General features: G+C 70.5%; 84 protein-coding genes. 24 read left to right on the top strand and 60 right to left on the bottom strand.

Annotation, left to right across the window (positions count from 1 at the left end; all coding sequences use genetic code 11):
- Window positions 1-137 precede the first annotated feature (137 nt).
- On the top strand, window positions 138-509 hold the full coding sequence (locus IU449_RS26650; protein WP_228805780.1) for a hypothetical protein: 372 nt from the start codon (window positions 138-140) through the stop codon (window positions 507-509).
- A gap of 119 nt (window positions 510-628) precedes the next feature.
- On the opposite strand, the gene IU449_RS26645 is transcribed toward IU449_RS26650, so the two are convergent.
- The 9 genes from IU449_RS26645 to IU449_RS26605 form a co-directional block, all read right to left on the bottom strand.
- Entirely contained in the window at window positions 629-1,537 is a 909-nt protein-coding gene (locus tag IU449_RS26645) for an acyl-CoA thioesterase (protein ID WP_195004911.1), read from the bottom strand.
- Window positions 1,537-2,958, bottom strand: a complete 1,422-nt coding sequence (pyk, locus tag IU449_RS26640) for a pyruvate kinase (protein ID WP_195004910.1) — start codon at window positions 2,956-2,958, stop codon at window positions 1,537-1,539. The genes IU449_RS26645 and pyk overlap by 1 nt, the downstream gene beginning before the upstream one ends.
- Window positions 2,959-3,118: 160 nt before the next feature.
- A complete protein-coding gene (locus IU449_RS29725; RefSeq protein ID WP_195004909.1) occupies window positions 3,119-3,613 on the bottom strand; it encodes a TM2 domain-containing protein in 495 nt (164 codons plus the stop codon).
- A gap of 236 nt (window positions 3,614-3,849) precedes the next feature.
- Window positions 3,850-5,274 carry a prolipoprotein diacylglyceryl transferase gene (gene lgt, locus IU449_RS29910; protein WP_416382247.1) on the bottom strand — a complete coding sequence of 475 codons (1,425 nt, stop codon included), beginning with the start codon at window positions 5,272-5,274 and terminating at the stop codon, window positions 3,850-3,852.
- Between the two features lie 63 nt (window positions 5,275-5,337).
- The gene (trpA, locus tag IU449_RS26625; protein ID WP_195004908.1) at window positions 5,338-6,138 is read right to left on the bottom strand and encodes a tryptophan synthase subunit alpha; all 801 of its coding nucleotides are present in this window, start codon (window positions 6,136-6,138) and stop codon (window positions 5,338-5,340) included.
- Window positions 6,135-7,430: a tryptophan synthase subunit beta gene (gene trpB, locus IU449_RS26620; protein WP_195004907.1), complete on the bottom strand. Its 1,296-nt coding sequence runs from the start codon at window positions 7,428-7,430 to the stop codon at window positions 6,135-6,137. The genes trpA and trpB overlap by 4 nt, the downstream gene beginning before the upstream one ends.
- Entirely contained in the window at window positions 7,430-8,248 is an 819-nt protein-coding gene (gene trpC / locus IU449_RS26615; protein ID WP_195004906.1) for an indole-3-glycerol phosphate synthase TrpC, read from the bottom strand. The genes trpB and trpC overlap by 1 nt, the downstream gene beginning before the upstream one ends.
- 183 nt (window positions 8,249-8,431) lie before the next feature.
- A complete protein-coding gene (locus tag IU449_RS26610) occupies window positions 8,432-9,172 on the bottom strand; it encodes a TIGR02234 family membrane protein (RefSeq protein ID WP_195004905.1) in 741 nt (246 codons plus the stop codon).
- The gene (locus IU449_RS26605; protein ID WP_195004904.1) at window positions 9,169-10,716 is read right to left on the bottom strand and encodes an anthranilate synthase component I; all 1,548 of its coding nucleotides are present in this window, start codon (window positions 10,714-10,716) and stop codon (window positions 9,169-9,171) included. The genes IU449_RS26610 and IU449_RS26605 overlap by 4 nt, the downstream gene beginning before the upstream one ends.
- Window positions 10,717-10,805: 89 nt before the next feature.
- On the opposite strand from IU449_RS26605, the gene IU449_RS26600 reads away from it, so the two are divergent.
- Window positions 10,806-11,267, top strand: a complete 462-nt coding sequence (locus IU449_RS26600; RefSeq protein ID WP_195004903.1) for a peroxiredoxin — start codon at window positions 10,806-10,808, stop codon at window positions 11,265-11,267.
- Window positions 11,268-11,457: 190 nt separating this feature from the next.
- A complete protein-coding gene (locus IU449_RS26595; protein ID WP_195004902.1) occupies window positions 11,458-11,946 on the top strand; it encodes a MarR family winged helix-turn-helix transcriptional regulator in 489 nt (162 codons plus the stop codon).
- A gap of 15 nt (window positions 11,947-11,961) precedes the next feature.
- Here IU449_RS26595 and hisI read toward each other — a convergent pair whose 3' ends face one another.
- From hisI to IU449_RS26540, 11 genes are all read right to left on the bottom strand, one after another.
- Window positions 11,962-12,309, bottom strand: a complete 348-nt coding sequence (gene hisI / locus IU449_RS26590; RefSeq protein ID WP_195004901.1) for a phosphoribosyl-AMP cyclohydrolase — start codon at window positions 12,307-12,309, stop codon at window positions 11,962-11,964.
- 7 nt (window positions 12,310-12,316) lie between these two features.
- Window positions 12,317-13,126, bottom strand: coding sequence for an imidazole glycerol phosphate synthase subunit HisF (gene hisF, locus IU449_RS26585; RefSeq protein WP_195004900.1), 810 nt, complete (start codon window positions 13,124-13,126; stop codon window positions 12,317-12,319).
- A gap of 13 nt (window positions 13,127-13,139) precedes the next feature.
- The gene (locus tag IU449_RS26580) at window positions 13,140-13,985 is read right to left on the bottom strand and encodes an inositol monophosphatase family protein (protein ID WP_195004899.1); all 846 of its coding nucleotides are present in this window, start codon (window positions 13,983-13,985) and stop codon (window positions 13,140-13,142) included.
- 9 nt (window positions 13,986-13,994) lie between these two features.
- A complete protein-coding gene (priA, locus tag IU449_RS26575) occupies window positions 13,995-14,726 on the bottom strand; it encodes a bifunctional 1-(5-phosphoribosyl)-5-((5-phosphoribosylamino)methylideneamino)imidazole-4-carboxamide isomerase/phosphoribosylanthranilate isomerase PriA (RefSeq protein ID WP_195004898.1) in 732 nt (243 codons plus the stop codon).
- Window positions 14,727-15,531: 805 nt separating this feature from the next.
- Window positions 15,532-16,062, bottom strand: a complete 531-nt coding sequence (locus IU449_RS26570) for a DUF1772 domain-containing protein (RefSeq protein WP_195004897.1) — start codon at window positions 16,060-16,062, stop codon at window positions 15,532-15,534.
- 100 nt (window positions 16,063-16,162) lie between these two features.
- Complete coding sequence (gene hisH, locus IU449_RS26565) at window positions 16,163-16,840, bottom strand: imidazole glycerol phosphate synthase subunit HisH (RefSeq protein WP_416382246.1); 678 nt, start codon at window positions 16,838-16,840, stop codon at window positions 16,163-16,165.
- Window positions 16,837-17,478, bottom strand: coding sequence for an imidazoleglycerol-phosphate dehydratase HisB (hisB, locus tag IU449_RS26560; RefSeq protein ID WP_195004896.1), 642 nt, complete (start codon window positions 17,476-17,478; stop codon window positions 16,837-16,839). The genes hisH and hisB overlap by 4 nt, the downstream gene beginning before the upstream one ends.
- Window positions 17,475-18,752 (bottom strand): histidinol-phosphate transaminase, encoded by a 1,278-nt coding sequence (locus IU449_RS26555; protein WP_228805779.1) that lies wholly within the window; start codon window positions 18,750-18,752, stop codon window positions 17,475-17,477. Before IU449_RS26555 ends, hisB begins: the two co-directional genes overlap by 4 nt.
- Window positions 18,749-20,086: a histidinol dehydrogenase gene (hisD, locus tag IU449_RS26550; RefSeq protein ID WP_195004895.1), complete on the bottom strand. Its 1,338-nt coding sequence runs from the start codon at window positions 20,084-20,086 to the stop codon at window positions 18,749-18,751. Before hisD ends, IU449_RS26555 begins: the two co-directional genes overlap by 4 nt.
- Window positions 20,087-20,231: 145 nt before the next feature.
- On the bottom strand, window positions 20,232-21,755 hold the full coding sequence (locus IU449_RS26545) for a protein kinase domain-containing protein (protein WP_416382245.1): 1,524 nt from the start codon (window positions 21,753-21,755) through the stop codon (window positions 20,232-20,234).
- A 181-nt stretch (window positions 21,756-21,936) separates the two neighbouring features.
- On the bottom strand, window positions 21,937-23,682 hold the full coding sequence (locus IU449_RS26540) for a penicillin-binding transpeptidase domain-containing protein (RefSeq protein ID WP_195004893.1): 1,746 nt from the start codon (window positions 23,680-23,682) through the stop codon (window positions 21,937-21,939).
- A 151-nt stretch (window positions 23,683-23,833) separates the two neighbouring features.
- Here IU449_RS26540 and crtI point away from each other — a divergent pair, with 151 nt between their 5' ends.
- Window positions 23,834-25,444, top strand: a complete 1,611-nt coding sequence (crtI, locus tag IU449_RS26535; RefSeq protein ID WP_195004892.1) for a phytoene desaturase family protein — start codon at window positions 23,834-23,836, stop codon at window positions 25,442-25,444.
- Window positions 25,431-26,504 (top strand): phytoene/squalene synthase family protein, encoded by a 1,074-nt coding sequence (locus tag IU449_RS26530; RefSeq protein ID WP_195004891.1) that lies wholly within the window; start codon window positions 25,431-25,433, stop codon window positions 26,502-26,504. The genes crtI and IU449_RS26530 overlap by 14 nt, the downstream gene beginning before the upstream one ends.
- A gap of 172 nt (window positions 26,505-26,676) precedes the next feature.
- Here the strand turns inward: IU449_RS26530 and IU449_RS26525 are convergent, their stop codons facing one another.
- Window positions 26,677-27,549, bottom strand: a complete 873-nt coding sequence (locus tag IU449_RS26525; protein ID WP_324188452.1) for an arylamine N-acetyltransferase — start codon at window positions 27,547-27,549, stop codon at window positions 26,677-26,679.
- A gap of 169 nt (window positions 27,550-27,718) precedes the next feature.
- Between IU449_RS26525 and IU449_RS26520 the strand changes: the two genes are divergently transcribed.
- Window positions 27,719-28,216: a tellurite resistance TerB family protein gene (locus IU449_RS26520; protein ID WP_195004890.1), complete on the top strand. Its 498-nt coding sequence runs from the start codon at window positions 27,719-27,721 to the stop codon at window positions 28,214-28,216.
- A gap of 94 nt (window positions 28,217-28,310) precedes the next feature.
- Here the strand turns inward: IU449_RS26520 and IU449_RS26515 are convergent, their stop codons facing one another.
- Window positions 28,311-29,231 carry an alpha/beta fold hydrolase gene (locus tag IU449_RS26515; protein ID WP_195004889.1) on the bottom strand — a complete coding sequence of 307 codons (921 nt, stop codon included), beginning with the start codon at window positions 29,229-29,231 and terminating at the stop codon, window positions 28,311-28,313.
- Window positions 29,232-29,408: 177 nt separating this feature from the next.
- Here IU449_RS26515 and IU449_RS26510 point away from each other — a divergent pair, with 177 nt between their 5' ends.
- Window positions 29,409-30,599, top strand: a complete 1,191-nt coding sequence (locus tag IU449_RS26510; protein ID WP_195004888.1) for a winged helix DNA-binding domain-containing protein — start codon at window positions 29,409-29,411, stop codon at window positions 30,597-30,599.
- Window positions 30,600-31,019: 420 nt separating this feature from the next.
- Here the strand turns inward: IU449_RS26510 and nadC are convergent, their stop codons facing one another.
- The 3 genes from nadC to nadA all read right to left on the bottom strand — a co-directional run bounded on the left by nadC (window position 31,020) and on the right by nadA (window position 34,808).
- A complete protein-coding gene (gene nadC, locus IU449_RS26505; protein WP_195004887.1) occupies window positions 31,020-31,880 on the bottom strand; it encodes a carboxylating nicotinate-nucleotide diphosphorylase in 861 nt (286 codons plus the stop codon).
- A gap of 35 nt (window positions 31,881-31,915) precedes the next feature.
- The gene (locus IU449_RS26500) at window positions 31,916-33,649 is read right to left on the bottom strand and encodes an L-aspartate oxidase (RefSeq protein WP_195004886.1); all 1,734 of its coding nucleotides are present in this window, start codon (window positions 33,647-33,649) and stop codon (window positions 31,916-31,918) included.
- A 115-nt stretch (window positions 33,650-33,764) separates the two neighbouring features.
- On the bottom strand, window positions 33,765-34,808 hold the full coding sequence (gene nadA / locus IU449_RS26495) for a quinolinate synthase NadA (RefSeq protein ID WP_195004885.1): 1,044 nt from the start codon (window positions 34,806-34,808) through the stop codon (window positions 33,765-33,767).
- A gap of 96 nt (window positions 34,809-34,904) precedes the next feature.
- Here nadA and IU449_RS26490 point away from each other — a divergent pair, with 96 nt between their 5' ends.
- Window positions 34,905-35,663 carry an NUDIX hydrolase gene (locus IU449_RS26490; protein ID WP_195004884.1) on the top strand — a complete coding sequence of 253 codons (759 nt, stop codon included), beginning with the start codon at window positions 34,905-34,907 and terminating at the stop codon, window positions 35,661-35,663.
- 13 nt (window positions 35,664-35,676) lie between these two features.
- Here IU449_RS26490 and IU449_RS26485 read toward each other — a convergent pair whose 3' ends face one another.
- From IU449_RS26485 to bioB, 4 genes are all read right to left on the bottom strand, one after another.
- Window positions 35,677-35,859, bottom strand: a complete 183-nt coding sequence (locus IU449_RS26485; protein WP_195004922.1) for a hypothetical protein — start codon at window positions 35,857-35,859, stop codon at window positions 35,677-35,679.
- 96 nt (window positions 35,860-35,955) lie between these two features.
- Complete coding sequence (locus IU449_RS26480; RefSeq protein WP_195004883.1) at window positions 35,956-36,627, bottom strand: DUF2567 domain-containing protein; 672 nt, start codon at window positions 36,625-36,627, stop codon at window positions 35,956-35,958.
- A 2-nt stretch (window positions 36,628-36,629) separates the two neighbouring features.
- Window positions 36,630-36,857, bottom strand: a complete 228-nt coding sequence (locus tag IU449_RS26475) for a hypothetical protein (RefSeq protein ID WP_195004882.1) — start codon at window positions 36,855-36,857, stop codon at window positions 36,630-36,632.
- Between the two features lie 75 nt (window positions 36,858-36,932).
- A complete protein-coding gene (bioB, locus tag IU449_RS26470; RefSeq protein WP_195004881.1) occupies window positions 36,933-37,946 on the bottom strand; it encodes a biotin synthase BioB in 1,014 nt (337 codons plus the stop codon).
- Between the two features lie 278 nt (window positions 37,947-38,224).
- Between bioB and IU449_RS26465 the strand changes: the two genes are divergently transcribed.
- Window positions 38,225-38,836 carry a TetR/AcrR family transcriptional regulator C-terminal domain-containing protein gene (locus tag IU449_RS26465; RefSeq protein WP_195004880.1) on the top strand — a complete coding sequence of 204 codons (612 nt, stop codon included), beginning with the start codon at window positions 38,225-38,227 and terminating at the stop codon, window positions 38,834-38,836.
- A gap of 130 nt (window positions 38,837-38,966) precedes the next feature.
- Here the strand turns inward: IU449_RS26465 and IU449_RS26460 are convergent, their stop codons facing one another.
- Window positions 38,967-39,668 (bottom strand): hypothetical protein, encoded by a 702-nt coding sequence (locus tag IU449_RS26460; RefSeq protein ID WP_228805778.1) that lies wholly within the window; start codon window positions 39,666-39,668, stop codon window positions 38,967-38,969.
- Between the two features lie 78 nt (window positions 39,669-39,746).
- Entirely contained in the window at window positions 39,747-40,679 is a 933-nt protein-coding gene (locus IU449_RS26455) for a PDR/VanB family oxidoreductase (RefSeq protein ID WP_195004879.1), read from the bottom strand.
- Window positions 40,680-40,823: 144 nt separating this feature from the next.
- Between IU449_RS26455 and IU449_RS26450 the strand changes: the two genes are divergently transcribed.
- The 8 genes from IU449_RS26450 (at window position 40,824) to IU449_RS26415 (ending at window position 48,747) form a co-directional block, all read left to right on the top strand.
- Window positions 40,824-41,993, top strand: coding sequence for an acyl-CoA dehydrogenase family protein (locus IU449_RS26450; protein WP_195004878.1), 1,170 nt, complete (start codon window positions 40,824-40,826; stop codon window positions 41,991-41,993).
- Between the two features lie 63 nt (window positions 41,994-42,056).
- Window positions 42,057-42,581, top strand: coding sequence for a YiiD C-terminal domain-containing protein (locus IU449_RS26445; protein ID WP_195004877.1), 525 nt, complete (start codon window positions 42,057-42,059; stop codon window positions 42,579-42,581).
- Complete coding sequence (locus IU449_RS26440; protein WP_195004876.1) at window positions 42,578-43,468, top strand: alpha/beta fold hydrolase; 891 nt, start codon at window positions 42,578-42,580, stop codon at window positions 43,466-43,468. The genes IU449_RS26445 and IU449_RS26440 overlap by 4 nt, the downstream gene beginning before the upstream one ends.
- Window positions 43,469-43,474: 6 nt before the next feature.
- Complete coding sequence (locus tag IU449_RS26435) at window positions 43,475-44,608, top strand: ABC transporter ATP-binding protein (protein ID WP_195004875.1); 1,134 nt, start codon at window positions 43,475-43,477, stop codon at window positions 44,606-44,608.
- A 43-nt stretch (window positions 44,609-44,651) separates the two neighbouring features.
- Window positions 44,652-46,025 (top strand): ABC transporter substrate-binding protein, encoded by a 1,374-nt coding sequence (locus tag IU449_RS26430; RefSeq protein WP_195004874.1) that lies wholly within the window; start codon window positions 44,652-44,654, stop codon window positions 46,023-46,025.
- 78 nt (window positions 46,026-46,103) lie between these two features.
- Entirely contained in the window at window positions 46,104-46,964 is an 861-nt protein-coding gene (locus IU449_RS26425; RefSeq protein ID WP_195004873.1) for a metallophosphoesterase, read from the top strand.
- Between the two features lie 3 nt (window positions 46,965-46,967).
- Entirely contained in the window at window positions 46,968-47,918 is a 951-nt protein-coding gene (locus IU449_RS26420) for a carbohydrate ABC transporter permease (protein WP_195004872.1), read from the top strand.
- Window positions 47,908-48,747 (top strand): carbohydrate ABC transporter permease, encoded by an 840-nt coding sequence (locus IU449_RS26415; RefSeq protein WP_195004871.1) that lies wholly within the window; start codon window positions 47,908-47,910, stop codon window positions 48,745-48,747. The genes IU449_RS26420 and IU449_RS26415 overlap by 11 nt, the downstream gene beginning before the upstream one ends.
- Before the next feature lie 68 nt (window positions 48,748-48,815).
- Here IU449_RS26415 and IU449_RS26410 read toward each other — a convergent pair whose 3' ends face one another.
- The gene (locus IU449_RS26410; RefSeq protein ID WP_195004870.1) at window positions 48,816-49,565 is read right to left on the bottom strand and encodes a TetR/AcrR family transcriptional regulator; all 750 of its coding nucleotides are present in this window, start codon (window positions 49,563-49,565) and stop codon (window positions 48,816-48,818) included.
- 97 nt (window positions 49,566-49,662) lie between these two features.
- Between IU449_RS26410 and IU449_RS26405 the strand changes: the two genes are divergently transcribed.
- Window positions 49,663-50,097 carry a DUF4440 domain-containing protein gene (locus IU449_RS26405; protein WP_195004869.1) on the top strand — a complete coding sequence of 145 codons (435 nt, stop codon included), beginning with the start codon at window positions 49,663-49,665 and terminating at the stop codon, window positions 50,095-50,097.
- Between the two features lie 96 nt (window positions 50,098-50,193).
- Here IU449_RS26405 and IU449_RS26400 read toward each other — a convergent pair whose 3' ends face one another.
- The 18 genes from IU449_RS26400 to IU449_RS26315 all read right to left on the bottom strand — a co-directional run bounded on the left by IU449_RS26400 (window position 50,194) and on the right by IU449_RS26315 (window position 79,076).
- Window positions 50,194-51,150, bottom strand: a complete 957-nt coding sequence (locus tag IU449_RS26400; protein WP_195004868.1) for an endonuclease/exonuclease/phosphatase family protein — start codon at window positions 51,148-51,150, stop codon at window positions 50,194-50,196.
- A 247-nt stretch (window positions 51,151-51,397) separates the two neighbouring features.
- Window positions 51,398-52,777, bottom strand: coding sequence for an acetyl-CoA carboxylase biotin carboxylase subunit (locus IU449_RS26395; protein WP_324188451.1), 1,380 nt, complete (start codon window positions 52,775-52,777; stop codon window positions 51,398-51,400).
- Complete coding sequence (locus IU449_RS26390; RefSeq protein WP_228805777.1) at window positions 52,774-53,331, bottom strand: acetyl-CoA carboxylase biotin carboxyl carrier protein; 558 nt, start codon at window positions 53,329-53,331, stop codon at window positions 52,774-52,776. Before IU449_RS26390 ends, IU449_RS26395 begins: the two co-directional genes overlap by 4 nt.
- Window positions 53,328-55,259 carry an acetyl-CoA carboxylase, carboxyltransferase subunit beta gene (gene accD / locus IU449_RS26385; RefSeq protein ID WP_195004867.1) on the bottom strand — a complete coding sequence of 644 codons (1,932 nt, stop codon included), beginning with the start codon at window positions 55,257-55,259 and terminating at the stop codon, window positions 53,328-53,330. The genes IU449_RS26390 and accD overlap by 4 nt, the downstream gene beginning before the upstream one ends.
- A gap of 13 nt (window positions 55,260-55,272) precedes the next feature.
- Window positions 55,273-56,856 (bottom strand): PfaD family polyunsaturated fatty acid/polyketide biosynthesis protein, encoded by a 1,584-nt coding sequence (locus IU449_RS26380; RefSeq protein WP_195004866.1) that lies wholly within the window; start codon window positions 56,854-56,856, stop codon window positions 55,273-55,275.
- Window positions 56,853-59,069, bottom strand: coding sequence for a beta-ketoacyl synthase (locus IU449_RS26375; RefSeq protein WP_228805776.1), 2,217 nt, complete (start codon window positions 59,067-59,069; stop codon window positions 56,853-56,855). Before IU449_RS26375 ends, IU449_RS26380 begins: the two co-directional genes overlap by 4 nt.
- Complete coding sequence (locus IU449_RS26370; RefSeq protein WP_324188450.1) at window positions 59,066-66,109, bottom strand: SDR family NAD(P)-dependent oxidoreductase; 7,044 nt, start codon at window positions 66,107-66,109, stop codon at window positions 59,066-59,068. Before IU449_RS26370 ends, IU449_RS26375 begins: the two co-directional genes overlap by 4 nt.
- Before the next feature lie 30 nt (window positions 66,110-66,139).
- The gene (locus tag IU449_RS26365; RefSeq protein ID WP_195004865.1) at window positions 66,140-66,742 is read right to left on the bottom strand and encodes an SGNH/GDSL hydrolase family protein; all 603 of its coding nucleotides are present in this window, start codon (window positions 66,740-66,742) and stop codon (window positions 66,140-66,142) included.
- Window positions 66,739-67,989, bottom strand: a complete 1,251-nt coding sequence (locus tag IU449_RS26360; protein WP_195004864.1) for an NAD(P)/FAD-dependent oxidoreductase — start codon at window positions 67,987-67,989, stop codon at window positions 66,739-66,741. The genes IU449_RS26365 and IU449_RS26360 overlap by 4 nt, the downstream gene beginning before the upstream one ends.
- A 104-nt stretch (window positions 67,990-68,093) precedes the next feature.
- Window positions 68,094-69,770, bottom strand: coding sequence for an AMP-dependent synthetase/ligase (locus IU449_RS26355; RefSeq protein ID WP_195004863.1), 1,677 nt, complete (start codon window positions 69,768-69,770; stop codon window positions 68,094-68,096).
- Window positions 69,771-69,843: 73 nt separating this feature from the next.
- Window positions 69,844-70,788 (bottom strand): LysR family transcriptional regulator, encoded by a 945-nt coding sequence (locus tag IU449_RS26350; RefSeq protein WP_195004862.1) that lies wholly within the window; start codon window positions 70,786-70,788, stop codon window positions 69,844-69,846.
- 183 nt (window positions 70,789-70,971) lie between these two features.
- Window positions 70,972-72,741, bottom strand: a complete 1,770-nt coding sequence (locus IU449_RS26345) for a fatty acyl-AMP ligase (RefSeq protein WP_195004861.1) — start codon at window positions 72,739-72,741, stop codon at window positions 70,972-70,974.
- Between the two features lie 49 nt (window positions 72,742-72,790).
- Window positions 72,791-74,029 (bottom strand): cytochrome P450, encoded by a 1,239-nt coding sequence (locus tag IU449_RS26340; RefSeq protein WP_324188449.1) that lies wholly within the window; start codon window positions 74,027-74,029, stop codon window positions 72,791-72,793.
- Window positions 74,026-74,967: a class I SAM-dependent methyltransferase gene (locus IU449_RS26335; RefSeq protein ID WP_324188448.1), complete on the bottom strand. Its 942-nt coding sequence runs from the start codon at window positions 74,965-74,967 to the stop codon at window positions 74,026-74,028. Before IU449_RS26335 ends, IU449_RS26340 begins: the two co-directional genes overlap by 4 nt.
- Window positions 74,964-75,215: an acyl carrier protein gene (locus IU449_RS26330; RefSeq protein ID WP_195004860.1), complete on the bottom strand. Its 252-nt coding sequence runs from the start codon at window positions 75,213-75,215 to the stop codon at window positions 74,964-74,966. Before IU449_RS26330 ends, IU449_RS26335 begins: the two co-directional genes overlap by 4 nt.
- A gap of 50 nt (window positions 75,216-75,265) precedes the next feature.
- Window positions 75,266-76,261: an acyl-CoA desaturase gene (locus IU449_RS26325; protein WP_195004859.1), complete on the bottom strand. Its 996-nt coding sequence runs from the start codon at window positions 76,259-76,261 to the stop codon at window positions 75,266-75,268.
- 40 nt (window positions 76,262-76,301) lie between these two features.
- Window positions 76,302-77,570: a cytochrome P450 gene (locus IU449_RS26320; protein ID WP_195004858.1), complete on the bottom strand. Its 1,269-nt coding sequence runs from the start codon at window positions 77,568-77,570 to the stop codon at window positions 76,302-76,304.
- Between the two features lie 78 nt (window positions 77,571-77,648).
- Window positions 77,649-79,076: an FAD-dependent oxidoreductase gene (locus tag IU449_RS26315; protein WP_195004857.1), complete on the bottom strand. Its 1,428-nt coding sequence runs from the start codon at window positions 79,074-79,076 to the stop codon at window positions 77,649-77,651.
- Between the two features lie 207 nt (window positions 79,077-79,283).
- Here IU449_RS26315 and IU449_RS26310 point away from each other — a divergent pair, with 207 nt between their 5' ends.
- From IU449_RS26310 to IU449_RS26285, 6 genes are all read left to right on the top strand, one after another.
- Window positions 79,284-80,957 carry an AMP-binding protein gene (locus IU449_RS26310; RefSeq protein ID WP_195004856.1) on the top strand — a complete coding sequence of 558 codons (1,674 nt, stop codon included), beginning with the start codon at window positions 79,284-79,286 and terminating at the stop codon, window positions 80,955-80,957.
- A 68-nt stretch (window positions 80,958-81,025) separates the two neighbouring features.
- Window positions 81,026-81,814, top strand: a complete 789-nt coding sequence (locus IU449_RS26305; protein ID WP_195004855.1) for a ferritin-like domain-containing protein — start codon at window positions 81,026-81,028, stop codon at window positions 81,812-81,814.
- 2 nt (window positions 81,815-81,816) lie between these two features.
- A complete protein-coding gene (locus tag IU449_RS26300; RefSeq protein ID WP_228805775.1) occupies window positions 81,817-82,425 on the top strand; it encodes a PaaI family thioesterase in 609 nt (202 codons plus the stop codon).
- Window positions 82,422-82,679 (top strand): acyl carrier protein, encoded by a 258-nt coding sequence (locus IU449_RS26295; RefSeq protein WP_195004854.1) that lies wholly within the window; start codon window positions 82,422-82,424, stop codon window positions 82,677-82,679. The genes IU449_RS26300 and IU449_RS26295 overlap by 4 nt, the downstream gene beginning before the upstream one ends.
- Entirely contained in the window at window positions 82,676-83,509 is an 834-nt protein-coding gene (locus IU449_RS26290) for an SAM-dependent methyltransferase (RefSeq protein ID WP_195004853.1), read from the top strand. Before IU449_RS26295 ends, IU449_RS26290 begins: the two co-directional genes overlap by 4 nt.
- Before the next feature lie 13 nt (window positions 83,510-83,522).
- Window positions 83,523-84,377, top strand: a complete 855-nt coding sequence (locus IU449_RS26285) for an acyl-ACP desaturase (RefSeq protein ID WP_195004852.1) — start codon at window positions 83,523-83,525, stop codon at window positions 84,375-84,377.
- 63 nt (window positions 84,378-84,440) lie between these two features.
- Here IU449_RS26285 and IU449_RS26280 read toward each other — a convergent pair whose 3' ends face one another.
- The 10 genes from IU449_RS26280 to IU449_RS26235 form a co-directional block, all read right to left on the bottom strand.
- On the bottom strand, window positions 84,441-84,908 hold the full coding sequence (locus tag IU449_RS26280) for a PaaI family thioesterase (protein WP_195004851.1): 468 nt from the start codon (window positions 84,906-84,908) through the stop codon (window positions 84,441-84,443).
- Window positions 84,909-85,085: 177 nt separating this feature from the next.
- The gene (locus tag IU449_RS26275) at window positions 85,086-86,459 is read right to left on the bottom strand and encodes an aldehyde dehydrogenase family protein (protein ID WP_195004850.1); all 1,374 of its coding nucleotides are present in this window, start codon (window positions 86,457-86,459) and stop codon (window positions 85,086-85,088) included.
- Window positions 86,459-87,541, bottom strand: coding sequence for a phenazine antibiotic biosynthesis protein (locus IU449_RS26270; protein WP_195004849.1), 1,083 nt, complete (start codon window positions 87,539-87,541; stop codon window positions 86,459-86,461). Before IU449_RS26270 ends, IU449_RS26275 begins: the two co-directional genes overlap by 1 nt.
- Before the next feature lie 110 nt (window positions 87,542-87,651).
- On the bottom strand, window positions 87,652-88,872 hold the full coding sequence (locus tag IU449_RS26265) for an MFS transporter (protein WP_195004848.1): 1,221 nt from the start codon (window positions 88,870-88,872) through the stop codon (window positions 87,652-87,654).
- A gap of 76 nt (window positions 88,873-88,948) precedes the next feature.
- Complete coding sequence (locus IU449_RS26260) at window positions 88,949-90,301, bottom strand: LLM class flavin-dependent oxidoreductase (RefSeq protein WP_195004847.1); 1,353 nt, start codon at window positions 90,299-90,301, stop codon at window positions 88,949-88,951.
- On the bottom strand, window positions 90,298-91,059 hold the full coding sequence (locus IU449_RS26255; protein ID WP_195004846.1) for an ABC transporter ATP-binding protein: 762 nt from the start codon (window positions 91,057-91,059) through the stop codon (window positions 90,298-90,300). Before IU449_RS26255 ends, IU449_RS26260 begins: the two co-directional genes overlap by 4 nt.
- Entirely contained in the window at window positions 91,035-91,898 is an 864-nt protein-coding gene (locus tag IU449_RS26250; protein WP_195004845.1) for an ABC transporter permease, read from the bottom strand. Before IU449_RS26250 ends, IU449_RS26255 begins: the two co-directional genes overlap by 25 nt.
- The gene (locus tag IU449_RS26245) at window positions 91,898-92,992 is read right to left on the bottom strand and encodes an ABC transporter substrate-binding protein (RefSeq protein WP_195004844.1); all 1,095 of its coding nucleotides are present in this window, start codon (window positions 92,990-92,992) and stop codon (window positions 91,898-91,900) included. Before IU449_RS26245 ends, IU449_RS26250 begins: the two co-directional genes overlap by 1 nt.
- Window positions 92,993-93,546: 554 nt before the next feature.
- A complete protein-coding gene (locus IU449_RS26240; RefSeq protein WP_195004843.1) occupies window positions 93,547-94,716 on the bottom strand; it encodes an alpha/beta hydrolase in 1,170 nt (389 codons plus the stop codon).
- A 147-nt stretch (window positions 94,717-94,863) separates the two neighbouring features.
- On the bottom strand, window positions 94,864-95,319 hold the full coding sequence (locus tag IU449_RS26235) for an SRPBCC family protein (protein ID WP_195004842.1): 456 nt from the start codon (window positions 95,317-95,319) through the stop codon (window positions 94,864-94,866).
- Window positions 95,320-95,532: the final 213 nt, after the last annotated feature.

Below are 95,532 nucleotides of genomic sequence, written 5' to 3'. Positions count from 1 at the left end.
GCAGGGTTCATGCGGGCAGTTGCGGGCAACCGCGTAGGGCATAAAACCGCAGGTCAGACAGGGTACGGAGGCACTGTTTCCCCATGTCACGCAACCACCCGAAACGCATCTCGGATGTTTCGCTCCATGTGTATGCCATGCCGGAAACTCTCGCTCGGGTCGTCGACACCGTCCGGACGGTGGTGGACGATCACCTCCAGGATCGCGATGTCTTCGCCTGGCGGTTCACCCTTCCCACGGGCGAGGAGGATCCCGCGCACATCCTGCTCGCAGCCCAATGGCCGCTCGAGCATCCCGGCGAGCAGCCGGGGCTCAGGAGCACCTACGAGATCGCGGTGAGCCTGGTCGGCGCGCCCGAGGACCTCACCGAGCCGGATCTGGAGGCGCTGCGGCGGCGACTGCTGGACGAGACCGCCGAACTCGGCTCCGCCGGTGCCGGCCTGCCACGCACCATCACCGTGCGCAGGCGGGACAGTTTCGACTACGAGTTCGAGCGCGAAATCCTCTGAAACGGCGATCGGTGCCCGAGACCATCCCGGGCACCGATATCAGGTCGGTCGTACCGCGCGGGCATTCGGTGTGATGCGGCGGTCGGTCTCGAGGACCGGTCCGCCGTCGCGGCCGACGGTCAGCGCCGCGGCGGGAAATGCCGGATCATGCCTTCCTGCACCGTGGTGGCCAGCAGATCGCCACCACGGGAGTAGAACCGGCCGGTCGCCAGGCCGCGTGAGCCCGCCGCCACCGGCGATTCGGTGGCGTAGAGCGCCCAGTCGTCGAATCGGAAGGGCCGGTGGAACCAGATCGAATGGTTCACGGTGGCCGCCACGATGCGGTCCAGACCCCACGACAGACCGTGGGTGGTGAGGATCGAGTCGAGCACCGTGGTGTCCGAGGAATAGCCCAGCGCCGCCACGTGGATCAGCGGATCGTCGGGCAGCGCGCCGTCGGTGCGCATCCACACCCGGTTGTGGTTCAGACGCTCGCCGGTGCTCTTGAGGATCCAGGCCGGATCATTGGTGTACCGCATGTCGATCGGGCGCGGGGCCTTGATGAACATCTCGAGCTTGTCCTCGAAGCCCTCGAAGCTCGCCTCCACGCGCGGCAGCGTCTCCGGGTCGGGCACCTCGGGCAGGGCGTGCGAGTGTTCGAGGCCCTTGCCGTACTCCTGGAAGGCGGCCAGCATGACGAACAGTTCCTGATCGTCCTGCAGGGCGGTCACCGTCCGGTTCGCGAACGCGCGGCCGTCGCGGTGGCGCTCCACCCGGTACTCGATCGGCTGCTTCGGGTCGCCGCCGCGCACGAAATGCGCGTTGACCGCGTGGATGGTCCGCTCCCCCGCGGTGCGACCGGCCGCAATGATGCCCTGGGCGACGAGCTGTCCGCCGAAGGTGCGGCTCCACACCTTGTCCGGGTGGTGCCCGATGAAGACATCGGGCTCGGCTTCATCGAGGTCGAGCAGGCCGAGCAAGACGTCGAGGTCCGAGGTTTTGTCCGGTACCGGCTCGGAGCCGACGGAATCACTCAGCGAAATGCTCACTAATGGTCCTCCTCACCGATGCGGTGCACGTGGATCAGGTTCGTCGACCCGACAGTACCGGGCGGGGAACCTGCCACGATGACCACCAGATCGCCCTTGCGGTAGCGGCCCATCGACAGCAGCGCCTGATCCACCTGGTGGATCATGGTGTCGGTGCTCTCGACCGTCGGCACGATGAAGGTCTCGGTGCCCCAGGTCAGCGACAGCTGGCTGCGCACCTCCGGCAACGGGGTGAACGCCAGCAGCGGCAGCGGGGTGTGCAGGCGGGCCAGGCGGCGCACGGTGTCACCCGACTGGGTGAAGGCCACCAGGGCCTTGGCGTTGAGGCGTTCGCCGATGTCACGGGCGGCGTAGGAGATCACGCCGCGCTTGGTGCGCGGCACGTGGGTCAGCGGCGGCACCCGGGTCGAGGATTCCGACTCCACGGCGTGCACGATGCGCGCCATTGTGCGCACTGTCTCGATCGCATAGGCGCCGACCGAGGTCTCACCCGAGAGCATCACCGCGTCGGCGCCGTCGAGCACGGCGTTGGCCACGTCGGATGCCTCGGCGCGGGTCGGGCGGGAGTTCTCGATCATCGACTCGAGCATCTGGGTGGCGACGATGACCGGCTTGGCGTTCTCGCGGGCCATCTGGATGGCCTTCTTCTGCACGAGCGGCACCTGCTCGAGCGGCAGCTCCACGCCCAGGTCGCCACGGGCGACCATGATCGCGTCGAAGGCCAGCACGATCGCCTCGAGATTGTCGATCGCCTCGGGCTTCTCCAGCTTGCCGATCACCGGCACCCGGCGCCCGACCCGATCCATCACGTCGTGCACCAGCTCGACATCCGACGGCGAGCGCACGAACGACAGCGCGATGAAGTCCACGCCGAGCTTCAGCGCGAACTCGAGGTCCTCGATGTCTTTCTCCGACAGCGCGGGCACCGAGACGTCCATGCCGGGCAGCGAGACGCCCTTGTTGTTGGAGACCGGACCGCCCTCGGTCACCCGGCACACCACGTCGTCGCCCTCGACGCGGACGACGACCACGCCGACCTTGCCGTCGTCGACCAGCAGGCGATCACCGGGCTTGGCATCGGCGGCCAGTTGCTTGTAGGTAGTGGAAACACGGTCGTGCGAACCCACGATGTCCTCGACGGTGATCCGGACTTCCTCGCCGGTGGCCCACACCGTACGGGACTCGGCGAAGCGGCCGAGCCGGATCTTGGGGCCCTGCAGATCGGCCAGGATGCCCACGGCCCGGCCGATGTGGTCGGAGGCCTCGCGCACCTTCTTGTAGTTCTCGGCATGGTCGCTGTGTTCGCCGTGGCTGAAGTTCAGCCGCGCCACATCCATGCCGCTCTCGACGAGTTCGCGGATACGTTCCTCGGTGGCAGTGGCCGGCCCGAGTGTGCACACAATCTTCGTCCGTCGCATCACGGGTAGAGCGTAGTCCTGCCCTGGGGGTGCAGGCTGTCGCGGCCTCGATGAAGAATGCGTGAACTACGGTGCGTGCGCCTCGCGTGTCGTGCGGCGGACAGCAAACGGGCACCCTCCCGGCGGGGAGAGTGCCCGTCATGGGTCCCGGTGGGACTGCCGATCAGTCGCGCAGCGGGCGACCCTGGGCGTCCGGCACCTTGCCGGTCAGGATCATGACGCCGTCGATGATCGGCCAGATGGCGCCGATGCCGCAGGTCAGCCAGGTGACGGCGATCTGGGCGATGGCGATGCCGGTGTGGCCGAGGTAGAAGCGGCCGACACCGAAGCTGCCGACGAAGATCCCCAGCAGACCCGCGACCAGCTTCTGCTTGTCCGAGTACGGCACGCCGAACGGGTCGCGACCGTAGGGCGCTTCCGGGTCGTTCGGGTTGTAGCCCTGCGGCATCGCGGGCGGGTAGCCACCCGGCTGCCCGTAGCCGGCGGGGGGCTGACCGTAGCCGGCAGGCTGGCCATAGGGCTGCTGCTGCTGGGCGTACGGGTCACTCTGCTGGCCGTAGGGCTGCTGGCCCGAGCTCTTGTTCAGGTCGGGGCCGGTTCCGGGCGGGCCGTACTGGGGGCCGCCGTAGCCCGGGTTGTTCTGGTAGGGGTCGGTCACTCATGTCCTCCTCATTCGTGCGGGCACCTCCTGTTGGCCCCCGTTACGCGATCGGTTCGGGGCTCCCCCGCGACGATCACGCGTCATTCTTGCCGGTCTCGACCCGATTTGTCGCCCCGGCGGCGCCACCGGCCGAGCCGATGACCGCGGGAAAGCGGATCTCGACTCGTTATCGCGGCCGGTGGTCGTTTCGTTGCCGCGTTCCCGCGGCGAGCTTCTCGGTGTGCGCCGCGCTGCTAGTCGGCGCTGCCCGTGGCCGACTTCCCGGATTCGCCGGTGGTCGCGGTCGTGCCGGACGTCCCCCCGGCGGCGGATTCGGCCGGCTGCTCGGACACTTCAGCGGTCGCGGGCTCTCCGGCCGCCGGGGATGCCGGGGATTCGCTCTTCTCGCCTCCGGCGTCGCCGGTCGCCTCGGCGGCGGCCGACGCGGTTTCGACCGTCGCGCCCTCCGACTTGCCGGTGTTCGGCGTCTCGGACTTCGCAGCGCCGGTCTCTGCGGCGCCGGTTGTCGCGGTCTCGGACTTCGCGGCACCATTCGTCACCGCACCGGACTTCGCGGTCCCGGACTCCGAGGAGCCGGGCGCTTCCGCCGCGGCCGTGTCGGTGTCGGCCTTCGTCGCACCTGGCTTCTCGGCGTCGCCCTCGGTGCCGTCCTCCGCGGAACCGGACTTCTCGGCGGCGGACTCGGTGGCCGGGGCGTCGTCGACCGTCGTCGTCGCCGCGGGCGCGGGCGTGTTGGCCTCGAGCCCCGCCGCGCGCACCTTCGCCAGCTGCCACGGCCACGGACGCGGGGTGGCGCCTGGCTGCAGCCGGCTGGGATCTTCCCTGCCCTTGGTCGCGAAGACGACGTAGGCGATAGCGGCGAGGAACACCAGCGCCGAGGTGAAGTTGTTGATGCGGATGCCGAAGATCTCGGTGGCCTCGTCGTCACGCATCAGCTCGACGAAGAAGCGGCCGAAGCTGTAGCCGGCGACGTAGAGCGCGAACAGGCGGCCGTGGCCGATGCGGTAGCGCTTGTCGATGAGCACCAACAGCACCACCACGAGCACGTTCCACAGCAGCTCGTAGAGGAAGGTGGGGTGCACGATCTTCTCGACGACACCGTTGGAGACGCCCGCCATGGCATCCGGGTCGCCGTCGGAGTCGAAACGCGGGTAGATCTCCAGGCCCCACGGCAGGGTGGTCTCCCGGCCGTAGAGCTCCTGGTTGAACCAGTTGCCCAGTCGCCCGATGGCCTGGGCCAGCAGCACCGGCGGAGCGATGGCGTCGCCGAACGCGGGCAACGGGATCTTGTAGACGCGGCAGGCCAGCCAGGCGCCGACGCCGCCGAGGAAGACCGCGCCCCAGATGCCGAGACCACCCTGCCAGATGTAGAGGGCCTCGATGGGGCGCGCGCCCTCGCCGAAGTACTTCTGCCAGTCCGTCGCGACGTGGTAGAGCCTGCCGCCGATCAGTCCGAAGGGCACCGCGAACATCGCGACATCGAGCACCGTGCCCTCGCGGCCGCCGCGCGCCTGCCAGCGCCGCTCGCCCCACCAGATGGCGACGATGATGCCCAGGATGATGCACAGAGCGTAGGCCCGCACCGGGAACGGCCCCAGGTTCCATACACCCTGCGGAGGGCTGGGGATGTAGGCCAGCACATCGCTTCGTAAGGTCACGGGGCCACCGTAGTCCAGACCCTGTGCCGCAGGCGATCCGGCCGGTGACCGGATGCGGGCGAGCTAGGAGACGACGGTCGCCGAACGTACGCCTTCGGCCAGTTCGCGGGTGAGCGCGCGCACCGCGTCCAGCCCCTCACCTGCCGCGCTGACCAGCGCCGAACCGACGATCACACCGTCGGCGTAGCCGGCGATCTCGGCGGCCTGCGCACCGCTGCGCACACCGAGGCCGACGCCGATCGGGATGTCGCTGTGCGCGCGGATGCGCGCGCACAGCGCGGGCGCGGCCGAGGACACCGCGTCACGCGCGCCGGTGACGCCCATGGTGGAGGCCGCATAGACGAAGCCGCGGCTGGCCTCCAAGGTCTTGACCAGTCGCTCCTCGGTCGAGGACGGCGCGACCAGGAAGATGCGGTCGAGATTGTGGGTGGCCGAGGCGATGAACCAGTCGTCGGCTTCCTCGGGGATCAGGTTGGGCGTGATCAGGCCCGCCCCACCCGCGGCATTCAGATCGCGGGCGAAGCGGTCGACGCCGTAGGCGAGTACCGGATTCCAATAGGTCATCACCACCGCCTGACCGCCCGCGTCGGCGACGGCCTGGACGACCTTGAACACGTCGCGCACGCGCACACCGTTGCGCAGCGCCTGCTCGGCGGCGGCCTGGATCGTGGGGCCGTCCATCACCGGATCGGAGTAGGCCACGCCCACTTCGACGATGTCGCAGCCGGATTCGACCATCGCGCGCACCGTGGCGATCGACCGGTCGAGGTCGGGGTAGCCCGCCGGGAGGTAGCCGATGAGCGCGGCGCGGTGCTCGGCGCGCGCGGCGGCGAACGTGGCGGCGAGACGGGACTGCTGGCTCACTGGGCGGACTCCTTGCCGGTGGTGGTCTGGGCGCCTTCGGCGGGCGCGTCGTCGTCGAACAGACCGAACCAGCGGGCGGCGGTATCCATGTCCTTGTCGCCGCGACCGGACAGATTGACCAGGATGATCGCGCCCTCGCCCAGTTCCTTGCCGAGCTTCAGCGCGCCCGCGACGGCGTGCGCGGATTCGATGGCCGGGATGATGCCCTCGGTGCGGCTGAGCAGCAGCAGCGCGTCCATCGCCTCGGTGTCGGTGATGGGCAGGTACTCGGCGCGGCCGATGTCCTTGAGCAGTGCGTGCTCGGGGCCGACGCCCGGGTAGTCCAATCCCGCGGAGATGGAGTGGGATTCGACGGTCTGGCCGTCCTCGTCCTGCAGTAGGTACGAGTAGGCGCCCTGAAACGCCCCGGGGGTGCCGCCGGTGAAGGTGGCGGCGTGGCGCCCGGTCTCGACGCCGTCGCCCGCGGCCTCGTAGCCGAGCAGGCGCACGCCGGGGTCGTCGAGGAAGGCGTGGAAGATGCCGATGGCGTTGGAGCCGCCGCCCACACACGCCACGACCGCGTCGGGCAGCCCGCCGGTCAGCTCGCGCACCTGTTCGCGCGCCTCCAGGCCGATGACGCGCTGGAAGTCGCGCACCATCATGGGGAACGGGTGCGGGCCCGCGGCGGTGCCGAAGCAGTAGTAGGTGTCCTCGGCGTTGGTGACCCAGTCGCGCAGCGCTTCGTTGATCGCGTCCTTGAGGGTCTGCGAACCGGTGGTCACCGAGACCACCCTGGCGCCGAGCAGGCGCATGCGCGCCACGTTCAGCGCCTGCCGGGCGGTGTCGACCGCGCCCATGTAGATCACGCAGTCCAAGCCCAGCAGCGCGCACGCGGTGGCGGTGGCCACGCCGTGCTGGCCCGCGCCGGTCTCGGCGATGACGCGCTTCTTGCCCATCCGCTTGGCCAGCAGCGCCTGGCCGAGCACATTGTTGATCTTGTGCGAGCCGGTGTGGTTCAGATCCTCGCGCTTGAGCAGGATGCGCGCGCCGCCCGCGTGCTCGGCCAGTCGGGTGCATTCGAACACCGGCGAGGGACGACCGGTGTAGTCGCGCTGCAACCGGTCGAGTTCATCGAGGAAGGTGTGATCGGCGCGGCACTTCTCGTAATCGGCGGTGACCTCCTCGATCACCGCCATCAGCGCCTCGGGAACGTGCCTGCCGCCGTAGACGCCGAAATGACCGCCGTGATCCGGCTCGTGCGCGCTCGGATGGGCGACACCGGCACTGGCCTTGGGCAGTTCGGTCGACGTCATCAGTGACCCCTTCGCGCAGGTTTCGGGCAGGAAGGGTGAGTACCCGCGGTCACCAGTTCCGACACCGCGCCGCGCGGGTCGCCACTGGTCACCAGGCCCTCACCGACGAGCACGGCGTCGGCGCCCGCACCCGCGTAGGCGAGCAGATCGGCGGTGCCGCGGATACCCGACTCGGCCACCCGGATCACCTCCGTGGGCAGGCCGGGGGCGATGCGCGCGAACACGTCGCGATCCACCTCCAGCGTCTTGAGGTTGCGCGCGTTGACGCCGATGACCGAGGCGCCCGCCTCCAGCGCGCGGTCGGCCTCCTCCTCGGTGTGGACCTCCACCAGAGCGGTCATGCCCAGGGATTCGGTGCGGTCGATGAGCGAGGCGAGCACGTCCTGCTCGAGCGCGGCGACGATCAGCAGGATCATGTCGGCGCCGTGGGCGCGGGCCTCGTGGATCTGGTAGGGACCGACGACGAAGTCCTTGCGCAGGATCGGGATGCTCACCGCGGCGCGCACGGCGTCCAGATCGTCGAGCGAGCCGCCGAAGCGCCTGCCCTCGGTGAGCACGCTGATCACACGCGCGCCGCCGTCTTCGTAAGCCTTGGCCAGGTACGCCGGATCCGGGATGTCGGCCAGCGCGCCCTTCGAGGGGCTGGCCCGCTTGACCTCGGCGATCACGCCGATGCCGTCCTCCAGAAGAGCGGCCCGAGCATCGAGGGGCGCGGGGGCCTTCGCCGCGGCTTCCTTGATGGACGCGAAGTCCAGGAAAGCTTCGCGAGCGGCCACGTCCGCGCGAACCCCGTCGAGAATCGAGTCGAGTACCGTCATCTGGCTCGAATCCTTTCCTGGGAGACACCACGTGCTGCCTGAGAATCCCCCCAGGCGCTGTCTCGCCGATGTCGACAAAGAATAAATGGCCGGTTGTCCCGGCCCGGCGCCGGGGTCGTGGCCCTGCACTCGGGCCGCTCTGCTATCCGATACCACCGAGGGGCCCGCATGGGCGAGGTCACGTCACTTCGGCGAGCCCGGCGGACCGTCACCGGTCCGGGGGTCGTCCTCGGTGGGATCCTCCCCCGCGTCGAGCGCGTCCCACAGCACCCGCTCCGACAGTGCCGAGCCGTCCTGGGAGCGCTGCTCGGCGACCGCCTCGGCGGCCGCGGCCTTACGGGCGCCGGGCGCGTCGTAGCGGCCGGCCGGGCCCGTGGTCTCGCGCGGCATCCTGGCCAGCAGCAGGCCCGCACCGAAGGCGCACAGCGCGGCGAGGACGGTCACCACCGCGGGCAGGGTCGAGGTCTGTACCTCGGTGACCGTGGCGCGGCCGGGCAGCTCGGCCAGCGCGCCCGCGCGCTCGGCGGTCGCACCCGAACCGGTGAGCAGCGCGAAGGCGGGCACGGCGGTCACCGCACCGATGAGCGCCACCAGCACGCCCACCAGCCTGCGCGGCCAGCCCTTGGTCGCCAGCACCGCCGCGACGGCGGCCAGCAGCACCAGGGCCAGCGGCGTGAGCGCGCCGAACCAGACCGCGCCCTTCAGTTCGTCGACGCGCGGTTCGGTGAGGCCGTCGGCCGAGGAGACGGTCACCCAGGTCAGCCGGGAGGCGCCCCACATGAGCGCGGCCGCGAGCGCCAGCAGTGCCACCGGCACGACCGGTCGCGCGGCGCGTGGCGCGCCGCCGGCAGCAGCGGGCCGATCGGCGGCGGGGTCGAAGCGGTCCGGGTCCGCGGCCGGGTCCAGGCCGCCGGAGCCGGTCATCGCGGACCGCTGTCGTCGGCGGAGAAGGGACGTACGGTCTGAGCCGCGGCGACCGCCTTGAGCACGGCCATCGCCTTGTTGCGCGACTCCACGTCCTCGTAGTCGGGATCGGAGTCGGCGACCACGCCCGCGCCCGCCTGGACGTAGGCGACGCCGTCCTTGAGCAGGGCGGTGCGGATGGCGATGGCGGTGTCGGCGTCGCCGGCGAAATCCAGGTAGCCCACGACACCGCCGTACACCCCGCGCCGGGTCGGCTCGATCTCCTCGATCAGCTCCATCGCGCGGACCTTCGGCGCACCGGACAGCGTGCCCGCCGGGAAGCAGGCCCGGACCGCGTCGAGGGCGACCTTGCCCGGGGCCAGATGCCCGGACACCGTGGAGACCAGATGCATGACATGGCTGTAGCGCTCGATGTGGCGGTACTGGGTGACCTTCACGGTTCCCGGGGTGCACACCCGTCCCAGGTCGTTGCGGCCGAGGTCGACGAGCATCAGATGTTCGGCGTTCTCCTTCTCGTCGGCCAGCAGATCCTTCTCGAGCAGCAGGTCGTCCTCCTCGGTGCTCCCCCGCCACCGGGTGCCCGCGATCGGGTGCGTGGTGGCGACACCGTCGGTCACGGTGACCAACGATTCCGGGCTGGATCCCACGATGGAGAAAGCGGTGCCACCCTCGGCGTCGGGGATGTGCATCAGGTACATGTACGGGCTCGGGTTCGAGGCTCGCAGCATCCGGTACAGGTCGATGGGCGCGCCGTCGTAATCCATCTCGAAGCGCTGGGACAGCACCACCTGGAACGCCTCGCCCGCCTCGATCTCCTTCACCAGCCTGCGCACGCCCGCGCCGAACTGCTCGGAGGTTCGCCCGCGCCGGAAGTGCGGCTCGGGCCGGTCGAAGACCGACACGGTGGACAGCGCGGGCGCGGCCAGCGCCTCGGTCATCCGGTCCAGGCGCGCGACCGCGTCGTCGTAGGCCTCGTCCACGTGTTCGGCGGTGCCGTTCCAGTTCACGGCGTTGGCGATCAGCGTGATAGCGCCTTCGTGGTGATCGAAGGCGGCCAGATCGGTCGCCAGCAGCAACACCATCTCGGGCAGGTTCAGGTCGTCGGCCGCCAGCGAGGGCAGGCGCTCCATCCGCCGGACGGCGTCGTAGCCCAGGTAGCCGACCATGCCGCCGGTCAGCGGCGGCAGATCGGGCAGCCGCTCGGTGCGCAGCAGGTCGAGGGTCTCGCGCAGCGCCTCGAGCGGGTCGCCGCCCGAGGGCGCGTCGGCGGGGATGTGGCCGAGCCAGGCCGCGGCGCCGTCGACCACGGTCAGCGCCGAGGGCGCCCCCGCGCCGATGAACGACCAGCGCGACCAGGACTTGCCGTTGGCCGCGGATTCGAACAGGAAGGTGCCGGGCCGGTCACCGCCGAGTTTGCGGTAGGCCGAGAGCGGAGTCTCGGAGTCCGCCAACACCTTTCGGGTCACCGGCACGACCCGGTGTTCGGCGGCCAGCTGCCGGAACTGCGCGCGGGTCGTGGTCGTGGGAGCGGTCGCGACTGGCATGCGTCCCATCATCCCAGGCCGCGTCCAGCGCGAGCGCGCCGGGACTTCGCGTCCCTTGGCGGTCGACACCCGGCCGGTATCCTGCAGAGATGCAGACAGGCGCTCAGGCCCCGAATTTCACGCTTCCCGATCAGACCGGGACAGCACGCTCGCTCGACGAACTGCTCGCCGCCGGTCCGCTGGTGCTGTTCTTCTATCCCGGCGCCAACACGCCGGTGTGCACCGCGGAGGCCTGCCATTTCCGCGACCTGAGCGCCGAGTTCGCCGCGCTGGGCGCTTCCTGCGCCGGGATCAGCACGGACGCGGTCGACACACAGGCCGGATTCGCCACCTCCCAGCGGCTGGACTACCCGCTGCTCTCCGACGTCGGCGGCTCGGTGGCCGCGCAGTTCGGGGTCAAGCGCGGCCTGCTGGGCAAGATCGCCCCGGTCAAGCGGCACACCTTCGTCATCGACACCGACCGCACGGTGCTCACCGTCATCACCGGTGAACTGCGGGCGAATGTCCACGCGGACGAGGCTCTGACCTTTCTCCGCGACCGCGCGAAGTAACACGTTCACCACTCTCACCAGCCGAGCGGCTATACGACACTGCCGTTGCTACCGAGCGGAAATCATTCCGATGTGAATGATTTCACCGCTGCCGTCAGCTCGCTGACTCGCGAGCGAAGCCGTGGCAAACTCGTGGGCAGTGGTGGCGGCCGCCCTTCTCGTCGCCGCCGGATTCCGGAAGGGGGCGCAGATGGCGCAGCGGCTCGACCCCGCCGAACAGCAGGCGTGGAATGCCATTGTCGCCCTGCTGAACCGGCTACCCGGCGTACTGGACACCCGGCTGCAGCGGGAGTCCGGCATTACGCATTTCGAATTCGTGGTGATGAGCATGCTCTCGCACCAGCCGGGGCATCGCCTGCAGATGAGCGAGCTGGCCCAGCGGGTGCACTCGTCGCTGTCGCGCCTGTCGCACGTGGTGTCCAAGCTCGAGCGGCTCGGCCTGGCCGAACGGAAGGTCACCGAAGGCAAGCGCGGCGTCCAGGCCGTGCTCACCGATCAGGGCTATCTGACGATCGTGGAAGCGACGCCCGGCTACATCGCCACAGTCAGCCGACTGGTGTTCGCCGCCCTCGACGACAAGCAGAAGGACGCGCTGGCCGAGATCGCCGTGGCAGTGCAGCACCGGCTGGACATCGAACTCGGCGGCGCCGACGATGCCGGTCGGTACCCCGTGGTGTGAGCTACGCGGGCGGGCTCAGGCGGGTGTGCCGAGCAGCACGTCGGCGACGAAGCAGGTGTGCGAGCCGGTGTGGCAGGCCGCACCTTCCTGATCGACGACGAGCAGCACGGTGTCGCCGTCGCAGTCCAACCGCACCTCGTGCACGTACTGGGTGTGCCCGGAGGTCTCGCCCTTGACCCAGTACTGCTGACGCGACCGCGAGTAGTAGGTGGCGCGGCGGGTTTCGAGCGTGCGGGCCAGCGCTTCGTCGTCCATCCACGCCATCATCAGTACATCGCCGGTCGCGCGTTCCTGCGCGACGGCCGCGACCAGACCGGCTTCGTTGCGCTTGAGCCGGGCGGCGATGGCGGGGTCCAGTGTCATGGTTCCGTTATATCCCGAGCGTCCGGCGGCGCGGCGGCGGGGTTGCGCGCACCACCAGGTCGGCGGCGCGCAGCGAGTCCTTGACCTGGCCGATGGTGAGGTCGCCGAAGTGGAAGACGCTGGCCGCCAGCACGGCGTCGGCCCCGGCCCGCACAGCGGGGGCGAAGTGCTCGACCGCACCGGCGCCGCCGCTGGCGATCACCGGGATCGACACCGCCGCCCGCACCGCACGGATCATCGCCAGGTCGAAGCCTGCCTTGGTGCCGTCGGCATCCATAGAATTGAGCAGGATCTCACCCACGCCGAGTTCGGCGCCGCGCCGGGCCCACTCGATCGCGTCGATACCGGTGCCGCGCTTGCCACCGTGCGTGGTGACCTCCCAGCCCGACGGGGTGGGCGGCTGCCCCTCGGGCACGGTGCGGGCATCCACCGAGAGCACGATGCACTGCGAGCCGAAACGCTCGGACATCTCACGCAGCACCTCGGGACGGGCGATGGCGGCGGTGTTCACCGATACCTTGTCCGCGCCCGCGCGCAGCAGCCGGTCGACGTCCTCCACGGTGCGCACGCCGCCGCCCACGGTGAGCGGGATGAAGATCTGTTCGGCGGTGCGGGTCACCACGTCGATCATGGTGCCGCGATCGCCGGTGGAGGCGGTGACATCGAGGAAGGTCAGTTCGTCGGCGCCCTGGGCGTCGTAGCTCGCGGCCAGTTCGACCGGGTCGCCCGCGTCGCGCAGGTTCTGGAAGTTGACGCCCTTGACCACCCGGCCCGCGTCCACGTCCAGACACGGGATCACGCGTACCGCCAGTGTCATCGGGTGCACCCTGTCATCGATCGATTCCTTCCTCGGCGGCCGCCGGGTCGGCGACCGCGCAGATCATTTCCAGCAGTTCGGCGTGCACCCCGGGCGCGGCGGCCAGCACCGACCCCGAGGTGATCGTCCACGGCTCGCCCGCCAGGTCGGTGACCACCCCGCCCGCGGCCCTGACCAGCGCGACACCGGCCGCGTTGTCCCACGGATGGTGCCCGAACACGATCGTGCCGCCGAGCACGCCGGAGGCGGTGAACGCCAGATCGATGCCGGTCGAGCCGTGCATACGCACCCGGGAGGACAAGGTGCTCAGCGAGCCGAGCAGATCGAATCGGAAGCGGCCGGGGATGCGGCCCTCGGAGTCCAGATTGAAAGTGCCGAAACCGATCATGGACTCGGCCAGTCTGCCGGTCGGCAGCGGCGGCACCGGCTCGCCGTCGATCAGCAGCGGCCCACCCCGCACAGCGGCGTAGCGTCTACCCAGCAACGGCAGCCAGGTCATGCCCAGAACGGGCTCACCGTCGCGGACGAGGGCGAGCAGGATGGCCGAGAGCGGGTGCCCGGCGGAGTAGTTGAAGGTGCCGTCGATCGGGTCGAGCACCCACGCGGTGCCCGAGGTGAGCTGCGGGCCGCCGAACTCCTCGCCGTGCACCGCGATCCCGGTACGCTCCCACAGGGCCGCCGACACAGTGCGTTCCAGTTCGAGATCGAACTCCGTGGCGAAGTCGTTGCGGCCCTTGGCCACCGCGCTCGGCGCGCCGATGCCGTGCACGAACCGCTCGGCCGCGCCGTCGAGGATGTCACTCGCGATGTCGAGCAGGCCGGAAAGATCGGGTAGAGCGGCGTTCGGGTCGGCAGCCATCGTTGCGGGTCAGCGCACCGCGGCCAGCGCCTCGGGCAGGGTGAACCGGCCCGCGTACAGCGCCTTGCCGACGATCGAGCCCTCCACGCCGTCGGGCACCAGCCCCGCGATGGCGACCAGATCCTCGATGGTGGACACACCGCCCGACGCGATCACCGGCGCGTCGGTGGCCGCGCACACCTCGCGCAGCAGGTCCAGGTTCGGACCGGTGAGGGTGCCGTCCTTGGTGACGTCGGTGACCACATAACGCGAGCAGCCGTCGCCCTCCAGGCGCTCGAGCACCTCCCACAGGTCGCCGCCGTCGCTCACCCAGCCGCGCCCGCGCAGCCGGTAGTCGCCGTCGATGATGCGCACGTCCAGACCGACGGCGATGCGCTCGCCGTGCTTGGCGATGGCCGAGGCACACCACTGCGGGTCCTCGAGCGCGGCGGTGCCGAGATTGACCCGGGCGCAGCCGGTCGCCAGCGCGGCCTCGAGGGACTCGTCGTCGCGGATACCGCCGGACAGCTCGACCTTCACATCGAGTTCGCCGACGACCTGCGCGAGCAGCTCACGATTGGAACCGCGACCGAACGCGGCGTCCAGATCGACCAGATGCACCCATTCGGCGCCGGCCTCCTGCCACGCGAGAGCAGCCTCGCGCGGCGAGCCGTAGCTGGTTTCGCTACCGGCCTCCCCCTGAACGAGGCGCACGGCCTCTCCATTGGCGACATCGACGGCGGGCAGCAGCACAAGACTCACTCCGGGCAGCTTAGTAGGCAATCTGCCGTTACCCGCGCCGGGGCCCGCCTGCCCCGGTCAGCGACCCGACCCAGGTCATCCGCAACGGCACCGCCCGCTGTAGTCCGGCACCATGTCGCACGACGGGCAGGGGGTACGCGGAACAGGAATGCTCTCCGGCCGGATCGGGGCTACGACCGATTTGGTCACGGAGTTCGCCGACGGCACCGCCCGGCCCGTCCCTCGTCCTCTCCGCTTGGAACGCTTCGCAGGAGAAGCGTTCGCCGCCGACGCGAGCAAGCTCCTACGGACTTCGGAGACCATCTTCCGTGTGATCATCGGGTAGCCATGTGCACGCGCGGCGGCAATACAATCGGCGTTCGACCCGTGTGGACGCGCCTTCAACCAGCCTGCGACGAATGCCTGCCAATTGCGCGGCGCCGACTCCGCGGGGCGCTTCTTCCGGCGCTCGGACTTCCGCTGAGCCGGCGAGGCCGTCCAGATGCGCTGCGGCAACTCACCGAACTGCGGGTGATCACGTACGTCGTCATTTTCACGGTCGTATCGGGGATCGAGATCGTCGCGATGCGCGCGGTCGTCGTACCAATCTCTGATCGACGGCATATGGCCCCCTCCCATTGCGGGAGGGGAACCCGTCGGCGAGTCCACGACACCCCCGTGGATGAGCCGAGTGTAGGAGCCGACCACACCGTTCGCTGCGCATCCACCGAAGCCCGCACCGGAATTCATCCGAACGAATGACAGGCCGGCCGACCTTGATCAGCATGAAGCCTGCTACGCCAGAGGTGTCCAGCGCGACCTCGGATCAGTCGAGCGCCGCTTCGGCCTTGCGCTGGGCCGAGCTCAGGACGTGGGCGCGGTAGCAGACCAGGGCGGCCACGACGGCGAACACGGCGGTCAGCGTGCACGCGCCGACCCGCAGTGCCTGGCCGACGAGGAATTCGTCCGCCGCCCGCCGGAGTTCCTCCGTCGAGTACCGATCGCGATCGTCGAACAGGATGTCCACCCGCGGCCACTGGTAGGCGACCGAGAGCAGGAACTGGCCGGTGATCAGCGAGGCCGCCGACGCGGCGATCCAGCCGCGGGCGAGCCGGGAGCGGGCCGACACCGCTGCGGCAGCGAGCGCGACCAGGGTGAGCACCGCGCCCATCGGCCGCAGCACATCGCCGACGCCGACCACGCTCATGAACTGCTCGGTGAGCTCGAGGGAGTGCGGGACGTCGTGGAAGACGTTGGGATAGAACAGCATCGTCTCGGTGACGGTGACCGCGCAGGCGAAACTGGCGAACACGGCGTAGCCGCCGATGACGGCGGTGGGCAGGGCGAGGGATTTCATGGGCGAACCTCCTCGCCCGAGTGTCACCCCGCGCACCGTCGGGCCGGATCAGGGACCGGCCCCCATTTCGCCCTCGGGAATCAACCCGACGACGCGCGGATCACAGCGAGTCCACCCAGTTGCGCAGCAGTCGCGCACCGGCGTCGCCGGACTTCTCGGGGTGGAACTGGGTGGCCGAGAGCGGGCCGTTCTCGACGGCGGCCAGGAACGGCACGCCGTGCTCGGCCCAGGTGAGTTTCGGGGGTGCGATGTGGTCGTTGGGGGGAAGCTCCCACTTCTGGGCGGCGTAGGAGTGCACGAAGTAGAAGCGGGTGTCGGCGTCCAGGCCCGCGAAGAGCACGCTGTCCTCGGGCGCGGTGACGGTGTTCCAGCCCATGTGCGGCAGCACCGGCGCGTCCAGGCGTTCGACCACCCCCGGCCATTCGGCGCAGCCTTCGGTCTCGACGCCGAACTCGACGCCGCGCTCGAACAGGATCTGCATGCCGACGCAGATGCCCAGCACCGGACGTCCGCCCGCCAGGCGCTGGCCGATGATCTTCTCCCCGCGCACCGCGAGCAACCCGGCCATGCAGGCCGCGAACGCGCCGACGCCGGGCACCACCAGGCCGTCGGCGGCCAGCGCGGCGTGCGGGTCGGCGGTCACCTCGACCTGGGCGCCCGCCCGCACCAGCGCGCGCTCGGCCGAGTGCAGGTTGCCCGAGCCGTAGTCCAGCAGGACGACGGATTTCGTTGTCGCCCCATCGGCATTCGTTGCCGATCCATAGGCATCGGTAGTCACAGCGTTCCCTTCGTGGACGGCACACCGGTGACCCGCGGGTCCGGCTCCACGGCGGCGCGCAGCGCGCGGGCCACCGCCTTGAATTCGGCCTCGGTGATGTGGTGCTGGTCGCGTCCGTAGAGGACCCGCACGTGCAGGGCGATGCGGGCGTTGAGGGCGATCGACTCGAAGACGTGCCGGTTGAGCACCGTCGAGTACGGCGCGCCGGGATCACCGGTGCCGCGCACCGGGGAACCGGGGATCACCGTGTGCAGCAGGTGGTCCGGCTCGCCGATGTGCACGCAGTAGGGACGGCCGGACACATCGACCGAGGCGTGCGCGAGTGTCTCGTCCATCGGGATGAACGCGTCGCCGAAGCGGCGGATTCCCGACTTGTCGCCCAGTGCCTGCCCGAGCGCCTGCCCGAAGACGATGGCGGTGTCCTCGACGGTGTGGTGCGCTTCGATTTGGATGTCGCCGGTGGCCTGCACCGTCAGATCGAAGCTGGCGTGCGCGCCGAGCGCGGTGAGCATGTGGTCGTAGAACGGCACGCCGGTGCTGATCTCGGTGCGGCCGGTGCCGTCGAGGTCGAGGTCGACCACGATGCTGGATTCCTTGGTGACGCGTTCGACGCGCGCCCTGCGGTGGGCTTGGGTCATTTCGTGCCTCGTTCGTCGCTGGAAAGTGCTGCCTCGCCGGAGTTCTCCGAGCCACCGGACACAGCGGGGCGGATCTCGTCGGCGGCCAGCAGTGCGCTCACGCGCAGGAACTCGTCGTTCTCGGCGGCCAGGCCGATGGTGGCGCGCAGATGCCCCGGGATGCCGACATCGCGGATGAGCACGCCGTGATCGAGGTAGCGCTGCCAGGCGCGTGGTGCGTCGGCGAAGGAGCCGAACAGCAGGAAGTTGGCGTCGCTGGGCACCACGTCGTAGCCCATCTCGGTCAGCGCCGCCGCCACCCGATCGCGCTGGGCCGCCAATTCGGCGACGCTGCCGAGGGTTTCGTCGGCATGGCGCAGCGCGGCCCGCGCGGCGGCCTGGGTGACCACCGACAGGTGGTACGGCAGGCGCACCAGCAGCAGCGCGTCGATCACCGCCGGAGCGGCGACCAGATAGCCGAGCCGCCCGCCCGCGAAGGCGAACGCCTTGCTCATGGTCCGGCTGACCACCAGCTTCGCCGGGAAGCGGTCGATCAGGCCGATGGCGCTGGGCTGCGCGGAGAACTCGGCGTAGGCCTCGTCCACCACGACGATGCCCGGCGCGACCTCGAGGACGCGCGCCAGGTCGTCGAACGGAATGCTGTGCCCGGTCGGATTGTTGGGGCTCGTCACGAACACCACGTCGGGACGGCGCTCGGCGATGGCCGCCACCGCGTAGTCCACGTCGAGGGAGAAGTCGGCGTTGCGCTCGGCTTCCACCCACTCGGTATCGATGCCCTCGGAGATGATGGGGTGCATCGAATACGAGGGCACGAAGCCCAGCGCGCGGCGGCCCGGTCCGCCGAAAGCCTGCAGCAACTGCTGCAGGATCTCGTTGGAGCCGTTGGCCGCCCACACGTTCGCGGCCCCGACGGCGACGCCGGTCTGGCGGGTGAGGTACGCGGCCAGGTCGGTGCGCAGCGCGACGGCGTCACGGTCGGGGTAGCGGTGCAGGTCGGCGGCGGCGGCACGCACGGCCTCGGCGACGTCGTCGACGAGGGCCTTGCTGGGCGGGTGCGGGTTCTCGTTGGTGTTGAGCTGCACCGGCACCGTCAATTGCGGTGCGCCGTAGGGCGATTTGCCGCGCAGGTTCTCCCGCAACGGCAGATCGGCCAAAGTTGCGCTCGCGCCCGGCACCGCGGGAGCAGCTTGCGCACCGGCGTCGGCCCGCACGACGAGATCTCGCTCGGCGACCCCGTGCTCGGAGGCGGGGTTCACCGCGTCCACCCGGCTCATGCCAGCGACTCGAATCGCACCGTCACGGCCTGACCGTGCGCGGGCAGATCCTCGGCGGTCGACAGCGCGACCACGTGTCCGGCGACGTCCTTCAACGCCGCCTCGGTGTATTCGACGACGTGGATGCCGCGCAGGAAGGTCTGCACGCTCAGGCCCGAGGAGTGCCGGGCACAGCCGGCGGTGGGCAGCACGTGGTTGGAGCCCGCGCAGTAGTCGCCCAGGCTGACCGGGGCGTAGGCGCCGACGAACACCGCGCCGGCATTGCGCACCCGCGCGGCCACGGCCGGGGCGTCGGCGGTCTGGATCTCGAGGTGTTCGGCGGCGTAGGCGTCGACCACCCGCAGCCCCTGGTCGATGTCGTCGACCAGCACGGTGCCCGACTGCGCGCCGGTCAGCGCGGCGCGCACCCGCTCGGCGTGCTTGACCACGGGCATCTGCGCGGACAGCGCGGCGTCCACCGCGTCGGCCAGCGCCGCGCTGTCGGTGACCAGCACGCTGGCGGCGAGCACGTCGTGTTCGGCCTGGCTGATCATGTCGGCGGCCACGTGCGCGGGGTCGGCGGTGGCGTCGGCCAGGATCGCGATCTCGGTGGGGCCCGCTTCGGCGTCGATACCGACCAGGCCGCGGCACAGTCGCTTGGCGGCGGTGACATAGATGTTGCCCGGGCCGGTGATCAGATCGACCGGCGCGAGTTCGCCGCTGTCGGTGTCGGTGCCGCCGTAGGACAGCAGTGCCACGGCCTGCGCGCCGCCGACCGCCCACACCTCGTCGACGCCGAGCAATCGCGCGGCGGCCAGGATGGTCGGGTGCGGCAGCCCACCGAAGTTCGCCTGCGGCGGAGAAGCCACGACCAGCGAGCCGACGCCCGCGGCCTGGGCGGGCACGACATTCATCACCACGCTGGACGGGTAGACGGCATTGCCGCCGGGCACGTACAGCCCGACGCGCTCCACCGGCACCCACCGCTCGGTGACGGTGCCGCCGGGCACGACTTCGGTGGTGGTGTCGGTGCGCCGCTGGTCGGCGTGCACCTTGCGCGCGCGGGAGATGGATTCCTCGAGTGCCGCGCGGACGGCGGGATCGAGTTCGTCGAGCGCGCGGCGCAGCTGCTCGGCGGGCACCCGCACGGTCTCCGGGACGACCCCGTCGAACTTCTCGCCGTACTCCAGGGCCGCCGCCGCGCCGCGATCGCGCACCGCCTCGACCACCGGCCGCACATGGTGGAGCACCGAGTCCACGTCGACTCCTCCACGCGGCAGCGCGGTGCGCAGCTCGGCAGTGGAAGGAGTACGACCGCGCAGATCGACGCGGGCGAGCTCGATGCGGGATGTCATGTCGGTGTCGATTCCTTCGTCCGGCGGCGGTCCGGCAACAGGAAAGTTGCCGCTACCAGCCTAATGGGCGGCCGTCGGTGAGGGCCGTCACCCTCCACCCCCGATCCGTGCGCGAATCGGGGGCCTGGGCAGATGTCGCCGCCGACTACCGGGTGTCGCTGTCGATGAGCAGCTTGCCGTTGTGGGCGACCACCCGCAGCACCATCGGCTTGGACGTGCCACCGACGGTGATGTTGCCCAGCCGCATGTCGACCGATCCGTCGCTGTTGTTCGCGCCGTTCGCGGCGTTGATGTTGGCGAAGCTCTCGATGATGCGCGAACTCCAATAGTCCTGGAAGTCCTGCTGACTGCCGTAGGCGGCCTGCGCGGCCGGGGTCAGCAACGACCACGAACTGCTCGGGCTGTTGTAGAAGTCGACGATCAGCTGACCGGCCGAACCCCAGTCGACGGTGCCGCTGCTGGGCGTCGCGCCGAGCGCCGCGGCGGTGGTCGTCGTGGCGCCGGGCTTGGCGGTCGAGGAGGCGGGCGTATTCGCCTGGGCCACCGAGCCGTTGGAATCGGAGTCGTTCATCGTCCCGATCAGCAGCGCCGAGACCGCGACCAAGCCGCCGGCGAGCCCGCCGATCAGCACCGCCCGCCGCTTGCCGCCGCTCGCCGAACCCGACCGCGCGGGGGCGGTGGTGGGATGCGCGGCCGTCTCCGGGTGGGCGACACTGTGCTGCGCGGGCGGCAGCGGGCGTTCGTGCCGGGTGGGGTGCTGCGCGGGCGTGGGCGAGCGCAGGGCCCTGGTCGCCGCGTCGGGTTCAGCGCCCTGCCTGCGGGCGTAGGCCTCGCTGGCCGGGACGAAACCGACGGGCGCGGCCGAACCGGCGTCGGCGAACGCGGTGAGGGTGTCACGCGCGACCCGCATGCTCGGCCGGACATCGGGGTCCGGGTCGAGCAGCGCGAGCAGGAACTCGGTCGCCGGACCCGCATTGCGCGGCTGGCTGACCTGCCCGTTCGCCGCGGCGTAGAGCACCGCGAGCGGGTTGGCGCTGGCGCCGTAGGGCGGCTCGCCTTCCAGCGCGTGGAACAGCGTCGCGCCGAGGGAGAACACGTCGGAGGCCGGGGTCGGATCGGAGCCGCGGGCCACCTCGGGGGCGAGGTAGGCGGCGGTGCCGCAGATCAGGCCGGTCTCGGTGAGGGTGGCGTCGCCCGCGGCGCGCGAGATGCCGAAGTCGGTGATCTTGACCGTGCCGTGATCGTCGAGCAGCACGTTGCCCGGTTTCACGTCGCGATGCACGATGCCCGCGTTGTGCGCCGCGATCAGCGCCGAGGCCACCTGCTCGCCGATCCTGGCCACCTGCGTCAGCGGCAGCGTGCCCTGGGCGGCGAGCACCGCGGCCAGGCTGCGCGACTGCAGGTACTCCATCACCAGGCACGGATCACCGTCGTGCTCGGTGATATCGAAGACCACGATGGCGTTGGGATGTTGGAAGCGAGCCGCGTTGCGCGCCTCGCGGATGGCCCGCTGGCGCATGATGTCGCGCTCGGCCTCGGGCAGGCTGGGCTTGATCTGTATCTGCTTGATCGCCACGGAACGTCGCAAGCGCTCGTCGGTGGCACGCCAGACCACGCCTGTGCCGCCGCTACCAATCCGCTCGACCAGGCGGTAATGCTCCGCGATCAACTGACCGGTATCGATGGCGCCTACTCCGAACCTTCTCGAAATCGTGACATCCCACATGTTGACCGCAGGTACGGCCCGCCGACGAGTGTAGCGGGCCGTGGGAGTTCGGCACGCCTCAGCCGGGGTCTGCCCGACCACCGAAATCGGGCCGGCTCCGGTGACGTTGGAGGATAGCGGACAGCTACTGTCGCGCGCGCAGCATCCGGCCCGCGGTTTCGACGGCCGGAGCCGAGCTGCCCGCGTCCGCGGCGAACACCGCGAACGCGAGATCTCCGGCGATACCGACGAACCAGCCGTGCGCGTGGGTGTCGTCGATGTACTCCGCGGTGCCGGTTTTGCCGAGCACATCCGGGAGGTCGGCGAGCGCCGTCGCAGTGCCCGCGGTCACAGTCTCGCGCATCATCGCGCGCAGCTGTTCGGCCACCGCGGCGGGCAGCGCCTCGGGCCGGCGGTCGGCGGTGCCGGGACGCCCCGCGACCACCGCCGGGACGGGCGCCGACCCGTGCGCGATGGACGCCGCGACCAGCGCCATCCCGAACGGTGACGCGGTCACCGTGCCCTGCCCGATGGCGGCCTCGACCCGGGCGGCCGGGGTATCGGCGGGCGGCACCGCGCCGGTGACGGTCGTCAGGCCCGGGGTGAGGTAATCGACACCGAGACCGAGCTGGGCCGCGGCCCCGGTCAGGCCGTCGGCGGGCAGGTCCACGCCGAGCAGACCCATCGTGGTGTTGCACGAGCGCGCGAACGCGGTGTGCAGCGGGACCTCGCCGAGATCGAAGTTGTCGTCGTTGGGGATCCGGCGACCCTCGATGGTGGCCGCGCCGGGACAGGGCAGCACGGTGTCGGCGGTGACCTCTCCGGCCTGCAACGCCGCCGACACGGTCACGGTCTTGAACGTCGAGCCGGGCGGGTACAGCCCCGACAGCGCGATCGGGCCCTGCGCGTCGGCGGCGGGATTCTGCGCGATCGCCACCACATCGCCCGTCGACGGCTGGATCGCCACGATCGCGGCGGGCTGGGGCAGCGGCGCCAGTGCGTCCTCGGCCGCCCGTTGCAGACCGAGGTCGAGGGTGGTGCGGATGTCGGCGGTCGGTCTCGGGTTCTCCCCCGCGATGCGTTCGGTGCCTTCGGGAGTGCGGGCGCGCACCGCCCAGCCCGCCGCCTCGTCGGCCTCGCTCTGCCAGAGGTCGGCCAGTCCGGACAGGGCGGGCGAGGCCAGCGCCTTGTCGACGGCGAGCAGCCGGGTCTGCGGTGCGAGCGTGACGCCGGGCAGGGCGGCCAGCCGCTCCTGGATCGGGGCGATGTCCTCGGCGCGCAGCGAGATCGCGGTGACCGGTCCGCCCTTCTCCACCAGATCCGCTCGCAAGCTCTCGGCCGTGATGCCGGGGGCCAGCGGCGACAACAGTGCGGCCACCGCGGCGGTGTCGGCCTCGGCGGAGACAGTCATCAACGTGACGATCTGCTCGGTCATGAGTTCGTCACCCGCCGCGTCCAGCACCCGGGCGGGCGCGGAGCGGGCGGGGCCGTAGAACAGCGGCCCTTTGTCCAGACCGGGCGCCAGCGTCGCCGGGTTCCACCGGATCCTCGGGTCGTCGCCTCCGGTGGACACACCGGTGGTGGTGTAGGTCCACTCGTCTGCCGCGGAACCCAGTGTCCAGGTGGCGGCGAGCGTGAATTCGTCGCCGTCGACGCCGCTCACCTCGTAGTCGACCCGCGTGCCCAGCCCGTCGTAGAGCCCGCTCAGCGTCTCGCTCGCGCGCGCCGGATCGTCGGTGAGCGCCGCGGCGGCCGCGATATCGCCGCTGTCGAGCGCGTCGGCGAATCGGCCCGCGACGGTCTCCGGCTGGTCGGGACCCGAGCTGCAGGAGACCACGACCAGCACAGGTGCGGCGAACAGAACAGCGAGTTTGCTCCGATAGGTACGCACGCGGCCGACGGTACTGGACGAGAGGGGGTACTCCGAGGACGAGAACTCCACGGTTTACCCGGCGAACGAAGATCATCTGGCAGAATGCATCGTTTATGCATCATTTGTCAGGTAGTCTTCCCGGTAGACATGGACTCAGGAGGACGAAACGATGCGAATTGTGCACGGCAGAACTGATCGAGTAGTGGTCGTCGGGGCCGGCCTGTCCGGGCTGTCGGCGGCTGCGCACCTGGCCGGACGCGGCCGGGAAGTCGTGGTCGTCGAACGCGACGGGCACCCCGGCGGGCGGGCCGGCAGGCTCGACGTCGACGGCTACCGGCTCGACACCGGCCCGACCGTGCTGACCATGCGCGACATCCTCGACGAGACCTTCGCGGCGGTCGGCGACAGCGTCGAGGGCAGGCTCGAACTGTTGCCGATGCACCCGGCCTACGACGCCCGCTTCGCCGACGGCTCGCGGCTGGCCGTGCACAGCGACGCCGACGCGATGTACGACGAGGTGCGCCGATTCTCCGGCGTCGCGGAAGCCGAACGATATCTGCGCCTGCGTGATTGGCTCGGAGAGCTCTACCGCGCCCAGTACGACCGGTTCATCGCGGCCAATATGGATTCCCCGCTGTCGGTGCTCACCCCGTCGCTGGCGCGGGTGGCGGCGCTGGGCGGATTCCGCTCGGTCGACGCGCAGATCTCCCGGCGCCTGCACGACGAGCGGCTGCGGCGGGTCTTCAGCTTCCAGTCCCTGTACGCGGGTGTGGCACCGCACCGGGCGCTCGCGGTATACGCCGTCATCGCCTACATGGACACCATCGCGGGGGTCTACTTCCCGAAGGGCGGCGTGCGCGCGCTCCCGGACGCGCTGGCGGCGTCGGCGGCCGACGCCGGGGTGGAGTTCCGTTACGGCGCCACGGTGACGGAACTGGAGCGCTCCGGCTCGCGCGTCACGGCGGTGCGGACCGCCGACGGCGAACGGCTGGCCTGTGATGCCGTGGTCCTGACCACCGAGCCGCACATCAGCCACCGGCTGCTCGGGCGCGTGCCCCGTCGTCCAGTGCCGTTACGGGCGGCGCCGTCGGCCGCGATCGTCCATGTCGGCGCTCCGGTCGGATCCGACATCGGTCACCACACCATCAGCTTCGGCGCGGCCTGGCGGGAGACCTTCGACGAACTCGTCGGCCGGGGCGAGACGATGAGTGATCCCTCGTTGCTGATCACCCGGCCGACCGCGACGGACCCGACGCTGGCCCCGCCCGGGCAGGATCTGCTGTCGGTGCTCGCGCCGGTGCCCAACCTCACGGCGCGCCGGGGTGCGCCCGCGCTGAACTGGAGCGTCGACGGCGACCGCTACCTGCGCGAGGTGCTCGCCGTCGCCGCCGAACGGGTCGCGCCGGGGCTCACGGATTCGGCGCGGATCCTGGCGACCCTGACGCCCGCCGACTGGGCGAAGCAGGACATGACGGCGGGCACGCCGTTCAGCTACGCGCACAATCTCGCCCAGACCGGGCCGTTCCGGCCGAACAACTTCCCCCGCTTCGTCGACAACGCCGTCCTCGCCGGCTCGGGGACGACTCCGGGCGTCGGAGTGCCGACGGCCCTCATCTCCGGGCGGCTCGCGGCCGATCGCGTCACCGGTGTCGCCCGGTCCGGTGCCGTCGCCCGCCCGAGGAAGGTGCGCCGTGACAACATCAGTCCTGGCAACATCCGCCACGACAAGGTCGACGACAAGGTTCGCCACGACGACAAGGTTCGCCATGACGCAGCGTGAACTCACCGCCGCCCGGATCACCGACCCCGCGCTTCGCCGGGCCTACACCCGATGCCGGGAGCTGAACGCGGCACACGGTCGCACCTACTTCCTCGCGACCCGCTTGCTGCCGCCCGACCGGCGACCGGCGGTCCACGCCCTCTACGGGTTTGCCCGGCATGTGGACGATCTCGTCGACATGCCGGGACAGAGCACGAGCCCCGAGGCGATCAGCGGCCGGATCGACCGGGCCGCCCGGGAACTCGCCGACGCGCTCCACGGCGACGGCGACACGCTCGACGACAACGCTGCCCTCGACGACAACGCCCGCAACGGCGGCGGATTCCCCGGCCACGGGCGCAGCAGCAACGGCCGCGACGGCGACAGCCGCGGTGACGGGGTGCCGGTCGCACTGGCGCTGGCCGACACCGTGCGCCGCTACGCGATCGACCCGGCGCTGTTCTCGGCGTTCCTGAGCTCGATGCGCATGGACCTGCTGTTGCGTGACTACCCGACCCGCGCCGACCTGCAGCGCTACACCTACGGCTCGGCCCAGGTGATCGGCCTGCAATTGCTGCCGGTGCTGGGCACGGTCACCGACCCCGCCGAAGCGGCCCCGTTCGCGGCCGCCCTCGGCGACGCTTTCCAGCTCACGAATTTCCTGCGCGACATCGCCGAAGACCTCGACCGAGGGCGCATCTACCTCCCGGCCGACGAACTGGCCGCCTTCGGCGTGGACCGCGGCCGCCTCGAGTGGTGCCGCGCCAACGGTCTGGCCGATGCGGCGGTCAGAGCCGCGCTCGCCGAGCAGGTCTCCGCCACCCGCGCTGTCTATCGCAGCGCCGCACCGGGCATCGGGATGTTGTCGCCGTGGGCGCGACCGTGCGTGGCCACCGCGTACACGCTCTACTCCGAAATCCTGGACCGCATCGAGTACATGGACTACAACGTCTTCGCCGGCCGCGCGACCGTCGGCGCGACCCGCAAACTCCGCGTCGCGGGACCGGCGGCCGCCCGAGCCTGGTGGGTGCGCCGCTCGCTTCCGGCGGAGCACGCGCGGAGCACGCGCCCCGACAGCTAGCCGGCCCCCCACACCTCTACTACCTGTTCGTTTCCCACTGGCCCCGCACTACCGCACGCACAACGGCCCCGCCGACCTTCTCGTCGAATACCGGACCGCGTTCGTCCGAGCCGGAGACCGGCGTTGACAAGTTCGGTTGCGTGGGAGTGCCGGAGCTTCCAGACCGTCGTCCTCACGGCATTTCGGAGCGCAAAGATCGCTCGGTCCACTTCCCCGTGGTCAGCGCGTGGGCGTCCTCGTCGGTCAGCTCGATGTCGAAGACGCCTTTGAGCACCCCGGGAAGTTCGTCGATCTCCAGTTCCCGCGACTCCACGGTGCCATCGGGCCGTTCGGAGGTCAGGGTGCGGCCGTCGAGGACGTGCCTGACATCCGGCAGGAACCGCTGGACGAACGGGCGCGTGGTGAACGGCGAGCGCGGCGAGGTCGAGACGTAGTGGTTGCCGACCTCGTAATCGATCCGGTACTGCGGATTCGTGGTGAAAGTGTGCCGTTCGACCCAGCCGTCCTTGCCGAACTGGTGCAGCGCCCACAGGTCGGTGCCGAGCTCGCCGACACGGCGCTCGAAACGGAAGCGCCACTGCCCCAACGTGAATTCCTCCGGCCGGGCGCTTAGCTCCCACGGTTCGGACGGCCCCTGGCCGAATCCGACATCGCAGATCCATACCCGGTCGTCGTCGGCCGTGGTGACCCGCAGCAGCGCGTGTGTGGCGGGCCGGGCGGCAACCGCCCCCATGGTCACGCGGGCGCTGAGGCCGGTCACCCCGAACCCGAGCCGCTCCAGCGCGGCCGCGAACAAACTCACGTTCTCGTAGCAGTAGCCGCCGCGCCCGCGCCGGATCATCTTGTCCTGCACCTCGGCGGGCCCCAGCGCCACCGGTCGCCCGAACAGCGCCTCCAGATTCTCGAACGGGAGAGTGGTGGTGTGCCGGTGGACCAGCTCGCGCAACGTCGCGATGGTCGGCTCGCGCTCACCGGTGAATCCGATGCCGGCGAGATAGCCGTCCAGATCGAGTTCTTCGCCCTGCCACCGGTAGCTGGGATCCACGGGTTCGTCCCTCGGCACTCTGATGTCGTCGTCGCTCACTTCTGCGACAACTCGCGGTGCGCGCCGAGCATTCCTTCCCTGCTCAGAGCACGGAACATCACGTCCGTCTGCTACCTTCCGATCGTCGTGCGGGACGAGTCGTCCCGGCCCTTGCTCGCGGGAGTGCGCCATGTCCTTCATCAACAAGCTGTTCCACAACGCCAACACCATCTCCCGTCTCCTGGATCTCGCCGACAAGGCCCCGCAATGGCGCAAGCAGCTGATGGAGAAGAAGAACGAATTCCGCGGCGGCGCCTTCCGGGACGCGGTGATGGGCATGTGCGCGCTGGTCGCCGCCGCCGACGGCACCATCGCCCCTGACGAGCGCATGCGGGTGGCGAACTTGATCACCACCGAACCCACCCTCGACGCCTTCCCCGCCGACGAGCTGCGCCAGTTGTTCGACGCCAACTGCGATCGTGTCCTCGCCGACCCCGCGTTCGGCAAGACCCATCTCATCCAGCAGATCACCAAGGTCGCGGGCAAGCCCGACCAGGCGCGCGCCGTCGTCCAGATCGGCATCATGATCGCCAACGCCGATGGGCGCCTCGACATCGCCGAGATCCACGCCGTGCGCGAGGCGTGCGCCGCGCTGAACATCCCACCGATGCTGGATCTGCCGGGCTGACACGCCCTACCCCGCCGTGATGTCGCTGCGGCCGGGCGGCCTCGCCGGCGAAGGCGCTCATCGCGCGACCGGCAGGCGGCGGCCGCACCGACGGCTACCGTGTTCTCGATCCGATCGCCGGTCGTTTCGTCAGTCGAGCGTCACGGGGTCGTGGCTGTCGACGAATTCGAGCCACCGCGGTATCACCTGCTCCGGGATCGCCCAGAGCAGGTCGTGGCCGACGCCGGGATAGATCTCGATCTCGGCCGAGGGAACGCGCTGCCGGACGAGATCCGCCACCTGTTCGGCATCGTGGACGACCGTCTCGGCGCCGAAGATCACCAGTAGCGGCGCGGTGATCGCGGCGGAACCGCTCGGCGGGCAGCGGCCGCGCCCAGGGCATGCCGGGCCGGAACGCCAAGGCGCTCAACGTGAGAGCCCAGTCCTCTTCGGTGAGCCGGATGGCCGGCGAGAGCCACTGGTTGAGCTTCTCGATCTTGGCTCTGGTCGGGCGGAATCCGGCGAACAGGAACTTGCGCAGCACCTTCCACGGCGGCCGGGCGAAGGTGGCCGGCGCCGGCTCGAGCAAGCTGATGCCCGCCAGCCGGTTGTCGCCCGCGGCCCCGATCACGGTGGCGAGCCAGGCGCCCGCCGAGTAGCCCGCGAGATGGATCCGCTCGACGCCGAGCCCGGCGACGAGCTGAGTACCCCACTCGGCGATATCGGCTTCATCTCGTATCGGAGCGGTCTGCTCGCCGCGGCCCGCCCATCCCAGGACATCGCTGGTGTACACGACACGATCACGGGCCAGTTCCTCGATGAACGGCTCCCAGAACATGGCATTGCCGCCGATCCCGGGCAACAGCAGCAGCGGCGCGCCTTCCCCCACCCCCGACTTGCGCACCCGCGTGGTTCCGAACGAGGTCGCGATATCGAGGTCGACCGAGGGCACCGGCCAGCGGGCGGCAACGGCGTCGTAGGCGCGCAGGAACCTGGCCTTTTCCGCCGCGTCGGCGAAGTGTCCGAGCTTGGGCATGTCTCCCCTTACATCCGCTTGTGATGATACGAATGTACCACCTTATTGGTATGCGTATACCAATATCTCGCTCGCGGCAGGACAGTCGAGGACGCATCGCTCGACGTCGACCGAGTTCGACCCGACGGCCGGTTCGACGAGATGTCCGATACCGCCCCGGCACAGTAGAATCCGCACATGCGTTCGATCGGCGTCGAAGAACGACGCGCCCGCCTGGCCAAGCGCCATCGTCTCGACGCGGCCGCGCGTACCGGCCCCGCCGCCGAGGATGTCGTCGGAATCGTGCGCTCGCTGGTCGCATTGCACGCCACCGATCCCGCCACGGTCCACCTCTCGGTCGCCGCCCGATCCACGACGGTGACACCCGCCGACATCGAGCGCACCCTCTACGAGGAGCGGACCCTCGTGCGACTGCTGGCGATGCGCCGCACCATGTTCGTGGTGCCGGTGGATTTCCTGGGCGCACTGCGCTCCTCGGTGACCGACGCGCTGGCGGTCAAGCAGCGACGCACCTACTGCAAGCTGATCGAGCAGGCGGGCGTGCTGGACGGTGACGTGGCGACGTGGTGGGCCGAGGTGGAACGCGAGACCCACGACACGCTGCTGTCTCTCGGCGCGGCGACAGGAGCGCAGTTGAGCAAGGCGGTGCCGCGGTTGCGAACCGCCGTCGACGTCTCGCCGGGCAAGGCGTATTCGCGGCCGACGAACATCACCACGTGGATGCTGGTGGTGCTCGGCGCCGAGGGCAGGATCGTGCGCGGCAGGCCCAACGGCAGCTGGTCGAGCAGTCAGTACACCTGGGAACCCATCGAAACCTGGCTGCCGGACGGTATACCCGATGTCCCGGCCGACGAGGGCAGGGCGGATGTCGTGCGCCGCTGGCTGAGCGCCTTCGGACCGGCCCCGGTGTCGGACATCAAGTGGTGGACCGGATGGACTGTCGCCCACGTCCGTTCGGCGCTGTCCCGGCTGGACGTGGCCGAGGTGGACCTGGACGGCGTCCCCGGCGTGGTTCTCGCCGACGACCTCGATCCCGCGCCGAGCGTCGAACCGGCCGCCGCGCTGCTGCCCGCGCTGGACCCCACCCCGATGGCCTGGCAGTCCCGCGACTGGTTCCTCGGCCCGCACGCGGGCGCGCTGTTCGACCGGAACGGCAATATCGGGCCCACCATCTGGTGGGACGGTCGCATCGTCGGCGGCTGGGCCCAGCGCACCTCCGGCGAGATCGTCTTCCGCCTGCTCGAGGACATCGGATCCGACGCCGAGAAACACGTCGCCGCCGAGGCCGAGCGCATCGGTGCGTGGTTCGGCGACATGCGCACCATCCCCCGCTTCCGCACCCCGCTGGAACGCGAACTCACGGCCTGATCGAAGCTTCCGCCGAACGCGGAGTCGGTGATCGGAGCAGCCCTGGGACGGTCGTCGACGAGTGTCGAGCGTGACGAAACGCTTTGCGCCCCCTGCTGCTCCAGCGGTCGCAGGTAGCCCGCGACGATCCGCGGGTTAGGTTGGGCGTATGGAGATACGGCAGGTAACCGAAACCGACCGGCCCGCGCTGCGTGCGCTGTTCACCCGTGCCGGTGCGGGCTCCCCTACCGCCGACCTCTGGGGCGACCCGGAAACCGAGGCCCGCGAAACTACACCAGCTGACAATGGTGCGCGCCCTCTGATCCCACCGAGGCAGGACGATTCGATGCGCTGCCAGGTCGGCCGCACCGCGGCCGAGCCGACGGGCGTGCTCGTGACCGCCCGGCGAACGGACCTCTCGATGTCGCCGACCGAGATCGGCTACATGTCCAGACCGAGGTCGAGCACGCCGACCGAGTGGGTGAGCGCGCCGACCGCGAGGTAGTCGACGCCGGTGCGGGCGTAGTCGGCGGCCACGTCCAGCGTCAGCCCGCCGGAGGACTCCAGCTTCGTCTGCGGGGCGACGGCATCGCGGCGCTGCACGGCGGCCTGGGTCTGCCACAGCGGGAAGTTGTCCAGCAGCACCAGTTCCACGTTCTCGGCGAGCACCGCGTCGAGCTGTTCGAGGCTGTCCACCTCGACCTCGCAGGCGATGTCGGGGGCGAGTTCGCGCACCGCCCGCAGCGCCGCGACCACCGAACCGGCGGCGACCACGTGGTTGTCCTTGATCAGCGCGGCATCGCCCAGACCCATCCGGTGATTGACGCCGCCGCCGACGCGCACCGCGTACTTCTGCAAGGCCCGCAGGCCGGGCAGGGTCTTGCGGCTGTCGCGGATCGCGCACCCGGTGCCCTCGACCGCGTCCACCCAGGCGGCGCTGGCGGTGGCGATGCCCGAGAGGTGGCAGACCAGGTTCAGCATGGTGCGCTCGGCGGTCAGCAGGCCGCGGGTGGGCGCGATCACGCCGAGCACCGACTGTCCCGGCTCGACCCTGGTGCCGTCGGGCACGCGGTCGGTGATCTCGTAGGCGCCGGCGCCGATCACCTCGTCGAGCACCAGCAGGCCGATGTCGATGCCCGCGACCGTGCCGGGCCGACGGGAGACCACCGAGGCCTTGCTGGTGGCATCGGCGGGGACGGTGGCGTTCGTGGTGACGTCCGGTCCGTAGCGCAGATCCTCGTCGAGCGCGGTGCGGATGAGGGTCAGCACGGCGTCGCGGTCCAGAGCGGCGTCCAAGGCCATGGGGGCACTCCTGTTCTCGTGGTCGTCGGGCAGCGTCACGGGACGGCCGCGAGTTCCGGGCCGTCGGGATCGCCGGCCGGTGGGTCGGGAAGACTGCGCAGCACGCCGGGCTGATCGGGAAGGCTTCGCAGATCGTGATGGGCGGGCCGGTCGAGCGAATCCAGCAGATCCGGATGCCCGTCGGGATCGAGCCGGATCGCGATGGGGCGACGCAGTTCTGGGTCGGCCGACGGATAGTCGGTGCGGGTGTGGCAGCCGCGGCTCTCGGTGCGGGCGGCCGCGGCGAGCAGCAGTACCCGCGCGGTCAGGGTGAGCGCACCGTCTTCCAGTTCGGCGATCCGCCGGGCAGCCGATTCCGTTGTGCCCGGATCCTGTTCGTCTGTCGCCGACCTCGTCCGGGAGTAACGGGAGGACAGGTCGCGCAGCACGGCGCGCTCCAGCCGCCTGCTCGCCTCGGCCAGTCCGTCGCCGTCGCGGACGACGGCGGCGTGGGTGGTCATGATCTGCTGGAGGGCGGCACGTGACACCCGCGGCATGGCGCGGGTGCGGATCTCGGTCACCTCGGCGGGGATCTCGCGGCGTTCGGCGACGGCCGCGCCCACCCGCTCACCGACGACCAGACCTTCCAGCAGACTGTTGGAGGCCAGGCGATTCGCCCCGTGCAGTCCGGTGCGCGCGACCTCGCCCGCCGCGTACAGCCCCGGCACCCCGGTCCGACCGTGCGGATCGGTGACCACACCGCCGCACTGGTAGTGCGCGGCAGGCGCGACCGGGATCAGGTCGGCGCGCGGGTCGATTCCGGCGGCCAGACACGAGGCAGTGATGGTCGGGAACCGGTCGGTGAAACCGTCGATGGCACGCGCGTCGAGGTACACGTGATCGGTGCCGAGTTCGCGCATCCTGGCCGCGATCGCGGTGGACACCACATCGCGCGGAGCCAGATCACCGCGCGGATGCACTCCCGCGGTCACCGACCGGCCCGCGCGGTCGACCAGCACCGCCCCCTCGCCGCGCACCGCTTCGCTGATCAGCGGGCGGCGACCGATGCCGCCGGGGGTGTGCAGCACGGTCGGATGGAACTGCACGAACTCCAGATCCGCGACCGCCGCGCCCGCCCACAGCGCCAGTGCGACACCGTCGGCCGTCGCGCCGGGCGGATTGGTGCTCAGCGCGTAGAGCTGCCCGAGTCCGCCGGTGGCCAGCAGCACGGCGGGGGTGTGCACGACGCCGAAACCTCTGTCCGACACCACGATCACGCCCTGCACGCCGTGGGGTCCGGTGACCACCTCGCAGGCGGCCGCGCCGAACAACACCGGCAGCCCGGCCGCATTCAGCGCCCGCTGCACCTCCGCGCCGGTGGCGTCGCCGCCGGCGTGGATGATGCGCCGGGTGCTGTGCCCACCTTCGCGGGTGCGGGAGATCTGGCCGTCGCGACCGAGGTCGAACACCGCGCCGAGGTCGGTCAGCGCGTCGACCGCGGCCCGGCCGCCTTCGACGATGGAGCGCACCGCCGCCTCGTCACAGAGCCCGCCGCCTGCTTCCACCGTGTCGCGAACGTGGGATTCCACCGAGTCGCCGTGCGGGGCGACCACCGCGATGCCACCCTGCGCGTACTGGGTGGAGGTGTCGGTGGGGCCGCCCTTGCTCAGTGCCAGCACCCGCAGTCCGCGCAGCGAGGCGGTGCGTGCCGCCGTCAGTCCCGCCACGCCGCCGCCGATCACCACCAGGTCGGCCGTGGCCTCCCATTCGATCGTCGCCGGAGCCGTCATGTTCTCGTGCCTTTCGCTCCGAGCGCCCGCGCGCGGATCACGCGTGCGGATTCGGGTGCGCGACCGCGATTCCGGATACCGGACAGCCGCGCACCGTCCAACCGTCAGCGACGGTTCACTCACCGCCGCCTGGATTGCCGATCGCGATCATCCGCTGCACCGAGTTGCGGCCCAGCGCGGCGGTCTCCGGATCGACGTGCACCTCGTCGGCGCCTTCGACCAGGCACCGCAGCAGCGCTGCCGGGGTGATCATCTTCATGTACGGGCACGACGCCCGGTCGTTGACCGCCTGGAAGTCGATGCCGGGCGCGGCCTTGCGCAGCTGATGCAGCATGCCGACCTCGGTGGCGACGAGCACCTGGCTCGACTTCGCCGCCTTGGCGGCGTCGATCATGCCGCCGGTGGACAGGATGCGCACCCGGTCGGCGGGGAACGAGCCCTCACCCGCGAGGTACAGCGCCGAGGTGGCGCAGCCGCATTCGGGGTGCACGAACAGCTCGGCGTCGGGGTGGGTGCGCGCCTGCTCGGTGAGTTCCTCGCCGTTGATGCCCGCGTGCACATGGCACTCGCCGGCCCAGATGTGCATGTTCTCCCGGCCGGTGACCCGCTTGACGTGCGCGCCGAGGAACTGGTCGGGCAGGAACAGCACGTCGCGCTCGGGGTCGATGGAGGCGACCACGTCGACCGCGTTGGACGAGGTGCAGCAGATGTCGGTGAGCGCCTTGACCTCGGCGGTGGTGTTCACATACGACACCACGACCGCCTCAGGGAACTCCGCCTTCCACGCCCGCAGCTCGTCGGCGGTGATCGAGTCGGCCAGCGAGCATCCGGCGCGCTGGTCGGGGATCAGTACCGTCTTGTCCGGGCTGAGGATCTTGGCGGTCTCGGCCATGAAGTGCACGCCGCAGAACACGATGGTGTCCTCGGGAGCTTCGGCCGCGATCCGCGAGAGCGCCAGCGAGTCGCCGACGTGATCGGCGATGTCCTGGATCTCGGGCAGCTGATAGTTGTGCGCGAGAATGGTCGCGTTGCGCTCACGAGCCAGGCGCTTGATCTCCTCGGCCCATTCCGGCGTCGCCGCCACCCCGGTGTACCCGGTGGGCCCGTCGACCACCTGTTCCATCAGCGCAGGCGCGGGCTGCACACCTGTTGTCGCCATGACGGCTCCCTTCCTCGTGCGGCCGCCGACGCCCGTATCCGTGTCACGCGACGCTGCGATTCGCACCAACCAGGTTTTCGACTTACAATCGAAAACGTGCCCCATAGTAACACTGTTCACGAAACACTCACCGCGGTGTTCCAGGTTCGCCGCTTCGACGACAAGGAAACAGCAGGTCAGCGCGATGCGACTGCCGTTACCGGGGCGCAACGGAGCGTGCACGGCGGCCGTCGCCCCGAACTCGCCGTCCTGCTGTGGGAGCGCGCACTCGATCCCCAGAAGGGCACCTGGTCGCTGCCCGGCGGCCGCTTGCGCGACGACGAAGACCTCGACGCCTCCGCGGGCCGCCAGCTCGCGGAGAAGGTGGACGTGCGCGAACTGGCCCACCTCGAGCAGCTGTCGGTCTTCAGCGACCCGGATCGCGTCCCCGGCCCGCGCCGTATCGCCTCGGCCTATCTCGGCTTGGTCCCGCTGACCGCCGAACCGGAACTGCCCGACGACACCGCCTGGCACCCGGTCTCCGCGCTCCCCCGCATGTCCTTCGACCACGGCACGGTCGTCGAGCACGCCCGTACCCGCCTGGCCGCGAAGCTGTCCTACACCAATATCGCCTTCGCCCTCGCCCCGGCGACCTTCACGATGTCGGTGCTACGCGAAATCTACTGCGCGGCCTTGGGATACGACGTGGACACCACCAACCTCCAGCGCGTCCTCAACCGCCGCAAGGTCATCGTCCCCACCGGCGACACCGCCGCCCCGGGACGCGCGGGGGGCCGCCCCGCCGCCGTCCATCGCTTCACCGACTCCGGCCTGCGCGTCACCGACGAGTTCGCCGCGCTGCGCCCGCGCACCTGAGCGCCCCACAGAACTACGCGTCGTACGACCGCTTGCGATGCTTGTCCGTTCTGCGGTAGCGACGCCCGCTCGGAATCGGCTGCGCCACATTGGATCGCCGTAGTTCGTGGCGCCGCCGCCAGGCCGCGAGATCCGGGCGCTCGGCCGCCCGGATCGATCCGGGTTCCGCCTCGTCGGGCATGTCGAGTCCGCGCATGTCCATCACCTCCCCTCGACCGGTGAAGGTAACGCCGAGCATGCGGCGGACGCCACCGGTTATCCCGGCCGGATCAATCCATCCGACCGCATCGGGTCAGTGGGTTCGGCCGGCCTCCGGCAGGTGCCCGGAATCGCGGCGAGTGGAACCGGCGCCGGGTAGGCCACCACCCCACCCCGGCCTGTCGAACGCGGGGACCGCACTCCACCGCGGCGTCGGCACGGCGTGCCCGAAGGCGCTGGTATAGCCGGTGCCCAGATCGTCGGAGGTGCTCAGCGCGGCGAAGAACAGTACGACCAGGGAGGCGATCAGCGGTTGCACGAGCAGCGCCAGACCGGTCCCGACGCCCGTGGGCAGCGTGACGACGGTCCCGACCGCCGGATCCTCGGCGCGCGGGTGCAGCAGATCGGCCACCGTCTCACCGCTGCGGGCCATCGCGTACGCACCGACGAGCGATCCCGACAACAGCCCCAGTTGCAGCAGCGGACCGCGCACCGGACGCAGCAGCCGCCAGACGGCGACCGCGGCCACCAGACCGGTGACCGCGCCGAAGCAGACGAACATCGCCACCGCGTCGAACTGGTGCAAGCTCTCCCCGATCAACGCCGACCCGCGATCGGGCTCGGTGACCACCAACTGCTCGGTCGGCGACACCAGGCCCCACAGGACGCCCACCACCAGGCTGACCGTGACCACGGCCGCGGCCACCAGCAGACCCGCCGCGACTTCCCTACGCACCCCGCCCGCGCGAATCCCGCTGCCCGCCATCACTACCGGTGTTCCAGACGCCGGGAATCGAGTACGCCGTGCCGGGAGCACTTCGCCCACCAGCCGTCCGGGCTCACTTGCACGATCATCCGCCTGCCGCACTCCTCGCAGAAGCGCGGCGGCTCCAGACCGAGGGCGGCCGCGGCGGGCACGGCGTCGTCGACACCGGGCACGATCCGTTGGCCGGTGAACGGGTTGTAGCGCTCGTCCATGTTCACGACACTACTCATGGTCACCCCTGTTCATGGTCGCCCCTGCCGATGGTCGCCCCTGCTCATGGTGGTCGTCGCCCCCGTATCGCCGCTTCAGAGTGTGTCGTTGAGCGCCTTGATCGGCATCTTCAGCTCGCCCAGCAGGTCCAGGTCGGACTCGGCCGGGCGGCCCAGCGTGGTCAGGTAGTTGCCGACGATGACGGCGTTGATGCCGCCGAGGATCCCCTGCTTGGCACCGAGGTCGCCGAGGGTGATCTCACGACCGCCCGCGAAGCGCAGGATGGTGCGCGGCAGGGCCAGGCGGAAGGCGGCGACGGCCTTGAGCGCCTCGGCCGCGGGCAACACCTCGAGATCGCCGAAGGGGGTGCCCGGGCGCGGGTTGAGGAAGTTCAGCGGAACCTCGTCGGGCTCCAATTCGGCCAGCTGGGCGGCGAATTCGGCGCGCTGCTCGAGCGTCTCCCCCATGCCGAGGATGCCGCCGCAGCACACTTCCATGCCCGCCTCGCGGACCATGCGCAGGGTGTCCCAGCGCTCCTCCCAGGTGTGGGTGGTGACCACGTTCGGGAAGTGCGACTTGGCGGTCTCGAGATTGTGGTTGTAGCGGTGCACGCCCATGGCGGCCAGCTGGTCGACCTGTTCCTGGCTGAGCATGCCCAGCGAGCAGGCGACCTGGATGTCGACCTCGTTGCGGATGGCCTCGACGCCGGCGGCGACCTGCGCCATCAGCCGCGCGTCCGGACCGCGCACGGCGGCGACGATGCAGAACTCGGTGGCGCCGGTCTTGGCGGTCTGCTTGGCCGCCTCGACCAGGCTGGGAATGTCGAGCCAGGCGGCGCGCACCGGCGACTGGAACAGGCCCGACTGCGAACAGAAGTGGCAGTCCTCGGGGCAGCCGCCGGTCTTGAGGCTGATGATGCCCTCGACCTCGACCTCGGGGCCGCACCACTTCATCCGGACATCGTGGGCCAGCGCGAGCAGCGCCTCCAGCCGGTCGTCGCCGAGACGAAGCACCGCGAGGGTCTGTTCCTGGGTCAGTCCCTCGCCGCGCTCGAGCACCTGCTCACGCGCGATCTCGAGAATGTCGGTCTGAACGGGTGCCTGGGTCACGGCGTAATTCCCTTCGGGCGGGACTCGAGGTCGACGGAAACGACCCCTCGACCGAGGTAGTCGTACAACTTGAACAGCGTTCAGGCTAAGCTTGAACAGCGTTCAGGTTAGGGGAGCGGCCGGTGTGAGTCAAAGCACCCGTCGGACCGTCCCGGATCGTCCCCGAGGCGAATCCGGGCAACCTCCGGGACGCCGTGGCGGCCGACCGCCCGGGCAGCCTCGGGCCACGCCGGGTAGCGTCGAGGCCCCGCCGGAGGAGTCAGGAAGGTGACGAGCGAGTGCAACTGCACAGAGCGGACGTGGTCGAGGGCGCGATCGCCATCCTCGACGAATACGGTCTGGCCGATCTGACCATGCGCAGGCTGGCCGGCTCGCTGAAGGTGCAGCCCGGCGCGCTCTACTGGCACTTCCCGAACAAGCAGGCGCTGCTCGGCGCGGTCGCCGACCGGATCCTGGCACCGATGGACGACCCGGTAGCGCAGGAGAGCTGGTCCGGCCAGATCACCGAACTGGCCCACCGCCTGCGCGACTGCCTGCTGGCCTACCGCGACGGCGCCGAACTGGTCTCGGCGACCTACGCTTCCCGCCTGACCACCAGCAAGGGCCGCGAGCGCTTCGCGGGAGCTGCCATCCGCGCCGGAATGCCGCGCCAGGAAGCCGACCTCGCCGCCTACACCCTGTTGTATTACGTCCTCGGGCAGACCGTCGACGAGCAGGCCCGCATGCAGATGGACGCGGTGGGCGCGCTGCCCGAGACCACCCGGGCCACCCCTGACTCTCCCGATGCCGCGCCGTTCGCCGAGACCACCGACGCGACCGCCCGTTTCGACTTCGGCCTGCAATTGTTCGTCGCGGGCGTGCGGCAGATGCTGGGCAGTCGGGTGCGCTGATTCCGGGTCGGGCCGGAGCACACCGCCCGTCGTCCGAGAACTGCCCGGTCGACGAGGACTGTCCCGGAGACGACCGGAGCCCGGCCGGCGGGTGAAGACCACCACACCGACCGGGCTCCTGTTGCCGCGCTTACTTGGCCGGAGGCGTCGGCGCGGGCGAGTTGATGGTAGTGAAGTACTGGATGGCCGCACCGATCGCGACCGGCGCGGTGACCAGCAACTGGCCCGCGAGCGTGCCGAGGGCACCGACCGCGAGCACGCCGCCGATGCAGCCGATGGCCGCGGCGGGCACGAACGGCCCGAACAGGCCGACGATGGTCGCCGACGCGACGGTCGCGCCCGCGATGCCGCCGAGCACGCAACCGACGGCCGCGCCGCCGAGGCCGCCGACCACGGTGCCGATGGCGGCGCCCATCGAGATGGTGCTGGTCAGCCTGCTCCAGGCCGCCACCTCGCGGTCGTACTCGTTCTTCCAGGGCGCCTTGTCCTCGAAGGGCAGCGCGACGGGCTTGAACGTCGCGTGCTCACGATCGAACTGGGGGGTCAGCGTCACCGTGCGGTCGGCGATCTCGGCCGCGATCGGGAACTCGAAGTCGTCGATGCGGAAACTCAGCGGCATGCCGGCGAGCACGGTGCCGTCGACGGCCTTGATCTTCAGCGCCGAATCCTCGACGACCAGTGCGCCCTCGTCGATGCTGATGATGCTCTGGGTGTCGGTGGCGTGGGCGGTGAAGTCGACGACTCCATCACCGGCGGGAGCCGCGCCGGCGGTGCCGGACGCGATTCCGCATGCGGCGACCAGGCCCGCGGCCACCGCAACAATCTTCCTCATCCTGATGTGTCCTCTCGATTTTTCGTGACATCGGCGCTGCGCGCCGGGTGCCGGCAGCCGGAGCGGCCGCCGGACAGTTCAGAGGTCGAGCACGAGCAGGTCCCGCTCGGCTCGGGAGACGCAGAGCATCATGGTTTTTCCCTCGGCTCGTTCCCGGTCGTCGAGCACCGAGTCACGGTGCTCGACGGCGCCCGCGAGTACCCCGGTCTCGCAGCTGCCGCAGGTGCCCTCGCGACAGGAGGTGATCACCTCCACGCCCGCGGCCGCGAGCACGTCGACGATGGACTGCCCGGGCTCGACGCGGAAGGTGCGTCCGTCCCCGGCCAGCCGGACCTCGAAAGCCCGCTCCACGGCCGGCTCGGCCGGTCGGGGCGCGAAGCGCTCGACATGCACGGCGACGCCGCGGCGGGCGCCTTCGGCCTGGGTCGCGGCGAGCAGCGGTTCCGGGCCGCAGCAGTAGACGACGGCGCCCGGGTGACGGTCGAACAGTTCCGCGAGCGGCAACAGCCCGGTCTCGTCCTGCGGCAGCAGGGTGACGCGCGGGTGCCGGCCGGCGAGCGTGTCGGCGAAGGCCATGTGCGCTCGGCTGCGGCCGCCGTAGTACAGCGACCAGCGGGCGCCGGAGGCGTCGGCGGCGGCGGTCATCGGCAGGATCGGGGTGATGCCGATGCCGCCTGCCACGAACAGGTACTCCGGCGCGTCGACGAGCTCGAAATTGTTGCGCGGTGCGGAGACGCGCAGCAGCGCACCGGGGGTCGCGGTGCGGCGCAGATGATCGGAGCCGCCGCGGCCCTCGGGCTCGTGCAGGATCGCGATCCGCCAGCGGGAGCGGTCGCCCGGGTCGCCGCACAGGGAGTACTGGCGCACTCCGGCGGCGCCCACGGCGACGTCGATGTGGGCGCCGGGGGTCCAGGTCGGCAGCCGCGCCCCCGAGGCGTCGGCGAGTTCGAGGGAGAACACGCCGTCGGCCTCGTCACGACGTGCGGCCACCCGTGCCGTGATGTCGTTCATCTGGTCTCCTCACCAGCCGGTGTCTCGCGATCACCGTCACTGGAAACCAGCGCACGCGCAGCACACGAACAGGCAGTCGATTCGCGCAATCGACGTTGACTATCGCCCCGGCGCGCACGAGGCCCGCCCGCCGACACTGACGCCATGACTACAGTCGCGCAGTTGGTGGAGCGGACCACACAGTTCATCCATGAGCAGGTTGTTCCGGTGGAACGCGAAGTCGTCGTCGACGGCCGGGTCATGGACGACGCGCTCCGGCTCGAGTTGCAGAAGAAGGCCAAGGAGGCCGGCGTCTTCGGCCCACTGTCGGAGACCCGATACGGCGGGCTCGGACTGGACACCAGAGCCCAGGCTCAGGTGCTCGAGGCGGCGGGCGCGAGCCTGCTCGGCCCGATCGCGCTCAACGCGTGGGCGCCCGACGACGGCAACATCCACCTGCTCGCGCATGTGGCGAACGACGAGCAGAAGCAGCGTTACCTCGCGCCGCTGGCCGCGGGCGAGGTCCGCTCGGCCATCGCGATGACCGAGCCCGCCCCCGGCGCGGGCTCGGACCCGTCGATGCTGCGGACCTACGCCCAGGAGACCGACGGCGGCTGGATCATCAACGGCGCCAAGCATTTCTGCACCGGCGCGCAGGGCGCGGCGTTCGTGATCTGTGTCGCGAACACCGACGACGGTCCGACCATGTTCCTGATCGACGCCGACAATCCCGGCCTGCGGGTGGGCAGGCGCATGCCGACGATGGACTACACCAGCGCTCCCGGCGGACACTGCGAGGTGGATTTCGTCGATTGCGCGGTGCCCGATTCCGCGGTACTGGGCGAGGTCGGCCAGGCGTTGCCGTTGGCGCAGGCCCGGTTGGCGCCCTCGCGGCTGGTGTTCTGCATGAACTGGCTCGGCCTGGCGGTGCGGGCGCAGCAGCTCGCCATCGACCACATCACGACCCGCACCTCCTTCGGCTCCCCGATCGCCGAGCACGGGATGGCGCAGGCCTTGATCGCCGACAGCGAGATGGACATCGCCGCCTCCCGCGGGCTGATCCGCACCGCCGCCGAGACCATCGACGCCGCGGGCCCGACCGCGTCGCAGTCGCGGCACGAGGCGTCCATCGCCAAGACCTTCGTCTCCGAAGCGGTGTGGCGGGTGCTCGACCGCGCGGTGCAACTGCACGGCGGTCTCGGCGTGTGCGAGGACCACCTGGTCGCCCGCTTCCTGGTGGAGGCCAGGGCTTTCCGCATCTACGAAGGCCCCTCGGAAGTGCTGCGTTCCTCCATCGCCCGGCGGGCGCTGCGCGCACGACTCCCCCGCGCCTGACTTCGCGCCGCGCCCGCACCACTCGCGCGCCCCGTGGGCGCCCCTCACTGAAAGGCACTGACGATGACCACTGGTGAACTCACCGGATTCGCGGCGGGCTATCCCGAACTCGACACCGCCGCCGTCGATTACGACTACCTGCGGACCGCCTCGCACGCGCTGATCCCGTTCGGCAACCATGTCGGCACGGTCATCACCGAACTCGGACCCGAGCGGGCGGTCGTGGAGATTCCCGCGGGCGGTCCGGTCACCAACCACATGGGCACCGTGCACGCGGGCGCGTTGTTCACCGCCGCCGACATCGCGGGCGCGGCCGCTTTCGTCGGCGCGGCCGCCACCGGCCTGACCAGGGTGAAGCGTCTGGTGCTGCGCGGGGCGACCTCGGCCTACAAGCGCCCGGCGACCGGGCGCATCCGCGCCGTCGCCACCGTCGAACCCCAGGACATCGCGGGTGTGCTGGCCTCGACCGGCACCGAGCGGTTCGCGATCACGGTGCCGGTCGCGCTGCTCGACGACGCCGACGTTCTGGTCGCCGAATTCGGCTTCGACTACGTCTGCGACACGAACCCCGGGGCGGGTGAGCGATGACCAGCGCCCCGTCGAGCAAGCGTCCTTCGCTCACCGATCTGGAAGCGATCCGGGTCGAGACCGGCGACGGCGTGGTGTTCACCCTGCGGGTTCTGCCCGCCGCGCGCCCCGAAGCGCCGGTGGTGCTGATCCTGCCCGCCATGGCGATGAAGGCCAAGCACTACCTGGCGCTCGCCACCAGCCTGCACGAGCAGGGCCTGTCGGTCGTGACCACGGACCTGCGCGCGCAGGGCGAAGCGCTGCCGCCGCTGGGTGAGCACACCGATTTCGGCTACCGGGAGATGATCGAGACCGACCTGCCCGCGCTGGTGCGCGCGGTACGAGAGCGCTTCCCACAGGCCCCGGTCCACCTGTTCGGGCACAGCCTCGGCGGCCAACTGGCACTGCTGTTCGCCGCCGCCGAGACCGAGCAGGTGGCGGGTGTGGCGGTCATCGGCACCGGCACGGTGTTCTGGTGGGCCTTCGGGCCGCGCCGGTGGTTCGAGGCACTGAGCCAGATCCAGTGGATCGGTCTGGTGGCGCGGGTGAAGGGGCTCTGGCCCGGCGGCGTGCTGATTCCGGCGCCGATGGCGGGCGGAGTCATGCGCGACTGGTCGTGGCATTCGCTGACCAGCTACTACCGGCCCAAGGGCACGAAACGGCGGTACAACACCCTGCTGCGCGCGCTGTCGCTGCCGGTGCTGGTGATCTCGCTGGACGCCGACGTGCTCGGACCGAAATCCAATGTGGACTTCCTGGTCTCGCGGATGCCGAGCGCCCGGATCACCCGCTGGCACATCGACGCCGGTTCCGGGGTCGCGCACCGCGATCACTTCACCTGGGTGAAGGACTCCCCGGTGATCGCCGCCCGCGTCGCGGCGTGGGCGCGCGGCGAGCGACCGGAGTAGGGCGAGATGGCACGATTGCGAATCGAAGCGGTGTCCAAGCGGTTCGGCGACGCGGCCGCGGTGCGCGAGGTCGATCTCGACATCGCCGACGGCGAGTTCATGGTGCTGCTCGGGCCGAGCGGCTGCGGCAAGTCGACCCTGCTGCGCATGGTCGCGGGTCTGGAAGACCCGAGCGACGGCCGGATCCTGCTCGACGGCAAGGACATCACCCATGTGGCACCGCAACAGCGCGACCTGGCCATGGTGTTCCAGAGTTACGCGCTGTACCCGCATTTGACGGTCGCGAAGAACATCGGCTTCCCGCTGCGCGCCCGGCGGACGCCGCGCGCCCGGATCGCCGGCCGGGTCGCCGAGGTCGCGGCCGTGCTCGGACTCACCGACCTGCTCGGCCGCAGACCCGCCAACCTCTCCGGCGGCCAACGCCAGCGCGTGGCCCTGGCCCGCGCTATGGTGCGCGACCCCGGTGCGTTCCTGATGGACGAGCCGCTGTCCAACCTGGACGCCAAGCTGCGCAGCGCCACCCGGGCCGAACTGATCTCGCTGCACCGCACCCTGGGCGCGACATTCCTCTACGTCACCCACGATCAAGTGGAAGCCATGACCATGGCCGACCGGATCGCGCTGCTCAACGAGGGCCGGGTCGAGCAGGTCGGCACACCCGCCGAGCTCTACGACCGGCCCCGATCGACGTTCGTCGCCGGGTTCCTCGGCTCGCCGCCGATGAACCTGTTCCCCGCGACCGTGGACGCGCGCGGTGACCGGCTGCACCTGAGCGCCGAGGGCGTCGACATCATGCTGCCGCAGACGGCAACGGATTTCCGTGGACCGCTCGAGGTGACCGCGGGCATCCGCCCCGAGCGGCTGCGGCCCGCGACGACCGGCCCCGCGATCCGCGGACAGGTGCGCATGGTGGAAAACCTCGGCAGCGAGGAACTGGTGCACCTGGACACCGGCGCGCACACCTTCGCCGTGCGAGTGCCGCGCCCGTCCGGGGTGGGCGCAGGCGAGGCGCTGGGCCTGCACGCCGATCCCGCCGACATCCACCTGTTCGACGCCGCCTCCGGGCTCCGGCTGCGGTGGAGCGAACCGGGAACCGGCGCCCCGATCGACCGCGACGCCGAACGCGTCGCCGTCGCCTGATCCCCGCGATCAGGTCCGCACCACCGATGATGAGGAGTACACAGTGAAACGCACCGCGCCCCTTGCGGGCCTGGTGTTCGCGGCCGTCCTCGCGCTCAGCGCGTGCGGCGGCCTCGGCCCGACCACCACCGACGAGGGCGCCGAGGCGGCCCGGATTCCCGAGCTCGCCCCGGACCAGAAGGTGTCGATCGTCTTCGAGTCCTACAACTACGGACTCGCCGGCGCGTGGACCGAGACCTTCGACAAGCTGCTCGGCCAATTCCGCGCCGAGCACCCGAACATCACGGTGACGGCGCAGAAGCCGCAGGGCAACAGCCCCAACCCGGCCACGGACACCATTTCCAGCATCCAGAACCAGATGGTCGCGGGCACCCCGCCCGACGTCGCGCAGCTCGGCTTCAGCGACCTCGACTTCACCATCAACCAGCTCGGCGCGAAGCCGCTGGACACGCTGGTCGGCGCCGACGAGGTGCAGGCCAACTTCGACGGCGAGAAGCACCCCTACGCAGAACGCGCGCAGACCCTCGCCGACTGGGACGGCCACACCTACGGCGTGCCGTTCGTGTTCTCCACCCCGGTGCTGTACTACAACGCCTCGCTGTTCACCCAAGCCGGTCTCGACCCGGCCGCACCGCCGGCCACCTGGGACCAGGTCGCCCAGGCGGCGGCAGCCATCACCGAGAAGACCGGCAAGGGCGGCGTCTACATCGACTGCCTCACCAAGACCGCCAAGGACTGGTGCTTCCAGTCGCTGGTCCGCTCCAACGGCGGACGCGTCATCTCCGAGGACCGCACCACCCTGACCTACGCCGAGCCCCCGGCCGTCGAGGTCGCCGCGATGGGACAGCGCCTGGTGGAATCGGGTTCCATGCCGCGCCTCAACCAGAAGCAGGGCTACGAGGCCTTCTCCCGGGGCGAGATCGGCATGATCCTCGAGACCAGCGCCATCCAGGGCACCTTCGTCACCGGAGCGAAGGACAAGTGGGACCTGCGGGCCGCGCCGATGCCCAGCTTCGCGGGCAAGCCGACGGTGCCGACCAATTCCGGTGCCTCCCTGTACATCCTGTCGAACGATCCGGCCAAGCAGCGCGCGGCGTGGGAACTGATCACCTTCCTCACCAGCGAGAGCGCCTACACCACCATCTCGCAGGGCATCGGCTACCTGCCGCTGCGCACCGGCCTCATGGATGATCCTGCGGGCCTGCAGGAATGGGCCGCCCGCAATCCGCTGCTGCAGCCCAACGTCGCTCAGCTGGCGACGATGGAGCCCTGGATCTCCATGCCGGGCAACAACTATCTGCAGATCCGCGACGGCATGATGGACGCCGTCGAAGCCGTGGTGTTCCAGGGCAAGGACCCGGCCGCCACGCTGACGGCGGCGCGCGATCAGGGCGCGGCGCTGATGCCCCCGCAGTAGCACTTCTCTCCACCATCCGACCACCGACCCGGCCGCGCGTCCCACCCACGGGGCGCGCGGCTTCCCGAGGGGGAATCCATGCCCGAGGTGACCATCGTCCAGCTCACCGACACCCACATCCGGCCCGTGGGCGAACAGCCCCTGCACGGCGTCGTCGACACCTACACCAACCTCACGCAGGTGCTGCAGCAGCTACGGGCCTCGCACCGCACGATCGACGCGTTCGTGTTGTCCGGCGATCTGGCCGACAACGGCGCGCCCGAGGCCTATCGAAGGCTGCGCGACGCGGTGGAGCCGGTGGCCGAGGAGCTGGGCGCGCGCGTCATCTACGTGATGGGCAATCACGACGAGCGCGTCGCGTTCGGCACCGAGTTGCTGCGCTCGGACGCGGCGCTGCGGGACCCCGATCTCACCCACGATCAGGTCACCGAGGTCGCCGGCTTGCGCATCATCGCACTGGACAGCACCATCGAGCACCAGCACGACGGCGTGCTGCGGCCCGCTCAGCTGGAGTGGCTGGCCGATGAGCTGCGCACGCCCGCCCCGCGCGGCACCCTGCTGGCGTTGCATCATCCGCCGATCCCCTCGCCGCTGCCCGCCACCGAATATCTGCGGCTGCGCACCCCCGAGCAGCTGGCCGAGGTGGTGCGCGGCTCGGATGTGCGCTTGGTGATCTGCGGGCACAATCACCTCACCGCCGCGGCCTCGCTGGCGGGTATCCCGGTGTGGATCGGGCCCGCGGTGGCCTACCGGCTGGACCCGCTGGCGCCCGTGGGCAGGCAGCGCGGATTCACCGGATTCGGTTTCAGCCGTATCGATCTGCTCGGTGACTCGCTGGTCGCCACCGCCGTGGAGGCGACACCGGCGGGCACCGTCTACGACCGGCCCGAGCAGGACGTGCTCGACCAGCTCGCGGCGCTGGCCGCCGAGGCGAGGTAGCCGATGTTCGTCCTCGACGCGCCCGCGCCGGTCACCGCCGCACCCGCCGCGAACAACGCGCCGCCCCGCCCCGCCCGGTTCCGCCGGGCGGGGCGCGGTGTCGTCCCGTACCTGTACCTGGCGCCCGCGCTGCTGCTGCTGGTCGTGTGGACCTATCGGCCGCTGATCCAGGCGTTCGAGCTGTCGACCTACTCGTGGAATCTGCTGCCCACCTCACCCATGCGCCCGGTCGGCACCGGCAACTACGAACGGCTGCTGGATCTTCCGGCGTTCTGGGATTCGCTCGGCCGCACCGGCGTGCTGATCCTGGGCATGCTGCCGTTCACCGTGCTCGCACCGCTGGTGATCGCGCTGGCCAGTCGCCGGGTGCGCGGCCGCGCGCGGACCATGTACCACGCCTTCATCTTCGCGCCGTTCCTGGTGGCCCCGGTCGCCGCGGCCGCGGTGTGGCGGTGGCTGCTGCATCCCGGCGGCGGTGTCGTCGGCCAGGTGCTCGGCACCGACCGCAACTGGGTCTACGACGCCACTACCGCGCACGCGGTGATCATCGCCATCACCGGCTGGCAGCTGCTCGGTTTCGCCGTGCTGGTGACGTGGGCCGGGCTCGCGGGCATCAGCACCGACTACGAGGAGGCGGCCCGGGTGGACGGCGCGAGCCCGCGCCAGATCCTGCGCTGGATCACCCTGCCGATGCTCTCACCGACCCTGATGTTCCTGGTGCTCACGACGGTGCTGCTGAGCCCCACGCTGACCTTCCCGCTCATCGACTCGATGACCCAGGGTGGCCCCTCGCAATCCACCACCAACATCTACTACCTGCTGTGGGACTACGCCTTCCACAGCTTCGACGCCGGACTGTCCGCCGCGGCCGGAGTGCTGCTGTTCGCCGGATTCGGTGTGATCGCCGGCATTCTGGTCTGGATCTCGGAAAAGGTCTCCTTCCATGACAATTGACGCCCCCGCCCGCTCGGGCCTCGCCGACCGGCTGCGGGGCGCGGGCAGCCATCTGCTGCTCGCCGCCACCGCCCTGCTGGCGGCCTTCCCGATCTACTGGCTGTTCGCGACCTCGCTGCGCCGTCCCGAGGACGTCACCTCCCTGTCCCCCGTGCCGTGGCCGCTGTCGATCGGCAACTACACCGACGCCGCCGACAAAGTGGACGTGCTGGGGTTGATCGGCAACACCTTCTTCGTCGCGACCTTCTCCGCGACCGGGCAACTGCTCGTCGCGTTGCTGGCCTCCTACGCCTTCGTCATGTACACCTTCCCCTTCCAGAAGGTGCTCTACCTGGCGTTCGTCGGCGTCTGGCTGGTCCCGTTCCAGGTGACGATGCTGCCGAACTACGTGCTGCTCACCCAGCTCGGCCTCATCAACACCCTGATCGGCACCGCACTGCCCACCCTGTGCTCGGCGCTGGCGGTGCTGCTGCTGCGCCAGCACATGGCGAGCTTCCCCAAGGAACTGGTCGCCGCCGCGCAGATCGACGGCCGCTCCTCCTGGTCGATCCTGTGGACGGTGGTGGTGCCGAACCTGCGACCCGCGCTGGCCGCGCTCGGCATCCTGCTGTTCATCAACGCGTGGAACGAATACTTCTGGCCCGCGGTCGTATTGCGCCAGTCCAACAGCGTGCTGCAGCTGGGATTGCGCAGCTTCATGGGCACCGACGGCGACCAGTGGGGGCCGATCATGGCGCTGGCCGGGCTGGCGTGCCTGCCCGTGCTGGTGATGTACCTGCTGCTACAACGGCACATCGTCAACGCGTTCGTGCGGTCCGGGTTGAAATGACGTCCTCCCCGCGCTTACTCCTGCCTCGTGGCCGCGTCGAGCACTTCGCGCAGACGCACGCTGACCGCTCAGCGGTGTTCGCCCGCTCCCGGCGGCAGGCAGGCGGCGATGCCGTCCAGCACATGGGCGAGCCCGTACCGGAAGCGCTCCTCGGGCGGCAGATGCGGCACCCGCGCCTGCCGGATAGTGCGGGTGAACATCGGATACCGCCCCGACGCGACGACCTCGGCGACGTACGGCCCGACATAGCGGCTCATCCATTCGGCCATGTCCATCCCGGTCCGCCTGGCCTGTTCCAGCCAGCCGATCTCCCGGTGGACGGCGCTGTGGGTGTAGTCGCTGAGCATCCCCACCAGACTGGCGATCTCGTCGATGTCGAGCCCGAAACCGTCGAGCGCGGACATGGCGAACTCCTGCACCCGCAGCGAGTTCGGCCCCAAGGTGGGACGCCTGCCGGCCAAAGCGATCTGCCAGGGGTGGCGAAGCCCCACCGCACGGGTCCGCTCGGCGGCGAGGGACAAATCCCGGCGCCAGTCCCCGCTCGGCCTGGCGGGTAGGTCGATCTCACCGAACACGGCGTCGATCATGAGATCGATCAGATCGTCTCTGCTGCCGACGTAGCGGTACAGCGACATCGCGCCGGTGCCGAGATCCGCGGCGATCCGGCGCATGGTCACGGCCTCCATACCCTCCTCGTCGGCGACCCGGATCGCCGCCTGGGTGATCTGGGTTCGGCTGTAGCCGGGTCGCCGCCCCCGGCCCGAACGTTCCGACGCCTCCGGGCGCATCCAGATCGTCGTCTCGTCGTGGCTGGACATGGACCTCCTCGTTCTCGCGTACATCGTACTTGAATTACGGATGGCATTTCGAGTACGTTGTACCTGAAATGAGCCGTCACCGACGAGGGGACCGGAAATGAATGTCCGACCGACATTGGGCGACACCGAGAGCGACGCCCGAGCCCAGCAGGTGGCCACCGAGTTCGCCGCGGGATTGCAGCGCGCGGGCGCGGCGAGCGACGCCGACGGCTACGACTCCGCCTTCGCCGCGGATGTGCTGTGGGGCAGCCCCTTCGGAGCGAGCCTGAGAGGATACGACGAGTTGAACGCGATCCATCACCGTCTGATGGCCGCCGGCGTCGCCCCGCCGTCACGGTTCGACGTGGTGGCCGCCCTGGCTCCCACGCCCGGGGTGGTGGTGACCCAGATCCGCAGACAGGCCACCGATACCGACGGCTTCTCGGAGCTGGCGATGTACGTACTGGTCGAGCGCGGCGGCCGGTGGTGGCTGGCCGCGGCGCAGAACACCCCCGTCGGCGAATCGCCGCTGCGAACCGCGGACCCGGCCTGATCTCCGATCGTTGACCGCCCCGGCTCCCCTCGGCCCGACCACAGGACGATCACCGTGCCGCCGACCTGCGGCGTCCGGTCGGATGGGGTTGGCAGCTCACAGCTTCACGTCGGCGATGAGCCCGAAGTGATCGGACGGGTAGCACGCTGGGGCGTACGGTTCGGTGGCGATCAGTTCTATGCCGCGTATCCCGTTTTCGGCGATCCGCGAGTTTGCCCATACGTAATCTATCCTCTTATCCGGGGCGTGGGAGGGGTCGGTGAATCCGTCGTCCCCGGGATGCAGACGAGGCCATAGATCGACGAATCCGAGTCTCTCGATTTCCTCGAATTCCCCGGATGCTGCGGTCGAATTCATATCACCGACCAGCAGGCAGAACTGGTCATCGAAAGGTCTCATGTAGTCGATGGTCTCCGCCAGGTTCGATTCGAAGGACGCGGAGTCGTAACTGAAATGACAGTTGAAGATGTGGAGGAGCGAATCACCCGCCCGGACGGTGACGTGCTGGGTCGCGCGCCTGTTCCGGTCCTGTGAACCCACTGCGGAGAGAAAGCGCGCGCCGGTTTCGAGGATCGGCAGCCGGCTGATCGTCGACAGTCCTTCCCACATCTCCCGGGGATATTTCCCCAGGGCCGGCTGCGGATAGTGCCGAAACTTGGTCGAGTCGGAACTCAGCATCGAATCGTAGAACATGGCGGGCTGTGTCACGATCGCACTGCCCCGGTAGTGGGCGTCCACGGAAATGCTCTGGAGGAGCTGCTCGCCCATGTTCTGATAGGTTCGCTTGGTGGACGCGGCGATCTTCTCGCTGTCGCGGTCCGGATCGAATCGCACTTCTTGCATCGCGATCACATCCGGCCGATGCTTGGTCACTATCGCGGCGATGGCGTCGAGCCTGCGCCCCCATCGGCTGTGGTCGGTGTAGTTCGCGAGATTCAGCGTCATGATCTTCGTCATTCGGATCAAGCCTCCCATTCCATCTCGTGAGCTCGCCGCCGATGTTCCTGCCGGCTCCTTTTCCTCCGGTTCGTGAATGCGGTCGGAAATGGGCATCGAACAGCTCCAACAGTACCGCGCCGTCGCACCCGGCACGACGAACTCGCCGTCCGCCACCGGGCCACCGCCCCTGTCGCCGTGGGCGCGCAACGGCTCCGACACGAACCCTTCACGTCTGCCGGGGCGGGCCGGGACGCCGGCGCGCGAGACGTCGATGGACGGCCCCGGCGCGCGGCATCCCGAGCAGAATCGTGGGCTCGCATTGCCGCATGAACACATGCACCCCCACGAGCGATGTCCGGTATCAGACGGAGATTCCGGCCCCCGCGATGATCTCACCGACCAGAGCGGTGTCGTGTCCGGCCGCCCGGAAGCGGGGATGGTCGAGGATGTCGTGCAGGAATTCCGCGGTGGTGGCGATGCCGCGGCCGGTGATGCGGGTCTCGGCGAGGGCTCGGCGCATCCTGGCGATGGCGGCCGGGCGGTCCGGCGCCCATACGACCACCTTCGCCAGCAGCGAATCGTAGTGCGGCGGGATGGTGTAGCCGGGACCCACATGGGTGTCGACGCGGACGAACGGGCCGCCGGGGAGGACACAGTCGGCCAGTGTGCCCGGGGCGGGAGCGAATTCGCGTTCGGGGTCTTCGGCGTTGATGCGGCATTCGATGGCGACGCCGCGCGGCGTGAGCTGGTCGGGGGTGAGCGACAGCGGTTCTCCCGCGGCGATGCGGAGCTGTTCGGCGACCAGATCGGTGCCGGTGACCATTTCGGTGACCGGGTGCTCGACCTGCAGGCGGCAGTTGACTTCCATGAAGTAGAACTCGTCCGCGGCCGGGTCGAACAGGAACTCGAAGGTTCCCGCGCCGACGTAGCCGACGGCGCGGGCGCCGTGGACGGCGGCCTCGCCGATCCGGGCGGCCAACTCCGGGGAGAGCCCGGGGGCGGGCGATTCCTCCACCAGCTTCTGGTGCCTGCGCTGCAGCGAGCAGTCGCGGGCGCCGAGGTGGACGACCGTGCCGTGCGTGTCGGCGAGAATCTGCACCTCGACATGGCGGGCCGAATCCAGATAGCGCTCGACATAGAGCCTGCCGTCGCCGAAGACCGCGGCGGCGTTGGCCCTGGTCTCCTGCCAGGCGGCGGGGAAATCGGCGCTCGCGCGCACCACCCGCATACCGCGGCCGCCGCCGCCGGCGACGGCCTTGATGATGACGGGATAGCCGATCTCGTCGGCCAGGGCGTGGGCCGCGCCGACGGTCTCGATCGGGTCTCGGCTGCCGGGCAGCAGCGGCAGCCCGGCCGCCGACATCAGCGCCCGCGCGCTGGACTTGTCCCCGAGGTCGGCGAGCACAGCGGCGGGCGTGCCGACGAAGACCAGGCCCTCGGCCTCGCACACCTCGGCGAAATCGGGGTCCTCGGACAGGAATCCGTAGCCGGGGTGGATCGCGTCGGCGCCGGTCGCCTTGGCCGCCTCGATGATCGCCGGGATGTAGGAGTAGCTGCGTTTGGCCGGGCCGGGGCCGATGCGGAAGGCGCGGTCGGCCATGCGCACGGCGGCGGAGTCCGCGTCTGCCGAGGAGTACACCGCCACCGTCCGCACCCCCAGTTCGGCGCAGGTGCGGATCACCCGCACGGCGATCTCACCGCGGTTGGCGACGAGCACCGTGCGGATCGGGCGCGGGTTCACGCGACCACCTCGAGCACCATGAGCGCGGCGCCGTACTCCACCGCTTCACCGTTGTCCACGAGAAATCCGGCCACCCGGCCTTCACGGGTCGCGACGACCGGGATCATCAGTTTCATCGCCTCGACGATGCCGACCTGCTGCCCGACCCGCACCGGATCGCCTTCGGTGACGAAGGGGTCGGCGCCCGGCTCCGGTGACCGGTAGAAGACACCGACCGTCTCGGCGACGAGCGTGAAGGTATTGTCGCGCAACGGCTCCGGTGCGGTATCCGCCGTGGGTGACGCCGGTTCCGGCGAACCTCCCGAGGAAGCCGGGCCCACCGAGGCCGATCGCGAGGCCACGGCCACGGGCTGAGTCGCTGCGGAGTCCAGGCCCGCGGTCACGCCGTCGCGGGTGATCTCCAGCATCAGCGGGCCGTTGGCCAGCGTCACCGAGTACGGCGCGGCCTCGGCCAGGATGGTCAGGGCGTGCCGGGCCAGCACCGTGAGGGCGAGGTCGGCGTCGACGGGGTCCATCGCGCGGATCGAGCGGGGGTGGCTGAGGGACTGGGTCATGACAACTCCTGATCGGTCGAGGTCGGCAATCCGAAAGCGCGGAAGCGGCGGCGGCGCCGCTCGAGCAGATCGGAGACGGGCACGGCGGTCAGCGCGCCGAGCTCGCGGCGGAGCACGCCGCGCAGGGTGACCGCCGCCGCGGTGGGATCGCGGTGCGCGCCGCCCTCCGGTTCGGGCACCACGCCGTCGGCGACGCCGAGCCGGACCAGCGACGTCGAGTCCACGCGCAACGCGGCCGCCGCCGCCGGCGCCGCCGCGGCGTCCTTCCACAGGATGGAGGCACAGCCCTCGGGGCTGATCACCGAGTACACGGCGTTCTCGCACACCAGCACGCGGTCGGCCACGGCCAGCGCCAGCGCGCCGCCGCTGCCGCCCTCGCCGGTGACCACCGTGACCACCGGCACCGGCAGGCCCGCGAGCAGTTTCAGCGATTCGGCGATGGCCGCCGCCTGGCCGCGCTCCTCGGCGGTGATGCCGGGATAGGCGCCCGCGGTGTCGACGAGGGTGACCACGGGCAGGCCGAGTTTCGCCGCCAGCCGCAGCGCCCTGGCGGATTTGCGGTAGCCGGCGGGGCTGGGCATACCGAAATTGCGGCGGGACAGCTCGGCGGCGCTGTGCCCCTTCTGGGTGCCGATCACCACCACCGGTGCGCCGTGCAGACGCGCCAGCGCGGTCACCATGGCCGGGCAGTCGGCCTCGAGGCGGTCGCCGTGCAGTTCCACGAACTCGTCGAAGGAGGCGGCGAGGTAGTCCAGGGTGGTCGGCCTGCCCAGTTCGCGGGCCGCCCGCACGCTCTGCCAGGCGTCGCGGTCCGGGAGGGTAGTCGGGTCCGCACGCAGCAGCGGAGGCTCGATCGCCGATTCACCGCGCGCCCAGGCGTATTCCTCGTCGGCCCGATTCTCTGGTTCGCCGATCCGTTCAGGCTCGTGGCCGAGCCGAACGGACCCGTCACCGACTCGAACGGAGTCGTTACCGGCCCGGCCGCCATCAGTCCGAACGGAGGCGAATCCGAGCCGAGCGGACACGGAACCGGTTGGATCGGAGTCGAGACCGCTCGGATCGGACTCGATGCCGGTGTCGGTGCCGGTGCCGGTGCCGGTGAGACCGGACAGCCGCTCGCGGTCGGCGAACAGCGACAGCACACGGGCGAGCCGGTCCCGCAACGTCGACCGATGGCAGATCATGTCCACGAATCCGTGCTCGAGCAGGAACTCGGCGGTCTGGAAGCCCGCGGGGAGGGTCTGCCCGATGGTTTGGGCGATGACCCGCGGACCGGCGAAACCCAGGCGCGCGCCGGGCTCGGCGATGATCAGGTCGGTGGAGGTGGCGTAGGAGGCGGCCACGCCGCCGTAGGTGGGGTCGGTGACCACCGAGATGGTGAGCACGCCCGCGTCGTCGAGGTGACGCAGCGCCTGGCTGGTCTTGGCCATCTGCATCAGCGCGAGAATGCCCTCCTGCATCCGCGCCCCGCCGGAGGCGGTGACGAGCACCAGCGGCACCCGCCGGGCCAGCGCGGCTTCGGCGGCGGCGGTCACCGCCTCCCCCACCGCGCTGCCGAGGCTGCCGCCGAGGAAGCGGAAATCCATCACCGCGAGCACCAGCGGCGCGCCGTCGACGGTGCCGTGCGCGCACCGGATGCCGTCGGTCATGCCGGTCTGGCGGCGCGCCTGCGCGATGCGCTCGGGATAGCCGCGGGAGTCGGTGAATTCCAGCGGGTCGGCCACCGTCGCGGCGGGGTCGATCCATCGGATGCCGTCCTCGTCGAGCAGGGCGGCGATGCGCTGGTCGGCGGTGAGCATGCCGTGGCCGTCGCAGTCCGGGCACACCCGGCCGGAGCGGTCGTAGCGTTTGGCGTAGATCATGGCGTCGCAGTGCGGGCACACCGTCCACGACGTCCCGGTGTCCGGGCCGGTCTCGAGCGTGGTCATCGCTGCTCCCTGGTCATCGCTGCTCCCTCGGTCGGGGTAGGAACTCGGCGCATTCGGCGGGCAGCCGCACACCCGCCGAACGCAACTGGGCGACGCGCGTCAGATACGCGGCACCCACCAGTAGCTGGTCGGCGATCTCGGCCACCTGCCGGTTCGGCAGCGCGGCCAGGTGGGTGCCCGCCGCCCAGGTGTTGAAGGCGCCCATCGCCGGGCCGCACCACACCTGGTAGTCGGTGACCCGGTCGGCCTCGCCGCGGATGCTCCACCCCGACGACAGCCCGAGATACCACCGGAACACCAGTGCCATCCGGCGTTTCGGGTTCTCGGCGGCGCCGGCGAGCTGAGCCGGATCGCGTTCGGTGAAGAAGCGCACGCAGTCGTCCCACACCTGGTCCACGGACCGCCGGAACAGCGTGCGCTCGAGATCCTCGCGCAGCGCCGCGGGCAGTTCGTCCAGCCCGTCATAGGCCCGATAGGTCTCGTAGAGCCGCTGGGCGCGGGTGGCGAACAGGGTGCCGCGGCGCAGTACCTGCACCTGCACGCCCATCTCGAACATGTCCGCCGACGGCGCCATCACGCAGTCGGCGAACTGCGCCGCCGCCAGCAGTTCCTTGGTGGCCGCGCACTGGGCGGCCTCGACGGTGGCCTGGTTCACCGAACCGGTGACCACATAGGCCGCGCCGAGCGCGAAGGCCGCGGCGGCCGCCGCCGGAGTGCCTATGCCGCCCGCCGCGCCGATCCGCACGGCGGCCGCGCCCGGCAGGGTGCGCGCGACCCGGTCGCGGGCGGCGATCAGCTCCGGCAGCAGCACCAGTAGCGGCCTGCGGTCGGTGTGCCCGCCGGAATCGGCTTCTGCGGTGATGTCGTCGGCCATCGGCACCTGTTCGGCCAGCCGGGCCTGTTCGGCGTTCACCTCCCCCGCGACCACCAACCGGTTCAGCAGCTGGGCGGGCGCGGGGCGCAGGAACGCCTCGGCCACCTCGACCCGCGAGACCTTCGCGATCACGCGGTGGGCCGAGACGATCCGGCCGTCGCGCCCGACGCTCAGCCCCGCTACCCGGTAGCGCACGACCTCGGCGGTGAGGTTCATGAACGCCGAGGCCTCCACGCACCGCACCCGGTGCCGCAGGCACGCGTCGACGATGGCGCGTTCCAGCGCGGGCTCGGCGGGACTGTGGATGAGATTGCAGGCGAAGGGCAGGTCGCCGAGCTCGCGGCTCAGTTCCGCCAGGGCCGCGTCGACCGAGGCGGGCGCGACGCCGGCGGCGCCGTAGGAACCCAGATAACCGGCCCGCGCCATCGCCGACACCAGGGCGGGCGAGGCGATGCCGTTGGCCATGGCCCCGGCCATATAGTTGGCCCGCAGTCCGTGGGTGGCGCGGAACGCGCTCTCGCCCAGCATCTCCGGGGTGAGCGGGCCCGCCGAGGCGAGCACGCGGGCACCGGGGACGGCCGATCGTTCGGCGGTGACCGCGATCCGGCCGTCGTGGTGCACGACCCAGACCGGGCGCGCGAGGTCGCGCAGGACGGCGGTGATGTCGGGGGCCGTCTCGGCGACGAGGCCGGGCGCGGTGCCCGTACGCGGAAGGGTGGTCACGGCTGTACCTCTCGTTCGCCGAGTTCGACGGCCAGATCGGTCAATTCGTAGATCCGCAGCCCCGGTTTCCACAGCGAGGCGTCCACCACGGCGGTGACGCCGTACCGGTCGCGGCGGATCTCCTTGACGTGCGCCTCGAGTTCGACCGTGCCGTCGGTGGGCAGGAACTGGCCGCGGTACCGCCAACTGAAGGCGATGCCCGCCGGAATGCGGAACACCGGGTCGGCCAGGCCGTCGGCGAAGCCGGCGTCGAGCATCCATTCCTGCACCGCGTGGATCACCGACTCCACGCCGAGCGAACCGGGGATCACCGGGTCGAGGTGGAAGTGGCGGGCGAAATACCAGTCGTGCGGGTCGATGGCGCGCAGTGAGTGCAGGTAGCCCGCGCCGTGGGTGCCACCGCCGTCCACCACCTCGACCCGGTCGATGAGGGCGAGGGTGTCCCGGGCGCACAGGGGTGCGGCCGGGTCGGCACGGCGAGCGGCCACGTCGATCACCCGGATGTCCGCGCCGGGATTCCCGGCCAGCCAGGTCGGGGCGGAACGCCCGCCGTCGAGGCCGGTCTGGTTGGCCAGCGCCTCGTCGCTGAAGTAGCCGAACATGGTCTCGCCGGTGTAGAACGGTTCGCCGTCCGCCGCCAGGGTGTAGTCGAAGGTCTGCAGCGAGGAACCGGGCAGGATCGTGGTGGACAGCAACCGCGAGTTCTGCCGGATCGTCTTGTCGCGCAGATCGACTCGACGCAGCACTGTCGCGGTGCCGCCGAGGTTGCGCAGACTCAGCGTCGTGCCCGGCTGGGTACGGGTGGGGCCCGCGTAGTAACCCATCAGCAGCGCCGCCTGCAGGGAGGTCTCCATGTAGACGAAGTGCGGCATGGATTCGTTGGCGGTGGCGCCGTAGTACCAGGAGTCGGCGGGCGAGTCGTACTCGGTGGTGTACGAGGCCGAGTCCAGCCGCCCGCGCGCGCCGTCGAAATCGAGCACGCGGTCGACCAGCAACAAGCCGCCGGTCGGCAGGCGGGTGGCGCGCACGCCGGTGTACTCGGCGAACTCCGGGCCCATCGCGACGGCCTGATCACCGCGCGCGAGATGGGCCATGTGGAACTCGTTGAGCAGCAGGGCGCCGTCCGGCAGGCCGGGTCCGACACCCGTGCCGCGCGGTTCGACAGCGGTGGCCGAGACCGCGACCGGCGTGGCGGCGACACCGTGCACGACCGCGCTCAGGTGCGGGCGCGGCACCAGATCGATCTCGGTGACGATCAATTCCAGCGTCGCCACTCGCGCGGGCTGCGCGCCCGGCCCCTCGGAGACCAGCGTGCTGCCGGACAGGCACAGTGGCAGGCCGGTGTAGAGGGCGAACACCTCGGCGGCCTGCGTCGCGGCGGCGCCGGGATCGCCGTCGAAGCGGGCCAGCAGACGGCCCCGGCCCTCGCCGCCGTACAGCTCGAGGGAGGTGATCTCGGTGAGCGCCAGCGGCCCGTGCGCGGCCAACCGCGCCTCGGAACGCACGCCCGGACGCCGGTAGGCCGGGCCGAACACGCCCGCCAGGTCGCCCTCGGCCAACCGACGCAGGGCGGCATGGTCGAGGTGGGTGCGCGCCGTGCGGGCCACCGGCTTGAACGCCCATTCGGCGGCATGCTCGAACACCCGCGATGCGGGCGAACGGTGATCGACCGGGGCCGCGACATCCGACATCGTCACGCCCGGCATCTCCACTCCCGACGCGGCCAGGCTCGGCATCTCCACGCCGGGCACGGCACCGACCGAGGTGTCCGGGACCGGATCGGGGCGACGGCTCCGCACATGCTCGTCCAGGACCGCGACACGCTCCCACAGGGCCCGCTGCATCGCCAGTTGCGCGGTGAGCGCCGCGCGGTGCGCCGCTACGACGCTCACGCGTATCTCGGCCAGCGGGTTGGGGATTCGGGTCGTCGGGACCACCGGCCCCCTGCGCACCCCGGTAGCCGGTTGCGCCACCGCACCCGGCTGCGCCCCCGCTCCGGGCAGAGCCGCCGGTTCCGACCGATCCCCTGCTCCCCGCAGCCCGGTTGCCTCCGGCTGCCCCACCGTCCCCGGCCGGGCCGCCGCTTCGGACCGCGGTTCAGGTCGTCGCCGAGCCACCCCGTGCTGCGCGGAGCCGGCATCGTAGGTGTCCTCGCCCGGCAGCCCGGGCGTCTCCGGGTCGAACGCGATTCCGTCGAACTCCAGGGTCGTCATGCCATCCACCGCCTCACCGAGGATTGGAACTTCTCCGTCAGATCGGGCGTCGTGACCACCACGACGTCCGTGAACCGTTGCAGGACAGTGCCGTCCGCGGCTGTGGCGGTGGCGTCCACCTGAGCGTCGTAGCGGCCCGCGCGGGCGTTGCCGACCACCAGGGTGAACGGTTCGCCGACCGGCAGCGGCCGGTAGTAGTCCACCCGGCCGATCCCCAGCGGCAGGCACGCGGCGCCGAGGAGCCGGTGACCGAGCACCGGCGGGCCCTGCAACATCAGGTCCGCGCGCACCGGATCGTGCAAACGGCTCGCGTACGCCCCACCCGCCACCGGCTGCGCGTCGATCAGGCATTCGAAGACGAGCGTGTCGCCGGTGTCGGCCACGATCCGGCGCAACCCCTGCAGTGCGGGAGCGTGGAACTGGATCGCCTCGCGGTAGATGTCGATCGCGCTGCCCGGCCCCTGCGGCGCCGGGTGGCGCGGCGGCTCGGCGGCTGCCGTCGCCAGTTCCAGCGTCGCCCGGAAGTGGGTGATGGCGCCGTCGTGGACGGTCACCCGCATGAGCAGGAGGTCACCGTCGGCCGCGCCTGGTTCCAGGGCGATGTCGAGGGTGTCGACCTGGTGGTCGAACACCAGCCCCTTCAGCACCTCGACGTCGCGTGCTCCCACCACGATGCGCCCCGGCAGCGTTCGTTCGGCCACATGCGCCATCGCGCCGAGCCCGAAGGTGGCTGGCAGCACCAGATGCTCGCCCACCCGATGTGCCCGGACGGTCGGCTCGTCGGTGATACCGCGCAGCGCGCGGCGGATGCGCACCGGCGTCGCGGGGACCGGCGCGGGTGCCGAGAGCCCTGCCGCCGGGCCGATCAGCACGACCGTGTCGTCGGCGCGGTCGGCGGTGAACTGCTCGGTGAACGCCGCCGCACCGATCTCCGGGGCCAGCAGCGCCACACCGAGCGCGCGGAAGTGTTCGCGCAGGGCGGGTGTCACCATGCCGCCGTCCCAGGCGCCCCAGTCGATCGCGGTGACATGGCAGTCCGGATGCGCCCGCCGCCAGGCGACCGCGAACCGGGACAGCGCCTCGTTGGCCGCGGCGTAGTCGGCCTGTCCGGTATTGCCGAACAGCCCGGCCACCGAGGTGAACAGGATCAGGTGACGTGGTCGGGGCACCGCGGCCGTCAGCGCGGCCAGACCGGCGATCTTCGGGTCGAGCACCCTGGCGATCGACTCGGCGGTTTTGGCCGGAATACGGGAGTCGGCCAGGACGCCCGCGCCGTGCACGATGCCGGTGACCGCCTCGCGCCACGGGGCGAGCGCCGCGCGCACCGCCTCGGTGTCGGTGGCGTCGACAGCCACGTACTGCGCGCGGTCGCCGAGATCGGCCAGGGTGTCGCGGATCTCGCGGCAGGCGCGGACGTCGGCGCAGGCCCGTTCGAGATCGCGCGGGGTGACGCCGGTTCCCGCCAGCGCCCGCACCGCCGCCTGCCGCAGGTCCGCATCCGCGACGCCGACCGCCCACTCCGGCTCCGGGGCGAGCTCGGTGCGGCCGAGCAGCAGGAACCGGGCGGGGCCGCGCCGGGCCAGCGCCCGTACGCAGGTCGCGGTGACGCCGCGAGCGCCGCCGGTCACCACCAGCAGGTCCTCGGCGGTGAGCATGGTGGCGGGCTGTTCTCCGGCGGGCCGGATGATCGTCACCGTGGGACTCGGGCCGTGACCGCCGGGGACCAGCGTGTGGCGAGAGCCGTCGGCGGCGACACCGACTTCGACGGTGTCACGCGCCGGGTCGAACAGTTCGGCCGTCACCAGTTCCGCGCAGCGTTCGGCGTCGGCTGCGGGGTCGATGTCGATCGCCCGGCAGAACAGGTCCGGACGTTCGGCGGCAAGGGTTTTCACGATGCCGCCGACACCGCCGAGCAGTGCGGCGACCGGGTCGGTCGCGGTGCGGAAGCCGAGCCCGCCGTCGAGCCGGATGAGGGTCACCACGGTCGCGCGGCCCGCTTCGGCGGACATCCCGGGCGTGATCCGGCCCGCCGTCAGGATCGTCTCGCCGAGCAGACGCCGGGCCGTGGCCCAGTCCGCGCCGCCGCCGAGGACTATCAGGCACAGGTCGACCGGGGCGCCGGCCTCGGGCAGTCCGGTCTCGCGCCGCACCGACCAGCCGCGGGCGATCAGTGCCGCGGCCAGCGCGTCGCAGGCCGGTCCGCTCGTGCCCGCCAGGTCGACGAGCACGGCCTCCGGGTGCTCCCGGTAGCCGCCGATCGCCGTGTCCACAGCAGGCAGCGCGACGAGTTCCACGGCATGCCGCGGCGTGACCGCCGCGGCCTCAGCTTTTGGGTGGACATCACCCCCTGCCGCCGCGCCGAGCTCGTCGACGATCTGATCCAGTGTGCGCAGCGTCCCCAGCTGCTCGGGGCCCAGATTCGGCAGGTTCGGGAACCGTTCCTGCAGGGCGCCGATCACCTGCACCCGCTTGATCGAGTCCACACCGAGGTCTGCTTCCAGATCCATCCCGGTGTCGACCATCTCGACCGGATAACCGGTCTTCTCGGCCACCACCTCACGCAACGCCTGCCGCAGCGCTTCCGCGGACTGTGCTCCTGCCGCCGAGCTCAGGGCGGAAGCCGATCCATCGCCGGCACTCGTGCCCGTGTCAGGGGCCGCGCCGGTCGAGCCGAGCAAGTCGGCGATCTGATCCAGCGTGCGCAATGTGCCCAACTGCTCGGGGCCCAGATTCGGCAGCTCGGGGAAACGCTCCTGCAAAGCGCCGATCACCTGCACCCGCTTGATCGAATCCACACCGAGGTCCGCCTCCAGATCCATCCCGGTGTCGACCATCTCGACCGGGTAACCGGTCTTCTCGGCCACCACCTCACGCAACGCCTGACGCAACGACTCCCCCGACTGCACACCTCCGGTGCGGCTGTCGACCGGTGGCGCGGCGTCGACGGAAGAGTTGTCCGTGGCGGTCGCGCCGAGCAGATCGGCGATCTGATCCAGCGTGCGCAGCGTGCCCAACTGCTCGGGGCCCAGATTCGGCAGCTCAGGGAAACGCTCCTGCAAAGCGCCGATCACCTGCACCCGCTTGATCGAATCCACCCCCAGGTCCGCCTCCAGATCCATCCCCGTGTCGACCATCTCGACCGGATAACCGGTCTTCTCGGCCACCACCTCACGCAACGCCTGACGCAACGATTCCGCGGATCTGCCCTCGACAGAAAGCGATTCCGGCGCGCCGTTCGTCGGGGCGTTCCCGACGATGGGGGCGGGGGCCGTTGCGGGAGCGGAGTCGGTGTCGTGGACAGAGATCGCGCCGCGGGCTGGACCGGCGTCGTGTTCGTAGTTCCACGAATCACGCTCTGCCGCAGTCCCATCGGCGTCGGCGGTGTTGCTCGCGACGCGGCCGTTCGAGGCTTGCGCGGCACCGTTGGAGTGCTGACCACCGGGCCCGGTCGTCAGCGCTTCGGGCCGAAGATCGGTCACCACGGCCTGTCGGCCCGACTCCGGCTCGGCAGCCTGCCGCTCTAACCCGGACACAGCGGGCCGCCGCTCGTGCTCGGGCGCCGCGGCGGCGGAGGCGGTGCGGCTCGCCGCGGCGGGACGGGCGAACCCGGCCTCGAGTTCGGCCAGCTGCGCCAGGACATCGCAGGCGCGGGTGTGGCCGGCGCTGATGGCGACGCCGTGATCCTTCACGGCCTCGATGGCGCGCAGGGTCGCCTCGTCCAGCACACCGCCGTCGAGGGCGCCGACCAGTGCGCGCGCCATGTCCAGCTGCCCGTCGAGGAACTGGTGGTGGGTGCGTAGGTGCTGGGCTAGCGCGCTGTCGAGTGCGTCGTCCGCACGGGGGCGCGGATGGGATGTCGAGTACACGGAGGTCTCCGATGTGTCGGTGGACGCCGAGGAGGCGGACGGGTTCTCGAAGGAAGCGGGGTGTGCGGGCGCCGCCGACGGCGCGACATCGGCGGCACGACCCGCCTGAGGGGTCGCGAGGGCGACGGCTACGCGCGCCGCCGGGACAGCGGCCGTCTGCACGGTCACGCGAGACCGATCCGCCGGTGTGGCGACGGCCTGGCCGGCGACCGGCGAAGTGGTACTCGGCATCCCAGAGTGCGCGGAGCCCGCCGCGCCGTGCGATGCCGCCGCACCATCCGATGCCACTGCGGCGTGCGATGCCACGGCCGCGTGCGCGATGGCAACGCCGGGCGAACTCCCGCCGCCCACACCCACCAGGTAGCCGTCGTCGAGTGCGGCGGCGTAGGCGGCGCGGCGCGTCTCCGGCACATACTCCGGGGCGGAGATGGTGACCGTCATCCGCCTGCTCGGCGCCGCGACCGCGGGGTCGGGCGCGATATGACGGTTGATCGCCTCGATGTCGAAGCCGAGCACGGCCAAGCGCACCGCCGCCCGGGTCAACGCGAGGTCGCTGTTGCCGATGGGACCGGAGTCGGTGGGAATGGCGATCACGTCGTCGCCGAGCGTGCGGCGCACCAGCGAGGTCAGCACCTGCTTGGGGCCGAATTCGACGAATACCGTGCAGCCCGCGTCGCGCATCGCGGTCAGGGCGGCCACGAATTCGACAGGCCGGCCGAGCTGGCCGGTCAGCACCTCGCGATTGGCGGCGCTGTCCGCGCCGTAGCGAGCCCCGGCACTGTTGGCGTACACGGGCGCGTCCGGCGCGCCCAGGGTGATCTCGCCGAGCGCGGCGGCGAAATCGTCGACCGCGTGGCCGACATAGGGGGTGTGGAAGGCACCCGAGACCGGCAGCGCCCTCGTGGCGACGCCGCGTTCGGCGCACACCGCGACGGCGACGGCCACGCCGTCGTGTCCGCCGCCGATCACCACCTGGTCGGGGGCGTTGTGGTTGCAGATCCAGACGTCGTCGATGCCCTCGACGATCTCCCGCGCGACCTCGATGGAGGCGTTGAGTGCCACCATGGTGCCTGCCTCGACGCCATCGCGCGGCGCCATCGCCGCGCCGCGCGCCTTGGCCAGGGCGAAGAAGCCGGGGCCGGTCAGCGCGCCCGCGGCCCACAGCGCGGTGAGCTCGCCGAAGCTGTGCCCGAGGTAGCCCTCGGCGCGGAATCCGCGCTCACGCAGGGCCTCGAACTGCCCGGCGGACAGCGCGCCGATGGCCGGCTGGGCGAATTCGGTACGCCGCAGGGCCGTTTCCTGTTCCGCGGCGGTCGCCTCGTCGAAGGCGGGCGGCGGGAACACCACCGAGGACAGTCGCACCGGTTCGCCGGCGAACACGTCGTTGGCGGCGTCGAACGCGGCGCCGACCGCGGGCTGGGCCATCGCGGCCTCGGCACCCATGTCGACGTACTGGCTGCCCTGCCCGGCGAACAGCGCGCCCGCCTTGCGGCCGGGCAGCGCCGCGGCGCGGAAGTAGACGCCTTCGGGATGGTCCCAGGCGACGGCGTCGGGATCGCGGACCAGTCCGTCCACCGCCAGTGAGCGCAGGTGCTCGGCGTTGTCGTCGTCGACCGAGACGAAGCCGACGCGGGCGTGCGTCTCGGGGATCGGGCCGCCGTCGACCGGCGCGACGCTGCGCACGGCGTCGATGAGCCCGGCCACGTCGGGCGCGTGCCACAGGTGCGCGCGGGCCGTGCGGTGCAGCGCCCGCTGATGTTCGCGTCCGGAATCCGCTTCTTCGAGCACGACGTGGAAGTTGGTGCCGCCGAAGCCGAATGCCGAGGCCGCGGCGCGGCGCACCGGCCGCTGCGGGTCGCGGATCCAGGGCCGGGTGCGTGAGTTCACGTAGTAGGGCGCGTCCGGTGGGGCGATCTCGGCGTTGGGAGCGCTCACGTTGATGGTGCCGGGCAACACTTTCTGATGCAGCGCGAACGCCAGCTTCATCAGACTGGCGGTACCCGCCGCGCCCTTGGTGTGCCCGATCTGGGATTTCACGCTGCCGAGCGCGGCGAAGCGGGGTTCGGGCGTCGCGTCGGACAGCAGCTCTTTCAACGCGGTGAGCTCGGTCCGGTCGCCCACCGGGGTGCCGGTCGCGTGCGCTTCGATGAGGCCGATGTCGGCGGGGGAGATCTCGGCGTCGGCGTAGGCGCGGTCCAGGGCGACGCGCTGCCCGCCCGCGCGCGGGGCGTAGATGCTCTTGGCCCGGCCGTCGCTGGAGGAGCCCAGGCCGCGGATCACCGCGTAGACGCGGTTGCCGTCGCGCCGGGCGTCGGCGAGTCTGCGCAGCGCGAGCATGGTGATGCCCTCGCCGAGCAGGGTACCGTCGGCGTCGCTGCCGAACGGCTTGATCTGCCCGGACGACGAGAGCGCGCCGACCTTGCTGAAGCACAGGTAGATGAAGATGGTGTTCTCGGTGTCCACGCCGCCGGTGATCATCATGTCCGCGCGGCCGTCCTGCAGTTCGGCGATCGCGGTCCGCAGCGCGGCCAGCGACGCCGCGCACGCGGCGTCGACGGTGCAGTTGATGCCGCCGAGGCCGAGGCGGTTGGCGATGCGGCCCGCGGTGATGTTGGACAGCAGACCGGGGAAGGAGTTGGCCTCCCACGGCGCGAACGCCGCGACGTACTTGGCGGCGATCGCCTCGGCATCGCGCTGGGTCAGTCCGACCGAGCGCACCGCCTCCTCGAGCACGGGCGTGGACAGCCGCGCGGCCAGCGGATGCATCAGCGGAACGGGTCCGGTGGTGCCGAGCACCACGCCGGTGCGGCTCGGGTCGTACCAGGACGAGCCGGTCGCGCCCGCGTCGGCGAGCAGGTCGCGCGCCACCCCCAGGCTCAGGGTCTGCATGGTGCTGGTGACCTCGAGCTGGTTGGGCGGCAGACCGAATTCCAGCGGGTCGAACTCGATGTCGGGCAGGAAGGCCCCGCGCCGCGAGTAGGTCTTGTCCGGTGTCGCGGCGTCGGGGTCGTAGTAGTCCTCCAGGCTCCAGCGCGAGGCCGGGACCTCGGTGGTGCAGTCGACGCCGTCGACGATGTTCTGCCAGTACTCTCGGTGGTTGCGCGCGTGCGGTAGCAGCCCCGACATGCCGACGATGGCAATCGGGTTGCGGGCCAGGCGTCTGTCGTCTGTCACGGAACGTTCCTCTCGGACCGAGCGGGTGTCTCAGGCGGCGACGATGGTCGCGGTGTGGGCGGCGATGAGGTCGGCGGCGGCCACCGCGAACAGGTGGTGGCCGAAGGGGGCGGGGTGCAGGCCGTCGGCGGTCCAGACCTCGGGGCGCTCCCACTCGGGATCGCCCGCCAGGTCCAGGCGCAGCGTGCCGGTGTCGGCGGTGACGGTGTCGAGCACCGTGTTGGCGAAGGCGAACCGCTCACGCAGCAGGGCGCGCATGCCCGGCGGCACCGGCAGCCGGGCCGGGATGTCGGGGTAGCTCGCGGTGAACACCGTCGCGCCGGTGGCGCGCAGCGTGGTGAACAGGGTCCGCAGGTTGCGCTCGAACCGGGTCGCGTGGAAGTCGCTGACCAGGTCGTTGACCCCCACGACCACCCCGTAGAGCGAGGCGCGCGCCGAGAACGCCTGCGGCAACTGGGTTTCCAGCACCGCCGAGGTGGTCGCCCCGTGCTCGCCCAGGTTGCGCACGGCGGCGGGCCGCAGGCCGAGCTGTCCGCCCAGGCGCGGCACCCAGCCGCGGTAGCCGCCGCCGGGCGCGGCGTCGCCGCGCCCTTCCACGAAGCTGTCGCCGAGGGCGATCAGCGCGGCGGTCACGCGACCACCCCGTCCTTGCTGACGTGGCGCGCCTCGGCGGGGAAGTTCACCTTCTCGTACAACTCGGCCAGTTCCTGCTCGCCGAAGTACTTGTCCGGCGGGTAGATGCCCGCGATGAGGCCGAAGAAGTTCTTGATGTAGTCCGGGTCCATGCTGGTGGCCCGGAACACCGAATCGTAGTACGGGGTCAGGGTGAGTTCGGAAATGCTCAGGGTCAGCTCGAACGTGCTGGCGCTCTGGGCGTCGCGCTCACGCTGGTATTCGGCCAGCGCTTCCTCCATCGGGCGGTCGCCGGACAGGCCCTGGTCGGCCAGATCGGCCAGCAGCTGACCGTATTTGAAGGCGTCGGTGATGCCCCAGCCGGTGAACGGGTCCTTGTGGTAGCCGGCGTCGCCGACCAGCGCCCAGCCCGGACCGAACGACTGGCGACGGTAGTTGTCCGGGTACAGCATCGGCCGGAACGGCTCGACCCGAGTGCCCTTCTCCCGCAGCAGCGTGCCGAGCTCCGGGTCGATCTGCTCGACGACCTCCTGCACCCCCGCGTCGGGGTCGGCGCGGAACGCGCGGAACCGGTCGCGCTTGCGCATGACCGCCACCAGGGTCAGGCCGTCGTTGGTGGGCCAGCCGGCGAACTGCTGCTCGCCGAATCCGGTGCGGTGCTGCATCCCCCAGTCCACGCCCTCGTAGTAGGAGTAGTAGATGAAGCACGACCCGGGCGAGCCCTCGTAGGTCTGCGCGCCGACGGCTTTGGCCACCACGGAGTTCGCGCCGTCGGCGCCGACCACCAGGCGCGCGCGGAACTCCTGCTCGGGGCCACCGGCGACGCTGCCGCGAATGCCTGCCACCCGGTCGCCGTCGAAGACGAGTTCGGTCACCGTGAAGCCCTGGATCATCTCGGCGCCCGCCTCACCGGCAGCCTCGACCAGCACCTCGTCCAGCACCGTGCGACGCGGGCAGTACACGGCGTCGATGCCGTCGGCCGACGGGTTGGCGAAGCCCCTGATGTCGATGTCGGTGTAGGAGAAGTTCAGGTGCCGGATAGGAGGGCACCCGGTCGCGACGACACGATCCAGCAGCCCCCAGGACTTCAGGAAGCCGAGCCCGGCCTGATGCAGGTAATGGGTCGAGGGGGTGTCGCTGGGGAAGGTGGCCCGGTCGACGGCCAGGACCCGGTACCCCTTCCTGGCGAGCAGCATGGCGAGCGGCGCACCGGCCACCCGGGTACCGACAACGATGACGTCGTACATGTTCGCATCACTTTCCGGGAGAAGAAACTTCGAATTCGAGTCTGCGAGCGCGAAACGGTCCGAACCACCCCGGCAGGGGTCGTTCATCGGCCGATCGAAATCAGTTATCGCGCGACAGTGCGCGAGGCATAAAGGGCGGAGATGTCGTCCGCGTAAACCTTTTCTATCGCGGCGCGGCGCAATTTCCGCGACGAGGTGATCAGACCGTCTTCGACGGTGAAATCACCGTCGACGATCCGGAATGCGCGCACCGATTCCGCGCGGGAGACCAGCGCGTTCGCCGTCTCGATCGCGACGGCGATCTCGGCGTCGAGGTCCAGGTCCGGGTCGGCGGCGCGGCGGCGGCGCACCTGGTCGGCGTCGAGGGTGACCAGCGCGGTCACGAAGTCGCGGCCGTCGCCGACGACCATGCAGTTGCTGACCAACGGGTGCAGCCGGATCCGGTCCTCGAGCGGGGCGGGCGCGACGTTCTTGCCGCCGGAGGTCACCAGGATCTCCTTCTTGCGGCCGGTGATGCGCAGGTACCCGTCGGCGTCGAGTTCGCCGAGATCGCCGGTCCGCAGCCAGCCTTCGGCGTCGGCCATCGGCACGTCCGCGGCCGCGCCCCAGTAGCCGGGCGAGACGTGCGGCCCGCGGACCAGTACCTCGCCGTCCTCGGCGACGGCGACCTCGGTGCCGGGAATCGGCCTGCCCACGGTGCCCAGCCGGTGCGTCTGCACCGCGTTCACGGTCACCGCGGTGGCCGCCTCGGTCAGGCCGTAGCAGTTGAGCAGCAGCACGCCGAATCCGGCGTAGAAGCCGATGGTCGATTCGTCCAGCGACGCGCCGCCGGAGATCACGCCGCGCAGCCGGCCGCCGAGCGCGTCGGAGACCGGGTGCGACACCGGTTCGGGCACCTGCCCGGCGCGCAGCAGCTCGAGCCCGCGCGCCACCGCGGCGTCCTCTTCCCCGGCGTCGGAAAGCTTGGTGCGGCAGTACTTGCGGATCTTCTCCAGCCCGTAGGGGATCATCGCGAGGAAGGTGGGGCGCAACGCGGGCAGGGCGGGCACCAGATCCGGGATGGCGGGCAGCAGGTGGGTGCGGCTGCCGCCGAACAGGCAGGCGAACAGGATCGTCTGACCGAACACGTGCGCCAGCGGCAGCGCGAGCACCGTCGTCCCGTCGAACAGGTCGCCGGTGCGGTGCACGGTGTTGGCGGAGGAGACGAACATGTTGCGGTGGGTGATCACGCATCCCTTCGACACCCCGGTGGTGCCGCTGGTGTAGACGATCATCGCGGGGTCGTCGGCCCGCACCGCCGCGATCACTCGGTCCAGCTCGGGGCTTTCCGCGTCCAGCGACCATTCGGCCACCTGCGGGAAGGTCCACGCCTGCCGCGCGCCCGCGGCCCGCAGCCGGTCGGCGTCCTCGCCGGTCTCGGCGGCGAAGTGCGCGCTGCCGCTGTCGGCGAGGATGTGGGCGATCTGGGCCGGCGAGGACGTCGGGTACACCGGCACCACCACGGCGCCGAGCGCGAGCACCGCGCAGTCCAGCAACGCCCACTCCAGGCTGGTGCGGCCCAGCACGGCTACCCGGTCGCCCGCGTGCACTCCCCGGTCCAGCAGCGCGGAGGCCAGCGCCCGCACCCGGCGGTCGACCTGCAGGCAATCGAGCTGCGTGCCATCGGCGCCACACAGCGACAGACGCGTCGGGTGGCGCTGCGCGGCGCCCGACACCACCGAGTACAAACCCTCGGCATCCGCTATATCGAAACCATTTTCGGCCACGGAAACAGTGTTCACGGTGTAAATTCTGCGGGGCCGGTTCGGCGACCGCCGGACGCGATCGCGATTTCTACCGCGCGAATGTCATCGCCTATCCAGCGGCACGTGTCGGGACCGCGGAGGCAGTATCGACGTGCGCCGTATCCGAGAATTCCAGACATTCCAGCAACATTTCCACGGCCGGATTCCTGTCGTCCGCCCGCCACACCGCGTACAAATCGAGAGTGGGCACAGGGTCGAGCAATTTCACCGCCACCGAGCTGTTGCCGGGCGCGCCCATGCCCATCGATATCGCCCGCGGCAGCGAGGCGAAGCCGACCAGCGGCCGCACCGACACGATGTGGGCCGTGGCGCCGGGATCGTCGGCGGTGTGGGTGATCGCCAGCGAGATCTCGGTCTCCGCGGCGGCCCGGAAGATGGCGTCGTACATCGCCGGACACTGGTCCCGCGCGAAGAGCACGCAGTTCTGACCGGCGAGCTCGGCGAAGGGCACCCCGGGGCGCTCGGCCCAGCGATGCCTGCGCCCGACCACCGCCACCAGCGGAACCCGGTGCAGCAGCCGCCGATACCGGAACGCCGGCGAGCTCGGATGCCCGTAGACCAGGGCCAGATCGAGTGTGCCGTCGGCGAGGGCGGCCAGCTGTGGGCCGGTCCGCTTCTCCCACAGCGATATCTCGATGTCGGGATGTCGCTCGGTCATGCGCGTCAGCGCGGCGGGCAGCACATGTCTGCTCGCCGGCAGGTTGTAGCCGATGTCGAGGGTTCCCGACCGCCCCGCCGCGGTGGCCTTGGCCGCTTCCGCGGCCCGGTCCAGCTGGGCGACGACCAACCTGGCCTGCGCCTCGAACTCCCGTCCCGCGGGAGTCAGCTTGACTTCGTGGGAGTTCCGGGCGACCAGCTGGACGCCCAGTGATTTCTCCAGCTTCTGCAGCTGGGCGCTGAGGCTCGGCTGGGTGAGATGCAAGCGCTGCGCCGCGCGGCCGAAGTGTAGTTCTTCGGCGATCGTGATGAACGAAACCAGATGACGGAACTCCATTGCGCCTGCTCCTTCATTCAAGGTAGGGGCAACGCTAGTGGCGGGAGGTAACCGCCGATGAAACCCGCACAGCGTCCTGGTCGCCGGAATGGTGACGCGCGGCTGAATTCCAGGCGACGTCGCGGCGGTCGCACTGCATTCCAGGTGAAGGGTTGGACAATGCGGGCCCACAACGCCATCGGGTCAGCCTCCGGTCGGCACGGCGGGCGCCGCCGCCGGTATCCACGGGGGGAACCCGGCATCGAGATGGCGCGCACGCGCCGCACCACGCATGATCTTGCCGCTGCTGGTCTTCGGCAGGGCTCCCGCCACCGTCAGCACGATCCGGCGGGGCGCGAGGTCGTGGTCGCGCACCACCGCTGCGCGGATCGCCGCGGTGATCTCCGCGCTCGCGGCGGCCGACCACGGGTGGGCGCGGTCGATCTCCTGCACGATCACCAACTGTTCACCGTCGGGCCCCGCGACGGCGAACGCGGCGCCACCGCCCGCGCGGGCCGCCGGGTGCGCGGCCTGCGCGGTGTGTTCCAGATCGTGCGGATAGTGGTTGCGACCGCGTACGACGATCAGATCCTTGGACCGGCCGGTGACGAACAGTTCGCCGTCCACGATCTGCCCCAGATCACCGGTCCGCAGGAACCCGCCGTTTCCACCGACGCCGTTCCCACCGAAGCCGCGGCCGTCCTCGTGACAGCGACGGCCGGTATCCGGTCGGGCGCCGAACACCGCCGCCGTGGCCTCCGGATTGCGCCAATAGCCCTCCGCCACATGCGCACCCGCCACCCAGATCTCGCCGATGCGGTCCGGCGCGCAGGGGTGGCCGGTCACCGGATCGACGACGAGTACCTCGACGCCGGGCGCGGGGGCGCCCGAGCCGGTCAGGGTGGTGGCGCCGCGCCCCGGCTGCGCCGAAACCAGCCTGCCCCTTCCCAACTCGGCGCCGTCGGCCTCGAACCGACGCGGTCCCCTGCCCTTGCCGCTGCCGCTGACCAGCAGTGTCGCCTCGGCGAGTCCGTAGCAGGGATACAGCGCGCGCTCATGGAAACCGTAGGCAGCGAACGTCTCGGTGAACCGCCGCAGTGTCTCGGCGCGGATCGGCTCGGCACCGTTGAACGCCACTGCCCAGCTGCTCAGATCCAGGTCAGGGACATCGCCGCGCGCGGCGTGCGCGACGCAGGCGTCGAAGGCGAAATTGGGACCGCCGCTGGTGTGCGCGCGGTAGCGCGAGATCGCCTCGAGCCACAGCAGCGGGCGGCGGATGAAGCTCACCGGCGCCATCAGCACACTGGTCGAGCCGAGGTACAGCGGTTGCAGGATATTCCCGATCAATCCCTGGTCGTGGTAGTGCGGTGCCCAGGCGACGAACGTCGAGGACTCGTCGTGACCGAACGCGCGCCGGATCATCTCCTGGTTCGAGATCAGGTTGCGATGGGTCACCAGCACACCTTTGGGTGACCCGGTCGACCCGGAAGTGTACTGCAGGAACGCGATCGCGTCGGGATCACCCGGCCGTCGGCCGATCCCCTCGGCACGCGGGTCGATCTCGTCGACCGCGATCCGTTCCAGGGCGCCCGCGGACGGCAGGTCCGCGTCGGTGAGCCCGGCCACGGTGAGCACGACCGCGGGGTCGCAGTCCGCGACGATGCCGAGGGTCGCGTGATGCGGCCTGCCCCGGCGCGGCCCGATCACCGGCACCGCGATCACCCCGGCGGACAGGCAGGCGAAGAACGCGACGATGAAGTCCAGGCCGGGCGGGAAGACCAGTAACGCCCGGTCGCCCGGCGCCGCGGCGCCGGCCAGTCGCCCGGCGACAGCGCGAACCCGGCGCTCCAGCTCGGCGTAGGTGAGCACGGCCACCTCGGCGCCGTGGTCATCGAGAAACACATAGGCCGTGCCGGTGGGCCGGGTGGCGGCGCGACGCCGCAGGATCTCGGGGAACAGCTCGATACCCGACATGATGCCTTCCTCTCGGGCGAGGCGGATGTGTTTCCGTTCATGGTGCCGTTCAACGACTTTCGACGATGACGGGGAAGTTCCGCAGTCCGCGGACGATGAAGCTGTGGTCCTGCCATTGCGGCCGGCCGGTGGCCGCGACGAGCCGCTCGGGGCGGCCGAACAGGCACCCGAGGGCGATCTCGGCCTGCATCTGCGCCAGCGGCGCGCCGAGGCAGCCGTGCAATCCGTGGCCGAAGGCCAGCTGACCCGCGGTGTCACGGGTGATGTCGAAGGTGTCGGGATCGGGAAACGCCGCGGGATCCCGGTTCGCCGCGCCCAGACACAGCAGCACCTGATCACCGGACCGGATCAGCTGATCCCCCAGCACGGTGTCACGGGTCGCCCGGCGCTTGGTGTGCTGCAGCGGACTGTCGTAGCGCAGTACCTCCGACACCGCGGAGGTGAGCAGGTCCGGCCGGGCGCGCAGCCGCTCCTGTTCCGCCGGATGCGTGGTCAGTGCGAGGACGGCGTTGCCGATCAACGACTTGGTGGTCTCCACGCCCGCGACGAAGCACATGATGCCCACGCACGCCAGTTCCTCCTCGCTGAGCCGATCGCCGCCACCGATCCGGGCGGCGAGCAACCGGCTGACGAGGTCGTCCCCCGGCCGGGCGCGACGCTGTGCGACGACCTCGCCCAGCGCCGCGGTGAACTCGTCGACCACCGAGCGCACCCGCTCGAAATCCGCGGCCGTCATCAGACCGGGTTCGAGCAGGAACCGGATGTCGTGGGTCCAGCCCGCGAGGTGACCGCGCAGGCCGGGTGGCAGGCCGAGCCAGTCGGCGAGCACCCGCACCGGCAGCACGGCGGCGAAGTCGGTGACGAGATCGCCTCCGCCGTCGCGCCAGGTCTGCTCGGTCAATTCTTCGGCGACCGCGACGATCCGCGGACGCAGGCGGGCGACAGCCGAGGCGGTGAACACGGGATTGACCAGTGCGCGCAGGCGGGCGTGCTCGGGGTTGCCGGTGAACACCAGCGACGTCCGACCCAGGCGGTCGATGCGGTCGATATCGGGCACTCCCAGCCGCTGCGCCTGCCGCCGCAGCATCTCGGGGATCACGTCGACCGCGAAACCACGGTCCCGCAGCACCGTTCGCACGTCGGCGTGCCGGGTGAGTACCCACATGCCCATCGTCCGGTGCACCGGCGCGCCCGCCCGCAGGCTCCGGTACATCGGATACGGGTCGTCGCGGAAGTCGTCGGTGAAGGGGTTGAAGCGCGCCAACGCTCCCGGCGCCGGACCCGTCACAGGTCCCGCCGCCCGACGAAATAGCCGTCGCGGTAGGGGTGCAGCACGATCCGCAGCAGGCAGATCTTGCCCATCCGGAAGCCGAGAGCCGACAGCTTCAGGTAGCGCTCGTACCGTTCGGTGACCTCCGGGCCGACCAGCGCTACGGCCTCGTCGCGACGCGCGCGCAGCCGACGGGCCCACTGCTCGCACGTCCACGCGTAGTCGAGCCGGTCGTTGCGCACCGTGCGCACCTCGAACAAGCCATCGGCGGCGGCGGTGATCTCGGCCAGGGTGGGCAGGTCGGCGTTCGGGAACACCTCGCGCTGGATGAAGCCGCTGGCGTGCTGCGGGGACATGTTCCCGTAGGCGATGGTCTGCACCGACAATGTGCCGTCGTCGTGCAGCCAGTCCCGGCAGCGGCCGAAGAACCGGCGATAGACCGCGATCTTGTCGGCGCTGGAGTCCTCGGGAGTGGCGAAATGCTCGAAGGCGCCGATCGAGACGATGCCGTCGAAGCGGCTGTCGGTCTCGTAGTGCAGCCAGTCGCGCACCTCGACCGACACCCCCGGCAGGTCGAGCCCGCGTACGTGGGCGGCCTGCTCCTCGCTGAGGGTGAGGCCCACGCTGCGCGGCACGCCGAGCCCGGAGGTCCGCCGCAGCAGCCCGCCCCAGCCGCAGCCGATGTCGAGCACGTCCCTGGCACGGTCGGCTCGCACGGCATCGAGGTGGTACCGCAGCTTGCGGTCCTGCGCGATCTCCAGAGTGTCGTCCGCGTGCGCGGGCATGGCGCACGAGTAGGTCAGCGACGGATCCAGCCAGAGCCGGTAGAAGTCGTTGCCGACGTCGTAGTGATGCCGGACCGCCGTCGCGGCCGCGGCCGCGCGGAGAGTGTCGGCCGCGCGCGCAGTGTCGGCCGCCACCGCGCGCGACCCGTCGGCCGGGGCGGCGCCGCTCACGCGACCTGCTCGGACCGGCCGGTCACATATTCGATGACGGCGTCCAGGGTGGGCTCGGCGAACAGTTCCTCCGGCGGGATATCCACGCCGTAGCGCTGCTCGATCTCCATCAGCAACGCGACGGCCACCACGGAGTCCACGCCCAGCCGATCGAAATCCGCTGTGGGGTCGATGCTTTCCGGGTCGACGCCGAGCGCGTCGCCGAGGTATCCCCGGCACCATCGCAGGATCTCGGTTCTGTCGTTCATGGTGAGTCGTCCTTTCTCGGATCGTCGCCACACCGGCGACGGCCGCGCTGTCACAACGCGGGCTGGGCGGGTCGAATTCGTTTGGCGGCCAGGCGTTCGCGGTTGGGTACCTGCACGTCCCAGGCCAGGCCGGTAAGTGCGAGCAGGCGGATCAGCCAGTACCCGGGGTCGAGGCGGTACCAGTCGAGGCCGAACGACGGCGAGTCCGGGAAGGCGTGGTGGTTGTTGTGCCAGGACTCGCCGAACGAGATCAGGGCGAAGATCCCGCCGTTGCGGCTGTTGCCACGAGCCCGGTAGGGCCGGGTGCCGAACATGTGCAGGAACGAGTTGATCGCCCACACGATGTGCTCGAGCACGAACATCCGCACCAGTCCGCCCCACAGCAGCCCACTGACCGCCCCGGTCCAGCTCTGGTACACCAGCGCGCCGATGAGCGCGGGAATCGCCATGCCGAGTGCCACCCACCAGTGGTAGCGCCGGGAGATGCGCACCAGCATGCGATCTTTGAGCAGGTCCGGCGCGTAGTGGACGATGTTGGGGTATTCGTGGCGGCGCATCCACAGGAAGTGCGAGTGCGCCAGTCCGCGCACCCGCCCGAGGAAGCCGTCGCCGGAGAGATTCGGCGAATGCGGATCGCCCTCCTGATCGCTGCACTCGTGGTGACGGCGATGGATGGCGACCCAGGACAGGACGCCGCCCTGGCCCGCCATGGAACCGATCACGGCGAGCGTGGCGACCACCGGCGGCGCGGCCTTGAACGTGCGGTGGGTGAACAAGCGGTGATAACCCACCGTGATCGCCAGGCCCGTCGCCATCCAGCCGCCGACCAGCAGCGCGATCTCGGTGACCCCGACCGGGTGGACCCAGGCGAAGGCGATCGCGGCCGCGGTGCCGAAGATCGGCAGCACGTCGAACAGCAGGAAGTGGCGGCGTTGCAGGCGATGCAGGTACGGACTGTCCACCGCGAGCTTGCGTGGGGCGGCGCGCCGGGCCGGCCGCTGCGCCTCGGATTCCGGTACTGCCCGCTCGATGTCGGCATCGGACATGACGGCTCCCTTCACTGGAGAACTGCTGATACCCAGCGGCTCAGGCGGGTGTGAACCGGGTAGGCAACGCCTCCAGGCCACGGATGACGACGTTCGGCTTGTACAGCGGTGTCTCGGTGAGGGGTTCGATGTCCTTCACCTTGCGTAGCAGCACATCGAGCAGCACCTCCATCTCCAGCAGCGCCAGGGGCGCGCCGAGGCAGTAGTGGATGCCGAGGCTGAAGCCCAGATGCTTCTTGGCGGGTGCGTGCGGATCGGAGTACCGCGACACGTCGAGCCGGTCGGAGTCGGGGAAGGCGTCGTCGTCGCGATTGGCCGAGTTGATCAGCACCACCACGCCCTCGCCCGGCTCGAATTCCCGGCCGGCGACGGTGATCGGCCTGGTGGCGGCGCGAGTGGTCATCTGCACCGACGGTTCCATCCGCAACAGCTCGTCGGGGGCGGACGCGGTCAATTCGGGGCGGGCCCGCAGGGCCGCGATCTGATCCGGATTGCGCATCAGCTGCAACATTCCGGTCCCGATCAGGTTGGCGGTGGTCTCGTGTCCGGCGACGAAGGTGGTGATGCAGGTCGCCAGCAATTCCTGCTCGGTCAGCACATCGCCGCGGTCCTCGACCTGGGAGAGCACGCTGAGCAGGTCGTCGGCCGGTTCCCGGCGGCGCGCGTCGAGCAGTTCGCGGAAGTAGGCCATGAATCCACGCGAACCCGCGCTGCGGGCGCGCAGCGCCTCCTCCGGCAGGGTGTAGTCGTGGTCGAATCCGCGGGCGAGATCCTGCGACCACCGGTGCACCTGCTCGTAGGCCTCCGACGGCACGCCGATCAGCTCGCAGGCGATGATCAGCGGCAGCGGGTAGGCGATCTTCTCGATCAGGTCGAACTCGCCCGCCGCGAGGGCGTCGTCGACGAGCTGCTCGGTCAGTTCCTCGATGCGCGGCCGCAGCCGGGTCACCATGCGCGGGGTGAACCCCTTGGTCACCAGGTTGCGCAGCCGGGTGTGGTCCGGCGGCTCCATCCACAGGAACGAGGTGGGCAGCTCTTCGGGGGCGTCCTCCGGCGAGACGGTCGGATGCATCATCGCCGCTTCCTCCGCGTGGCTCCACGCGGTGGTCGAGAGCACGGCCGCGCAGTCGTCGTAGCGGGTCAGCAGGTAGTGGCCCAGCGGCGTCTGGTGCAACGGCCCCGCTTCCCGCAGGACGCGGGCCGCGGAGTAGGGGTCCGGCCGCCCGTCCGGTCCGAACACGTGGGCGATGGCGGTCTGGATCGCGGAATCCTGTTCCGCGACAACCGTGCTCGCGATAGTCGAGTCCATGTCGAGTGGTCCCTCCGGTCGGAGTTCGTTGGGGGTGGGATGGTTTCGGTTCGGCGGCTGTCCGGCGAGAGCGGCCGCTCAGCCGGTCGGGTCGGCGACGGCGGGTGGCTCGGCCACCCGGCCGATGCGGTGGTCGCGGCGCCACAGGATGCGCCGGGCGAGATCGGGTCGCAGCAGCGCGGTCGGCGGTTCCACCAGGTTGGCGACCCGCAGAAAGGTGCGCGACACCACCGGGTCGACGTGCGCGGCCCGATGTGCCCGCGCCACATAGGCATTGGTGAGCCGGATGCGCAGGCCGCGCGGTCCCGGCACGGCCGGGTTCGCCAGGTCCGACCCGGCGGAGAGCCGCCACGCGACGTCCACGACATCGCTCGCGGCGGAGTAGAACCGGGCAGGCAGGTCCGCGCGCCCACCCGCGGCGAGGCAGTCGCGCAGGACGATCGCCTGCTGCGCGGCGACGGTCATGCCCTGCGCGTAGAGCGGATTGAAGCTGCACAAGGCATCGCCGAGGACGACGAAACCGCGCGGCACGGACTTCAGCCGGTCGAAACGGCGGCGCACCGGCGAACGGAACTTGTGCGGCACGATCGCACGCTGTCGCTGGGCGGTGCCGCTGCGATGTCCGGCGGACTCGGCCGCGGCGATCAGCCCGTGGATATCCGGCGCGGCGAGGGTGGCCGCGAAAGCCGCGAATCCGGCGGGATCGGTCGGCGGGTGATCGCCGAGCATCCCGGCCAGCGTGACGTGCCAGCGGTCGCCCTCGACCCGGATCGCGCCGCCGCCGCGTCCATCGGCTCCGGTGGAGATGATGACCGAACGATGCCCGTCCAGCCGGCCCTCGACGTGCGGTATCAGGGTGGAGGCATACCCGAGACCGACCTCGAGCCGTTCCTCTGCCGGCGCGCACGCCCCCAGCGCGATGAGCCATTCCGGTGCGCGGGACCCGCGACCGGTCGCGTCGACGATCAGCTCAGCGGCTTCGGGCCGGACGCCGGAATCGCCGGACAGCAGCACGGCGCGCACCTCGTCGGCGTCGCCGAGGAGGCCGTGTGCGGCGCCGGCGCACCAGCGGATGCCCGGTGTCGCCAGGGTGCGGCGGCGGATCACCGCCTCCAGCAGCGGCCGGGTCGCCATCAGCGAGGTGAGACCGGTCGCGGTCGGCGCCGCGCGCAGGCCGCCCAGATACCACCGGGTGCCCACCAAAGCCTCGGCGGTGCCCGCGCCGAGCTCGGTCGCCTCGGAGGTGAACCCCGGATACAGCTGCTCGAGGATCGTGCGGCCGCGATCGAGCAGCCCGTGCAGGTGCCTGCCCTGCGGCACGCCGCGCCGCGGCCCCTCGGTATCGAGCGGATCGCGTTCGACGAGAAGGACATCGGCGAAATGCTCGGAAAGCACCCGGGCGGCCAGCAGTCCGGCGATGCCGGCGCCGAGAACGACGGCGCGGCCCGGCGCGTTCGTGAATTCACCGGACGACGATTCCCGTGCGGCGGATCGGTCGGAATTCACCGGCAACTCCTGAAGGGGGAACGCTTTATTCCGTGCCGATCGTGCCGCCTGCCGATCCCGCGGGGCACGCTCATCGCCCGCTTCTATCGCGCAATAGCTGAAATACGATACGGCTCAATTCGATTGGGTGATCGGCAGTGATTATCACCGTCGCCGGTTCACAGCGAATTCAGCGCGATGTCACCATGCGCTGTTGTCGTGGCCGACATGGATTCTGCGCAGACCGCCGAAACTCTGCCGGGCCGGCTGGCCGACATCGCGAACACCTGCCCCGACGTCCCCGCGACATTCTGGTCGGTGTCGGAAACGGTGAACTACGCCGAATTGCACCGCCAATCTCTGGTCATGGCGGCGACGCTGGTCCGGCACGGGGTGCGGCGCGGTGAACCGGTGGGAATCCTGTGCCCGAACGCGCCGGAATTCCTCGTCGCGCTGTTCGCGGTCACCGCGGCGGGCGGCGCGGCGACTCCCCTGCCGCTGCCGGCGGGGGCACGCCAACAGGAGGCGTTCCCGCGCCGGCTCGCCGCGATCACCGCGGCGGCCCGGATGCGCACCGTGCTGGTATCGCACCGATTCGCCGGCGCCGCCGCGCTGCTGGGGACCGGCGCCGGGCAGGTCGCCGGGCGAGAGGTCACTGTGCTCGACACCGCGGCATCGGTCGACACCGACCGCGGATCCGACACGCCGTTGCCCCCCATCGGCGCCGACGACCTGGCCGTCGTGCAGTTCACCTCCGGCAGCACCGGCACCCCGAAAGGCGTGCGGCTGACCCACCGCAACGTGCTCGCCGGCTTGGCCGCGATCCGCACCGGCATCGCGCTCGACCACACCGACCGCGGCGGGTTCTGGCTGCCGCTGTTCCACGACATGGGCCTGTTCGGCACGCTGTCGGCGATCCTGCGCGGCATCCCCGCGCATGTGTGGTCGCCGCTCGCCTTCGTCAAGGACCCCGCGCGCTGGCTGGCCGAGTTCGCCGCGAGTGGGTCCACGATCACCGCGATGCCGAACTTCGGCTACGAGGCCCTGCTGGCCGCGGTGCCGCCGGAACAGGTCGGCGACTACGACCTGCGGCGCTGGCGCATCGCCTTCAACGGCTCCGAGCCGATCTCGCACGAGGTGGTCACCGCCTTCTGCGCGCGGTTCGCCCCCGCCGGGTTCGATCGGTCGTCGATGTTCGGCGTCTACGGGATGGCCGAGGCGACCTTGGCGGTGACGTTCCCGCCGCTGCGCCGGGGGCCGCGGTTCGAATGGGTCGACCGCGCCCGGCTCGCGGATGACGCTGTGGCGCTGCCGATCCCGGCGGAGGAGCCGGGTGCGCGCGCCGTCGCCGGGGTCGGCGGCCCGGTGGCCGGGTTGCGCGTGCGCGTGGTCGATCTCGACGGCCGGGACCGGCCCGGGGGCGGCGTCGGGGAGATCCTGATCCAGGGTCCGTCGGTGACCGCCGGGTATCTCGGCGGCGATCCGGCGGGCACGGCCGCGGAGTTCTCCGACGGCTGGTTGCGCACCGGGGACCTGGGCTATCTGCGCGATGGGGAACTGTTCGTCACCGGCCGTCGCAAGGAGATGATCACCGTCCGCGGGGTCAACTACTACGCCCACGACGTCGAGCACGCGGTGCGCGAACTCGACGGCCTCTACCAGGGCAGATGCACCGCCGCGGCGAATCCGGAGGGCGCCGACGTCATCGCGCTGATCGCCGAGACCGAACTCGAGGGCGCCGCCGCGGACGCGTTCGCCGAACGTGTGCGCGGGCATATCGCCGCCGAACTGGGCCTGGCCGCCGTCGAGGTGCACCTCGTCGCCCCGCGCACCATCCCCCGCACCAGCAGCGGCAAGCTCCAGCGCCTGTCCGCCGGGCAACTCCTCGCACGGCAGCGCTGACCTTGCCCACCTCGCACCTTGCCCACCCCGCACCGCAGCAATTCTCGCACTCAGGAATGGAGCCACCCGTGCACAGCTACGACGTCTTCCGCCATTACGAGCGCCTGCATTGGCGGCTGGCCGATCTCGACCTCGACGCGGTGGACACCTCACTGGTGCGTCCGGAGTACATCACGCTGGCCGAGAGCGCGGCGATGGGCGAATCCAATGTCATCGCGGCCGTGCACGGCTTTCTCGACGAGTTCGTCGACGACTACGACTTCTCCGCCTTCGCCGTGGTGTGGGGCTTCCAGGAAGTGCAGCACCACTACGCCTTCCGCGCCTGGCTGAGCGCGGTCGGACACCGCGTCGACCAGGACGCCGTCAGCGCGATGCGCGCACCCTATGCGCCGGGCACCACGCCCTCGGCCACGCTGGCCACCAACATCATCTCCGAGCTGACCGTGAACCACGTCTACCGTGCGGTCGCCGCCTGGGTGCAGGAGCCGGTGCTGAAGAACCTGCTGCTCAAAGCCAGTCGCGACGAGGCCGGGCACGCGCGCGAGTTCATCCACTACGCCACCGAGCGGTTGAAGCGCAGGCCCGACGAACTGCCCTCGGTGCTGGAGACGCTCTACGTGTACAGCTCCGAAGCCACGATCAAGCATCCGGTGAGCACCTTCAAGGCGGGCATCAGCGAGGGCGGCGATCACGCGACGATCGACACCGGCTTCGACCTGTTCCTCGAGCAGGTGGCCGCCGACGGCGAGCTGGACGCACTGCACGACAAGGTCCGTCGCACCTTCGCGGGCATGACCGGTCTCGACCTGTCCAGCAACGCGCGCGTGCGCCGCGCCCTCGCCGACGCCCTGGCCTGACCATGACGACCGGTGAACCCGTCGCGGTGCCGTGGTCGGTCATCCCGGACTACCACTGCTTCGGCTGCTCCCCGCACAATGCCGCCGGGCTGCGGCTGACCTTCACCCCGCACCCGGACGGACTGCGCGCGGACTTCCGGCTGGACCGGTCGTTCGAGTCCTACCCCGGCGTCGTGCACGGCGGGCTGACCGGGGTGATCTGCGACGAACTGATGGGCAACCTGATCGTGCTCACCCGGCACCGTCCCGCCTTCACCGTCACCCAGCGCACCCGCTTCCTCACGCCGCTGCTGATCGCCCGGGACTACCACTGCGTCGCCGCCCTCGAGCCCAGCCCGCCCGGGCAGCCGCTGCGGGCCCGCGCGGAGATCCGCGCGGCCGACGGCGCGGTCTGCGCCACCTCCACCGCCACCTATCAGCCGTTCGCCCTGGAGGACGCGCGCCGTCACCTCACGCTCGACGACGACGAGATCGCCGCCCTCGCCCACGCACTCGCGACCGGCGATCACACCGCGCCCGATCCCACCGCCCCACATCCCCCTGCCGCGCATTCCCCTGCCGCGCATTCCCCTGCCACGAATCCCACCGCCACGAACGGAGTTCCGTCATGACCGACACCGCCGACATCCTGCGGACCGTCACCGAGATCGCCCTCGCCGAGACCGGCATCCCCGCCACCGAGCTGCGGCCCGAGACCGACCTGCGCGGCATGGCCGGGGTCGATTCGGTGCGCGTGCTGCGCATGGTCGCCAAGATCGAACGCGCCTACGACATCGAACTCGAGGACCAGGACGTCTTCGGCCTGTCCAGCCTCGAGGACGTGGTGACCGTGGTCGACCGCGCACTGCGTGAGGCCGCCGCGTGAGCGTCACCGCCGACACCAACCAGCACTACGACCTCGACCCGGAGATCTTCGGCGAATTCCTCGATCCCCTGCGCAAATACAGTTCCGCGCTCTACGAGTCGCCCGCCGACACCCTCGAGCAGGCACAGCGGCGCAAACTGCGGTTCGTCGCGCGACGGCTCGGGCTACGCGGCGGCGAACGCCTGCTCGACGTCGGCTGCGGCTGGGGGTCGCTGATCCTGTTCATGGCCGAGGAGTTCGGTTGCCTCGCCACCGGGGTCAGCCCGGCCCCGCGCCAGCACGAGTACATCGCCGCGCAGGCCAGGGCCCGCGGCGTCGCCGAACGGGTCCGCACCGAGGTCGGGCACTTCGAACGGATGGACCTGCCCCCGCGCAGCGTCGACGCGGTCACCCTGCTGGGCTCCATCGTGCACATGCCCGATCTCGACGCGGTCTTCGGCAAGGCGCGCGCGGTGCTGCGCAGGCGCGGCACGCTGTATGTCTCCGAGAGCTGCTTCCGGCACGCCGCCGCGCGCACCGCGTTCGACGGCCGGGCGGGCACCGAGTTCGTGCGCGAGGACATCTTCGGCTGGGGCGAGCTGCGCCCGCTGTCGGAGCTGGTGACCGCCGCCGAGAACGCCGGATTCTCGATCATCGCGGTGGACGACCTCACCGAGCACTACCGCCGCACCATCGACGACTGGATCGCCAACGTGGACTCCGCGGCCGCCCGCATCGACGGGCACAGCCCCGGGCTGGCCGACCGGCTGCGGCACTACCTGGAGATCGCCAACGCCGGATGGGGTTACACCACCAAGCACTACGCGCTGACCTGCCGCAACGCCCGATGAGGAGAGCCGTCCGATGAAGAAGGTGAGCGACATCGCGTCCGCACTGATCCCCGTCGAGGAGATGGCGGCGGCGGTCGACGGCTTCCTGGCCGCCTCGCCCGCCGCCCGCTCCTGGGATGTGGAGACCGCCTTCGACTGGCCGCGCGCCGATGCGGACCGGCTCACCGAGGGCCAGCGTTCGGCGGTGCGGTTCGTCACCCTGATCGAAGATCACCTGCCGGGTTACTTCGGCGTCTACCACCGGTACTTCCCGGTGGACGACAGCGTCGATCACGCGAGCTTCGTCCACAATCGCGAGCTGTACCACTTCACCGTCCGCTGGGCGCTGGAGGAGGACACCCACGCCCACGCGCTGGCCCGATACCAGGACGCCGCCGGCATCGCCGACCGCGGCGCGCTACGCACCGAACTGGCGGTGGAGGGCCGCAAGCCGTTCGATCTGCCCTACGACCATCCGGTGCAGTTCTTCGCCTACGCGCTCGTGCAGGAGAAGGCGACCCAGATGTATTACCAGCAGCTGCGCGATGTCGTCGGCGATCCGGTGCTGGCGGCGCTGCTCGGGCGGCTGGCCCGCGACGAGGCACGCCATTTCAGCTTCATGGCCGACGTGGTCGGCCGCTACCTGCGGGTGCAGGGCGATGCGACGACCGAACCGATCCGCGATGTGATCGCCGACTTCCGGATGCCGTTGGCCGACACCATGCGCGGCTACTGGCGGTGGGCGTTGCAGATCGCGGACGTGGCCTCCTACGACCACACCCGAGCCTACGAACACCTGGTAAAGGTGCTCGATCGTGCCGTGGACGCTCGTTCCGACCGGCTCGACGAGCTCATGCGGTTCATCACGCAATGCCGCGCCCTGACCTGACCCGGTGACGACAGTGGCCCCGCGGCAGGGGAATTCGCACCGCGGGGCCACTGTCGCAATCACTCACTTCTGCGGCTGCAGCACCATGATCGTGGTGGAGCCGTGGGCGATCAGCTTGCCCGCGGCGTCGGTGATTCTGGCCTCCGCGGTCGCGGTGCGCCTGCCGACGTGGATGGCGGTCGCCTCGCAGGTCAGCCGCGACCCGTCCATCGTCACCGACCGGATGAAGTTGACCTTCAACTCCAGCGTCGTATAGGCCACGCCGTCCCCGAGTGTGGTGAACACCGCGCTGCCCATCGCCGTGTCCATCAGGGTCGCGATGACCCCGCCGTGCACGGTGAACATGGCGTTGATGGTGGCCGGATTCGGATCCAGGTAGTACCGTGTGCGGCCCTCGCTCGCGCTTTCCAATCGGATGCCCAGCGACGCCCCGACGCCCAGATTCTCCTGCAGCCCGCGCTCGAAGATGGCGGTCAGTTCATTGACGCGCGCGGCGACCGTGCCCTCGGACCGCGTGTCGATACTGGTCATGGCTTCTTCCTCTCTGACGGACGATGCCGACCCATTCGACCAGCGGCCGGTGAACATCGCCGGTACCCGCGGCCTCGCATTCCCGATTCCTATCGTCTGATCCGACAAGCCTTTTCAGTGCCCGGGACTCGGGCGGCCTCGGCGCGCACGACTGGCGGCCGAGGCCCGAGCGAACGATCACGTCGCGGATCGGATCATCCCTTTGGTGCGCATGAGATGTTCGGCGAGGTAACCGTCGTGCGGCACTCCCGGGCGCAGCCAGGTGGTGGGATGGTCACCGACGTAGAGGTTGGTCACCGACGGCTCGTCCAGCAGCTGGCCGACGAGGTCGTCGCGGGTGGTGATCGCGGTGAGCACCAGCGAGTTCCGCAACGGCGCGATCCCGTCCTCGGGCCGCCACGGACCCACCCACACGCACGGGAAGCCGAGTTCGACGCCCAGTTGCGGGGCAGAGCTGTCGGCGACCAGGTGCACGGCGGGGCGCAGCACCGCTCCGCCCGAGGGCAATTCGTCCACGACGGTGTCCGCGCCGAGGATCGGACGCGCATCGCCCGCGACCCGGGCCAGGTACCGCGCCGTTTCCCGGGCGGAATCCACCGGTCGCACGGTGAGAATCGCCTCGGGATGGTCGGCGGGCAGACTGGGGACGGCGGCCAACGCCTCGGCGACCGCCAGGGCGACAGGTTCGGGGTCGCCCTCGACGAGTATCGCGGTGGCGCAGGTGCACGCCGTACCGCCGAGATGGCTGACCGAACCGGCGAGCAGGTCGATCTTCGACCGCCAGTCGACCTCCCCGGTGAGCAGGATCTTCGACCGCCCCGGTCCCTGGGTCAGTACCCGCGGGTTCGCGGCGTACTTGTCCACCACGTCCTGTCCGCCGTAGACGATGGCGTAATCGGATTCGGCGATGATCACGTCGGCCGCCGCGTAATCGGTCGGCAGCAGCGTCACGACATCCGGCGGGAAACCCGCCTCCCGCAGTGCGCTCACCAAACGGAAGGCGGTGTACGGCTCGCGGGTCGACGGCCGCACCACCACCTTGTAGCCCAACGCCAGCGCCTCCGGCCACAGCCCGTGCACGGCGGGAGTGTTGCCCGCCGCGTGCACCGCGAACAGATCGCCCTTGCGGGTCCAGACCGCCGACCCGGCCAGGGTCCGATTGTCGCGCCACGACGCGACGGCGCCGTGCGGCATCGCCAGCTCGGCGACGACCCGCTGTGATCGCAGCACGTCGGCGACCCAGTCGACCGACTGCCGCACCACCGCCAGCGGCACACCGGAGGCGGTCGAGACCAGTCGGGCGTACCGGTCGGGGTCGAGACCACCGACCGTGCCGTGCAGGAACAATTCCGCGGCCCGGTCGAGCGCGGCCAGCCGCTGCTCGACGGGCAGGACGGCGGCGGCGCGCATCGCGGCGAGGGTGCGCCGCACATACAGTGGCGGCACCTGGGAGATCTCGCCTATCCGCTCGCCCGCGGTCGAGGTCAGCGCGAGACGTTCACGGGTGCGGTACGCACCGGCCGGCCCGAGAGCGTCGATCTGGATATCCATCAGTACACACCTTCGATCACGGCGCGGTCGCCGAAGGTGGCGACCGGCCCCACGTCGGCGACGGCGCAGCCCAGCGCACCGGGCAACGCATGCACCTTGGTAGCCATATCGCGCTCCAGATTGTTGGGCAGCAACGCGTACTTCGTGAGGTGGTTCATCACCACCTGACCGCGTTCGCCGAATTCGACGTCCGTCGAGGTGCCGGGATGCACGACCCGGAACGCGATGTAGGGACTCGGCGCGTCGAACACCGGCAGCCCGTCGGGGCGCTCCTCGGGCCGTTCCCGCGACATTCCCAGAATCGTCGTGCTGCCGTAGAGACCCTTCAGCGGGATGCCGGGGAAGATCTCCTGCCGGAAGATGTCACGCGAATCCGCATCCATGTGCGCACCGCTCCAGCAGATGAACCGCACCTGCGCGCGCACCGCGTCGACGAGTTCGGGCCGCCGCGCCAGACGCTCGAGCAGGGGCGGGGTGGTGATCAGAATGCCGACCGACTGGGTGGTCAGAATATGCGCGGCCTGATCGACGAGGTGCTCGGCGTAGCGATCGGCCTCGTCGGTGTCCCCGCGGGCGATCAGGTGTTTGATCCAGCGCGGATCGAGGTCGACGGTGAACTTCACGCCGTGGTGGCGGCGCGCCCTCCTGGTCGCGAATTCGCCGAACATGTGCGGCCCGCTGGGCGCGATCGCGAGGGTGTTCAGCGTCCCGAGTTCCGCGTAGTGGAATTCGTCCCAGCCGAGCGCGAATTCCATCCACCGTTCGAACATCACGAAGCGCTTCGGCAGACCGGTCGTGCCACCGCTTTCGAAGATTCCGGCGATCACCCGATCCACCCCCTCGAGTCCGCGCGGTATCAGATCCTCGACGGCCACGTCGCGGAATTCGTCGATGACGTTCGGGAACCGACGGAGGTCGTCGAAAGTGCGGATGTCGGCGATCGGATCGAAATCCAGCGTCTTCGCCCGGCGCAGCCAGTACGGGCTACCGGTCTGCGGCCGGAAATGCCAGCGCATCAGTTCCCGCACATATTCGTCGGGATCGGCCGGGACCGTGGAGATATCGAGTACGGCAGAACACATTTTGCCCTCCAGCTGCGGGTATGCCACGCCAACTATCGCGTGAGCACAACGGGGCAGAACCCGTATGCCGCAACCTCGATGACGCGATCGGCTGCTGCCGGTCCGGCCGATCAGCCCCGGTCGTTTCTGGTATGTCCGCCCACCCCGCCGGGCCCCACCGGAAACCAGCGATACATCGCCCACGCACCTGCCAGCGCCGATCCGGCGAGCGCGATCGACGCCGCGCCGAGCGCGGCCAGCGCACTGATCGCGCCGATCGCCAGCGGCCCGGTGAACATGCCGATGTCGTGGGTCAACCGCCAGGCTCCCAGGAACTCCGCCTGTTTCCCCGGCGGAGCCACATCCGCGCCCACGGTCATGATCAGCCCGTTGCCGATGCCGTTGGCCAGCCCCAGCAGCACCCCGGCGATTCCCGCCGTCACCGCGGTGTGGGTGAACGGCAGCGTCGCATAGCCGAGCGCGAAGCACAGCATCGACGGCACCCCGGTGGCGCGCCGGCCGAAACGGTCCATGACAACCCCCGCCGGATAGGACATGAGCACATCGATCGCGCCGGAGATGCCGAAGATCAGGCTGGTCGTCACCGGGCCGAGCCCGATGTGCGCCGCCCACAGCGGCAGCAGCGACTGGCGGGCCGCGCGAGCCGCGCCGGTGAGCAGTGCCGCGGAGCCGAGCGTGCCGAGCACCCTGCGGTTCTCCACGACCACCGAGATCAGTGTGTGCGTCCCGCCGCCGCTGCTGACATCGCGGACGACGATCATCGCCAGACCGGCCAGCGCGGTGGTCGCGCACTGCAACCACAGCGCGCCGTCGGGCCCCATCGCGTGCACGAGCCCGGCGCCGAGGAACGGACCGGCGAAATAGCCGAGCCGATGCGAGCCCGCCAGCACCGACAGCGCCCGTCCCCGCTCCGGCGGCGGCACCACCGCCGCGATGTAGGTCTGCCGGGCGAGCCCCCACACCGCGCCGGAGGCACCGGTGAGCAGCATGCCCGCCGCCAGCACGATCGGATTCGGCGCGGCGATCGCGGCCCCGACGCCCGTGAGCCCGAGCGCGGTGCCGAGCCCGATCGCCCCGCGCTCACCGACCCTGGCCACGATGCGGCCCGCGGGCAGGTCGGTCAGCACCATGCCCAGCCCGCTGAGCGCGACGATCAGGCCCGCCATCCCCACCGACGCGCCGAGTTCCAGTGCGCGCAGGGCGAACATGGGCGCGGCCGCCCCGGCCCCGGCTCCGTAGAGCACCATCGGCGCGAACACCGACCAGGTCAGGCTGCTCAACCTCACCCGGTCGACCCGCACCCGCGGCCCGGCGACCTCGTCGATGCTCATCGCCCGGCCCCGGCGTTCTCGGCGGGCCGCGGGTCCGGGCAGAGTGCGGTATCCGAGCAGTCCCGCGGCGGGCCGCTCACCGCGCCGACGCGGGCTGCGCGGCGAACCGGCTCTGCGGACGCGGCAGACCGAAGTGATCGCGCAGCGTCGTCCCGGTGTACTCGGTGCGGAACAGCCCGCGCTCCCGAAGGATCGGCACCACCGTCTCGGTGAAGATCTCGAGCCCGCCCGGATAGTACGGCGGCATCACATTGAAACCGTCCGCGGCGCCCTGGGTGAACCACTCCTCGATGGTGTCGGCGACCTGCTCGGGGGTGCCGGCGACCACCCGGTGCCCGCGCGCGCCCGCCAGCCGGTGCAGCAGTTGTCGCAGCGTCGGATTCTCCCGCCGCACGATGCCGGCGACCACCTGCAGGCGGCTGCGATTGTTGTCGGTGACCTCACCGGCGTCGGCGAACAGGTTCGGCGGCACCTTCTCGTCCAGAGCCAGGTGCGCCAGATCGCGACCGGCGACACCGGCCAGCTGCGTCAGGCCGTACTCGGGCACCGTGAGCTCGTTGAACTCCCGCTCGAGCCGCACGGCGTCGGCCTCGGTGGCGGCGATGAACGGGCTGATACCGGGCAGGATCTTCACGTGATCGGGGTTGCGGCCGAACGCGGCGGCCCTGGCCTTGATGTCGGCATAGAAGGCCTGCGCATCCGCGAGCCGCTGATGCGCGGTGAAGATCGCCTCGGCATAGTGCCCGGCGAACGCGCGGCCCTCGTTGGACGCACCGGCCTGCACGAGCACCGGATGGCCCTGCGGCGTGCGCGGGGAGGTGAGCGGGCCGCGCACACGCAGGTATTCCCCCTCGAAGTCGATCCGGTGGATCTTGTCCGGGTCGGCGTAGTACCCCCGCTCCTTGTCGAGCACGATCGCGTCGTCTTCCCAGCTGTCCCACAGCGCGACCACGGCCTCGACGAACTCCCGCGCCCGAGCGTAGCGATCGGCGTGCACGGGATGCCGATCCAGACCGAAGTTCGCGGCCGCCAGATCCGTTCCCGTGGTGACGATGTTCCAGCCCGCGCGCCCGCCGGAGAGGTGGTCGAGGCCGGCGAACAACCGCGCCAGATTGTAGGGCTCGTAGTACGTGGTCGAGGCGGTGCCGATCAGACCGATCCGGCTGGTGGCCGCCGCGATCGCCGTCAGCAGCGTGATCGGCTCGAGCCCGGCGGCGGCGTTGTATTTCACATTCGATCGCAGCGCGGGGCCGTCGGCGAAGAACACCGCGTCCAGCGTGGCCGCCTCGGCGGTGCGCGCGATCTCCTGGTAGTAGGTGATGTCGTAGATGCGCTCGGGGCTGCCCGTGGGGTGCCGCCACGCGGCCTCGTGATGGCCGGAGGGGTAGATGAACGCGTTCAGGCTCAGCTGACGGGGCTGTTCGCTCATGATGCTTGCTTTTCCTTCTCGAGCACGATGGCACGGGGTTCGGTGTCGACGCCGAGGGCGTTGAGCAGAACCTCACGGGCACGGATGAATTCGGGATCGCGGTGACGGCGCGGGCGGGGGGCGTCGATGCGCAGATCGGTGGAGATCACGCCGCCGTCGAGTACCAGCACCCGGTCGGCGAGCAGCACGGCCTCGTCGACATCGTGGGTGACCAGCAGCACCGCCGGCTTGTGCTCGGCGCACAGTTCCTGCAACAGGGCGTGCATCTTGATCCGGGTCAGCGCGTCCAGCGCACCGAACGGCTCGTCGGCCAGCAAAAGCGCCGGCTCACGCACCAGCGACCGGGCCAACGCCACCCGCTGCTGCTCCCCACCGGAAAGCTCACGCGGCCACGCCTTCTCACGACCGGCCAGGCCGACCTCGGCCAGCGCCGCCGCACCACGCCCGGCCGCATCCTTACCGTCGAGCCCGAGGATCACATTGTCGAGCACCCGCGTCCACGGCAGCAGCCGCGAGTCCTGGAAGACCACCGCCCGCTCGGCGGGAACGCTCAGCTCACCGGAACCGGTGACGTTGTCGTCCAACTCGGCCAGCGCCCGCAACAGCGTGCTCTTGCCGGATCCGCTGCGGCCGAGCAGCGCCACGAACTCGCCCCGACTGATCTCGAGATCGATGTCGCGCAACACCGTTCGTTCACCGAACCCGCGACTCAGCCGCCGGGCTCGGACCACATTCAGTCCCCGAGTGTCTGTCGCCATGACAACGCCTTCCTTTCCACCGCACGCACGGCGACGTCACCGAACAGGCCGAGCAGGCCGTAGATCACCAGGCCGACGACGATCACATCGATCTGGCCGTAGGTCCGCGCCTGGGTCATCAGGTAGCCGATGCCGCTCGTCGCGTTCACCTGCTCCACCACCACCAGCGCCAGCCAGGAGATCGTGACCGCCAGCCGCAGGCCGATGAAGAATCCCGGCAGCGCGCCGGGCAGCGCGATCTTGCGCACGAAGTCCGCGCGGGACAATCGCACCGTCTCGGCCAGTTCCACATACCGCGCGTCCACGCTGCGCAGGTAGGCGTGGGTGTTGATGTAGACCGGCACCAGCACGCTGAGGGTGATGACGATCAGCTTCATCTCTTCGCCGATCCCGAACCACACGATGAACAGCGGGATCAACGCCAGCGTCGGAATCGCGCGCTTGATCTGGACCGGTCCGTCGATCACGGCTTCGCCGAGCCTGCTCAGACCGGCGACGAGCGCCAGCACGACACCGATGCCCACACCGAGCGCCAGCCCGACGACGGCCCGCTGCAGAGAGGTCCACAGATTCGACTGCAGGCGACCGTCGGCGATCAGATCACCCGCGGTCTGCGCGACCGTCCACGGCGCGGGCAGGGTCTCGGGATCGAACGCCCCCACTGCCGCACCGATCACCCAGATCGCGATCACCAGCCCCGGCCCGAGCGCGAAGCCGAACGGGATCTGCTTGCCCGGCCCCAGCCGCCGCCGTGACCGCCCGGCACTGTCGACCCGGTCCGCCGCGGCGCCGGTGCCTCCGGACCGACGCAGCACGCCGGTCGCCGCCAAGGTCGCCATTACTTCTCCTTCGGTTCGAACGCGGCGCCGGACTCGGTGACCGCTTCGGTGACGACGGTGTCGAAACGCAGGTCGAAGCCCTCGGACGCCGAGACTTCGCGGGGCAGGTGCCCGGCGGCGTCGATGACGTCGATGGTCTGCTGCTGACGATCGATCAGGCTCTGGTCCAGGTGCGGGAAGACGTAGTCACCCAGCGATTCGACGATCCGGTCGGCGTCCTCGGCCGAAACCTTCTGGTTCTCGACGTAGTACTGCTGCTTCCACTGCTCGGGATGGGTGTTCACCCACTGGTAGGCGCGCACGTACGCGCCCACCAAGGCCGCGAGCGCCGCCGACTTCGCCGGATCCTCGGTGACCGCACGGCGCGCGTACAGATACGCCAGCCCGCTGTAGATGCCACGGGTCTGCTCGTCGGGCACCAGCGAGGCGCCCTCGGTGCGCAGGAAGCGGGTGACGTTCGGCTCGATCAGCGGGGCCACGTCGACCTGGCCGGTGCGCACCGCGTCGAGGAACTCCGCCAGCTGCAACCGCACCAGCTCCACGTCGTCCACGCTCAGCCCCGCTCTGTCCAGCGCCCGCAACACGGCGGCCTGCTGAGCGGTGCCTTCCGCATAAGCGATCTTCCTGCCCTTCAGATCCTTCAGCGTCGGCACCGAGACACCGGGCGCCACAGCCAGTTTCAGGCTGCTGACGCTGGTCTGATAGGCCGCCACGATCGGCACGTCCTGGCCTGCGGCCAGCGCGTGGATGGGCGGCGTGTCCCCCACGGGAGCGACGTCGGCCGCGCCGGCGCGAAAAGCCTCGAGGATGGCCGGGCCGCCGACGAAGTTGGCGAACTCCACCTCGAACGGCAGCTTGTCGAGCTCACCGGAGAACCGCAGCGCCGACTGCAGCCGCTCGGACTGGTCGGCGATCACGAGCTCGGTGCCGGGCGGCACCTCCGTCGACAGCGGTGCCGTCCCCGCCGCACCGGCAGGTCCGTCGTCCTCGGCACAACCGGACGTTCCCAGCGTCGCTGCGGTCGCCAGGGCGAGCAGAACGGCGGTCATGCGACGGCCACCGCGGCGGCCGAATTCGGTACGAGTTCCTGACATGCCCAGTATTGAAGCAATAGTCCGTCCCCCTCCGACACCATTGCCGACACCATGATTCGAATTGCCGCACGCTGCACCGGACAGCTGGCGGCACACGCGAATTCACTGATTACGCAGCGTTTTCCGGCATCCGGCCGTGCCCCGCACGACAGGATGGGCGGTATCGGGACTTCGCCTCCGAAAGGTTCGGCGGCCACCCGGAGCTCGCCTCCCCAGCTCGGCGGCCATCGAAATCCGGCCGCACAAGGGCGCAACGGGTGGCCCCCACCCCCGAGACCGCCGTACGGCCATCGCCCAGGACGCCGCTCGAGAGTGCCACAGCAGATGCCCACCAAAAGCACACCCACGCCGTCGCGCTGCCGTCGCCCAGCACGCCGCTCGAGGGTACGCAGCAGGTGCCCACCGAAGCACCCCCCAATGCCATCGCCGAGCGCGCCGCGCAAGGACGGCGGCAGGTGCCCCGATCGTCGAGCGCGCCATGCGCGAGTTCCCTCGAGTGCACCCGCGTGCACACTCACGAGTTCGGCGGTGCTGCGGGTGCCCGGAAGCAGATCTCAGGAAGGTGCGGCGGCGGTGATTCCGGTATCGTCGGCCTGCTCCAGATAGCGCTGCACGAACGGCACCACCTGGCGCTGGACGATGGCGTTGTACCGCTCCGGAGCCTGCATCGGATTCGCGTGCCCGGTGCCGCGCGGCATCCCCACCAGCAGGCTGCCTTCCGGCCCACCCACCTGCTCGATCAGCACGCGGTGGGAGTACTCGACGTCGACCACGCGGTCACTGCCGGCGTCGCGCGGACGCAGGAACACGATCGCGGGGCGCGGCTTGCCATGCTCGGACCCCGACAACGCGCGCAGATTGTCCACCGCGCCGCCGCCGACAATCGCCCGGAACTGCGATTCGATCAGGCCGTTGCTGGCCGTGTCGTGTGAGAACACCTTCTCGGTCGCCACCTCCGCCAGCACCTCACGCAATTGCCGGAGGCGGAGGCCGGGCACCGGATCGGTGGCGATATCGACGAATCGCTCACGGCGTGCGTAGGTTTCGATCACCATCCGCAATGTCCGGCTCTCCCGGGCGCCGGGCAGCCAGCCCATCCAGCGGAGCATGTCCTCGCCGCGCCCCCGGCTCTCCGGTCGCACCGCGTTCAGATCCACCGGCGTGCAGTCCAGCAGCACCGCGGACAGTCTGCGATCGCTGTCCTGATGGATGTGCTCACCGACCTCGAGCGCGATCACCCCGCCCATGCTGTGCCCGACGAGCACGATATCGCGTACCCCCGACATCTGCGCGGCCCGCACGATCAGATCCGCGATGACCTTGCTGTCGATGCCCTGGTTGTCGTATCTGATCGCCCACACCACCCCGAGGTCCCGCAACGCGGGCAGGGCGGCCGCGGTCTCGGTGGCGTCGAGCCCGCCCAAACCCACCAGGTCGACGACCGCGGTGTCCCAGCCCCGCTCATGGGCAGGCGGGGCGACCGGTAGCAGCGCGGGCGCGGTGAGCGCGAGCCGAGCGCGCTCCGGCGCGACGTCGTAGATCCAGTACCGGACGAGCAGGGTGAGCAGTATCAGCAGTGCTCCGGCCGACCGGACCAGGACGGTCTTGGTGCGACGCAACACCGGCCCGCGGCGCCAGAGGCGAGTCTCCCGCAGCCGAGCCTTGCGCCGCCGGTCATCCCAGTCGGAGACGGTGGACGGATGCCAATTGTCCAACGGCGACATCACTCCACGGTAATCACGGCCGCATGCCCCCGCCACGCACCTGCACCGCCACGCTGGCACCACCACGCGGGCAGTCGTGAGTCGGTAGATGCGCACCTACCGACTCGGCACCCGCGCTGGTCCGTCCCCAACCGCGATGGGGTTCGCTCAGGCTTCGGCCAATGCCGCCAATTTCGCCAGCGACATGCGCCAGCCGATCTCGTTCTCGTCGGGGCTGAGCCCGCTGGGCAGGTCCTCGTGCACCGCTACCAGATCGGTCCCCCCGTTCACCTCGGTGAGCGTGTAGCTGATCGTCATCGAACCGCTCACCGCCGGATCCTCGGTGTCGAATTCCACCAGCTGCACCACCCGTTCACCGGGCACGAGCATCACGAAGCGTCCTCGATAGCTGTCGGAGTTGCCGAATGTCTTGCCGGCCGCGTCGGGGTCGTCGTAGGTGAGGGTGATGCGGAATGCCCCGCCCTCCCTGGCGTCGAACTCGTGGACCTCGCTGGACATTCCGTCCGGCGCCATCCACTGCGCGACGGCCGAGCCGTCGATCAGGAGCCGATACACCGTGTCGCGGGAAGCGCGGATGTGCTTGCCGATCCTGGTGGCCGTCATACCGCCCACCGTAGTCCGCCGTAGTCCGCGCGCCCGGTGCGGATCACCGCCGCCGGCACCTTTCCCCGACGATTGAAATGCTGTGGATACGCCGAAGGCCCCCAACAGTGTTGGGGGCCTTCGGGAAAGGATGTTCCGGCGGTGTCCTACTCTCCCACACCCTGTCGAGTGCAGTACCATCGGCGCAGGTGGCCTTAGCTTCCGGGTTCGGAA

It is taken from the genome of Nocardia higoensis, assembly GCF_015477835.1.
Taxonomy (GTDB): domain Bacteria; phylum Actinomycetota; class Actinomycetes; order Mycobacteriales; family Mycobacteriaceae; genus Nocardia; species Nocardia higoensis_A.
The sequence above is the reverse complement of the archived record's forward strand: the minus strand, read 5'-3'. Positions and strand labels throughout refer to the sequence as shown.

What these genes read in the sequence shown, in the direction of transcription:
- IU449_RS26605 (WP_195004904.1), bottom strand. Translation starts at nt 10,716, where the DNA reads ATGCCAGTCGCGACCGCTCCCACGACCACGACCCGCGCGCAGTTCCGG.
- IU449_RS26520 (WP_195004890.1), top strand. Translation starts at nt 27,719, where the DNA reads ATGTCCTTCATCAACAAGCTGTTCCACAACGCCAACACCATCTCCCGT.
- IU449_RS26300 (WP_228805775.1), top strand. Translation starts at nt 81,817, where the DNA reads ATGACGACCGGTGAACCCGTCGCGGTGCCGTGGTCGGTCATCCCGGAC.
- IU449_RS26390 (WP_228805777.1), bottom strand. Translation starts at nt 53,331, where the DNA reads ATGACCCAGTCCCTCAGCCACCCCCGCTCGATCCGCGCGATGGACCCC.
- IU449_RS26275 (WP_195004850.1), bottom strand. Translation starts at nt 86,459, where the DNA reads ATGGATATCCAGATCGACGCTCTCGGGCCGGCCGGTGCGTACCGCACC.
- IU449_RS26400 (WP_195004868.1), bottom strand. Translation starts at nt 51,150, where the DNA reads ATGCCCATTTCCGACCGCATTCACGAACCGGAGGAAAAGGAGCCGGCA.
- IU449_RS26265 (WP_195004848.1), bottom strand. Translation starts at nt 88,872, where the DNA reads ATGAGCATCGACGAGGTCGCCGGGCCGCGGGTGCGGGTCGACCGGGTG.
- hisI (WP_195004901.1), bottom strand. Translation starts at nt 12,309, where the DNA reads ATGACACTGGACCCCGCCATCGCCGCCCGGCTCAAGCGCAACGAAGCC.
- nadA (WP_195004885.1), bottom strand. Translation starts at nt 34,808, where the DNA reads ATGGCGACAACAGGTGTGCAGCCCGCGCCTGCGCTGATGGAACAGGTG.
- IU449_RS26425 (WP_195004873.1), top strand. Translation starts at nt 46,104, where the DNA reads ATGCCCGAGGTGACCATCGTCCAGCTCACCGACACCCACATCCGGCCC.
- trpB (WP_195004907.1), bottom strand. Translation starts at nt 7,430, where the DNA reads ATGACGTCGACCGAACTGCCCAAGGCCAGTGCCGGTGTCGCCCATCCG.
- IU449_RS26350 (WP_195004862.1), bottom strand. Translation starts at nt 70,788, where the DNA reads ATGGAGTTCCGTCATCTGGTTTCGTTCATCACGATCGCCGAAGAACTA.
- IU449_RS26435 (WP_195004875.1), top strand. Translation starts at nt 43,475, where the DNA reads ATGGCACGATTGCGAATCGAAGCGGTGTCCAAGCGGTTCGGCGACGCG.
- IU449_RS26530 (WP_195004891.1), top strand. Translation starts at nt 25,431, where the DNA reads ATGACGCAGCGTGAACTCACCGCCGCCCGGATCACCGACCCCGCGCTT.
- IU449_RS26570 (WP_195004897.1), bottom strand. Translation starts at nt 16,062, where the DNA reads ATGAAATCCCTCGCCCTGCCCACCGCCGTCATCGGCGGCTACGCCGTG.
- IU449_RS26255 (WP_195004846.1), bottom strand. Translation starts at nt 91,059, where the DNA reads ATGGCGACAGACACTCGGGGACTGAATGTGGTCCGAGCCCGGCGGCTG.
- IU449_RS26295 (WP_195004854.1), top strand. Translation starts at nt 82,422, where the DNA reads ATGACCGACACCGCCGACATCCTGCGGACCGTCACCGAGATCGCCCTC.
- IU449_RS26460 (WP_228805778.1), bottom strand. Translation starts at nt 39,668, where the DNA reads ATGAGGAAGATTGTTGCGGTGGCCGCGGGCCTGGTCGCCGCATGCGGA.
- IU449_RS26600 (WP_195004903.1), top strand. Translation starts at nt 10,806, where the DNA reads ATGCAGACAGGCGCTCAGGCCCCGAATTTCACGCTTCCCGATCAGACC.
- IU449_RS26235 (WP_195004842.1), bottom strand. Translation starts at nt 95,319, where the DNA reads ATGACGGCCACCAGGATCGGCAAGCACATCCGCGCTTCCCGCGACACG.
- IU449_RS26415 (WP_195004871.1), top strand. Translation starts at nt 47,908, where the DNA reads ATGACAATTGACGCCCCCGCCCGCTCGGGCCTCGCCGACCGGCTGCGG.
- IU449_RS26580 (WP_195004899.1), bottom strand. Translation starts at nt 13,985, where the DNA reads ATGGCTGCCGACCCGAACGCCGCTCTACCCGATCTTTCCGGCCTGCTC.
- IU449_RS26310 (WP_195004856.1), top strand. Translation starts at nt 79,284, where the DNA reads ATGGATTCTGCGCAGACCGCCGAAACTCTGCCGGGCCGGCTGGCCGAC.
- IU449_RS26480 (WP_195004883.1), bottom strand. Translation starts at nt 36,627, where the DNA reads ATGGCGGGCAGCGGGATTCGCGCGGGCGGGGTGCGTAGGGAAGTCGCG.
- IU449_RS26510 (WP_195004888.1), top strand. Translation starts at nt 29,409, where the DNA reads ATGCGTTCGATCGGCGTCGAAGAACGACGCGCCCGCCTGGCCAAGCGC.
- crtI (WP_195004892.1), top strand. Translation starts at nt 23,834, where the DNA reads ATGCGAATTGTGCACGGCAGAACTGATCGAGTAGTGGTCGTCGGGGCC.
- IU449_RS26270 (WP_195004849.1), bottom strand. Translation starts at nt 87,541, where the DNA reads ATGTGTTCTGCCGTACTCGATATCTCCACGGTCCCGGCCGATCCCGAC.
- IU449_RS26440 (WP_195004876.1), top strand. Translation starts at nt 42,578, where the DNA reads ATGACCAGCGCCCCGTCGAGCAAGCGTCCTTCGCTCACCGATCTGGAA.
- accD (WP_195004867.1), bottom strand. Translation starts at nt 55,259, where the DNA reads ATGACCACGCTCGAGACCGGCCCGGACACCGGGACGTCGTGGACGGTG.
- IU449_RS26375 (WP_228805776.1), bottom strand. Translation starts at nt 59,069, where the DNA reads ATGACGACCCTGGAGTTCGACGGAATCGCGTTCGACCCGGAGACGCCC.
- nadC (WP_195004887.1), bottom strand. Translation starts at nt 31,880, where the DNA reads ATGGCCTTGGACGCCGCTCTGGACCGCGACGCCGTGCTGACCCTCATC.
- IU449_RS26515 (WP_195004889.1), bottom strand. Translation starts at nt 29,231, where the DNA reads ATGCCCAAGCTCGGACACTTCGCCGACGCGGCGGAAAAGGCCAGGTTC.
- IU449_RS26325 (WP_195004859.1), bottom strand. Translation starts at nt 76,261, where the DNA reads ATGTCCGATGCCGACATCGAGCGGGCAGTACCGGAATCCGAGGCGCAG.
- IU449_RS26285 (WP_195004852.1), top strand. Translation starts at nt 83,523, where the DNA reads ATGAAGAAGGTGAGCGACATCGCGTCCGCACTGATCCCCGTCGAGGAG.
- IU449_RS26240 (WP_195004843.1), bottom strand. Translation starts at nt 94,716, where the DNA reads ATGTCGCCGTTGGACAATTGGCATCCGTCCACCGTCTCCGACTGGGAT.
- IU449_RS26475 (WP_195004882.1), bottom strand. Translation starts at nt 36,857, where the DNA reads ATGAGTAGTGTCGTGAACATGGACGAGCGCTACAACCCGTTCACCGGC.
- IU449_RS26455 (WP_195004879.1), bottom strand. Translation starts at nt 40,679, where the DNA reads ATGAACGACATCACGGCACGGGTGGCCGCACGTCGTGACGAGGCCGAC.
- IU449_RS26410 (WP_195004870.1), bottom strand. Translation starts at nt 49,565, where the DNA reads ATGTCCAGCCACGACGAGACGACGATCTGGATGCGCCCGGAGGCGTCG.
- IU449_RS26650 (WP_228805780.1), top strand. Translation starts at nt 138, where the DNA reads ATGCCGGAAACTCTCGCTCGGGTCGTCGACACCGTCCGGACGGTGGTG.
- IU449_RS26555 (WP_228805779.1), bottom strand. Translation starts at nt 18,752, where the DNA reads ATGAGCCGGGTGGACGCGGTGAACCCCGCCTCCGAGCACGGGGTCGCC.
- IU449_RS26500 (WP_195004886.1), bottom strand. Translation starts at nt 33,649, where the DNA reads ATGACGGCTCCGGCGACGATCGAATGGGAGGCCACGGCCGACCTGGTG.
- hisF (WP_195004900.1), bottom strand. Translation starts at nt 13,126, where the DNA reads ATGACACTGGCGGTACGCGTGATCCCGTGTCTGGACGTGGACGCGGGC.
- IU449_RS26610 (WP_195004905.1), bottom strand. Translation starts at nt 9,172, where the DNA reads ATGACCGGCTCCGGCGGCCTGGACCCGGCCGCGGACCCGGACCGCTTC.
- IU449_RS26280 (WP_195004851.1), bottom strand. Translation starts at nt 84,908, where the DNA reads ATGACCAGTATCGACACGCGGTCCGAGGGCACGGTCGCCGCGCGCGTC.
- IU449_RS26245 (WP_195004844.1), bottom strand. Translation starts at nt 92,992, where the DNA reads ATGTCAGGAACTCGTACCGAATTCGGCCGCCGCGGTGGCCGTCGCATG.
- IU449_RS26330 (WP_195004860.1), bottom strand. Translation starts at nt 75,215, where the DNA reads ATGAACGACAGAACCGAGATCCTGCGATGGTGCCGGGGATACCTCGGC.
- IU449_RS26250 (WP_195004845.1), bottom strand. Translation starts at nt 91,898, where the DNA reads ATGGCGACCTTGGCGGCGACCGGCGTGCTGCGTCGGTCCGGAGGCACC.
- IU449_RS26420 (WP_195004872.1), top strand. Translation starts at nt 46,968, where the DNA reads ATGTTCGTCCTCGACGCGCCCGCGCCGGTCACCGCCGCACCCGCCGCG.
- hisB (WP_195004896.1), bottom strand. Translation starts at nt 17,478, where the DNA reads ATGACCCAAGCCCACCGCAGGGCGCGCGTCGAACGCGTCACCAAGGAA.
- hisD (WP_195004895.1), bottom strand. Translation starts at nt 20,086, where the DNA reads ATGACATCCCGCATCGAGCTCGCCCGCGTCGATCTGCGCGGTCGTACT.
- IU449_RS26595 (WP_195004902.1), top strand. Translation starts at nt 11,458, where the DNA reads ATGGCGCAGCGGCTCGACCCCGCCGAACAGCAGGCGTGGAATGCCATT.
- IU449_RS26445 (WP_195004877.1), top strand. Translation starts at nt 42,057, where the DNA reads ATGACCACTGGTGAACTCACCGGATTCGCGGCGGGCTATCCCGAACTC.
- trpC (WP_195004906.1), bottom strand. Translation starts at nt 8,248, where the DNA reads ATGACGGTACTCGACTCGATTCTCGACGGGGTTCGCGCGGACGTGGCC.
- IU449_RS26345 (WP_195004861.1), bottom strand. Translation starts at nt 72,741, where the DNA reads ATGTCGGGTATCGAGCTGTTCCCCGAGATCCTGCGGCGTCGCGCCGCC.
- IU449_RS26450 (WP_195004878.1), top strand. Translation starts at nt 40,824, where the DNA reads ATGACTACAGTCGCGCAGTTGGTGGAGCGGACCACACAGTTCATCCAT.
- IU449_RS26320 (WP_195004858.1), bottom strand. Translation starts at nt 77,570, where the DNA reads ATGGACTCGACTATCGCGAGCACGGTTGTCGCGGAACAGGATTCCGCG.
- IU449_RS26485 (WP_195004922.1), bottom strand. Translation starts at nt 35,859, where the DNA reads ATGCGCGGACTCGACATGCCCGACGAGGCGGAACCCGGATCGATCCGG.
- IU449_RS26360 (WP_195004864.1), bottom strand. Translation starts at nt 67,989, where the DNA reads ATGTACGACGTCATCGTTGTCGGTACCCGGGTGGCCGGTGCGCCGCTC.
- IU449_RS26405 (WP_195004869.1), top strand. Translation starts at nt 49,663, where the DNA reads ATGAATGTCCGACCGACATTGGGCGACACCGAGAGCGACGCCCGAGCC.
- IU449_RS26260 (WP_195004847.1), bottom strand. Translation starts at nt 90,301, where the DNA reads ATGAGCGAACAGCCCCGTCAGCTGAGCCTGAACGCGTTCATCTACCCC.